The organism is Singulisphaera chitinilytica (assembly GCF_049331405.1).
Lineage (GTDB): Bacteria > Planctomycetota > Planctomycetia > Isosphaerales > Isosphaeraceae > PoT.
In genome coordinates, this window is record NZ_CP186274.1 from 2,818,124 (window position 1) to 2,926,911 (window position 108,788).

General features: G+C 64.6%; 111 protein-coding genes, 2 tRNA genes and 7 pseudogenes (1 of these 120 cut by a window edge). 54 read left to right on the plus strand and 66 right to left on the minus strand.

The features are described 5' to 3' along the window. The first annotated feature begins 128 nt into the window (after positions 1 to 128). Positions 129 to 1,448: a hypothetical protein gene (locus ACOYYX_RS11175; RefSeq protein WP_422930008.1), complete on the plus strand. Its 1,320-nt coding sequence runs from the start codon at positions 129 to 131 to the stop codon at positions 1,446 to 1,448. A 94-nt stretch (positions 1,449 to 1,542) separates the two neighbouring features. Here the strand turns inward: ACOYYX_RS11175 and ACOYYX_RS11180 are convergent, their stop codons facing one another. From ACOYYX_RS11180 to ACOYYX_RS11200, 5 genes and pseudogenes are all read right to left on the minus strand, one after another. After that, positions 1,543 to 2,085, minus strand: a complete 543-nt coding sequence (locus ACOYYX_RS11180) for an RNA 2'-phosphotransferase (RefSeq protein WP_422930009.1) — start codon at positions 2,083 to 2,085, stop codon at positions 1,543 to 1,545. Positions 2,086 to 2,396: 311 nt separating this feature from the next. Beyond that, entirely contained in the window at positions 2,397 to 3,023 is a 627-nt protein-coding gene (locus ACOYYX_RS11185) for a hypothetical protein (RefSeq protein WP_422931730.1), read from the minus strand. Between the two features lie 318 nt (positions 3,024 to 3,341). Continuing rightward, positions 3,342 to 3,623: pseudogene (locus tag ACOYYX_RS11190) on the minus strand (hypothetical protein); the annotation flags it as partial. Positions 3,624 to 4,635: 1,012 nt separating this feature from the next. Beyond that, positions 4,636 to 8,262 (minus strand): protein kinase domain-containing protein, encoded by a 3,627-nt coding sequence (locus ACOYYX_RS11195; protein WP_422930010.1) that lies wholly within the window; start codon positions 8,260 to 8,262, stop codon positions 4,636 to 4,638. Further along, positions 8,259 to 8,903, minus strand: a complete 645-nt coding sequence (locus ACOYYX_RS11200; protein ID WP_422930011.1) for a sigma-70 family RNA polymerase sigma factor — start codon at positions 8,901 to 8,903, stop codon at positions 8,259 to 8,261. The genes ACOYYX_RS11195 and ACOYYX_RS11200 overlap by 4 nt, the downstream gene beginning before the upstream one ends. 272 nt (positions 8,904 to 9,175) lie before the next feature. Here ACOYYX_RS11200 and ACOYYX_RS11205 point away from each other — a divergent pair, with 272 nt between their 5' ends. Next, on the plus strand, positions 9,176 to 9,778 hold the full coding sequence (locus tag ACOYYX_RS11205; protein WP_422930012.1) for a hypothetical protein: 603 nt from the start codon (positions 9,176 to 9,178) through the stop codon (positions 9,776 to 9,778). Positions 9,779 to 9,867: 89 nt separating this feature from the next. On the opposite strand, the gene ACOYYX_RS11210 is transcribed toward ACOYYX_RS11205, so the two are convergent. The 3 genes from ACOYYX_RS11210 to ACOYYX_RS11220 all read right to left on the minus strand — a co-directional run bounded on the left by ACOYYX_RS11210 (position 9,868) and on the right by ACOYYX_RS11220 (position 13,760). Continuing rightward, complete coding sequence (locus ACOYYX_RS11210; protein ID WP_422930013.1) at positions 9,868 to 11,229, minus strand: DUF1501 domain-containing protein; 1,362 nt, start codon at positions 11,227 to 11,229, stop codon at positions 9,868 to 9,870. Between the two features lie 190 nt (positions 11,230 to 11,419). Continuing rightward, positions 11,420 to 12,289 carry a metallophosphoesterase family protein gene (locus ACOYYX_RS11215; RefSeq protein WP_422930014.1) on the minus strand — a complete coding sequence of 290 codons (870 nt, stop codon included), beginning with the start codon at positions 12,287 to 12,289 and terminating at the stop codon, positions 11,420 to 11,422. Positions 12,290 to 12,632: 343 nt separating this feature from the next. Continuing rightward, positions 12,633 to 13,760 (minus strand): transposase, encoded by a 1,128-nt coding sequence (locus tag ACOYYX_RS11220; RefSeq protein ID WP_422930015.1) that lies wholly within the window; start codon positions 13,758 to 13,760, stop codon positions 12,633 to 12,635. 1,279 nt (positions 13,761 to 15,039) lie between these two features. On the opposite strand from ACOYYX_RS11220, the gene pth2 reads away from it, so the two are divergent. Next, positions 15,040 to 15,408, plus strand: a complete 369-nt coding sequence (gene pth2 / locus ACOYYX_RS11225; protein ID WP_422930016.1) for an aminoacyl-tRNA hydrolase — start codon at positions 15,040 to 15,042, stop codon at positions 15,406 to 15,408. An 11-nt stretch (positions 15,409 to 15,419) separates the two neighbouring features. After that, positions 15,420 to 16,181: an ATP-grasp domain-containing protein gene (locus ACOYYX_RS11230; protein ID WP_422930017.1), complete on the plus strand. Its 762-nt coding sequence runs from the start codon at positions 15,420 to 15,422 to the stop codon at positions 16,179 to 16,181. A 41-nt stretch (positions 16,182 to 16,222) separates the two neighbouring features. Here the strand turns inward: ACOYYX_RS11230 and ACOYYX_RS11235 are convergent, their stop codons facing one another. The 3 genes from ACOYYX_RS11235 to ACOYYX_RS11245 form a co-directional block, all read right to left on the minus strand. Further along, positions 16,223 to 18,592 carry a DUF4159 domain-containing protein gene (locus ACOYYX_RS11235; RefSeq protein ID WP_422930018.1) on the minus strand — a complete coding sequence of 790 codons (2,370 nt, stop codon included), beginning with the start codon at positions 18,590 to 18,592 and terminating at the stop codon, positions 16,223 to 16,225. A gap of 199 nt (positions 18,593 to 18,791) precedes the next feature. Then, complete coding sequence (locus ACOYYX_RS11240; protein WP_422930019.1) at positions 18,792 to 19,229, minus strand: BlaI/MecI/CopY family transcriptional regulator; 438 nt, start codon at positions 19,227 to 19,229, stop codon at positions 18,792 to 18,794. A 294-nt stretch (positions 19,230 to 19,523) separates the two neighbouring features. Next, a complete protein-coding gene (locus ACOYYX_RS11245) occupies positions 19,524 to 20,591 on the minus strand; it encodes an AAA family ATPase (protein WP_422931613.1) in 1,068 nt (355 codons plus the stop codon). A gap of 688 nt (positions 20,592 to 21,279) precedes the next feature. On the opposite strand from ACOYYX_RS11245, the gene ACOYYX_RS11250 reads away from it, so the two are divergent. After that, a complete protein-coding gene (locus ACOYYX_RS11250) occupies positions 21,280 to 22,407 on the plus strand; it encodes a prenyltransferase/squalene oxidase repeat-containing protein (RefSeq protein ID WP_422930020.1) in 1,128 nt (375 codons plus the stop codon). 165 nt (positions 22,408 to 22,572) lie between these two features. On the opposite strand, the gene ACOYYX_RS11255 is transcribed toward ACOYYX_RS11250, so the two are convergent. The 6 genes from ACOYYX_RS11255 to ACOYYX_RS11280 form a co-directional block, all read right to left on the minus strand. Further along, a complete protein-coding gene (locus ACOYYX_RS11255) occupies positions 22,573 to 23,037 on the minus strand; it encodes a hypothetical protein (protein ID WP_422930021.1) in 465 nt (154 codons plus the stop codon). Between the two features lie 162 nt (positions 23,038 to 23,199). Next, positions 23,200 to 23,556 carry a hypothetical protein gene (locus ACOYYX_RS11260; RefSeq protein WP_422930022.1) on the minus strand — a complete coding sequence of 119 codons (357 nt, stop codon included), beginning with the start codon at positions 23,554 to 23,556 and terminating at the stop codon, positions 23,200 to 23,202. Positions 23,557 to 24,703: 1,147 nt separating this feature from the next. Continuing rightward, positions 24,704 to 24,922, minus strand: coding sequence for a hypothetical protein (locus ACOYYX_RS11265; RefSeq protein ID WP_422930023.1), 219 nt, complete (start codon positions 24,920 to 24,922; stop codon positions 24,704 to 24,706). Positions 24,923 to 25,292: 370 nt separating this feature from the next. Next, entirely contained in the window at positions 25,293 to 27,398 is a 2,106-nt protein-coding gene (locus ACOYYX_RS11270) for a sigma-70 family RNA polymerase sigma factor (protein ID WP_422930024.1), read from the minus strand. Between the two features lie 200 nt (positions 27,399 to 27,598). Further along, positions 27,599 to 29,542 carry a hypothetical protein gene (locus tag ACOYYX_RS11275; protein WP_422930025.1) on the minus strand — a complete coding sequence of 648 codons (1,944 nt, stop codon included), beginning with the start codon at positions 29,540 to 29,542 and terminating at the stop codon, positions 27,599 to 27,601. Positions 29,543 to 29,818: 276 nt separating this feature from the next. Next, positions 29,819 to 30,106: a hypothetical protein gene (locus ACOYYX_RS11280; protein WP_422930026.1), complete on the minus strand. Its 288-nt coding sequence runs from the start codon at positions 30,104 to 30,106 to the stop codon at positions 29,819 to 29,821. Between the two features lie 479 nt (positions 30,107 to 30,585). Between ACOYYX_RS11280 and ACOYYX_RS11285 the strand changes: the two genes are divergently transcribed. The 3 genes from ACOYYX_RS11285 (at position 30,586) to ACOYYX_RS11295 (ending at position 33,444) form a co-directional block, all read left to right on the plus strand. After that, a complete protein-coding gene (locus tag ACOYYX_RS11285) occupies positions 30,586 to 31,071 on the plus strand; it encodes a hypothetical protein (RefSeq protein WP_422930027.1) in 486 nt (161 codons plus the stop codon). Further along, positions 31,035 to 31,688: a hypothetical protein gene (locus ACOYYX_RS11290; RefSeq protein WP_422930028.1), complete on the plus strand. Its 654-nt coding sequence runs from the start codon at positions 31,035 to 31,037 to the stop codon at positions 31,686 to 31,688. The genes ACOYYX_RS11285 and ACOYYX_RS11290 overlap by 37 nt, the downstream gene beginning before the upstream one ends. 763 nt (positions 31,689 to 32,451) lie before the next feature. After that, on the plus strand, positions 32,452 to 33,444 hold the full coding sequence (locus ACOYYX_RS11295; protein ID WP_422930029.1) for a PEP-CTERM sorting domain-containing protein: 993 nt from the start codon (positions 32,452 to 32,454) through the stop codon (positions 33,442 to 33,444). 37 nt (positions 33,445 to 33,481) lie between these two features. Here ACOYYX_RS11295 and ACOYYX_RS11300 read toward each other — a convergent pair whose 3' ends face one another. The 6 genes from ACOYYX_RS11300 to ACOYYX_RS11325 form a co-directional block, all read right to left on the minus strand. After that, the gene (locus ACOYYX_RS11300; RefSeq protein WP_422930030.1) at positions 33,482 to 34,513 is read right to left on the minus strand and encodes an aldo/keto reductase; all 1,032 of its coding nucleotides are present in this window, start codon (positions 34,511 to 34,513) and stop codon (positions 33,482 to 33,484) included. A 268-nt stretch (positions 34,514 to 34,781) separates the two neighbouring features. Continuing rightward, a complete protein-coding gene (locus ACOYYX_RS11305; RefSeq protein WP_422930031.1) occupies positions 34,782 to 35,138 on the minus strand; it encodes a hypothetical protein in 357 nt (118 codons plus the stop codon). Between the two features lie 84 nt (positions 35,139 to 35,222). Then, entirely contained in the window at positions 35,223 to 36,743 is a 1,521-nt protein-coding gene (locus tag ACOYYX_RS11310; protein ID WP_422930032.1) for a hypothetical protein, read from the minus strand. Positions 36,744 to 36,924: 181 nt separating this feature from the next. Beyond that, positions 36,925 to 38,007, minus strand: coding sequence for a hypothetical protein (locus ACOYYX_RS11315; RefSeq protein ID WP_422930033.1), 1,083 nt, complete (start codon positions 38,005 to 38,007; stop codon positions 36,925 to 36,927). A gap of 43 nt (positions 38,008 to 38,050) precedes the next feature. After that, positions 38,051 to 39,025 carry a DUF1559 domain-containing protein gene (locus ACOYYX_RS11320; RefSeq protein ID WP_422930034.1) on the minus strand — a complete coding sequence of 325 codons (975 nt, stop codon included), beginning with the start codon at positions 39,023 to 39,025 and terminating at the stop codon, positions 38,051 to 38,053. A gap of 66 nt (positions 39,026 to 39,091) precedes the next feature. Next, a complete protein-coding gene (locus tag ACOYYX_RS11325; RefSeq protein ID WP_422930035.1) occupies positions 39,092 to 40,153 on the minus strand; it encodes a hypothetical protein in 1,062 nt (353 codons plus the stop codon). Between the two features lie 334 nt (positions 40,154 to 40,487). Between ACOYYX_RS11325 and ACOYYX_RS11330 the strand changes: the two genes are divergently transcribed. From ACOYYX_RS11330 to ACOYYX_RS11370, 9 genes are all read left to right on the plus strand, one after another. Continuing rightward, entirely contained in the window at positions 40,488 to 41,522 is a 1,035-nt protein-coding gene (locus ACOYYX_RS11330; RefSeq protein ID WP_422930036.1) for an extracellular solute-binding protein, read from the plus strand. Positions 41,523 to 41,598: 76 nt separating this feature from the next. After that, complete coding sequence (locus tag ACOYYX_RS11335; protein WP_422930037.1) at positions 41,599 to 42,267, plus strand: family 16 glycoside hydrolase; 669 nt, start codon at positions 41,599 to 41,601, stop codon at positions 42,265 to 42,267. Positions 42,268 to 42,308: 41 nt separating this feature from the next. Further along, positions 42,309 to 43,256 carry a hypothetical protein gene (locus ACOYYX_RS11340; RefSeq protein WP_422930038.1) on the plus strand — a complete coding sequence of 316 codons (948 nt, stop codon included), beginning with the start codon at positions 42,309 to 42,311 and terminating at the stop codon, positions 43,254 to 43,256. Positions 43,257 to 43,258: 2 nt separating this feature from the next. Further along, a complete protein-coding gene (locus ACOYYX_RS11345) occupies positions 43,259 to 44,341 on the plus strand; it encodes an extracellular solute-binding protein (RefSeq protein WP_422930039.1) in 1,083 nt (360 codons plus the stop codon). Next, a complete protein-coding gene (locus tag ACOYYX_RS11350; RefSeq protein WP_422930040.1) occupies positions 44,338 to 46,026 on the plus strand; it encodes an ABC transporter permease in 1,689 nt (562 codons plus the stop codon). Before ACOYYX_RS11345 ends, ACOYYX_RS11350 begins: the two co-directional genes overlap by 4 nt. Beyond that, positions 46,023 to 47,063: an ABC transporter ATP-binding protein gene (locus tag ACOYYX_RS11355; protein WP_422930041.1), complete on the plus strand. Its 1,041-nt coding sequence runs from the start codon at positions 46,023 to 46,025 to the stop codon at positions 47,061 to 47,063. Before ACOYYX_RS11350 ends, ACOYYX_RS11355 begins: the two co-directional genes overlap by 4 nt. Positions 47,064 to 47,943: 880 nt before the next feature. Then, positions 47,944 to 48,174, plus strand: a complete 231-nt coding sequence (locus ACOYYX_RS11360) for a hypothetical protein (protein ID WP_422930042.1) — start codon at positions 47,944 to 47,946, stop codon at positions 48,172 to 48,174. Positions 48,175 to 48,350: 176 nt separating this feature from the next. Then, on the plus strand, positions 48,351 to 49,415 hold the full coding sequence (locus tag ACOYYX_RS11365; protein ID WP_422930043.1) for a DUF1559 domain-containing protein: 1,065 nt from the start codon (positions 48,351 to 48,353) through the stop codon (positions 49,413 to 49,415). A 321-nt stretch (positions 49,416 to 49,736) separates the two neighbouring features. After that, a complete protein-coding gene (locus ACOYYX_RS11370) occupies positions 49,737 to 53,066 on the plus strand; it encodes a protein kinase domain-containing protein (protein WP_422930044.1) in 3,330 nt (1,109 codons plus the stop codon). Positions 53,067 to 53,264: 198 nt separating this feature from the next. Here the strand turns inward: ACOYYX_RS11370 and ACOYYX_RS11375 are convergent, their stop codons facing one another. The 5 genes and pseudogenes from ACOYYX_RS11375 to ACOYYX_RS11395 form a co-directional block, all read right to left on the minus strand. Beyond that, entirely contained in the window at positions 53,265 to 53,591 is a 327-nt protein-coding gene (locus tag ACOYYX_RS11375; RefSeq protein WP_422930045.1) for a hypothetical protein, read from the minus strand. 531 nt (positions 53,592 to 54,122) lie between these two features. Beyond that, on the minus strand, positions 54,123 to 55,253 hold the full coding sequence (locus ACOYYX_RS11380; protein WP_422930046.1) for a hypothetical protein: 1,131 nt from the start codon (positions 55,251 to 55,253) through the stop codon (positions 54,123 to 54,125). 557 nt (positions 55,254 to 55,810) lie between these two features. Further along, on the minus strand, positions 55,811 to 55,939 hold the full coding sequence (locus tag ACOYYX_RS11385) for a hypothetical protein (protein WP_422930047.1): 129 nt from the start codon (positions 55,937 to 55,939) through the stop codon (positions 55,811 to 55,813). Then, positions 55,909 to 56,499: a hypothetical protein gene (locus ACOYYX_RS11390; protein ID WP_422931731.1), complete on the minus strand. Its 591-nt coding sequence runs from the start codon at positions 56,497 to 56,499 to the stop codon at positions 55,909 to 55,911. Before ACOYYX_RS11390 ends, ACOYYX_RS11385 begins: the two co-directional genes overlap by 31 nt. Before the next feature lie 130 nt (positions 56,500 to 56,629). Next, positions 56,630 to 56,899, minus strand: a pseudogene (locus tag ACOYYX_RS11395) (RNA polymerase sigma factor); the annotation flags it as partial. Positions 56,900 to 57,217: 318 nt separating this feature from the next. On the opposite strand from ACOYYX_RS11395, the gene ACOYYX_RS11400 reads away from it, so the two are divergent. Further along, positions 57,218 to 60,124, plus strand: coding sequence for a sigma-70 family RNA polymerase sigma factor (locus ACOYYX_RS11400; protein ID WP_422930048.1), 2,907 nt, complete (start codon positions 57,218 to 57,220; stop codon positions 60,122 to 60,124). Between the two features lie 355 nt (positions 60,125 to 60,479). Continuing rightward, a pseudogene (locus tag ACOYYX_RS11405) lies at positions 60,480 to 60,554 on the plus strand (hypothetical protein); the annotation flags it as partial. A gap of 304 nt (positions 60,555 to 60,858) precedes the next feature. Here the strand turns inward: ACOYYX_RS11405 and ACOYYX_RS11410 are convergent. Continuing rightward, positions 60,859 to 61,023: a transposase gene (locus tag ACOYYX_RS11410; RefSeq protein WP_422931614.1), complete on the minus strand. Its 165-nt coding sequence runs from the start codon at positions 61,021 to 61,023 to the stop codon at positions 60,859 to 60,861. A 21-nt stretch (positions 61,024 to 61,044) separates the two neighbouring features. Next, positions 61,045 to 61,494: a hypothetical protein gene (locus tag ACOYYX_RS11415; RefSeq protein WP_422930049.1), complete on the minus strand. Its 450-nt coding sequence runs from the start codon at positions 61,492 to 61,494 to the stop codon at positions 61,045 to 61,047. A 1,634-nt stretch (positions 61,495 to 63,128) separates the two neighbouring features. Here ACOYYX_RS11415 and ACOYYX_RS11420 point away from each other — a divergent pair. Continuing rightward, complete coding sequence (locus tag ACOYYX_RS11420) at positions 63,129 to 63,356, plus strand: MerR family transcriptional regulator (RefSeq protein ID WP_422931615.1); 228 nt, start codon at positions 63,129 to 63,131, stop codon at positions 63,354 to 63,356. Positions 63,357 to 63,543: 187 nt separating this feature from the next. Here the strand turns inward: ACOYYX_RS11420 and ACOYYX_RS11425 are convergent. The 3 genes and pseudogenes from ACOYYX_RS11425 to ACOYYX_RS11435 form a co-directional block, all read right to left on the minus strand. Beyond that, positions 63,544 to 64,616, minus strand: a pseudogene (locus ACOYYX_RS11425) (IS630 family transposase); the annotation flags it as partial. A gap of 58 nt (positions 64,617 to 64,674) precedes the next feature. Next, the gene (locus ACOYYX_RS11430; RefSeq protein ID WP_422930050.1) at positions 64,675 to 65,166 is read right to left on the minus strand and encodes a DUF2127 domain-containing protein; all 492 of its coding nucleotides are present in this window, start codon (positions 65,164 to 65,166) and stop codon (positions 64,675 to 64,677) included. 330 nt (positions 65,167 to 65,496) lie between these two features. Next, positions 65,497 to 65,569, minus strand: a tRNA-Phe gene (locus ACOYYX_RS11435). A 272-nt stretch (positions 65,570 to 65,841) separates the two neighbouring features. Between ACOYYX_RS11435 and ACOYYX_RS11440 the strand changes: the two genes are divergently transcribed. Together ACOYYX_RS11440 and ACOYYX_RS11445 are read left to right on the plus strand one after the other, a co-directional pair. Next, a complete protein-coding gene (locus tag ACOYYX_RS11440) occupies positions 65,842 to 66,087 on the plus strand; it encodes a hypothetical protein (RefSeq protein ID WP_422930051.1) in 246 nt (81 codons plus the stop codon). Positions 66,088 to 66,201: 114 nt separating this feature from the next. Continuing rightward, positions 66,202 to 67,392, plus strand: coding sequence for an ISL3 family transposase (locus tag ACOYYX_RS11445; protein WP_422930052.1), 1,191 nt, complete (start codon positions 66,202 to 66,204; stop codon positions 67,390 to 67,392). Here the strand turns inward: ACOYYX_RS11445 and ACOYYX_RS11450 are convergent. Then, the gene (locus ACOYYX_RS11450; protein ID WP_422930053.1) at positions 67,352 to 68,380 is read right to left on the minus strand and encodes an IS701 family transposase; all 1,029 of its coding nucleotides are present in this window, start codon (positions 68,378 to 68,380) and stop codon (positions 67,352 to 67,354) included. The genes ACOYYX_RS11445 and ACOYYX_RS11450 overlap by 41 nt on opposite strands. 258 nt (positions 68,381 to 68,638) lie before the next feature. On the opposite strand from ACOYYX_RS11450, the gene ACOYYX_RS11455 reads away from it, so the two are divergent. Next, positions 68,639 to 69,178: a group II intron maturase-specific domain-containing protein gene (locus tag ACOYYX_RS11455; protein ID WP_422930054.1), complete on the plus strand. Its 540-nt coding sequence runs from the start codon at positions 68,639 to 68,641 to the stop codon at positions 69,176 to 69,178. A gap of 594 nt (positions 69,179 to 69,772) precedes the next feature. Next, positions 69,773 to 70,060 (plus strand): annotated as a pseudogene (locus ACOYYX_RS11460) (reverse transcriptase domain-containing protein); the annotation flags it as partial. Here ACOYYX_RS11460 and ACOYYX_RS11465 read toward each other — a convergent pair. Next, complete coding sequence (locus ACOYYX_RS11465; protein ID WP_422930055.1) at positions 69,965 to 71,764, minus strand: recombinase family protein; 1,800 nt, start codon at positions 71,762 to 71,764, stop codon at positions 69,965 to 69,967. The pseudogene ACOYYX_RS11460 and the gene ACOYYX_RS11465 sit on opposite strands and share 96 nt — an antisense overlap. Before the next feature lie 398 nt (positions 71,765 to 72,162). Here ACOYYX_RS11465 and ACOYYX_RS11470 point away from each other — a divergent pair, with 398 nt between their 5' ends. Both ACOYYX_RS11470 and ACOYYX_RS11475 read left to right on the plus strand, forming a co-directional pair. After that, positions 72,163 to 72,696, plus strand: coding sequence for a group II intron maturase-specific domain-containing protein (locus ACOYYX_RS11470; protein WP_422930056.1), 534 nt, complete (start codon positions 72,163 to 72,165; stop codon positions 72,694 to 72,696). A gap of 457 nt (positions 72,697 to 73,153) precedes the next feature. Then, positions 73,154 to 73,426: a group II intron maturase-specific domain-containing protein gene (locus ACOYYX_RS11475; RefSeq protein ID WP_422931616.1), complete on the plus strand. Its 273-nt coding sequence runs from the start codon at positions 73,154 to 73,156 to the stop codon at positions 73,424 to 73,426. A 261-nt stretch (positions 73,427 to 73,687) separates the two neighbouring features. On the opposite strand, the gene ACOYYX_RS11480 is transcribed toward ACOYYX_RS11475, so the two are convergent. Both ACOYYX_RS11480 and ACOYYX_RS11485 read right to left on the minus strand, forming a co-directional pair. Continuing rightward, positions 73,688 to 74,389 (minus strand): hypothetical protein, encoded by a 702-nt coding sequence (locus ACOYYX_RS11480; protein WP_422930057.1) that lies wholly within the window; start codon positions 74,387 to 74,389, stop codon positions 73,688 to 73,690. Continuing rightward, positions 74,341 to 74,766, minus strand: a complete 426-nt coding sequence (locus ACOYYX_RS11485) for a hypothetical protein (protein ID WP_422930058.1) — start codon at positions 74,764 to 74,766, stop codon at positions 74,341 to 74,343. Before ACOYYX_RS11485 ends, ACOYYX_RS11480 begins: the two co-directional genes overlap by 49 nt. Positions 74,767 to 75,213: 447 nt before the next feature. On the opposite strand from ACOYYX_RS11485, the gene ACOYYX_RS11490 reads away from it, so the two are divergent. Beyond that, on the plus strand, positions 75,214 to 77,073 hold the full coding sequence (locus ACOYYX_RS11490) for a recombinase family protein (RefSeq protein WP_422930059.1): 1,860 nt from the start codon (positions 75,214 to 75,216) through the stop codon (positions 77,071 to 77,073). Positions 77,074 to 77,081: 8 nt separating this feature from the next. Next, positions 77,082 to 77,375 carry a hypothetical protein gene (locus ACOYYX_RS11495; RefSeq protein ID WP_422923321.1) on the plus strand — a complete coding sequence of 98 codons (294 nt, stop codon included), beginning with the start codon at positions 77,082 to 77,084 and terminating at the stop codon, positions 77,373 to 77,375. 64 nt (positions 77,376 to 77,439) lie between these two features. On the opposite strand, the gene ACOYYX_RS11500 is transcribed toward ACOYYX_RS11495, so the two are convergent. Further along, the gene (locus ACOYYX_RS11500; RefSeq protein WP_422930060.1) at positions 77,440 to 78,369 is read right to left on the minus strand and encodes a recombinase family protein; all 930 of its coding nucleotides are present in this window, start codon (positions 78,367 to 78,369) and stop codon (positions 77,440 to 77,442) included. 330 nt (positions 78,370 to 78,699) lie between these two features. Here ACOYYX_RS11500 and ACOYYX_RS11505 point away from each other — a divergent pair, with 330 nt between their 5' ends. The 6 genes and pseudogenes from ACOYYX_RS11505 (at position 78,700) to ACOYYX_RS11530 (ending at position 82,476) form a co-directional block, all read left to right on the plus strand. Further along, positions 78,700 to 79,500 carry an IS5 family transposase gene (locus ACOYYX_RS11505; RefSeq protein ID WP_422930061.1) on the plus strand — a complete coding sequence of 267 codons (801 nt, stop codon included), beginning with the start codon at positions 78,700 to 78,702 and terminating at the stop codon, positions 79,498 to 79,500. A gap of 96 nt (positions 79,501 to 79,596) precedes the next feature. Beyond that, a pseudogene (locus tag ACOYYX_RS11510) lies at positions 79,597 to 80,584 on the plus strand (IS701 family transposase). Between the two features lie 370 nt (positions 80,585 to 80,954). Continuing rightward, on the plus strand, positions 80,955 to 81,170 hold the full coding sequence (locus tag ACOYYX_RS11515; RefSeq protein ID WP_422931732.1) for a hypothetical protein: 216 nt from the start codon (positions 80,955 to 80,957) through the stop codon (positions 81,168 to 81,170). Beyond that, positions 81,167 to 81,664: pseudogene (locus ACOYYX_RS11520) on the plus strand (transposase); the annotation flags it as partial. The gene ACOYYX_RS11515 and the pseudogene ACOYYX_RS11520, both read left to right, overlap by 4 nt. A 56-nt stretch (positions 81,665 to 81,720) precedes the next feature. Continuing rightward, entirely contained in the window at positions 81,721 to 82,290 is a 570-nt protein-coding gene (locus tag ACOYYX_RS11525) for a hypothetical protein (RefSeq protein WP_422931733.1), read from the plus strand. 112 nt (positions 82,291 to 82,402) lie between these two features. Beyond that, a tRNA-Ile gene (locus tag ACOYYX_RS11530) sits at positions 82,403 to 82,476 on the plus strand. A gap of 739 nt (positions 82,477 to 83,215) precedes the next feature. Here the strand turns inward: ACOYYX_RS11530 and ACOYYX_RS11535 are convergent. From ACOYYX_RS11535 to ACOYYX_RS11545, 3 genes are read right to left on the minus strand one after another with little or no spacing between them, the layout of a single operon-like run. Beyond that, the gene (locus ACOYYX_RS11535) at positions 83,216 to 84,580 is read right to left on the minus strand and encodes an AAA family ATPase (protein WP_422930062.1); all 1,365 of its coding nucleotides are present in this window, start codon (positions 84,578 to 84,580) and stop codon (positions 83,216 to 83,218) included. After that, positions 84,577 to 84,798 (minus strand): hypothetical protein, encoded by a 222-nt coding sequence (locus ACOYYX_RS11540; protein WP_422930063.1) that lies wholly within the window; start codon positions 84,796 to 84,798, stop codon positions 84,577 to 84,579. The genes ACOYYX_RS11535 and ACOYYX_RS11540 overlap by 4 nt, the downstream gene beginning before the upstream one ends. Beyond that, the gene (locus ACOYYX_RS11545; RefSeq protein WP_422930064.1) at positions 84,795 to 84,977 is read right to left on the minus strand and encodes a hypothetical protein; all 183 of its coding nucleotides are present in this window, start codon (positions 84,975 to 84,977) and stop codon (positions 84,795 to 84,797) included. The genes ACOYYX_RS11540 and ACOYYX_RS11545 overlap by 4 nt, the downstream gene beginning before the upstream one ends. Before the next feature lie 419 nt (positions 84,978 to 85,396). On the opposite strand from ACOYYX_RS11545, the gene ACOYYX_RS11550 reads away from it, so the two are divergent. The 3 genes from ACOYYX_RS11550 (at position 85,397) to ACOYYX_RS11560 (ending at position 87,060) form a co-directional block, all read left to right on the plus strand. Beyond that, on the plus strand, positions 85,397 to 85,729 hold the full coding sequence (locus ACOYYX_RS11550) for a hypothetical protein (protein ID WP_422930065.1): 333 nt from the start codon (positions 85,397 to 85,399) through the stop codon (positions 85,727 to 85,729). Between the two features lie 16 nt (positions 85,730 to 85,745). Further along, positions 85,746 to 86,066: a hypothetical protein gene (locus ACOYYX_RS11555; RefSeq protein WP_422930066.1), complete on the plus strand. Its 321-nt coding sequence runs from the start codon at positions 85,746 to 85,748 to the stop codon at positions 86,064 to 86,066. 145 nt (positions 86,067 to 86,211) lie between these two features. Further along, on the plus strand, positions 86,212 to 87,060 hold the full coding sequence (locus ACOYYX_RS11560) for an exonuclease domain-containing protein (protein WP_422930067.1): 849 nt from the start codon (positions 86,212 to 86,214) through the stop codon (positions 87,058 to 87,060). A 101-nt stretch (positions 87,061 to 87,161) separates the two neighbouring features. Here the strand turns inward: ACOYYX_RS11560 and ACOYYX_RS11565 are convergent, their stop codons facing one another. The 8 genes from ACOYYX_RS11565 to ACOYYX_RS11600 all read right to left on the minus strand — a co-directional run bounded on the left by ACOYYX_RS11565 (position 87,162) and on the right by ACOYYX_RS11600 (position 89,296). Next, the gene (locus ACOYYX_RS11565; RefSeq protein WP_422923680.1) at positions 87,162 to 87,404 is read right to left on the minus strand and encodes a hypothetical protein; all 243 of its coding nucleotides are present in this window, start codon (positions 87,402 to 87,404) and stop codon (positions 87,162 to 87,164) included. Between the two features lie 12 nt (positions 87,405 to 87,416). Beyond that, a complete protein-coding gene (locus ACOYYX_RS11570) occupies positions 87,417 to 87,716 on the minus strand; it encodes a hypothetical protein (RefSeq protein WP_422923682.1) in 300 nt (99 codons plus the stop codon). Beyond that, on the minus strand, positions 87,706 to 87,975 hold the full coding sequence (locus ACOYYX_RS11575) for a hypothetical protein (RefSeq protein ID WP_422923684.1): 270 nt from the start codon (positions 87,973 to 87,975) through the stop codon (positions 87,706 to 87,708). The genes ACOYYX_RS11570 and ACOYYX_RS11575 overlap by 11 nt, the downstream gene beginning before the upstream one ends. Then, positions 87,972 to 88,262 carry a hypothetical protein gene (locus ACOYYX_RS11580; RefSeq protein ID WP_422923686.1) on the minus strand — a complete coding sequence of 97 codons (291 nt, stop codon included), beginning with the start codon at positions 88,260 to 88,262 and terminating at the stop codon, positions 87,972 to 87,974. Before ACOYYX_RS11580 ends, ACOYYX_RS11575 begins: the two co-directional genes overlap by 4 nt. Then, positions 88,246 to 88,479, minus strand: coding sequence for a hypothetical protein (locus ACOYYX_RS11585; protein WP_422923687.1), 234 nt, complete (start codon positions 88,477 to 88,479; stop codon positions 88,246 to 88,248). The genes ACOYYX_RS11580 and ACOYYX_RS11585 overlap by 17 nt, the downstream gene beginning before the upstream one ends. 67 nt (positions 88,480 to 88,546) lie before the next feature. After that, on the minus strand, positions 88,547 to 88,789 hold the full coding sequence (locus ACOYYX_RS11590) for a hypothetical protein (RefSeq protein ID WP_422930068.1): 243 nt from the start codon (positions 88,787 to 88,789) through the stop codon (positions 88,547 to 88,549). Continuing rightward, complete coding sequence (locus ACOYYX_RS11595; RefSeq protein WP_422930069.1) at positions 88,786 to 88,983, minus strand: hypothetical protein; 198 nt, start codon at positions 88,981 to 88,983, stop codon at positions 88,786 to 88,788. The genes ACOYYX_RS11590 and ACOYYX_RS11595 overlap by 4 nt, the downstream gene beginning before the upstream one ends. Before the next feature lies 1 nt (position 88,984). Next, the gene (locus ACOYYX_RS11600) at positions 88,985 to 89,296 is read right to left on the minus strand and encodes a hypothetical protein (protein WP_422930070.1); all 312 of its coding nucleotides are present in this window, start codon (positions 89,294 to 89,296) and stop codon (positions 88,985 to 88,987) included. A 123-nt stretch (positions 89,297 to 89,419) separates the two neighbouring features. Here ACOYYX_RS11600 and ACOYYX_RS11605 point away from each other — a divergent pair, with 123 nt between their 5' ends. The 3 genes from ACOYYX_RS11605 to ACOYYX_RS11615 are packed head-to-tail and all read left to right on the plus strand — an operon-like array spanning position 89,420 to position 90,441. Then, on the plus strand, positions 89,420 to 89,917 hold the full coding sequence (locus ACOYYX_RS11605; RefSeq protein ID WP_422930071.1) for a hypothetical protein: 498 nt from the start codon (positions 89,420 to 89,422) through the stop codon (positions 89,915 to 89,917). 3 nt (positions 89,918 to 89,920) lie between these two features. Then, positions 89,921 to 90,202: a hypothetical protein gene (locus ACOYYX_RS11610; RefSeq protein WP_422930072.1), complete on the plus strand. Its 282-nt coding sequence runs from the start codon at positions 89,921 to 89,923 to the stop codon at positions 90,200 to 90,202. Further along, on the plus strand, positions 90,199 to 90,441 hold the full coding sequence (locus ACOYYX_RS11615; RefSeq protein WP_422930073.1) for a hypothetical protein: 243 nt from the start codon (positions 90,199 to 90,201) through the stop codon (positions 90,439 to 90,441). Before ACOYYX_RS11610 ends, ACOYYX_RS11615 begins: the two co-directional genes overlap by 4 nt. A 62-nt stretch (positions 90,442 to 90,503) precedes the next feature. Here the strand turns inward: ACOYYX_RS11615 and ACOYYX_RS11620 are convergent, their stop codons facing one another. The 8 genes from ACOYYX_RS11620 to ACOYYX_RS11655 form a co-directional block, all read right to left on the minus strand. After that, the gene (locus ACOYYX_RS11620) at positions 90,504 to 91,052 is read right to left on the minus strand and encodes a hypothetical protein (RefSeq protein WP_422930074.1); all 549 of its coding nucleotides are present in this window, start codon (positions 91,050 to 91,052) and stop codon (positions 90,504 to 90,506) included. Then, positions 91,049 to 91,702, minus strand: a complete 654-nt coding sequence (locus ACOYYX_RS11625) for a hypothetical protein (RefSeq protein WP_422930075.1) — start codon at positions 91,700 to 91,702, stop codon at positions 91,049 to 91,051. The genes ACOYYX_RS11620 and ACOYYX_RS11625 overlap by 4 nt, the downstream gene beginning before the upstream one ends. After that, positions 91,695 to 92,060: a hypothetical protein gene (locus ACOYYX_RS11630; protein WP_422930076.1), complete on the minus strand. Its 366-nt coding sequence runs from the start codon at positions 92,058 to 92,060 to the stop codon at positions 91,695 to 91,697. Before ACOYYX_RS11630 ends, ACOYYX_RS11625 begins: the two co-directional genes overlap by 8 nt. After that, positions 92,057 to 92,545 (minus strand): hypothetical protein, encoded by a 489-nt coding sequence (locus ACOYYX_RS11635; protein WP_422930077.1) that lies wholly within the window; start codon positions 92,543 to 92,545, stop codon positions 92,057 to 92,059. The genes ACOYYX_RS11630 and ACOYYX_RS11635 overlap by 4 nt, the downstream gene beginning before the upstream one ends. 177 nt (positions 92,546 to 92,722) lie before the next feature. Further along, positions 92,723 to 92,971, minus strand: coding sequence for a helix-turn-helix domain-containing protein (locus ACOYYX_RS11640; protein WP_422930078.1), 249 nt, complete (start codon positions 92,969 to 92,971; stop codon positions 92,723 to 92,725). 15 nt (positions 92,972 to 92,986) lie between these two features. Further along, on the minus strand, positions 92,987 to 93,541 hold the full coding sequence (locus ACOYYX_RS11645; protein ID WP_422930079.1) for a hypothetical protein: 555 nt from the start codon (positions 93,539 to 93,541) through the stop codon (positions 92,987 to 92,989). Beyond that, a complete protein-coding gene (locus ACOYYX_RS11650) occupies positions 93,538 to 94,089 on the minus strand; it encodes a hypothetical protein (RefSeq protein WP_422930080.1) in 552 nt (183 codons plus the stop codon). The genes ACOYYX_RS11645 and ACOYYX_RS11650 overlap by 4 nt, the downstream gene beginning before the upstream one ends. Continuing rightward, entirely contained in the window at positions 94,074 to 94,808 is a 735-nt protein-coding gene (locus ACOYYX_RS11655; RefSeq protein ID WP_422930081.1) for a recombinase family protein, read from the minus strand. The genes ACOYYX_RS11650 and ACOYYX_RS11655 overlap by 16 nt, the downstream gene beginning before the upstream one ends. Before the next feature lie 115 nt (positions 94,809 to 94,923). Between ACOYYX_RS11655 and ACOYYX_RS11660 the strand changes: the two genes are divergently transcribed. From ACOYYX_RS11660 to ACOYYX_RS11715, 12 genes are all read left to right on the plus strand, one after another. Continuing rightward, positions 94,924 to 95,247 carry a hypothetical protein gene (locus ACOYYX_RS11660; protein WP_422930082.1) on the plus strand — a complete coding sequence of 108 codons (324 nt, stop codon included), beginning with the start codon at positions 94,924 to 94,926 and terminating at the stop codon, positions 95,245 to 95,247. A 3-nt stretch (positions 95,248 to 95,250) separates the two neighbouring features. Further along, entirely contained in the window at positions 95,251 to 95,805 is a 555-nt protein-coding gene (gene gp17, locus ACOYYX_RS11665; protein ID WP_422930083.1) for a tail completion protein gp17, read from the plus strand. Further along, entirely contained in the window at positions 95,806 to 96,225 is a 420-nt protein-coding gene (locus ACOYYX_RS11670) for a hypothetical protein (protein ID WP_422923748.1), read from the plus strand. Between the two features lie 107 nt (positions 96,226 to 96,332). Further along, entirely contained in the window at positions 96,333 to 96,764 is a 432-nt protein-coding gene (locus ACOYYX_RS11675; RefSeq protein ID WP_422930084.1) for a hypothetical protein, read from the plus strand. Between the two features lie 29 nt (positions 96,765 to 96,793). Further along, positions 96,794 to 97,018 carry a hypothetical protein gene (locus tag ACOYYX_RS11680; protein WP_422931617.1) on the plus strand — a complete coding sequence of 75 codons (225 nt, stop codon included), beginning with the start codon at positions 96,794 to 96,796 and terminating at the stop codon, positions 97,016 to 97,018. Then, on the plus strand, positions 97,015 to 99,045 hold the full coding sequence (locus ACOYYX_RS11685) for a hypothetical protein (RefSeq protein ID WP_422930085.1): 2,031 nt from the start codon (positions 97,015 to 97,017) through the stop codon (positions 99,043 to 99,045). The genes ACOYYX_RS11680 and ACOYYX_RS11685 overlap by 4 nt, the downstream gene beginning before the upstream one ends. Then, positions 98,988 to 99,353, plus strand: a complete 366-nt coding sequence (locus ACOYYX_RS11690; protein WP_422930086.1) for a hypothetical protein — start codon at positions 98,988 to 98,990, stop codon at positions 99,351 to 99,353. The genes ACOYYX_RS11685 and ACOYYX_RS11690 overlap by 58 nt, the downstream gene beginning before the upstream one ends. An 8-nt stretch (positions 99,354 to 99,361) precedes the next feature. Next, a complete protein-coding gene (locus tag ACOYYX_RS11695) occupies positions 99,362 to 100,261 on the plus strand; it encodes a hypothetical protein (protein ID WP_422930087.1) in 900 nt (299 codons plus the stop codon). A 171-nt stretch (positions 100,262 to 100,432) separates the two neighbouring features. Continuing rightward, entirely contained in the window at positions 100,433 to 100,618 is a 186-nt protein-coding gene (locus ACOYYX_RS11700; RefSeq protein ID WP_422930088.1) for a hypothetical protein, read from the plus strand. Further along, positions 100,619 to 100,885, plus strand: coding sequence for a hypothetical protein (locus tag ACOYYX_RS11705; protein WP_422923755.1), 267 nt, complete (start codon positions 100,619 to 100,621; stop codon positions 100,883 to 100,885). It begins immediately after the preceding gene. Next, complete coding sequence (locus ACOYYX_RS11710; protein WP_422923756.1) at positions 100,879 to 101,397, plus strand: hypothetical protein; 519 nt, start codon at positions 100,879 to 100,881, stop codon at positions 101,395 to 101,397. The genes ACOYYX_RS11705 and ACOYYX_RS11710 overlap by 7 nt, the downstream gene beginning before the upstream one ends. Positions 101,398 to 101,403: 6 nt before the next feature. Further along, positions 101,404 to 102,015, plus strand: a complete 612-nt coding sequence (locus tag ACOYYX_RS11715; RefSeq protein ID WP_422930089.1) for a DUF6171 family protein — start codon at positions 101,404 to 101,406, stop codon at positions 102,013 to 102,015. Here the strand turns inward: ACOYYX_RS11715 and ACOYYX_RS11720 are convergent. From ACOYYX_RS11720 to ACOYYX_RS11735, 4 genes are all read right to left on the minus strand, one after another. Further along, complete coding sequence (locus tag ACOYYX_RS11720; protein ID WP_422930090.1) at positions 102,012 to 102,335, minus strand: hypothetical protein; 324 nt, start codon at positions 102,333 to 102,335, stop codon at positions 102,012 to 102,014. The two genes, ACOYYX_RS11715 and ACOYYX_RS11720, sit on opposite strands and share 4 nt — an antisense overlap. An 82-nt stretch (positions 102,336 to 102,417) precedes the next feature. Beyond that, positions 102,418 to 103,074, minus strand: coding sequence for a tyrosine-type recombinase/integrase (locus tag ACOYYX_RS11725; protein WP_422930091.1), 657 nt, complete (start codon positions 103,072 to 103,074; stop codon positions 102,418 to 102,420). Between the two features lie 1,304 nt (positions 103,075 to 104,378). After that, positions 104,379 to 105,791 (minus strand): AAA family ATPase, encoded by a 1,413-nt coding sequence (locus ACOYYX_RS11730; protein WP_422930092.1) that lies wholly within the window; start codon positions 105,789 to 105,791, stop codon positions 104,379 to 104,381. After that, a complete protein-coding gene (locus ACOYYX_RS11735) occupies positions 105,788 to 106,057 on the minus strand; it encodes a hypothetical protein (RefSeq protein ID WP_422930093.1) in 270 nt (89 codons plus the stop codon). Before ACOYYX_RS11735 ends, ACOYYX_RS11730 begins: the two co-directional genes overlap by 4 nt. A 424-nt stretch (positions 106,058 to 106,481) precedes the next feature. Here ACOYYX_RS11735 and ACOYYX_RS11740 point away from each other — a divergent pair, with 424 nt between their 5' ends. Both ACOYYX_RS11740 and ACOYYX_RS11745 read left to right on the plus strand, forming a co-directional pair. Then, complete coding sequence (locus tag ACOYYX_RS11740) at positions 106,482 to 106,835, plus strand: hypothetical protein (RefSeq protein ID WP_422930094.1); 354 nt, start codon at positions 106,482 to 106,484, stop codon at positions 106,833 to 106,835. Positions 106,836 to 106,883: 48 nt separating this feature from the next. After that, the gene (locus ACOYYX_RS11745; RefSeq protein WP_422930095.1) at positions 106,884 to 107,231 is read left to right on the plus strand and encodes a hypothetical protein; all 348 of its coding nucleotides are present in this window, start codon (positions 106,884 to 106,886) and stop codon (positions 107,229 to 107,231) included. A gap of 68 nt (positions 107,232 to 107,299) precedes the next feature. On the opposite strand, the gene ACOYYX_RS11750 is transcribed toward ACOYYX_RS11745, so the two are convergent. The 5 genes from ACOYYX_RS11750 to ACOYYX_RS11770 form a co-directional block, all read right to left on the minus strand. Then, positions 107,300 to 107,542, minus strand: coding sequence for a hypothetical protein (locus ACOYYX_RS11750; protein WP_422930096.1), 243 nt, complete (start codon positions 107,540 to 107,542; stop codon positions 107,300 to 107,302). A 279-nt stretch (positions 107,543 to 107,821) separates the two neighbouring features. After that, positions 107,822 to 108,133, minus strand: a complete 312-nt coding sequence (locus ACOYYX_RS11755; RefSeq protein WP_422930097.1) for a hypothetical protein — start codon at positions 108,131 to 108,133, stop codon at positions 107,822 to 107,824. Continuing rightward, a complete protein-coding gene (locus ACOYYX_RS11760) occupies positions 108,123 to 108,419 on the minus strand; it encodes a hypothetical protein (protein ID WP_422930098.1) in 297 nt (98 codons plus the stop codon). Before ACOYYX_RS11760 ends, ACOYYX_RS11755 begins: the two co-directional genes overlap by 11 nt. Continuing rightward, positions 108,403 to 108,636: a hypothetical protein gene (locus tag ACOYYX_RS11765; RefSeq protein ID WP_422923687.1), complete on the minus strand. Its 234-nt coding sequence runs from the start codon at positions 108,634 to 108,636 to the stop codon at positions 108,403 to 108,405. Before ACOYYX_RS11765 ends, ACOYYX_RS11760 begins: the two co-directional genes overlap by 17 nt. A 67-nt stretch (positions 108,637 to 108,703) precedes the next feature. Then, on the minus strand, positions 108,704 to 108,788 hold the 3' end of the coding sequence (locus tag ACOYYX_RS11770) for a hypothetical protein (protein ID WP_422930099.1). 164 nt of this gene lie beyond the right edge of the window; only the last 85 of its 249 coding nucleotides appear in the window; the start codon falls outside the window, past its right edge; its stop codon occupies positions 108,704 to 108,706.

The following is a 108,788-nucleotide window of genomic DNA, read 5'->3' on the forward strand; positions in this document are numbered from 1 at the left end:
TTCGATGCCGTCCACGAAGGGAACCCGGTCGTGGGCACGCAAAGGCAGGGCAACGGACGGCGCAACGTCAAGCGCCGGTGCGGTGCCCTCGTTTTTTGTTTGCTCCTCACGAATCCGGAGACGATCCGATGGCTGCATCAAACCTGGTCGAGCAATTCATCAACGACGACGACGCCTACCTGGCCTGGCTCGCAAAACACCCGAGCGGCTACGTCGTCAACTCGAACCGCGAACCCGACGCTTCGTATCTCGTCTTGCATCGGGCTTCGTGTGAGACCATCAATACGGGATCCAGGAACAACTGGACCACCACGGGTTTCATCAAGACCTGCTCCGACGATGTCGCGGCGCTGGAGGCCTGGGCCTGGCAGGCGGCATCCGGACATCTCAGTCCGTGCGGCAGATGCAATCCTAAGCTCACTAGGCCTCAGACGAATCTCTTCATCAAGGTAAAGTCGGGCACTCCTCCCAAACTGCCCCCCGACCTCCCGAAGTCGGCTCCCACTCCAGCGACTCCGCCGCCGCTCTCAGCGAAGAGTGCAGCGGCGCCTCCGCCTCTCGGTTCGAGGGGCGTGCCGGAGTCGATCTCGACGGGGTGCCCCGAACTCGACCGGGCCTGGGCGAGCTATGCGGCCTGGATCATGAACCGGCCGGAGGTCCCGATCCCCGACACCGAGGATGACCTCAACTGGCATGCCTTCCTGGGCCACAGCATCGACATGCAAGGCTTCCGCGCGGCCGAGTTCGCCGGCGTCGATGCGTTGACCAGGCAGGCGCCCGAATTCGTGCCGCTGCGGAAGCGGGGGATCGGCATCCCCGATCTGGCCGCGCTCTGGGAAGTGCCGGAGATTCGCCAGCACCTGCTGGGCGTGCGCGATGACATGCCGCTCGAGGCGTCGCTCAAGGTCCTCGAAGCCCACGGCGGCGCGGTCGGCAAGTCGCTCGCCGAGGCCTTCCGCCACTTCCCCTGGCGCAAGTTCCACTGGTCGGTCCGCGCCCTGCTCCAGAATTCGTCGGCGCTCAAGCCGTTCGACTACTCGTTCCGGAAGTGGCTCGAGAACGAGTGCAGCCGCCTGGGGGCCTCGCAGTTCCCCCCGGTGGATTTTCGTCAGCCGGTGACGCGGGATGGCGCGAGCCTCACGCTGGAGCAGGCCCTCAAGCTGAGCCTGGCGCAGGCCTTCTACATGGTCGGCCCCGCGATGTCGGCTTATATGATCTGCGACTGGCAGCTCGGCCTCTGGAAGTCGGGCCGGACCGCCGTCTTCGCCAACATCAAGCTGGACTCGTTCCACGAGGCCTTCGTCAAGTCGTTCGGCCGGGGCATCATCCCCAGCAGCGAAGCCGGCTTCGCGAAGTGGTGGCTCGGCCTCTATCCGGAACTGCCCCCGCGCCTCGCGAATGAGTGCATCTGGCTGTCCATCGAGAACAAGCAGGTCAATCCCTGGTGATCTGATCGGGATATGCCGGGGTCGGGATGCATCATCTTGCATCCCGACGTTGCTCATCGATAAATCCGAGTCATCTTCTCAAGCTTGATCCTCGTCAGACTCGCGTCAGGTAGCCCGGCGGGACGGCGTCGGTCAGCCAGACGTCGTTGGCGGAGACATAGAAGGCGTGGCCGTCGGCTTGCATGCGGCCGGAGGCGACGAGGAGGATGACGGGCTTGCCTCGCCTCGAGCCGACTCGCCGGGCGGTTTCCACGTCTTTGGACAGGTGGACGTGGTGACGCTTGCCTCGGATCAGGCCCTGTTCGAGGATCGAGGATAGGAAGCGGTCGACCGTGCCGTGGTAGAGGGTCTCGGGCGGGTCGGCCGGGGAGAGCTGGAGGTCGACCTCGACGCTGTGCCCCTGATTGGCGCGGATCAGGTCGCCGGTGTCGTCGAACGAGAAGCGGCGCTTGTCATTGATCTCGACGACCTCGACGAGGTCGTCATAAGGGATCGTGAATCCGTGCTTCGCGGCGGCGGCGAGCAGGTCATCGACCGAGACCCAGCCGCCGGGCTGGAGCTCGAGGCCGAGGTCTTGCGGCGCGTGCCTCAGGTATTTGGCGAGGTATTTACTTATGGTTACGAGCCGCTTTTCCACTTGAAGAGTCTCCCATTATCCGGAGATTCGCGGAGAGTTCGATCGGGCCTTATCAAAGGGGCGACCGTCGATTCCCGGTTCCATCGACGAAACCCCGTTGAGAAATAGACTATCCACGCCGAGAAAGGTTCGGCAGTCGCGGGCCGCACCGGTCTCTCACACCAGGACGGTGAGAGTACGGATTCGGGTCACACTTTGGGCTCCTTCGAGTGTGGCGACGACACGACGATCCGGGGTATTCCGAACGGAGTCGGAACCCTGGCCAACCACATCTACGCGTTCTCTCGAGGTCGATCGCCGGGAGATTGGCCTCAGGGTTGGGGCACGCGTCGCCCGGCGCGGAAGGCTCCGGCTAATCCCGTCTTGATCGCAGGTTGAACGGATCGCGGGGGACATCCTCCCGAGGACGGCTCGACCCGAGGGTCTTCACCCTGTCGACACTGGAGGGGAACTGCGACCCCACTCGTTCGCCTGGCGTCGGGCGGCGACGCCTGCCTTGGCGTGGGGTAGGCAGGGGGAGCCGATGGCCTCGGGGCGACTCCCCGATGGCGCGAGAGTCCGGTGATGCTGCCCGCAGCTTGGCTGGCGGAACGAGAGGGGGGCTGGGCGACGGGTCGCATGGAACGGGCCAGCATGTTGGCCATGCCCCTCGGGCTCGACGAACCCGTCGGCGCGGGAGGGGCAGGCAGTTCCGACTTCGTCGCGGCGGGCGAAACGGGAGTGCGAGGCACGATCCGGTCACGCGAGGGACGTCGCAGCGTCGAACGCAGGCCGCGGGGGATCGGGCCGACGGCCGATGCGATCGCCTCGTCGGTCCAGCCTTCCTTCACGAGGGCGGCACGGCCGAACTGGGCGAGGACGGGGCAGGAGCCCTTGGCCATCTCGATCGCTTGATCGGGCGTCAGCACCGGCTCGGGCGTCGGTTCCTGCATTTGCATTTTCGTCTCCCCGGTCGGTCCGGTCGGCCGCTCCCGAGCTGGACCGACCGACCGGGGTTTTTCTGATTTGGACTCTTTTCTTTCTGTCTTAATACAGGGGGCCGCCGATTCCGACCGATCTACCTGTCGAGGACGACCGAGTTGGGAGTCGAATCTGGACGTTTCGTTCGTCGCAGATGGCGATGGCTCTACGCGGGCTATGCCAGCGTAGGAAAACGTAAAGGCGATCCGACGATTCCTGCCACCCTGGTCTCGGACGATCCATCCCGTGTTCGTAAGTTCGCGCAGGGCCCTGGAGATGGCCGAGAGGCTCTTGCCCGTGGCGAAGGCGATTTCGTCGTCCGTCGCGTAGCAAAGTCCTTTACGAGCAAGGCTTTCGATCGCGACGAGTACCCGGAAGGCCGAGTCGCTGATGTCGGCCGCGAGGGCCGGCCGAGGGGTCCGGCACCAGTAGAGGGGGGCCGCGAACGTCAGCGGCGAGCGATCGGCCGAATTTTTCGCTTCAGGATTGCATTCAGAAGTTCGGCGCGTACAATCTACGTTGTGCACTGGGTTACCTCCGAGTGCGCCCAATGAGTGGCAGGTTGGCGCCTGACCCACTCGATATCAAAATCTAAAGGCCTCACAGCAGTTGGCGCTGCTGTGAGGCCTTTCTTTTTACCTCCCGCACACATCCGAAGCAACGCAGGTTCCCAGGCCTCCCGGGATTTTTGATCGACGCAACTTCGCCCTGGTGGCTGATTTCCGCCAAGGCCGACATGGTCATTTCCGGCCAGGTGGGGCCCCTGGCGGCTTGTGAGCAACCCGGTCTTTTGGTTGCCCAGGGAGAGGTTTAGCCAACCTCTGAGAAGGATTTCACCATCGAATTGTTAGAACTTCAGCACGAGCCCCGTCGCCCTGTGACGAGGCAGCCAAGCTCCCCTTGCAGCTTCCTGTGATGGCCGACAGGCTGCCCTACTGCGCTACTGGCCCTGGCCGGGCTCTCGAGTGGGTTGCGAGGACGCAAAGTCGGTCATTGCGAACGTGAGAACGGGCCTGTCGCTGCAAGTTGGGGTTTCCGTTGAAGTTGGATCTTTGCCCTGGCTGGAACGTAAAGCTAAAGGCTTGATAAGAGAGTTTTATAGAGTGACAAACGAATACTATAGCAAAGCCATAAAATCGGTGTTCATGGAAAAAATTGCCGCATCCTGCGTAGTGTGCTCCGCGTGGCAACTCATCCCAGGAGCTTCTCCGGGTGAAGGGGGTCCGCTCCTGACTCCGACGACCAATCCTCTCGCTCACATGGGCGCTCCCGGTCGCATGCCGAGTCGGTCTTCCCATGATGCGAGAGGGACGACGATGAATTTCGGCTTGTGCGCAACCTCGCACAACCTGGATGGAACTGGCTCGAGCAGGTCATGCCGCCCGGCTTGTCGCCTCGGAGCACGGCATAATGGGAGATGTGCGAATCAGGTATGGGTCAGGAAGGCGGGCGTGGTCGCCAGGGATCGAGAGCCGCGCGAACTCGTCCGACGGAGCGCCGAGAGATTCTGGCCACGTATTCCCCGGATGAAATGAGTGGGTGGCGGATCTCGGCCACCTCGAAATATGGCGGGGTTGGAGGTCTGGCCCGCTACCGGGATGATGCCTGAGGACCGGGCCGAACTTTCCCGGGTCCATGCTCGGAGGACGGCCGGGCGAGGCGCCGGCGGGTCGCTCGCCAGGAGGCGTTGTCGAGGGTGGAGATGGCGCCCTGGCTGGCGTCGAGCCTCAGGCCGGTGAGGACTTCGAGGCGGCTCATCATCAGGTCGGGGGCGTCGAGGGGCGTGCGAGGGACCTCGTAAACCCGCGCGACGCTGTGCGTGTCGCCCGTCAGGATGGACTTGCCGTCGGGGGCGAAGGCGACGTTCCAGAGCTGGGCAGGGTGGGGGAAGGGGGGGCCGATCGGCTGGCCGGTGGCGGCGTGCCAGATCCGGACGGTCTTGTCGCGGCTCCCGGAGAGGACCGACTTGCCGTCGGGGCTGAACGCGACCGCGAAGACCCAGGCCTGATGCGGCAAGGGGGGGACGACCTGCGTCCCCGAACTCGGATCCCAGATCCGGACCATGCCGTCCTCGCAGCCGGAGACGACTGTCTTGCCGTCGGGGCTGAAGGCCAGGGCACTGACCGCGCCCGGGTGGGGCATCGCCGGGCCGACCGGCCTCCGGGTCGCCAGGCTCCAGACCTGGGCCGAGCCGCCGTCGAGCCCCGAGACGACGGCCTTGCCGTCGGGGCTGAAGGCCAGGGAGTCGACCGAGCCCGAGTGCTCGATGGGTTCTCCCAGGGGCTCGGCGTCGCGGGCGTCCCAGAAGCGGACCGTGCGGTCGGCGCCTCCGGTCGCGACGACCTCGCCGTTGGGGCTGAAGGCGACGACGGAGGCTCCGCTAGGATGCCAGAGGAAGCGGACGGAGGTGGCCTCGCTCGAAGGATTCCAGAGCCGGGCGGGGCTCCCGCCGACGAGGAGGGCTTTGCCGTCGGGGCCGCAGGCGACGCTCGTCACGAGTCCGCGCCCCGGGAGGATCCCCCCTTCGGGAGTCCCGGTCTCCAGGCTCCAGACCTGGGCGTCTCCGCTCCGCCTGGCCCCGAGGAAAGAATGCCCGTCGGGGCTGAACGCCAACGACTGCCCGCCCCCCTGGATCGTCATCAAAGGTCTGGCATAGAGGCAAGACTCGGCCTCCCAGACGCGCACGGTCCGGTCGCTCCCCGCGGTGAGGAACGCCTTGCCGTCGCCGCGAAAGGCCACGGTCGAGATCGGGCCGAGGTGATACAGCGGGGGCCCGAGGGGCTCGTTCGTCCTCGAGTCCCAGAGGCGTGCCGACTTGTCCTCGCCCCCGGTGAGATACATCCTGCCGTCGGGGCTGAAGGCGATCGCCCGGATGTTGCCCCGGAGCGCCTTGAGGTCGACGGCGGTCGGCCTGTGCGTCGTCATATCCCAGGCCTGCACCCAGCCCCCCCAACTGCTCGTGAAGAGGGTCTTGCCGTCGGGGCTGAAGGCCAGGGCGAGGATCATGTTGCTGTTCTTGACGGGCGAGCCGATCAGGCGGCCGTCGTGGGCGTCGAGGAGGTCGACCGAGCCGTTCCCGATCCCGACGGCGACAATGTCCCGGCCGGGCTGAAAGGCGATGGCCATCACCTTCCCCCGGCTCTGATGCGAAATGCCGACCGGCCTGCCGTCGCGGGCGTCCCAGAGGCGGGCCTTGCCGTCGGCGCCCCCGGTGACGATCACATTGCCGTCGGGGCTGAAGGCGAGGGCGGAGATGTCCGCCCCGTGCGGCAGGACGGGCCCGAGCGCCCGGAGGGTCCCGGCCTCCCAGAGCCTGGCATTGCCGTCGCTGCCCCCCGTCAGGAGTCGCTTGCCGTCGGGGCTGAAGGCGACGCACGAGACGATGCCCGGGTGGGCGATCGGCCGGTCGATCGGCTCGGCGGTGCCGGCCTCCCAGAGGATGGCCTTGCCGTCGTCGCCGCCGGTGACGATCGTCCTGCCGTCGGGGCTGAAGCGGGCCGCGTTGATCGAGCCCTCGTGGGAGAGGAGCCCCTTGAGGCGCGGGAGGTGATCGCCCCAGGCCGAGACGTTGGCGAGCGCCACGTCCCGCCAGGCGAGGTCCCCCGCCGCCGTCGCCGAGCGCCAGGTCTCCATCATCCAGAGGAGGCCGACGCCGACCTGCTCCTTCTCGAAGGCCGTCTGCCCCCGCTCGAAGTCGCGCATGGCCAGGAGCCGCTGCGACTCGGCGAGCGAGACCCGCAGGTCCCCGCGCTCCTTGGCGAGCTGCTTCGCGAGCTTCCCGACCTCGTCGGCGGCCTTCGCCTTCTCGTTCGCGTGGTTCATCGACACGGCCACGGCGAGGCTAAGCGTCGCGACCACCGTGACGGCCGCGCCGGCCTCGATGGGGCTGCGCCGACCCCAGCGCCAGGCACGCTCGAAGAGGTTCGAGCGCCTGGCCTCGATCGGCCTCCCCTCCACGAACCGGCGGAGGTCGTCGGCGAGGTGCCCGGCCGTCGTGTAACGCTCGCTCGAGCTGTTGGAGAGGGCCTTGAGGACGATCGTCTCGAGGTCGCGGGGGAAGCGGTGGTCGAGCTGCCGGAGCGGGGTAGGCCCGCCGTGGAGCAGGCGATCCACCAGCTTGATCCGGTCGGTCTCGTCGAAGGCCGGGCGGAAGGCGAAGAGCTCATAGAGCGTGGCCCCGAGCGCGAAGACGTCGCTCCTCGGGTCGGACCAGCCGTTGAACCGCTCCGGGGCCATGTAGCGGAGGGTGCCCACGATGTCGCCGGTGCGCGTCAGGTCGTCGCAGTCCTGCGTCTTCGCCAGCCCGAAGTCGGCCACCCAGACGTGGCCGTTGGCGTCGAGCAGCAGGTTCGACGGCTTGATGTCGCGATGGAGCACCCCCTGCTTGTGGGCGTAGTCGAGGGCCTCGGCCACCTGCGCCCCGAGCCAGGCGGCGCTCCGGAGGTAGTGCGACCCGGCCTCACGCGTCGATCCCGACCGCGTCGCGCCGCCCGAGGCGAGTGCCGTCGTCGACGACCTGGAGAATCCCGAAGCGGCCGCCCCCTGCGGGAGATAGTTCCCCCGGCGCAATCCGAGCGCCAGGTGGGTGGAAAGGGTTCTCGGATCTTCAACACCGAAATCATGGATATCGGGATCGCCTTGCGGGTCGGACTTGAGCCGACCGGCCTCGCGGAGCACGAAGTCGAGGCTGCGCCCCTCGATGAACTGCATGGTATAGAAGTGCCGCCCCTCGTGCTCGCCGAGGCCGAAGACGGGGACGATGTGCGGATGCTGGAGCCTCGCGGCGGCCAGGGCCTCGCGTCGAAACCGCTCGAGCCGGTTGGCGTCGTCGGGGTGGGGCGAGGGGATCGTCTTCAACGCGACGTGGCGGCCGAGCGACTCCTGGATCGCCTCATACACGGTCCCCATCCCGCCGAAGCCGAGCGGTCGGATCAGTAGATAATCCCCCAGGCGCTCGGGCATCTTGCCGACGAGGCCGGGGTGGCCGGCGCCGGACCTGGGATCGCTCGGGTCGCCGAGTTTCTCCATCGCCAGCATCGCGGGGATCAGGGAGCGGAGCCTGTCGGCGTGCTCGGGATGCTCCTGGGCGAGGCTCTGGATCGACGGCCGTTCGCCCCGGCGATAGCGGTCGAGGAAGGCGTCGATCAGGAGGTCGACGGGGTCGAATTCGGAGTCGGAATCGGAGCCTGAGTCGGGATCGGACTTCGTGTCGATCAAGGGAAGAGGCCCTCCCGATCGCCCTCGAAGGGGTCGAGGAGTTGCTTGAGCTTCTCGAGGGCGCGGAGGTAGCGCTTGCCCGCGGCGGCCTCTGTGACGCCGAGCACGATGGCGATCTCGGAGCGGCTCAGTTGCTCGAAGTGGCGGAGGGCCAGGGCCTCGCGGTCGAGCGGGGGTAACTGATCCAGGGCCTGCCGGAGCCGTTCGTTCCTCTCGGCGCGGACGGCGGCCTCGCTGGGCCGCGTCCCCTGGTCGAGCAGGTCGGCCGCGATCGCCGCCGACGACGCCTGGGGGAACATCCCGCAGGCGAGCGCGACCTCCTGGCCGGCGCCCCGCATCTGGACCCCGATGTGCTTCCGGTGCAGAGTGATGATCTTCTGCGCCGTGAGGAACCGGAGCCAGAGGAAGAACGGCATCTTCGGCTCGCGGAGATAGGCCGGGAGCCGGACCGAGGCCTCCAGATACGCCTCCTGGATCACGTCGGAGGGGTCGATCCGCTTGCTCAGGCGCTGGTCGAGCCGGGCGACGACCATCCTGCGCAGCCGCTGACGGTGCCGCATCAGGATCGTCTCGATCGCGGCCGGATCCCCCAGCGACGCCTGTTCCAGCAGCCGCGTCGTTTCGGTCGATTCGCTCGTCATGGAATCTCGGCGCCGAGGGGTCGGGCCGACGTGGACCACCCATTTCTGAGGGGGAAATTCCCCCTCGCGCAAGCCCGATCCCTACCTTAACCGCGCCAACATCGGTTGACAGGACACTCATCCGAAAATTTTTGTCGACGATTTTTCCCACGATGGGGCCACGGGTCTTGACTCCGAAAATTGCTCAATGACAGTTGTCTCGTTTCGCGACCCCGGCGCGGTCTAAGGAATGAGGACTTGTGGCCCATTCCCAACGCCTTCGGAGTCTCGCGATGTCCCCCAAGCACGATCAAGCCATGCGCGGCCCGTCTTCGACCCCGACCCCGCCCTCGCGACGATTCCGCCTCATCCCCGAAACGGTCGGCACGACGCTCGGCCGGGCGGGTCAGGCCGGGTTCGACACCTTCGGCCTGGCGGCCGTGCTCGCCCTGATGATCGCCGTCTTGATCTACGCCAACGCCCGCACGCTCGGCCCGGCCGATGGCTCTGAGCCGGAAAAAGAGCAGGGGGCCGGTGGGTCGGGGATCGTCGTGAGGTCGGAGGTCGTCGACCTCTGGCTCCCCGGCGAGTTGATCGAATTGGCCGATGCCCCGTCCCCCATCGCCAAGAATCACGACGACCTGCGTCGCGTCCTCGACGACCGGAAGTTGCAGGCTCTCCGCTACGGCCTGACGATCCGTGGCCATCAGATCAACGGCGGATACTCCGACATCACCTACATCCGCCACCCCTACGATGAGCCCCTCCATTGCCAGGAGCTCCTCGATATCCTCGCGGAGATGAACGCCGCCGCCGATCGCGACGTCGAGTCGAAATTCCCTTCGGCCAGGATCCACACCGTCACCGAGGCCTTCCTCAATGCAATTGCGCCTTGATGTAGTGAAAAGGTAGAGTGACTATCCGGCGACTTAATTGTAATCTCGATATGAATGGCCAAGAGAAATGGGAAGACGTGACAAGTCAATCAAGCCAACTCTTGAATCGGGTCGCCGTCGGCCAGGATGGGGAAGGGGCGGCCGGTCTGGTCCTGGAACTCGGAGCGGAAGTTGATGCCGAGATGCCGGTAGATCGTGGCGAGGAGGTCCTTCGGGGTGAGCGGGCGTTCGGAGGGGTACTCGCCGCGGCGGTCGGTCGAGCCGACAACCTGGCCCACGCGGAGGCCGCCGCCGCTGATCAGGGCTGATTGAGATGCGGGCCAGTGGTCGCGGCCGATGAGGCCGTCGGCGAGGGCGAGCTTGGGGGTGCGGCCGAACTCGCCGGCAGCCACGATCATCACCTTGCGGTCGAGGCCCCGGGCGTAGACGTCCTCAATCAGGGCCGTGAGGGCCTGGTCCATGAACGGGGCCCGGTAGCGCATCGCGTCGCGGAGATCCCAGCGGGTCTGCACGTTGATGTGGTCGTCCCAACTGAAATAGCGGTCGGAGAGGGTCGGGGCGAGGGCGTCGATGGTGATGACGGACGTGCCCGCCTCGGCCAGCCGACGGGCGAGCAGGCAACTCTGCCCCCAGAGGTGGCGGCCGTAGCGGTCCCTGAGCTTAGGATCCTCGCGCGAGAGGTCGAAGGCCGACGCGACCCTCGGGCTCGTGAGCATCTGGAAGGCCGCGTCGCGGAAGGGGTCGCCGCCGACCTCTCGGCCGAGCCCGTCCAGGCTCCGGCGGAGGTTGTCGAACTGACCCTGGAGGCCGCGACGATCCTCGAGCCGCTTGCCGTCCACGCCCGCGGCGATGGCCAGGCCGGGGGGCTGGAAATTGGGGATCGACGGGTCGCCGGTCGGGAAGGCCGAGTGCGCCACGCCCAGGTAGTTGGTCCGGGTCATGAACGGCTGCTTGGGGATCCCGACATACTGGGGGATCCCGTCGGCCCGGACCCCGCGCATCCGGCTGGCGACCATGCCGAAGTCGGGGTGGTCGGAGAGCGCCGTGGAGGTCGGATCGGGTCGTGCGGGGGTCTTGCCGGTGAGCAGTTCGATCGAGCCGTCGTTGTGCGCCGACATCTCGTGGTGCAGCGAGCGGATCAGGGTGATCTTGTCGGCGATCCCGGCTTGGAGCGGGAAGACCTCGCAGAAGTCCATGCCCGGGACCTTGCTCTGGATCGGGCGGAAGGGGCCTCGGATCGAGTCGGGGGCGTCGGGCTTGGGGTCATATGTCTCGAACTGGCTGGGCCCGCCCCACATCCAGAAGAGGATGACGGACGTATCCGGGTCGGGCCTCGCCGCCGCGGCCCTGGCCGCCAGCAGGTCGGATAGCCCCAGGCCGCCGAGGGCGAGGGTGCCGAGCCGGAGGAACTCCCGGCGGCGGAGCGGTCCATAGCAGGGCATCAGCAGCATGGCTTGGCTCTCTCTGGGCGTGCTCAACATTGGTTGAATCTTATCGCCCGAGGCCCGATCCTGGCAATGCAGAAGGAGTTTCCCCCAGGATCGGCTCGATCCTTGTTATCGGGTTTGTGCATTCAGGGAGTTGCGAATAGGGGCCGGCGTGCGGAAATGTCGCGAAAGGCGGGGGAGTCGCTTCGAGCCTTCAGGCGCGGGGATATCGCCAGTTGTAGCGGGTGAAGCCTCGGAGCCAGGATTCGTCGAGGAAGTCGAAGGTCCCGGCCCCGTCCTGCCAGGTCAGCAGGCCGACGGAGCCGGCCTCGGCGGAGGCGCCGGCGCGTTTCAACTCGAGGCCGGCCAGGTGGAAGACCTGCGTGGTTTCGTCGGGGCCGGAGACCCGGCCGAAGCGGCTGCCGTAGTGCCCGAAGAAGGCGAACGCCGGGCGGGCGATGGAGATCAGGGCGTCGAGCCCTTCGCTGCCGGCTCCGGGCAGGACCGCGTCCCTCGGGCCTTCGTGCGAGAGCAGGACGTCGAAACTTGCGCCGGCCAGTGCGGTCAGGCTGCGATCCTTGATCCGGCCGCGGTCGGGCGTCTTGCGCCTGGCGTTCGGGGCCTTGTCGTCGATCCCCCAGACGGCCCCCACGCGGAGTGGCCCCGGGAGATCCTCGACCATCCCATCCCTGATCCCGCGCACGAAGCCGTAGGCGTCCACCGCGAAGCTGCCGGATCGTCGGTTCCCGGCCGACTCGAGCCTTGCCAGGGCGTCGAAGTCCTCATGGTTCCCCGCCGTGAACCAGAGTGACGGCGGCGACCCCCCGACGCCGTGGAAGATGGCGTCGGCCTCCACGCTCGGCTCGGCGACGAGGCATGCGCCCAGTTCCAGCGGGTCGTCCGCGGCGTGTCGGGCCGTCGCCTTATCGAGCCGCCCCGGGTCGGGGAAGAAGCCGAGGTCCCCGACCTGGAGCAGGCCGTCGAGCCTGACCTCATGGTCACGCTCCCAGGCCAGCGCCAGACGAAATGCCGGCAGGATCCTGCCGTGGAGGTCGCCGAAGATCAGGTAGTGGCTTGTATCCATGAACGGTTCATTTGAACTCAAGGCCATGATCAATCAGACTATTCTGATCAAATGTGAGGCCTGGACTGGACACGCGGCGGGATGTCGAGGTTCGGCGCCCTCCGTTGAGATCTCATGGGATTTTAGGACACTTCTCGCTGATCCCGACAGTCCTTGGCCCTCGCGTCACGCCACTCGCCCCCTGGGCACCGCCTTTGGTGAGCATCCATCATCTCCGCTCGGCCCCGGATCGCCATGCCACCGACTTCGTATCGCCCTCTCGCGCTTGTAGCGACGGTCCATGAGCAGGACCAGGAACCGCACGATCGTCCGACGCTCCCGCCACTTGTACCGCGCTTTCTCCTCATGCCGGAGCTGCCGGTTGACGCGCTCGACATGATTGTTCGTCCGCACCCGGCGGCACGCCGGGTCCTTCAGGAACGCGATCATCTTGGCGAACTTCTCGTCGGGGAGCATCCCCATCGCCGACGACAGCTCGGGGACCTTCTGGAAGCGGGGATTCCCCAGGAGCTGCCGCATGCCGGCCCCGGGCCAGCTCCTCCGTCTGCCCCTCCTCGAATAGCATCGTGAGACGGTCCACGAAGTCCCGCAACGTCTTCAGCTCCGGCAGATAGCTCAGCATCGTCTCCAGGTCCGCCCGCTCCCCGGCGCTCATCCCCTCGCGGCGCTTCACGATCAGCCAGCGATGCTTGAAGACGAAGGCCGATTTCTCCTTGTTCGTCAGGCGCCGCCGCGACCGGCGCCGGGGCCGGCCCGGCTTCCGCTTGCGGCCTCGGTTGCCGCGGCGGGAGAGCCCCCGCCGCATCCGACGCACCGCGTCCAGGACGCGCTGATGCAGGTCCTTCAGGACGTGGAAGACGCACAACTGATGGCGGGCCGCCGGCCAGAGTTCCGCCAGCAGGGTCGGATAGAGGTTTGAGCCGTCGGTCACCACCACCTGCGGCAACAGCCCCCACCACTTGAGGTCCTTGAGGAACCGCCGCATGTGGTCGCGATCGTCGCCGGCGACGACGGCGAAGGCCACGGGCAGGTCCTGGAGCGGGTCGGTGGCCAGCAGGAGCGTCGATCGGCCCAGGTGGAGCTCGTCGACGCAGAGCGTACCGCTGAACCGGGTCAGGATCCAGCGGCGATGCTCGGCCATGTCGAGGCCGCGGACCCTGCGGTCGAGGCAGTCGTAGACAAAGCCGTCGGAGAGGTCCAGGAGGAAGTCGCGGCGCATCGAGGCGATGACGCGCTCGACGCTCATGCCGTCGTCGAGGATCCGGTCGAGGACCGCCTCTCGGACCTTGTGGTCGTAGGCGGCCTTAGGTTCGACGCCCGGGGGGCAGGTGCGGAAGGTGCTGCAGCAGCCGCAGCGGGCGCGATACTCGCCGTAAGTGATGTCGAGGAAGACGACCTGCTTGTAGGCGAGGGTCCGGACGAGGCGCCGGAGGACCTGCTTGAGCGCCCCCGCTTGCCGCACGTGGGGCATGGAGCCTGGCTCGGGGCGCAACTCAGGGGTATGGTACGGACGTGGGGCCTTCGGGTCGCCATGACCTGCGTGCTCCTGTGGGACGGGTAATCACCCACAAGCACGCAGGCCCTATCTCCTCTTGTCAAGAGCCTCTTACGGCGACCGGACTCCTGTCGGGATCAGCGAGAAGTCTCGATTTTAGGGGATGATTCGCTGCCCGCAGTGCCTCATCTCCCCCAATCACATGGGGTCTCGTCTCCTGTCCCAAGTCGTCCCGATCAGGGCAATTTTGGCCGCTCGTTGAGAAGGGGCCAAGTGCCGTTCACCCCGGAGATGACGCGGTACCTGGTTTCTCGTTCTGGGTGGCCCCGGTTGGAACAACCGGGGTCGCGCAGCGACAAGAGGTTCTTCGCACTGCGCCCCGGCCGAACCCCGAGGCCGTCCCCGTTTCCCCGGCAAGTTCACAAACCCCGGCAACCGCAAGTCGCCCACTCAATACCCCGGCCGGGACGAGCCGCCTTCCGCTTTAATTGTGTCGCACCTTCATATTTAAGGATATCACCGATTGGAACTATCGGGGTCGCGCAGCGACAAGAGGGTTCGAGCAGATCCCCGAGGCCGAGACCAGAGGCCGTCTGCGAACTCCCCGGTCGTCTCGCGTCCTCTCTGAGGATCGACGAGTGCCCGAACGGGTCGTCTGCGAGCCTTCGCCGGCGAGGTCACTTCCCGGAAATACACGGAGGGTCTTCGTGCTCGGCCGATGCTGTTTGGTAACGGGCCTCTTGTCGCTACGCGACCCCGACGGTTCCAATCGGGGCTACCCAATGAGGGTGGGTCGGCCGGGTTTTGGCGTGAGTCCTGGACGATGTCGAGGGGCCTTAACGTCGCCGAGGAAGACGGAGAGGGCCTCCGGAAATGCGTTGCCGAATGGCCAGAAATCTCTTGTCGCTGTGCGACCCTGGTTGTACCAACCACGGCCACCCAAAAGTATGAAAAATTGAAGACGTTAGGCCGAGGCTATCCGAAGATATGGAAGGCCGGGGATGGGGATTGCGGGGGGGCTTTGCTCATAGGCAGGGAAGATTGCAGAATGGCTCTCGTCCCGGCCGGAGCCAACGATTGTTGGGATCTCGTCGCTTTGAGAACCCAGGCCTGCCGATCCGGGCGATCCGGAGAGGACTCGGGGAAGGCCGGGGTTTACGCGTGGCGATCCGAACCCTGGCCGATCCCGGAGGGTCTTCCCCCGCGGGAAGCCACTCAGAAATGGGGAACGACCTTGGAATCGAGCGGAGGTCTGATGGAGCCGAAGCAGGTGATCGTGATGCGGCGAGACTTGAACATGCGTCGTGGAAAGGAGATCGCGCAAGGGGCCCATGCGGCGATGATCTGGCTGGCTCTTCGAATCCGACGGCCAGGCTATGTCTTCACCGAGGCCGAGCGCCGCTGGCTCGAAGGGGGCTTTACCAAGATCTGCGTCAAGGCGGAATCGGAGGCGGAGCTACTGCAACTCGTGGAGAAGGCCCGCGCGGCGGGGGTCGAGGCGCAGCTCTGCGTCGACGCCGGGCGGACCGAATTTCACGGCGTCCCCACCCCGACCTGCTGCGCCATCGGCCCCGACTTCCCCGACAAGATCGACGCGATCACCGGGCACCTGAAATTGCTCTGAGAGAATTGAACATGATTGCGAGGGCTTACATCCAGCGGGACGGCCCCGGGCGGTTCGGGCCCGAGGAGCGGGACCTGCTGCGAGGATTCGAGAGCCTTGGCATCACCACCGAGCTATTCACCCGCAAGCAGGTCGAACGCAGGCGATTGGCGCTCGACAAGTCCACGTTCGTCGCCGGGGACCTCCCCTCCGTGCTCGGCGCCCTGGCGCAGCTCAGGATCGAGGCTCCTCGGCCGAACGACTATCCGGCCTGCCTCGAATCTCTGCTATTCAGGCGGGTCTGGCCGAGCACGGTGCGGCAGCTCAAGGAGGCCATCTACCACGAGAGAGGGCCCCTCATCTTCGCCAAGCCCTCGGCCCGCAAGAAGCGTTTCAACGGACGGCTGTTCGCCCACCCGGAGGATCTGTATCACCTCGAAGGGGCTTCGGGCTCCACCGCGATCCTCTGTTCCGAGCCCGTGCGCTGGGCGTCCGAGTTCCGCGTGTTCGTCATCCGCGGCCGAGTCGTCGGCATTCGCCATTATGCGGGCGACCCCGCCATGAACCTCGATGAAGGTGTGATGTCGGAAGCCGTCCACAGACTCGAACGCTCCGGCGAGGCGACGGCCGGGTATGGCCTCGACCTCGGCGTCCTCGAGGATGGCCGGACGGCCCTGGTCGAGTGGAACGACGGTTACGCGCTCGGCTCGTACGGCCTCGACCCCGGGCTTTATACCGAACTTGTCATCGCCCGTTGGTGCGAATTATTAAACCAGGCAAAGCCTGGTGAATAACACTCATCACCGACGATATACGATACCCAAGGAGCTTATCATCAAGGCTGCATCGAATAGATCACGATATTGGTCGCGATCTTGACGGCGCTCTCATGGACATAGCCGCGGCAGTCGGGGCCGGCCTGTCGCTGGAGGGCGCAGCCGAGGTCGTGGGGGGAGTAGATCACGGCCCAGCGGCCTTCGACCTTGATGCCCTCGAGCTGCGGGGGAGCGTCGCCGCCGCCGGAGGCCTTGGTGTAGCGGACGCGGGAGAGGTCGTAGCCAAGCTTGTCGGAGAAGAGGTCGTCGTTGTGAGGGATCGGGACGAGGGGCGACTCGGGGAGGACGGCGGCCATGAGGCGGCGGAAGGAAGCGTCGAAGGCTCGGCTGCCGCAGGCGGCGTCGGCGAAGAGGACGCCGCCGCCGGGGTCGAAATGCCGACGAAGGGCGTCAAGCTCGCTCGCCGAGAAGGACACGCCCGACTTGCCGTGGAGGTAGATGAGCGGGTAATTCGCCAGGTTCGGGTCGTCGAGGGTCAGCTCCTTGTGGTCGATCACCACGTCGAGGCCCAGCGTCTTCCGCAGCGAATTCGTCAGGTTCGGGATGGCCAGGGGGGCGATGTTCCAGTCGCCGTCGTGGCGGAGCTTGGCGATGTGCAAGGCCCCGCGCTTGGGGGCCTCGGATCGGAACTCGTACACCTCTCGCGCGGCGAGCTTATCAGCCGGCCGCTCGCGACCGGTGGCGTAGTCGACGATGTTCTGGCCGATCCGCTTCGCCAGGATCACCCGAGGATGCGAGGGCCGCGCCTCCATCTGGTTCCAGAAGCAGGAGAGGTCGGCCGGAGAATAGACGATCGCGGTCCGGCAGCCGAGCTCGATCCCCCAGAGCGGATGCAGGTCGGGGCTCAAGTTGTGGTGGGAACGCCAGATCGCGTGGCCCTCGTCCAGGGGGTGGAGCTGATGCTCCTCCTCGGGGAAGAGCTCTTTCATGAGTGAGCGGAAGCCCTGGTCGAATCGAGTATCGCCGCAGCAGGCCTCGGCGACGAGGAAGCCTCCTTGGTCGACGAAGTCGCGTAGGGTCTTCCTCGCCTGGGCGGAGAAGGCGGGGGCCTCGTGGCCGTTGAAGTAGGCGATCGGGGCCTGGAGCAGGGCCTCGACCGAGGCCGAGTCCGGGTCGACAACCTGCCAGGTCATCAGGTGCTTCCAGTCGGTCGAGACGAGGCCGACGAGGTTGCGGACGTCGTCGAGGTCGTTGTTCCAGTCGTCGCCGGGGCCGTGCCTCAGCTTGTTCACCAAGACCGGCGATCGCCCGGTCGCCAGGAAGAGTACCGCGAAGCTCGTGGAGAGGATCGCCTCGCGCTCGATCGCGACCCCCGTCCATGAGCCGATGACGACGTCCTGGGTGGCGACGAGTTCCTCGGCCCCCTCGCGATACCAGTCGTGGTTGCCGATGTACCTCAGCCCCGCGAACCGCCCGACGCGCTCCATGCCGTAGAGGTAATAGTGCTTCCACTGGCGAAAGAACCACGAGCCCGGGTTCTCGCTGACGGAGAAGTGCTTGGAGAGCCAGTCCAGGCCCCGCTCAATGCCGGGGTTGACCTTCGCCCCGCCGCAGTCGTGGATCGCGTCCCCGTCGAGCCGCTCCTGATTCTGGAAGAGTCGCAGGCCCGTGATGATCGTCCCGGCGACCCCCGCGCAGGTCATGCTCGCCGAGCTGGCCATGGTCGAGATGTTGGGATAATACGACCAGCCCCCGTCGAACTTCTGGGCCTGCGTAAGGAACTTCCTCGCGAACGTCCAGACCTCCGGCCTGACCGGGATCCCCGCCTGAGCGGCTGCGTTCAGCCCGAGGAGGGCGAACTGCGTGCTCGAGCTATCCCCCCGCCGCGTCTTGTCGGAGGCGTGGGCCCAGCTCCCGGGCCAGCCCGGGTTGTTGTCCCCCTCGCGGATCTGGTTTTTCTCGAGCCACTCGACGTTCGCGGCAATCTTCACGGCGTAGCGTGCGGGGTCGGTCTCGCCGTAGACGATCGTCTGCATGGCGATCGCATAGGTGCCGTCGACCTCGTCGGGCGGGAACTTCTCCAGGTACTCGAGCGCCCGCTTGACCGCCGGCGAGTCCACCGGCTCCCCCGCCGTTAACAAGGCGTGCGTCACCAGGCTCGTGGGCCCGACGGTGTGCTGGTGGTGGTAGCCGGGGTTCGGCCACGAGCCGTCGGCTTGCTGCTGCCCCTTGAGGTAGACGAGGCCGTTCCGGATCGCCTGCTCGACCTTCGCCGCCGTGACGGGCACGCGAGGCTCGCGGGCCTTCGCCCGACCCGGGAAGACGCACGAGATCGCGACGGGGACGGCCGCCTGAAACAGCATTCGCAGGCGAGACACGTGTGCGGCGAGCGACGCTCGAAGGATCACACGCCGGTTGCTGCGGAGCATATCGTCGAGACTCCCGGGACTTTCGGCGGGTCGCGAGGCCCGTGTATCGGGACCGCGTCTGGGCGTCATTCAGGGAGGATCCGTCGGCCTGAAGCGATAGACCTCTACGCCTCTCCGGACGATGCGAAGTGATTCGAACGAGGCCGACGGTCTCTCTACACTCGTAATAGCGAGTTGCGAAACCCGCACGTCAAAATATCTACGCTCGCCTCGTGGAGCCGACCTTGGCGACGCGCGTTGATGTCTTGGGTGGCTTGACGGTGGCGAGCTCGACCAGCTTGACGATCGTTCGAGCCTCTTCCCGGGAGACCCTTCGACCTTGCAGGAGTGCCGCGACGAAGGCCTCGAGCGAGCCGCCGAATACGGTGTCCTCCAGCCGTCGAACCATGCCGCCGAGGGTCGGATCCTTCGGGAGGGTGGCCCGATAGTAGAAGGCCCGGCCCTCCTCGCGACGATCGAGCCAGCCTTTCTCTTCCAGGCGGGTCAGCATCGTGAGGACCGTGGTGCGCGAGAGCTTGCGCCGGGCCGAGAGGACCCTCAGGACATCGGCGACGGTGGCCTCCCCAAACTCCCAGACAACATCCAGGATCTCCATCTGGGCTTCTGACAGGAATTTCAAGGGGGCCGGCCTGGGCATTGTGCTTGCTCCTGGAAGAGACATCTTGCGAGCGTGCCATCGCCGTGGGGAAGACTCGTTCAGCTCAGACTCGAGGGGGTCGTCAACGTGCGGCCTGGCGCCAACGGACTTTGCTCGTCGAGGCGGTTCCCGATCCGATCCGCCACCGAAGGCAAACGCTATACCATCTGGTTTTCCGCCTGGTTCAAGGCAATTGGCCTCCGGCGCCTGGGAGAGGCCTCGTCGCGGAGAGCGAATATTTCATCGCTCGCGGCGACAATTTGTCCTTCGAGGTTCTCTGCATCGAATCCGCCGTCACCCCGCATCCGCGGCGCGGAAGTGATTGTGAGACGATCCGTTCCACTGGGTGTCGGCGGCGTCGACGGGGGTCGCCTTGACCAGCCGCTTGAGGATGTCGTCGGGCTTGAGGCCTTCCCCCTCGGCGTTGAAGTTGGTGACGACCCGGTGGCGGAGGACCGGCCCCACCACCGCGCGGATGTCTTCGACTGAGACGTAGAAGTTCCCGTGCAAGATCGCGCGGGCCTTGGCCGCCAGCACGAGGTACTGGCTGGCCCGCGGGCCTGCGCCCCAGCTCACGTAGTCTCGGATGAAGTCGGGGGCCTCGGGCTTCTTCGGGCGCGTCGCACGCGCGAGCCTCACGGCGTAGCGGGCGACGTGATCGGCCACCGGCACGCGCCGCACGATGTCCTGCAACTCGAGGATCTCGTTCGCCGCGAGGACCTTCGTAACCATCGCCTTGACCGTCGAGGTCGTCCTCCGCACGATCTCCAGCTCCTCGTCCTCCTCGGGGTAGCCGACCATGATGTTCAGCATGAAGCGGTCGAGCTGGGCCTCGGGCAAGGGGTAGGTGCCTTCCTGCTCGATCGGGTTCTGGGTCGCGAGGACGAAGAAGGGGTCGGGGAGCCGGTGACGTTCGCCGCCGACGGTGACCTGCCGCTCCTGCATGGCCTCGAGCAGCGACGCCTGGGTCTTGGGAGGAGTCCGGTTGATCTCGTCGGCCAGGACGATGTTCGCGAAGATCGGCCCGCGGAGGAACTTGAACTGGCGGATCCCCGTGGCCTTCTCCTCCTGGATCACCTCGGTGCCGGTGATGTCGGAGGGCATCAGATCGGGGGTGAATTGCACCCGGTTGAAGGAGAGGTTCAGCGCCTCGGAGAGGGTCTGGATCGTCAGCGTCTTGGCCAGGCCCGGTACGCCGACCAGGAGGCAATGCCATCGCGAGAAGATCGCGATGAGCAGCTCCTCGAGCACGGCCTGCTGGCCCACGATCACCTTGCCGATTTCGGCCTGGAGCCGGGCGAAGGCGTCCTTCAATCGCCCGACGGCGACGACCTCGTCATCATTGAGTCCTGGCGGAGACATCTCGTCGGGCACTCCGAATCTCCTTTCGCCGGCGCGTCGATCGGCGGAGGAAGATCCGCCGACGACACTCTCGTCATTCCACTCGTCCACCGAGGCGGCCACCCTCTTTGCAATCGCCGTTCCAACCCCCGAAGGTTGTCCTAAGTCGTTTCTCGGCCGGGCTCAACCCGCCTGGCAACGATCCTCGTCCCCTTGTGGAGTTGGACAGAGAATGTCCACGCGAGGTCGATTTGCCGACCCGACGGCGAGGTGGAGTTGAGTCGTGTGATCTTGTCCAACGATTGGGTCCGGCGAACGTTTCCCGGCGATTTGCTGTCCATGGCTGGCGGTTATTCCACCGCTGACAGATCCACTCGCGACGCATCGGTCGTGGTGCCGCTATTGCACACAATTGGGGAGTTGTGAACCGGACGACGTGGGTTGTGTCGAGTGAAACCGATCACACGAGTGTAATAACGTCATCCCCTCAGAGCAGGTCGCATCGCTTCCCTTCAATCCCGGCCCGTGAGCCTGGACAATGCGCGACGACAACGGCCACGATAGGGTCGGCCGACGACCCTTGGTCTTATCGTCCCGAGCCCTGGCACGATGCCGGCTCAAGAATGAAGACGATTAAGACCGTGGATTTGTCTGAGGGACGACGCAGCATCTGGATCTGGTCAGCGAGCGCCGGTCAAGGAGCTGGACAATGCACGTCATCACGAGGTGGGGGGGCGATCGAGGGCTTCGGGGCCTGCTGGCGGTCGGCCTGACGCTGGCCTGGATATTCGGGGTGGAGCCTCGCGAGGCGTCGGCCTCGGCGCTCGAGGCCTTCCTGATTCAGGCCGAGGTCGCGCAGCTCGACGGGCCCCGCAAGCGCGTCTTGCCCGCGGCGAGCGCCGAGCAATTAACCCCGGAGGCCGAGCAGGCCATCGCGAAGGGCCTGACCTGGCTGGCCGAGCATCAGCTCGACAATGGCTCTTATGGCAGCGGCTCGTATCGCGGGAACCTCGCGGTGACGAGCCTCTGCGCGTTGGGCTTCATGGCCTCGGGGTCGAGCCCCGGGCGCGGGCCTTATGGCACGCAGCTCGACAAGGCGCTGATGTACGTCATGGACAACACGTCACCTTCGGGCCTCGTCGCGGTCCCCGACGCATCGAGTTATGGGCCGATGTACTCGCACGGCTGGGGCACGCTCTTCCTGGCCGAGGCCTACGGGATGACCCGCCGCCCCGAGATCCGCGAGAAGCTCCAGAAGGCGGTGCGCCTCATCATCGACACCCAGAACGACGAGGGGGGCTGGCGCTATCAGCCGATCCGCCGCGACGCGGATCTCTCGGTCACGATCTGCCAGATCAATGCCTTGCGCGCGGCGAGGAACGCGGGCCTGTACGTCCCCAAGACCACCGTCGACGCCTGCATCCAGTATGTGAGGCGCTCGCAGAACCCCGACGGCGGATTCCGCTACATGATCCAGGGGGGGCCGAGCGCCTTCCCGCGATCCGCCGCCGGCGTCGTCGCGCTTTACAGCGCCGCCGTGTATGATTCCACGGAGGTCGACCGGGGCATCGACTACATCAAGCAGTTCAAGCCCAACGGCCGCACCTTGACCAGCTACGCCCACTACTTCTATGCCCATTACTACGCGATCCAGGCCATGTGGATCCGAGGCGGCGAGGACTGGGACGCCTGGTACTCCGCCATCCGTGACGACCTGATCCGCCTCCAACGCCCCGACGGCTCCTGGCCCGACAGCGTCGGCCCCGAGTACGGCACCGCCATGGCGCTCATCATCCTCCAGATGCCGAACAGCCTCCTGCCGATCTTCCAACGGTGAAACGACTCCTCCGGAACCTTGAACTCCGAAGTGTGGCTTTTTGCCGGGTGAATGGTTGAATCGGAGGAGGCTTCGGCCGCGGAAGAAGGGCCGGTCGGTTCGCAACGAAAAAGCCGACGCCTCGGGATGAATCCCGAGGCGTCGGCGAAGGTCGTGGGCGATTCATTAGCGTCGAGCACCGCTACCGACATGGCTGCGGGCAAAGCTGCCGCCGTAGCCACCGTTCCCGCCATATCCGCCGCCCTGGTTCCAGACGGGGCCTGGGTTCGACGGATAGCCGCCGCTGGGATAGCCGTTACCGGGGTAGCCGCCGGTCGGCTTGGGATAGCAACCACCCGTCGACGGGGGAGGATAGCAGTTCCCGGTCGGGCGGGGGTAGCATCCGCCGGTCGAGGGCGGGTAGCTGGGCGGATAGCTCGGGGGGCAGCTCGGTCGCGGGTACGGGTAAGTGTTCGTGGTGCAGGGAGTCGGGGTGCAGTGCGGGGGAGGCGTCGGCTTGCACTGTGGGTAGCCCCAGGGTTGGCCGCTCGAACCATATCCGCCGTAGGAGCCGTGGTCGGCCTTCGCCACCGAGGAAACTCCCATCATCACCAGGCCCGCCACAACCAGCTTCAGCATCGCGGTCTTCATCGCTGTCTCGCTTTCGTTGCCGTCGTCTTGGATTCGTTGGTTCGTTTGCGAGTCGTCGTGCAACCCGCTACACCAAGTCATCCGCAAACGGCGCGAAGACCGTGTCTGACTTCGCCAGGATTTTTTTCGAGGGGGGAGGGAGCCGAACAGGATTTCCACCGCTCAGCTCGCTCCGTCTGCTCCCGGATGACGGTCGCTGGTCACCAACCCGGGCGGGTTCGCGATCGGCTCGGCCACGACGATCGGCATGAAGCTGATGATGTCGCTGTCCGGCAACTGGACGAGCTTGTGGATCACGGATTCGACCCGGCAGATGCGACCCTCTTCCGTCTCGATGCGCTCGCCCGCTCGCGGTAGGAAATGGGCGAATACGATGGAGTGATCTCCCGCACGATCCCATGGCCGTGTCCGCTCTCGCAGGCAGACGAATCGGAGGGGTTTGAGGCCGATCTTCCCGGCCGACTCGTAAGTCTCGGTGGTCACGGTTCGGTCGTTGTCGCCGTCGTAGCTCGAGCTCATCCCGATCGCCTCGTCATCCAGGTTGGAGTGGGTCGTGTCTTGAAATGCGACTCGCCGAGCGGACACTGCCGATCGTCGAGATCCGCATACACGTGCCCAGGAATGCAGGCCGGATGCCATCGGCTCGGCGAGGCCGCATGTATTTCGGGTCAAAGGATTTGAGGCGACGATCTTCCGGATTCAATCGGCGAGTCGCCATCATCCGCCGTGCAAGTTGCACAACGATTCTTGGAGAATGCACGGCGGAGGATGTTGCCCGACAAATCCGCCCGGATGACGCCCTCCTTGACGTGGAGAATCGAAAAATATAGATATATTGATGTTATTGATTGCGTTGGCGTCGGATTTGGATGGGCGAAGCAGAGGCACGGGATTCGGGGACTCCAAAGTCGCCGGAGCGTGCCCGGTGGTCGTCAGCGTCGGCCGTTCGAGGGACGTCTCCATGAAAGTGTCGAGAGTCTTGAGAGGACACGTTCGACGCCGATGATCGGCCTGGCGACTCGATCTCCGACGAAGGTGCGTCGGAGCCTGGCACAGAGAATGATCCTTAACGTTCCGGCCGGCACCACGTAAGGCGAGGTGTCTCGCATCCGCAGGGATCATACGGAATCCTTTGGATCACAAGCGTTACCATAAGGGGTGATCCACGTATGGGGGGTACCACCATGGCCCGACCGCGTCTGACGATCGCCCCTCACCTGACGCACGACGAGATCTCCCTTCGCGATCGCGCCTGCCGCTCGGGACTGGAGAAGACCCGCTGGCAGGTCCACTCCCGACCGGCTCCGATCGACCTGCGGCACGCGCCGCCCGACGGCGGGCTCTGGAGCGGGCCCAAGGTTGCCGCCTACGTCCGCGACCGCTGCGGAGCCGTCATCTGCAAGACGACCTTGATCGTGAACATCCCGATCCCGATGCTCGGGAGCGAGGGCTCGAGATCAAGCCTCGTCGACGCCCCGCTGCGCGAGATGGTTCCTAGGGTTGATGCGAGCCTTCTCTCGCCGAACGTGGAAGGGTTCGACGAGGCGACGGGTGAGCATGCCGGTTCAAGGGGAGGGGTATCGCGAGGATGGGCTCTTATACGAACTACAGGGGTAGAGGCTCCCGAGGCATCGCGATCGGAGCCCCTCCTCCGTTCCCGGAACTCTCAGCGTCGAGCGATCGCCGCTATGGCTTCTCGCAGCCTCTGCTCCTCCAGGGTGACGGCGAGTCGGCTTTGCAACTCGATGACCGCCAGGAATTCATCCCGTGGCAGGTCCGCCCAGGGGACCCGGACGAAGACTATCCCGTCCGACAGGCGGCTGACGATGGCATACTCGCCGGTGTCGTCGGCCCCCCTGGATATCGAAAATTGTCGCATCGGCATCGGTCCGATGATCCTCAAGGGGCTTGACGAACGTCCATCGTGCGACTCCTGGGCGCGTGCCGACGCGAGGCCACAGCCCAAGACTATCAGGACGAACCGCCCCTGTCCTCCCTTGTTTTCAGCGAGCGGACATGAATTGATGGCTTCGCATCCGCATCTGCCAACGCGATGGCCCCTCGGCAACGCTTCGGTCGCCGAGGGGTCGGCCATGCCCGGTCGGATTGAAAGATTGCTTCGGCAATCCGCCAATTTGGATCGATTCGAGGTCAGGGCCTTCGGTTTTCGGGGGCTCTTGAATTGTAAAGTGTAAATGTGTCACTAATTATGTTTGGGTTCGCGATATCGCAGCCGCTGGGATTTTCGGTCGAGTTCAACGGGTCGACGGCGTGGCGGCATTGGCGGGCGTGACGGTGAAGAAACCCCGGATTTCGAGGGGCCTGGGTCCAATGCCGACCGTGAACCGGAAGTTGACGGCCTTGCCGTTGAGGTCGCTGGCATCGGCGGGCGTCAGGCTCGTGCCTGCGCCCTCAGGGCGGTCGGCTCTCGCGTTCGAGGCGATCGGTGATTCGTGCTGTGCAAGACGTGTTGCATCGTCGCGCCGGGAGGTGGCCGCGGGTTTCGACGTCGCGGCGTCAGCGATTGTGAACCCATAATGATCCAGCAGCGTCCCCTTCGCCTCCTCGAGCGCGACGATGGAGATGTTGTAGGCACTCTGGGCCTGGGCTTCGGCCGCAACGGCTTCGGCATGGGTGCTGATCGCGTCGAGGTAGCCGTTGAGGGTGGTGCCGTCGCATCGGCCTTCCTCGAAGGCCTCACGCAGGTGGGAAAGCCGGGACTCTCGGGCGGCCCTGACGTTGGCCGCCGTCTTGAACTGGTTGTAGTCGGCTTCGATTTCATGGAAGAACCGCGAGAGTGTTTGCGTCGTCCGGTCGCGAACCTGGGAGATCAGCGCCTCATGGCGTTGTCGGCTTCGTGTTTTGGCGTCATCGCCCTGATCCAACTCATCCAGTCGTGCCTGCTGCTGCACATTATCCGGCTGATTCTCCTTCATCGCGTGCAGGCATTGGGACCAGTCGGGGCTGAAGTGTTTCGCCGTCGGCTCGGTGACGGGGATGATCCGGCGATTATCAACGAGTGAGATCCCGATGATATTTCGAAGCCTCAGCTCGCCCGCCTTGATCTCATAAGATTTGTTCAAATAAATGAATTGACGTTGGGAGAGCTGCTGCTTCGCGTCCTTGACGTCGGCCTCCTTCGCCCGGCCGGCCTTGAACTCGGCCTCCGCTCGCGTCAATGCGGCTTCGGTGAGCTCCACCGCCTTCCTGTCCGCCTCCAGGGTCATTCGCTCTCCCGCGAGGCTCCAGTAGAGTTGTTCGACCGACCGCAGGTGCGCCATCATCTCGGCGCGGAACGTCTGGAGCTCGCGATCGCCCTTGATCCGGGTGATCGCGTATCCTTCTCCGGGCGGCTTCGTCGGATCGGGCTTGACCCCCTGGATGATCTCCGAGTTCTGCAAGGACGTCAGCAGGGCCTCCCGGAGTGAAAGTTCCCAGCGTTCGCCCGACTCGCCGGCAGGAGCGACGGCCGCGCGAACCTGCGCGTTACTGGGCGGTCCGGCCTTTCCCTTCGGGTCGTCCGCGGCGACGCGGGCGATCGAGCCGAGGCCTGAGGTGACGATGCCCAGTGCGAGGACGGCCGTCATTATATGTCGAATCTTGCCGAAAATCATGGTCATCAAGACTCCCTTCATCAGCGTCTGAACCGCCGTCGAGAACGTCCCGGAGGCCATCCTTGCCGCCAGAGACTCGGGGACCGCCCCCCTCGCCGCGTCCGCCGCGATCACGAGCCCTATCGCCGCCGACGGGGCGAGCCCGCGCCGGAGCAGGCGTTCGCGGAGCCGTTCGCGACCTCGGGCCCGCCAGCTCTTGACCGTCCCCACGGGCCGGCCCAACAATCTCGCCACCTGCTCGCAGGACTGCCCTTCGAGGTCGCAGAGCACGATCGGCACGCGGTAACGCTCGGGGAGCCGGTGGATCTCCTCGTGGAGCAACGGCCCGAGGTCGGCGTCTTGCTCCTCGCGACGATCGACCGACTCCGCCCTCGCCGCCTGTTCCTCGCGGCTCCGACGCTTCGCGGCCATCGAGCGGGCGCGCCTCGAGGTCCGCAAGGCGACCTGATGGAGCCAGGGGCCGAGCGAGTCCCGGACCCAGAGCGACTCGGCCTTCCTGAGGAGGATCAGGAACGTGGCCTGGAAGGCGTCGTGGGCGTCGTTGACGTCCCCCAGCCCGGCATGGCAGACCCGCATCACCATCGCCCCGTGGCGTTCGACCAGGGCGGCGAAGGCGAGTTCGGCGACCTCGCCGTGCCCCGTCGAGAACCGCTCCAGCAATTGTCCATCCGTCAGATCGCGGAACGCTCCGAGGTTGAAGAGCGTCTGGAACTGGCGGTGGACGGCTCCATCCTTGTGGTTCGTCACGAGTCTCATCCTCGGCCCGGGTTGGCGTCTCCGTACGGCAAGTAATGACCGCGAGACGGGGCTCGGTTGCAAGTTTCCCCGAAATGACGGAGTTTCGCGAGGCTTCTCCGGGCGTTCGATCCACGCAAAAGGCGAGGACGCCTTGATGACGCCCTCGCCTCGATGGGTGTTACGCTGAGGTTGGGAACCGGGGGATCCGATCAGGGATTGCCGAGGGCCGAGGCGTCGGGAATCCTGGCCCCCTGGTCGTCGCGGGTCCTGGAGACGAAGATCCGACCCTCCAGCGAGTAGACGATCACCAGGGCCTTGTGGACGCCGAAGAGGGGGTCGGGCAGGTCGTCCATCGTCACCTCGACCTTGCCGTCGACGACCTTCTTGCGCAGGACTTCCGTGACGTCGACCCAGGTGGCGTCGTCGCCGTAGGAGGCCGCGAGGACGGCGAAGCCCCTCGGCGGGACCTCGGCGAGCTTGGCGGGGTCGACATCCTTGGGTGGGAGTTCGACCTCGGCCCCCTCGCCCGATAGGGAGAGCCCGACCTTGCCGTTCAAGGAGTAGGCGATCATCAGGGCCTTGCGGCGGAACGGATACGAGTCCTGCAGGCCCCCCGTGGAGAATTTCAGGTGCTCGCCGGCCACCGAGAGCTTGGCCCGCTCCGTCTCGTCGCCCCAGCGATCCTCGGCGCCGTAGGCGACCGCCAGGACGGCGAACCCTTTGGGCGGCGGGGCGCCGGTCTTGTGCTCGCCGTGGACTCGATCGGCCGTCGCCGCCCTCGCCTGCTTCAGCCATTTGTAGTCGCTGAAGATCGGCCCGGTGGTGAGGTTGGGTCCGAGCTTCTCGAACTGGGCGTGCGCCTCTTCGAACCGGCTGCAGAGGTAGCCGAACGCGGCATACTCGCTGCGAGCGATGTGGTTCTCGGGCTCGGCCTTGAGGCACTCCTCGAAGAGGCCGCGCACGTCCTTCCAGAGTTCGTCCTGCTTGTAGAACTTGACCTGGGTGGTGGTCGGGAATTGCTCGCCGAGGCGGTGGTAGACCTCGGCGGGCATGAGGGCGATGCCCGATCGCCAGTTCTTCGACTCGCGGCAGGCCCTGGAGAAGCTGATCATCTCCTGGAGCGAGCCGTGCCACTTCGGTTCGAGCCAGAGGAGCTTCCTCCAGCAGGCGTCGAAATCGTCGCCGTCGGCGTCCATCGCGCGCTCGAACCACTTCTCCATCTCGCCCCGATCGCCATGGCCCGTCGCCATCTCGACGGTGATCATGTGGGTGGCGGCGTAGCTGTCGCCCGGGCTGAGCTTCCAGGACTCCTCGAGCATCTTGCGGGCTTCGTCGATCCGCTCGGAGAACTTCCGCCAACCCTCCTCGGTGACGTTGGGGGCCGTGGATGCGGTCCTCGCCTCCCAGCCGTAGTCGATATAGAACTCACCGCGAAGGGCGAGCCGGATCGGCCTGACTTCGGGTATCTTCGCGAGGACCCCGTCGATGCGGTCGAAGGCCGTCCTGAGGTCACCGTCGAGCTTCGACAGGTTGCCCATCAACTTCGATAGTTCCTTCTTCCAGAGCCTCCTCGTGAGGTGCGAGAGGCCGTCGACCTTGACGCTCTCGGGCAGGAGGTTCAGCACCGTCTGGAAGCAGTTGCGGGCATCGTCCCTGGTGGATTGCTCGCGATAGTAGGTCTTGAACTCGCCCGCCCGCCTGCGAGCGTTGGCCTTGTAATAGGGCGAATATTGGCTCGAGGCCAGCGCGATGGCCGCGGTGTCGAATCGGCGATAATGCTCGACGAATCCCGGGTTATTCCCGGCCTCGGAGGATCGTGCATAGATGTAAAGCACGATCGGGTCGTTGCAACCCGCGTCGATGGCCTTCTTCGCGGCCTGGAAGACCTCGTTCTCGCTGGAGACATACTCCGACTGGCTCAAATAAGGCACGGCCACTTTCATCAGGTCGCGGACGAGGCCGTCCCAGCGTACATCTTTTTTGCCGACCTTCTCGTAGGCCTCGGCGACCGCCTTCTGGTTCCACTCCAACGCCTTGCGCCTGTTTTCCTCGATCTTCGCCGCATTCTGCGGGATCGGCCATTCTCCCCTCGCCGCGAGACTCCATGTGCCGATGATTAAACCGACGATCGCTAACAAGCAGGATTTACGCATCGACAGACCTCTTTAGGTATCCGAATACGGTCGATGTCTCACGCCCGAGAGAGCTTCGCGATCGTAGCGAGGCTTTCCCGGACTCGTCAACTGAAACGATGCCATTCGGTCCCGTCGATGCTGCTCCTCAACGTGGAGCTTCGAAACGGTGCGGATGCGGGGATTTGCAACGAATCGCGGCGGTCTAGAGATCGGCTTGATCCCGAACTCCCGGGTCGCACGGCGATTTGAATGCGCACAATATTTTGGTGGATTCGACACGTCGAGCGTGTGACTTCAAGACGTTTCGCTTGCGTATTTCGAGCCCATGAAGGCCCCTACGCAACCGAAGGTCAGCAGGCCGATCATCCCGCCCCCCGCGACGTACGGGACTCCCCGCGACAGGTTGTCTTCCGCCGCGGCGACCTGGCCCCCCTCGTCTCCCCTCGAAGTGAGGGAGGGGACCGGAGCCTTGGGAGCGATGAGCATGCCGACGACCGCCCCGATGAGAACGCCGGCGATGCCACCGAGCAACCCGCCGAGGAAGCCGCCGATCGGCCTCTGCCGCCTGGAGATCGTGTCCATGGTTGAACCCAATCGAGTTGCAGACCCTGACGGCCCCGAAACTCACCCCTGGAATCTTCGGGCCGCCTACATCCAAAAATGTAAGGCAACGCCGGTGCCAGATGCGTCTGAATGTGTGTTTGCCATCGGATTCGCACGGCCAAACTTCTTGATCCTTCAACGCTTAAGACTGTCTCGAAGTCTAAGGTCGGGTCTTCGTCGACCCGCCTTTGAGCAATCCAATGCCGCCTTTCACCCGGCTCCGCCCGGAGTTGCATGCAAGAAGGCGAAGCGCAGGGGCGCGATTGACATCACCTGATATCCACAATTCCTCGGTCGAATCTGGACGATCGGGGTCTTCGCGCTTCCATCAGGCGATACTGGCGCATTCTTTGCTGGTGAGAGTCGATCGAACCAGGCACTCCGGGGCAGGGCGGGAAGCCTCGCACGTCGATCGGGAGTGCTTCGAATCGCGGACTTTCGCATCAGGAGCCTCATTCATGGAGTACCGAACCAAGCCTTGGTTCAAGGGACTCGTGGCGGCGTCGGCCGTATTCCCTTGCGGCCTCGCCCTGGCGCAGGGGCTGGCCAGCACAGACCCGCCGGGCCCGCCGGTGGATGCGCCTCGGGCCGAGAAGATTGCCCAGTCGCCCAGCCCTGGGAGTCGCGCCCTGATCGTCCACGCACTCACCATGGCCATCGAGGGGAGCACCCTCCAAGGCCTTTCACAGCAGGCGTTGGACCTCGCCGACCGCCCCGTAGCACGCGACGTCCGAGGCATGCGGATGGACACTCGGGCCGCCGAATCCAACCGCACCACGAGGACGCCGGAAGGCTTGAACAACGCCACAGCCCCGAACACCGGCGACGCGGGGACGGGCACGACCGGAAGCCCCGCCGGAGACGCGGGGTCGGGGGGCAACACCTACGGCCGAGACCCTCGCCGCCCGTGGTCCGGACGCCGGTCAACGCGGGGCAGCCGGTGACCGACGCCGGCGTGGTCCCCGTCGAACGACGCTTCGCGAACCGGACCATGAGGTCTCCGAACGAGATCCGGCAGCACGCCCGCAACGCCTTCGCGGCCAGCGATCGCCTGCTCCGCCAGGCGGCCGATGACCCCTCGGTCGAGCGATTCTACCGGGCCGCGAACCGCTACATCGCGACCTTGAAGACCCTGAGCGAGCCGGCGTTCCGGGCCGGGGAGAGCGGCGACGTTGTCCCGACCGCTCCCAACCCCGCGGATATCATCTCGATTGGCCTCATCAATCACGGCGTCAAGGAGGCCCTGGACGCCCTGGCTCTCAAGCAGTTGGTCTTGCTGATGAAGGCGGATACGCCCGAGGGGCGCACCTTGCTGGACCACGCCCAGAAGATGGACGCGGAGAGTCGCCAGGCCATCGACTCCGTCGACCGGCTCGAGGCTGTCACCGACCTGAATCCCGCGGGCCGGGCCTTGCCGGCCGGGAACCAACTCGGTGTCGTGGTGACGAACACCGGCGGGAGCAATGGGGCCGGCGTGCGCATGCTGGCCGACCAGTCGCGCGAACTTCTGCAAACGATCCGGGAACTCGGCCGAGGCACGACGGTCGAACGGCAACGGTAGTCATCCTCTGGGTCCATCGAGGTGAGCGGATGAGTTCAGATTCTTCGCCACACCCCGTCCGTGTACAGTTCGCAACACCACCGGAGCCCGGCCGAGATCGCTCGCGGCCGGGCTCATCGCATTGATACAGGGTTTTCGCCAGAGGGGGCACCGGGTCGGATTGTCGAGCAGGCCATGCGCAACAGGTGTCGAAAAGCTTGTGCCTCATCGCCCGACTGGCGCGGGCCCTATTCTGTTTGAGATCACGCGTATCCGCACCGGTTCACGAGGGAAGTTCAAAAAGGCTGAGACCCAAATCGGATGAGAAAATGTGATTAAATCGGATTATGGTGTTTGTAATAGTTGTGAAACGCGATCAAGTCTTTGGAGATAAATAATTTGATTTGTATGTATCCGGGTCAGAAGTGACATGGCTGAAGCAGCCGGAGGAGAACCGCGAACGTCAACGCTCTCGAGGGCGCCAGGACGGCGGTCTAGGATGGCCCGACCGTGAGGGGGCGTAGAACGAAAAACCTGCCGCGGGAACGCCCGGCGAGATGAGCCGCTACGACGGAGCCGGGCAGGGGATTCTCTCGTGGGTAGAACGGAAGTTGCGGCGGCTATGGCGATTCGGCAACTGCGAGAGGGAAAGGGTCGATCGTCCAGGATCCGCCTGACCCTCCTCAGGTTGACATAATCTTAAGGAATTGCGACAAACGTTCGTCTCCAAGGTGAGGATACACCCAATCGATGAACGGACACACCATCGGAGGAGAAGGAACTCATGGACCGGAACAAGATATGCCGGGTTCTCATGTTTCACGGGTTGCTCGCGGGGACGATCTTATCATGCCCTGCACTATTGGCCGAACCTATAACCCCCTGGAATGGCGGTAGCTCCTCGGTCGAGGCGGTCGGCCAGACGTCGTCGCAGCAGGGTTCTCTGGCAAGCGCCTCCGCCCAGGGTTCGACGGATCTCTACTACAGCTCTATCTATAATTCCGACCCGAATGCCTTCCACGTGAAGGCTCAAGGGTCGGCCAATGCGAACGTGAGCGGCACCGCCAGCAACCTCTTGCAGGTCGACGCAACATATTCGGTGGGCAACCCAGGCACGCGGCCTTATGGCTTCCACAGCGACGTCAACGCCAGCTCAACCGCGGAGGCGTCGTGGACCGGCGACAGGATCCACATTGGCCCTGACTCCAGTGGATCCATCCCCGACTCGATCCGGCTCGGCGTCACCGTGGATCTGACCAACGCATGGGGCCAATTCCCCTATATCGTTATGCCGAAGGGGGGGACGCTCGATATTCAGGTCGGAAATCAGCACATTCAGCTCAGTGACAGCAATGCCATGGTTGCGAACGGGTTGAACAATCTGGGCGACATCTCGGACTGGCTCCTGAATCGGGGATTCGCCTCGGTCCAGAAGGAGATCAGCCCGTCCGGCATGCCCCTCTACCATGCCAAGGCCTTCCTGGATCTGCCGGTGGACGCGAACGGATGGACCGCGCCGTTCGACCTGAGCCTCAAGGCTACCCTCTCGGGCGTGCCGCAAAGCAATATGAACTTGTGGATGGAAGCCGGGGCGTTTTCTCTGTCCCTCGATGACATCACCCAGTCCGACGGGACCAACGTCGTCGATGCGGGCCATGTCGTCACCTTCGAGTCGGGGCTCGCCTGGGCCACACCCGTCCCAGAGCCCGGCTCCTTCGCGCTGGCGGCCTCGATGGCCCTGGGAGCGATCGGCCTCCGCAGGAGGCTCCTCTATTGAGAATTGCTCTGAAGATTTTTGGATAGCGTGATTGCTGTCACGATGCGACGCGGTCGGAGGCTGGGCGGCGTCGCAGCTCCGCGCGAGTGATCGCCGGCGGATTGTATTTCGCTTCGTCGTGCCCGACGTCCGTCCCGGGCGGGACGATCTGATCGATCCGGTCGAGGATGCCGTCATCGAGACGGCCCTCGGCGCCGGCCAGCAGGTCGTCGAGATGCTCCATCGTGCGAGGGCCGAGGATGGCCGACGTGACGCCGGGATGGGCCATCACGAATGCCATCGCCATGTGGATGAGCGACAGCCCCGCCTCTGCCGCCAGAGGGATGAGTTGTTCGACAACGTCGAGCTTGCGTTCGTCGGACATCTGCCTGGGGAAATACCTGGCGCGCACGGTGTCGGGCCGCTCGGCACCCTTGCGGTATCGGCCGGTGAGCATGCCCTTCGCCAGTGGGCTCCACACCAGCACCCCCATCCCATATCGCTCGCAGGCGGGGAGCACTTCGCGCTCGATGCCGCGATCCAGGATCGAATAAGGCGGCTGCTCGGCGCGGAAGCGAGCGAGCCCTCGCCGCTCCGCGACCCACTGCGCCTCGATGATCTCGGAGACCGGGAAGGTCGAAGAGCCGATCGCGCGAACCTTGCCCGCACGCATGAGGTCGGTTAGCGCGGAGAGGGTTTCCTCGACGTCGGTCTCCGGCGAAGGGCGGTGAATCTGGTAGATGTCGAGATAGTCCGTCCCGAGGCGTCGCAGCGAGTCTTCGACGGCGCGATGGAGCCAGCGTCGCGAATTGCCCCGCATGTTCGGGTCGTCGCCCATGGGATGATGGGCCTTGGTGGCCAGGACGATGCCATCGCGACGACCCTTGATCGCCTTGCCGACGATCTCTTCAGATTCCCCTTTGCTATAAGCATCAGCGGTGTCGATGAAATTGATTCCGGCTCCCAACGCCTTGTGGATGATCCGGATCGAATCTTCGTGGTCGGGGTTGCCGATCTTGCCGAACATCATGGCACCGAGGCAGTAGGGGCTCACCTTGATGCCGGTTTTACCGAGCGTGCGATATCGCATGGCCTGTCCTCCCCGTCGTCGAATTGTGACCGACGCCTTGCTCTGCTCAAGAGAGTTCAATCGGAACATTGTTCCGTTAATATTTGGAACACGGTTCCGTTTGTCAAGGGGTCCGTTTTCTACAAGGACGATGGGCGAGGCGAGATTCAGGAATCTCTAAAATTTTATAAAATAAGCATGTTATCTTGTTTGGGTGTTGCGTGTTTGGGATGTGGCCCTATTGGAACCGGTGAGGTTGACCATCAGGCCCCTCTCATCGTCCGGGAGCTCATCCTGGTTCCGCAGCCGGTCGGTCGGCGAGTTCGGCCAGGAGTTCGTCCTCGTAGTCCGGCAGGCCGAAGCCTTGGAGGGACGCCGGCGGATTGGCTCGCTCCCAGGCGATCGTCCGCTCCAGCGCCTTGCCCGGGGGCACGGGCCCGACGTAGCCCAGCTCCCTCCGGATACGATCCGAGTTCATACTGATGTTTTGTGACATCCGGTAGGGCAAGGGGATTCGGCCGCTCAACGCGGTCACGACCCGACCTTGCCAGCCTTCGGCCCTGACGATCCGGCGGACCCATTCGGCCTCATCGACGAGATACCGATCCGCGACGTTGTAGATCCGGCCCGCCCCTCTCTCGTCCACGATCGCGAGGGCGACGGCCTTCGCGACGTCCTCGACGAGTAAAGCCTGAATGATCGAGCCCGACCGATGCTCTTACCAAACGACCTACCTCGATCGCAACCGCTCCGATGGTCGGGCGAGCGGCTCCGAGGCATCCAACTGCGACCGTCGCGCCTCATCGAGGAGGATGACGCGGCCTTCGGCCAGCCCCGCTGGCGACCCCCAGAAATTCCGGCGGGCTTCGATGCGGGCCTTTCCCGCGGCGATGGCGATCTCGGAGGTGCCGTTATCCCGGATCGCGTTGTCGTGTAGCAAGACCTCATATTGCCCCCCATCAGGCGCGACCTTGAAATTCGAGCCATCGTTGCCGATGGTGATGCCTCCCTTGACGGCCCCTTCCACGACCGAGTCGCGGATCGCGAGGCGATAATGCCCTTTGGCGAACGGCCCTTCGGCGAGCATCGACGGAGCGAGCCAGACGTTCTGGGCCTCGCCCCGAAATCCGTCCACGAACCCGGCATCCCGGATCACACTCCCCACCACGTCGATTGAAACGAGGCTCTCGTGGGCCCGCTCGGGATCGGACGGAGTCAGGTTGAGGATCGTCCCCTCGAGATTCATCTGGCCCGCCTTCTCGAGCGTGGAGTCGCGGATCTCGACCTCGACCGTGGCGGGGACCATCGTTGCCACCCCGACGATGCCGTCCTGCCCGCATTCGCCCGATCTCGATCGCTCGACGCGAGCCTTGACCTTCGCGCCTGCTGCGGCCATGACGAGGAGATTGCGACCTTGCTGACTCATACGTGAAGCGATGACGCTATCCGTAATCTCCAGGTCAGACTCCGAGCCCTTTCCATCGGCGAACGCCGCCACCCCCATGTCGAACAGCGGAGGAATCAGGGCCCCGCCTTCCGAACGACTGTCGCCGATGATCAGGCGCGTCCGTGCCCCCTTCAGTGAGAAGGACCCGATTCCGATGCCGGCGGCCTTGTTGACGCGACAACGCAGGAGGCGATTCTCGGTCACCTTCTCCTTTCGTGTCGTCAGAAATAGGATGCCTGCGTGCGAGACCCGCCCGAGCAGGCTCACCTCGGTCGTGGTGAGGCCAGCGGAGAGGTTGGCGTCCTCGACCTCGACGCCGATCAAGCATGTCCCGGAGACGTCGACCCCGAGAATTCCGCTTGCCTCCGTTCGCTCGACCCGGACATCGACGACCTTGCAACCCTCGCCCAGGACGACCCCGTTCCCGCCGTTGCGGTCGCGATTCGAATTCGTGATCGCGGGCTTGCGACCGGCCTCGGCCTGGCCGATGAGCGTCTGATCCGCCTTGAGCGTCAGGCCGCCGTCGAGCGGCTCATCGCTCGCCAGCAGGATAATGATGTCGCCCGGCCTGGTGACCGCATCCAGCCCGATTGTCGAGCCGATCGGGCTGGACGGGCTCGAACCATCTCCCGATGCCTTCGCCCGGGTAAACCAAACGACGGCGCTTGCGGGAGCCGGCGATGATAAAACGACGGCGCATGCCAGCAGCGAGACGCGAAGGGCGAAGTCGGCTCCCGACGGCCTGCCGGACTGGCCGTCGCCACCCTTGTGAAGAAGGCCGCCACCGATGAGTTGGGTCGACATATCGATCTCCTGCGAAGCATCGAGCGTCTGGGCTGGCCATTGGCCCATGTTCGAGGGCGAAAGTCAATTCACGCCAAATGACGAACTTCCGCCCATCCCAGGAGTTGCCCGTCCCCATCGCGGTGTATCGCATCCGATGACCGGGAGCCGTAACCGATGGTGTGACTCCCGGACGATGGTATTATTCGACCTTCTTGCCCGCATCATCGGTTCGATCGAGGATGTGATGGGGGTATTCCCATCGTCCGACGTGGTCGCGGACCCACTCGAAGAAGAACCGGGCGCCTCGGTCGGACGGGCCGGTGCCGTAACCGCCCAATTCGGGGTTGGGGCCGGTGCCCGCGGAGTTGGTCACGCCTTCGATGTGCGAGCTGTGGAAGACCATCACGAGGCGGGGCTGGCCCAGGTAGCGTTCCCAGTCCTTCCGCATCGATTCGCGATGGAATCGGTTGAAGATGCCTTCATTCCCCGGCTCGTCGTTGTCGTGGGTCTCGGTGTTGACGGCGAATCCGGTCGAGGGGATCGGCATCTCCTCCTGGTAGAACCTCACCTCCATCCCAGGATACGAGTCGGCCGAGCCGGACTGGTGGTTCGGGCAGACCCCGGCCTCGATGTCCGGAGCGACGGCCTTGAACCAGGCCGTGAGCCTGGCCTTCTTGGCCGCGCCGTCGGGCTCGCGGAGGAGCTCGTGGTCGGCACGCACCGGATGGCTGAACTCGTGCATGAGGTTGACGAAGACGTTCTTGAGCTTGCGTTCGGTGAGGAACCGGCCGGTCTCCTCGATGGCCCGCTTGACCGCGGCCTCGTCCTTGAGTTCCTGATCCTTGCGGGGCTGGAGGACGTAGATCCCGACGACCATGCCCCGCTTGTCGGCCTCGCGGATGATCCATTCCAGGCGTTTGCCGAAGTCGGCACGCAGGGCACCCGTCGGCAGGAAGGCGTTGGGGCCGGCGTCGACGCTCGGGAAGCTGCCGTTCGTTCCCTGGAGGCCCACGGTGAGGAGGTTGATCCCGTGGGCGACGACCGTGTCGAGGCAGCGGACGTGACGCTCGGTGACGGCCGGGCTCATCAGCGCATTGTTCCAGCGGATGCCCCAGAGCTTCACCGGATTGCCATCGAGGTGCGGGATGTCGCCGACGATCGAGAACTCCCGGGTCGCGACCGGGGCCGCAACTTTCTCGGGCTCCCTGGCCACGGCCGCGGCGAGCGGCCAGGCGAGGGAGACGAAGGCCACGCAGGCGGGTATGTTCAGGCGTTGACGCATGCGACGGGCTCCGTTATGCGGGAGGGGAGGAAGCGGCGACGTTTCACTGGGAGTCGGACGAGATGACCTCGCCGCCGCTCCTCGTCGCGATGGCCCGCCAGGTCACGACCGAGACGGAATTTTTGTAGAATTGAACATGACCATCGGTCATGAGCACGTTGACACCGCCGGGGTGCTGGCTCCTCGCCGAGAGTCGCCCTATGGCGTATTGCGAGAGGCAGTCGGGCAGGGCGTTGTTGGGGGTCAGATAGTGGTTGGACGTGGCGAACGTCAGGCTGCCGCGGGCCCACTCCTGGCCGCGCTCGCCGATCCAACTCGTCCGCGATGAGCAGAAGGCGTCGCTCATGGCCGTGCCCCCCGGCCCTTGAGCGAACTGGAGCCGAGGGTTGAGCGGCGTCGGGCCGGTCGAGTCGACCCCCGACCCCTTGAGGGTCTCGCTGAAGGCCGCGGTGTTCGAGAGGCCGTCGGTGACCTCGGCGAACCGGACCGCCGAGAGGTCGTAGAAGAGGCCGTCGGGGACGCCCGTGAAGTCGATCTTGCGGATGCTCCCGCCGTTGGTCGTGCCGCTCCCCGCGTTGGCCACGTAATTGTTGGGCGCGAGGGTCGGCTGGAAGCCGTCGGTCCGGGGGTCGCTGGGGCAGAGATAGGCGTTGATCTTCGTGGCGACGGCCGTCACATTGGCGCTGCCCAGCGGTGACGCCGCGGTCGGGGGCAGCTCGGGCAGGTTGAAGTTGATCGCGTTGTAGAGGGCGCCCCCCTCCAGATTCGGCAGGACCTGCGCCAGGGCCGACCAGAGCATGGGCGAGCCGGTCCTCGCCGACGGCATGACCCCGTTAGTCCCCTCGTAGTTGTGGAGCGCCAGGCCGATCTGCTTGAGGTTGTTCGAGCACTGCATGCGGCGGGCGGCCTCGCGGGCGGCCTGGACGGCCGGGAGCAGCAGCGAGATCAGGACCGCGATGATCGCGATCACCACCAGGAGTTCGATGAGGGTGAAGCCGCGGCGGCGATGGGTGGACATAGGGACGACTCCGGGGGGGAATGGCTTCAATGGACGCCGACCGGTTGGGGACCGCAACCAATCGGGTTACTTGGATTCCTTGATGTGCCGGGGGAATTCCCAGCGCCCTGCGTGTTCGCGGACCCAATCGAAATAGAAGCGGATGCCCCGGTCTCCCGGCCCGGTGCCATCGCCCCCCATCTCGGGGTGCGGGCCCGTGCCGCTGAAACTCGTGATCCCTTGCGTGTAGGCGCTGTGGAGCATCATCGCGGCGTTCTCGGCCTCCGCGAACCGCTCGCAGTCCGCGAGGATGTACTCGCGGCAACCGTCGTTGAACCAGCCGTCGTTCTCGTAGCTGTCCTGGCGCAGGGTCTCGACGTTCACGACGAAGCCCTCGGACGAGATCGGGGCATCCTTCTGGATCAGCTTCAGGTCCATGCTCGGGAACGTGTCGGACGCCGGCGACTTCGACGCGAGGCAGGCTCCGACCTCGATGCCGGGCGCGACGGCCTTGAACCAACCCGCCATCTTCGCCCGCTTCGCGATCCCGTCGGGCTCGCGGAGGATCGGCTGGTCGATCCTCTCGGCGTGGTCGAAGGTGTGGATCAAATCCACGAAGACGTTGCGGAGCCCTTTGGCGGCCAGGAAGCGCCCGGCCTCCTCGATGGCCCGCTTGACGGCCGCCTCGTCGTAGAAGTCCTGATCCTTGCGGGCCGAGAGGATCTGGACGCCGACGACCATGCCTCGCTTGTCGGCCTCGCGGACCAGCCGCTCGAGCCTCGCTGCCACGTCGGGCTTGAGGGCCCCGTCGCGGCGGAAGCCGTTGAGCCCCGCGTCGGGGTCGGGCCAGCCGCCGACGCACCCCTGGATCGAGACCCCGATCAGGTTGATGCCGTGGGCCGTCATGTTGTTGAAGTTGTTGATATGGCGATCGGTGACCGTCGGGCTATACAGCGCGTTGCCGCAGCGGAGGCCCCAGAGCTTGACGGGCTGGCCATCCAGGAAGGACCGCCTGCCCTTCACCTCGAACTCGCGCGTCGGGGCTGCTGTGTTGGAAGCGACGGCCTTGTCATCGGAGCGAGCGGGCCGAAGAGTAACGCTCGCCAGGATCAGCGTCAACGCGGCATAAGTCGTAATCCGAGGTCTCATGATGCTCAGCACCTATCGCCCCACTCGATTATCTGTGTCATTTGTCAGAGATTAGGCCTTGACCCCGATCGGGTCAAGGCCCCTTCGACTTCTCGGAACCCGCCCCGACGCGGGAGGCATGCGACCATTCGAATTGTAGAATGATTGTGTAATTGGCATTAGATATTGTATTGCGGGCCGAGTCGGAACGATATTGACCACCAATGCGGATGAATTTATGGGTAAGAGTTTGCGGTAGAATCGCGGGTTCTCGGAATTCCTTCGTTGAGGCGATTGCGGCACCCGGACTCTTGTCGTACGATCGTCCGCGGGTCGATCTTCCGGAGGTTAAACGATGATGAAACGTTTGCAGATGTGGGCCATGGGCATGGCCGTCGCCGTCTGGTTTTCGAGCGACCTCGTCATCCGCGAGGCCTCGGCCGCCGATCCGGTCGTGGTCTACACGGCGCTCGATCGCGAGTTCTCCGAGCCGCTCCTCAATGCCTACGCGAGGCGGGCGGGCGTCCGCGTCCTGCCCAAGTTCGATATCGAGAGCACCAAGACCGTCGGCCTGACGAACCTGATCGTCGCCGAGTCGTCGCGTCCGCGTTGCGACGTCTTCTGGAACAACGAGATCGTCAACACGATCCGCCTCAAGGAGAAGGGGCTGCTCGTCCCCTTCCGCCCTTCGCGCGTCGACGAGATCCCTGCGACCTTCCGCGCCAAGGACGGCACCTGGTACGGCTTCGCCGCGCGGGCCCGGATCCTGATCGTGAATACGAAGCTCGTCGCCGAGGCCGATCGCCCAAGCAGCATCAAGGACCTCCTGGATCCGAAGTGGAAGGGCAAGATCGGCATGGCCAAACCCCTCTTCGGCACGACGGCCACGCACGCGGCCTGCCTCTTCACCGCCTGGGGGGATGAGAAGGGCAAGGACTACTTCAAGGCCCTGAAGGCCAACGGCGTCCAGGTCCTCTCGGGCAACAAGCAGGTGGCCCAGGCTGTGGGCTCGGGACAACTCGCCTTCGGGATGACGGACACCGACGACGCGATGGGGGAGATCGACGCGGGCAACCCCGTGACGATCGTCTATCCCGACCGCAAGGAAGGGGAGATCGGCACCCTCTTCATCCCCAACACCCTGGCGATCCTCAAGGGGGCTCCGCATCGGAAGGCGGCCGAGGCCCTGGCCAATCACCTGCTCAGCCCCGAGATCGAGTCGGCCCTGGCGAAGGGGCCGAGCGCCCAGATCCCGCTCCTCAAGAGCACCGAGGTCAAGGCACGCGTCGAGACCCCGAAGACCGTCCACGCGATGGAGGTCGACTTCGAGGCCGCCGCGAAAGTTTGGGACAAGGTCGCCGCATTCCTGGTCTCCGAGTTCGGGAGCTGAACCCGTTTCCGGGACGGACGCCCTCGATCTGCTCGGGCGACATTGGGAGTGAGCATATCCGATGAGGTTTCAGACAATGTTGCATGTCATCAAACTTTTGCCAGTGGTTGCGATGGTCTTCGCGGCCGGATGCTCCGGGGAGAAGGAGCAGGGAGGGCCGCCGAAGCCGGCGACGTTCGATTACGAATCGGGCGAGGTCGGCAAGCTCCCGGCGGGTTTCGTGACGGATCTCACGGGCGGCGGAGGCGCCGTGGCCTGGGTCGTGCGAGAGGATCCGTCGGCGCCGAGCGGCAAGAAGACACTGGTGCAGGAGAGCGCGGACGACACGAGCTATCGCTTCCCGCTCTGCATCTACCAGGACGCCGTCGCCAAAGACGTGGCCGTGGAGGTCAAATACAAAGCGATCTCCGGCGTGGTCGACCAGGCGGGGGGGATCGTCCTGCGGTACACCCCGGAGAATTATTACGTCGCCCGGGCCAATGCGCTCGAGGATAATATCAACCTCTTCAAGACCCAGGACGGCAAGCGGGTGAAGATCGAGGAGGTCACGGCCAAGGTGACGCCCGGCGAGTGGCACACGTTCCGCTTCGAGGCGAAGGGGAAGCATCTCAAGGTCATCTTCGACGGCCAGACCGTGATCGAGAAGGATGACGAGACCTTCACCGGGCCCGGCAAGGTCGGGCTCTGGACCAAGGCGGACAGCGTCTCGGCGTTCGACGACTTCAAGATCGAACCCGTCAAGTGACGCGCCGGGGTGACCTCCAGGGATTGCTGGGCTCGGATCGCATGAGAAATCGCAGGAATGTCTTCGCATCGGTGGGGCAAGGCCTGATGAACGAGCAGGGGCGTCTGCGGCTTGGTGTCGCCTCCTTCGCGATCCTGACCCTCCTCGGCGGCTGCGGGCCTCAACCCGAGGCCCCGCCCGCCGCGTCGGTGCCCGTGGCAACCGCCGCCACGCCGGATCTCGACGCCGAACTCGCCCGCGCGGCCGAGCTCAAGCGGCCGGCGTTCGTGCTGATCGCGGAGTCGGGGAAGAGCGGCGATGACGACTCGGCCCGGGGGCTCCTGGACGCTTCGAGCCTCGGGGCGCAAGCGGATCAGGTCGTGCCGATCCTGCTCGACCTCAAGGCCTCGCGGAACCGCGCGACGGCGGCACGCTTCCGCGCCCTCGAGACCCCGGTGCTCTTCAGCATCTCCCCGCGCGGCGTGATCATCAGCCGGGACGAGAAGCCGATCGCGAAAAACCTGGTCCTGAAGCGGATCACCGAGGCCGGCCCGAAGGGGCAGGAACTCGACGCCAGGCTCGCCGTGCTCGAGGAGCCGGTCAAGAAGGACGCCAACGACGTGAAGTCTCGGCTCGCCCTCGCCGACTTCTTCCAGGGCCAGAAGAACATGCGCGAGGCGATCCCGCACCTGGCCGCGGTCGCCCACTCCGAGGCCGTGGAGACCCCCTTGCGGATCAGGGCCTGGGTCGACCTGGCCCTGGCGCACCTCTGGGTCACCGAGCCCGAGAAGGGCCGCCACGAGGCCAGGGCCTTGATCGCCGCATGGGGGGAGAAGATCCCCGAGGCAAAGGCCGGCGGCAACCTCGCGCTCGGTACCCAGGACGCGAAGGCGAATCGCGTCTCAAGGGCTCGCGAGGAGTTCGAGGCCTCAATCGGCGCGGCGCCAGATTCGGACTATGCGAAGCGGTCCAGGGAAGGGCTAGCCAGGCTGCCGAAGGAAGGGAAGTAGGCATGGCCAGGCGCAACCCGATCCTCGGGGGGGCGATCATGCTCCTCGCCCTCATCCCCATCCTGGCCGTGACCGTCTTCCGCGTCGGCCGGCAGGACGAGCCGAAAGGGTCGACCTCCTCCCAGGCCCGACCCAGAGTCGTCCTCTACTGTGCAACGGACCGCGAGACCGCCCAGGAGCTCCTCGACCGCTTCGAGAAGGAGACGGGGATCCGCGTCGAGGCCAAGTACGACACCGAGGCCGCGAAGGCCGTCGGGCTCGTCCAGGCGATCCGCCAGGAGAAGGGCAACCCGCGTTGCGACGTCCTCTGGGGGGGCGGGGCCTTCTTCCACGCGATGCTCGCCGAAGAAGGCTGCCTGGCCCCGGCGCCGGACGACCTGATCAAGGCCCACGGCAACGCGCCGCGCGACGAGAAGGGGCGCTGGCTCGGCTTCGCGGCCGCCTACCGCGTCCTGATCCTCAACACCGAGATGTTCGGCAAGGAACCCCGGCCGCACTCGTTCCGCAACCTCGCCGACCCGCGCTACAAGGGGCATGTGGGGATCGCCAACCCCCTCTTCGGCGGCATGGCGGCCCACGTCGCGGCGCTCTTCAACGTGCTGGGTTCGGAGCAAGCCCGACGTTGGCTCGCCGACCTCAAGGCCAACGACGTCGCCCTCTGCGGCGGCATGGCCGACGTGACGAAGCGAGTGGCCTCGGGCGAGCTCTGGTTCGGGATCACCAGCTCCATCGATGCTCACGTCGCCGTCGACGGCGGCAAGCCGGTGGCCATCGTCTTCCCCGACCAGGAGCCGGGGGAGATCGGCTGCATGGAGGGCTTCAGCACGGTCGCCCTCATCGCGAACGGCCCGAATCCGAAGGAGGCGGAGAAGCTCCTGCGGTTCCTCATGAGCAAGAGCACGGAGGAGGTCCTCGCCGCGGGGCATGGTCAGACCGTCGGAATGCTGCCCGAGAGCGTGGCCGGGGATGTCCGCCCGCGCTGGATCCCGAAGGGGGTTCGGAGCATGAACGTAGATTGGACCGCGGCGGCGAAGGCCTACGCGGAGTCGACGAAGGCCGTCAAGGAGGTCCTGCTGGACCGATGAGTGAACCGCCTCGATCCGTGGTCGCCGGGGCGATCCTGCTGGCGGTCGCCGTCGTCCTCTCGCCGCTGTTTGCTGCCCTCTTCGGCTCCGGCTTGCAGGTGCGGGCGATGGCGGCGGCGTTCGACGGCATCGCCGGGCGGCTTGGGGAATCCACGGGTTCCGCCCTGGTGAGCGCGTTGACTACGCTGGTGCTTGGGGTCCCCTTCGCTCTGCTCGTCGACCGCACGCGGGCCGGGTTCAGGCGCGTGGCCTGGCCGCTCGGTCTGCTGTCCCTCATGGTCCCGCCCTACATTGTGGGCGAGGCGGCGATCGTCCTCCTCGGGCCCGCGGGCATGGTCTCGCGGCCGGTAGCCATGCTCCTCGGGTTCGGCCCGAAGACGAGCGACCCGATCGAGGCCGCACGCTTCACGATCCCCGGGTTCGTCTACTCGTGGCCGGCGGCCGGCGTGGTGATGGGAAGCTGCCTCTTCCCGCTGGTGGCGTTGGCCGTGGCGAGCGCCTTCCGTCGCACCGACCACCGGATCTTCGAGTCGGCCCGGCTTGCGCAGGGGAGGCGTGGTGTCATCAGGATCGGGGCGGGCGTCCTCGTCCCGCCGGCCCTCGGAGCGGCCTTGCTGGTCTTCGCGCTGACGCTCACCGAGTTCGCCGTGCCGCAACTCCTGCGTTTGCGGACGATCGGCGAGGCGATCTACGAGCGGATCCAGGAGGGAGACCTGGCCTCGGCCGCGGCGCTCACCCTGCCGTCGCTGCCGATCGTCGTCATGGCGGGGGCCCTCGGAGCGTTCATCCTGATGCGCAGCCGGGTCGCGAGCCTGGCCGGCCTCGAGGGGGAGGTCTCCAGGTTCGACGGCCGGAGTTTGGGCAGGGCGGGGCACCTGCTGGCCGGCGTCACGACGCTGCTGGCGATCACACCCCCCTTGATCCTGCCGTGCGTGTCGCTGGGCAGGCTCACCGCCACGGCGAGGATCAATCCGATCGCCGCGGCGGGTTCACATAGAGTCATGCGGTCGTCCAGTTTCTTCAGCTCCCTCCGGGGGACGTGGGATCTCGCGCACGATGACGCCATCCGCACGGTGGTGCTCGCGGGGGCGACCGCGACGCTCGCCACGGTGCTGGCAACCGGCCTGGCGAGGCTCGCATCCCGGGCCGGCTGGGGGCCGGCCCTGGGAGTGCTCGGAGCCGGCGTGGCGGTGCCGGCCCCGATCGTCGGGCTGGGCCTGGTCACGCTCTGGAACCGAGACGCCACGGCCGCCGTCTACGAGGGCTCGGCGATCGTTTTGCTCGCGTGGTTCGCGCGGTTCTTCCCCTTCGCCGTCTTCCTGGCTCAAGGGGCGCTCGCCCGCGTCCCTCGAGAGCTGGAAGAGGCCGCGGCGCTGGCGGGCAGGGGGCCACTCGGGCGGCTCCTCGCGGTGGTGATCCCCTGCGCGGCGCCTGGCCTGGTGGTGGCCTGGCTGGCGATCTACGTGCTGTCGGCCACCGAGTACGGTGCATCGGTTTTGATCGCCCCACCCGGCAAGCCGCTCCTGGCTCCATCGGTCGTGACACTCATGAGGCGCGGCCAGGACCCGGAGATTGCGGCCTGCCAGTTCCTCCTGCTTGGGGTCATCGCTCTGCCAGTGGCCGTCATCGCGCTGGTGATGCTGATGCGTGTTCGTCTCGGGCTGGTTGCGAAAGGAACGAAGTGAGCGAAGTCCTCCGCGTCAGTTCCCTGGGCCGGGCCTTCGGCGAGGCAAACGTGCTCGAAGGCGTGAGCTTCTCGCTGGCTCAGGGTGAGCGCCTCGCCGTCCTCGGCCGATCGGGGAGCGGCAAGACTACGCTCCTGCGCCTGATCGCGGGGCTCGAGTCGCCGACGGAGGGTGACGTCGCCATCGCGGGGAAGCCCGCGTCGCGCGCCGGCCGGGTCTTGATCCCGCCCGAGCGTCGCGAGGTGGCCCTGGTCTTCCAGGGGCTCGCGCTCTTCCCGAACCTCCGGGCGCTCGACCAGATCGCGTTCGCTACGAGAGGCCGAGGCGGCGTCGAGCGGGCCAAAGGCCTGCTCGAGCGCGTGGGCCTTCTGCACCGGGCCGACGCGAGGCTCGACGAGCTCTCGGGGGGCGAGCGCCAACGCATCGCGCTGGCCAGGGCATTGGCCCAGGAACCCAGGCTCCTCCTCATGGACGAGCCCTTCGCGAGCCTCGACGATGAGAAGCGGGCCGAGATGCGCGACCTGCTGCGCTCGCTCCTCGACGGCACCTGGACGACACTCATCCTCGTGACGCATTCGCGCGACGATGCCTTCGACCTCGCCCGCCGGGTCATCGTCCTCGACCATGGCCGGGCCGTGGCCGACGACTCGCTCGAGTCGCTCTCGCTCCGCCCGCGTCACGCGTCCGCCGTCCGCGCCCTCGGATTGGGAGAACTGATACCTGGCGTGGTCACCGCCCAGGGAGAGGCCGAGACCGCGTTTGGGATGGTCCCCACGCCTCATGGGACCAATCCTGGACCTGCGCTGCTCCTGGTGCGACCCGATCAGCCGCGGCTAACCGCGGACGGCACAGGCGTCGAGGCCGAGGTCACGTCGCTCGAGCTGCGTCCGCCGGAAGGGCGCGAGGTCAGGCGTGTCGCCGTCGTTCGCGTCGCGGGGAACGTCCTCCGCGTGTTCGCGTGTGATCGCGCCTTATCCCCAGGCACGCGCGTCCGCGTGCGGATCGATGGCGAGTGCGATCCGATCCAGGGGTCATGAATTTAGTGATGCTTCTGTGTCGGCTGTCTCGTGCGAAGACATCCGATCGGGGTTCGTCGAGTTCTTGATCGGCGAGGGCATGGCCCAACACTACAACGGCAACGATCGACGCCGGATGGAAGAATCCAACCTCCCGGCCGGCCGTGAACTTTCCGAGGGCCGTCCGGAAGCCCCCCGTCGAGCAGACTTCGCGACGCGGCCGAGTTGCCGAGGGCCCGGGCTAGCCGCTTCGTGGACGGCGCGTGCTATGGAGAGTTGGAGAAATGCTGCGATAAAATCGAACAGCTGTGAGCTGGTTCAGAAGAAATCCTAAAAAATGACGGTCATCGGAATCTCGATTGGCCTCGCCGGCATGGGGACGCTTGAGGACGGCGGCAAGTTGTAAGATTTGTGATAGCATTGGTTTGCGCGAATTTTTATTTGCCAGCGTTCGAGGTGTCCTGTCTCTCCGCCTAGTATTCTAAATTAGGGGCGGTCAGGTCGAAATCCGATCGAACTCAGGCTCGATCGAGGTGAGATCGTTTTTGGGGCTGAAGTCGCTGAAGCTCATGTAGCGTGAACTGCGCAATGTGCGCGGCGATGGGTACGCTGCGCACAGCGGTTGCGAGGGGCGGCCCGCGTGAAAATTGCGACGGGGCGGGCGACGATGGAAGGCGTAAGGATCCATTGGCTCAGATATGAGGTGATTCAATAGATTGTTTCACTTTGAAATGGATCCTTTCCCGACATGAGCAGGAAATCACGAAACTGATTCTTGTTCTTTCGGCGATGACCAGATAGTGTTGGGGTACTCTTGCCATTTTCTCCAGGAAACGGGGCGGCCTCCGCGAGCGAATCCGGTCGCGGGGATCCAGTTTTCGCACATTGTTAGGATACACGTATGCCTCTCCTTCGTTCTTTCGACGTTGTGCGCCCGAGGTCCGCGCTGGTCGTGGGGATCTCGCTCCTCGCCATCGGGTGCGGGGATTCCAACTCCGGCCAGTCGGGCAAGACGGTCTACTCGAGCCCCGAGGAGATCAGCGCCAAGGATCAGGGGCTCAAGGACGCCATGCAGGGCGGGGCGTATGGCTCGGCGGGCAGGAAGGCCGCGAAACACGTGGGCGCCCACTGAGCGTGGAGGGATCGCGGCCTGGGGGCTGGGATCGAAGCAAAGACGTATCACCTGATGGCCTGTTTATTTCTCGATTTGATCTTGCCTCGGGTGATCGCCAGGGGTTGTCGGTCGTTGTGTGTCGCGCATCCTGCGCCGGTGCATTCTTCTTCCCAATCGTAGCGAGGTAACTCAACGTGCGATCTCGTCGAGGATTTACGCTCATCGAACTGCTGGTGGTCATCGCCATCATCGCCGTGCTCATCGCCCTCCTCCTGCCCGCCGTGCAGGCCGCCCGAGAGGCCGCCAGGCGCTCGCAGTGCGTCAACAACCTCAAGCAGCTCGGCCTGGCCGCGCACAATTACCACAGCGCCCTCGGCTGCTTCCCGGTCGCCGGCGGCAAGAACGCCTTCAACAGCCCCTCCGAGTTCCACCCCTGGGGCGGCTGGAGCGCCCACGGGATGATGCTCGGCTATCTCGAGCAGACCCCGCTCTACAACGCCGCCAACTTCAGCTGGTCGCCCACCAACGGCAGCTTCGGCTACGCCCTGAACTCGACGGTCACCAACGCCGTCATCAACTCGTTCCTCTGCCCCTCCGACGGCTACGCCGGCAAGTCCAACACCAACAGCTATTACGCCTGCTATGGCACGACCGTCGAGCTCGGCGGCTGGGAGTCCTTGCTGGGCGCGAATCCCCCGGTGCAGCCGGCGAGCACCGGCGTCTATTGCCAGTACACGAGCTACAGCGTGGCCGACTGCACCGACGGCACTTCGAACACCGTGGCCTTCGGCGAAGCCCTTTCCGGCGACAACGCGGGCTCGACCAGCGCCTACCGCGGCAACATGAACCTGGGGGCCAGCGGCAACCTCGTCAATAGCTTCTTGCTCAGCGCTCAGAACAACGCGGCGAACGTCATCACCGACCTGCAGACCTGCGCCAAGGGCATGAGCACTACCAACGGCAGCATCTCCAGCTCCCGCGGCTATCGCTGGGCTTTCTCCGCGGTCGGCTACTCGATGTTCAACGTCCTCCAGACGCCCAACGAGCTCAAAGTGAACGGCTGCCGCTTCGGCTGCAACGGCGGTTGCGACCCGAGCTACGGCTACTCCTACCCGGCCTCGAGCAACCACTCGGGCGGCGTGAACGTGGCCTTCGCCGACGGCAGCGTCCGGTTTATCAAGGACTCGATCAACCGCACCACCTGGTGGGCGATCGGGACCAGGAACGGCGGCGAAGTCGTCAGCGCCGATGCCTACTGATCCGAGAACCGGGCATAGACCAGCACCCGAATCGCCCTCCCGGCCCTATTTCAAAGGGTCGCGAGGGCGACTTGTATTCTCGGATCCGGTATCTTTGATATCTAGTCAAACAAGGATGAAGTTCGAATCCACGTACCTATGAGTCTCGATCGAGAAGGCCCGCGGGACATCGACCTTGCGGCGGACGTGCCCCGAGGGAGCACCGCGGGGCAAGCGGGGTGCACGTAGAGTTGCATGGTTCTGTAAGTATCATTACGATCTTGTGTAACAGACGCTCAACAGACCGATTTCGGCACGTTCGACGCCCGAGGTGAGAGGGTTGTGATCGACGGGAACGACGCTGGCCGGCCCGACCGGAGCCGCTCGCTCTCGTCGCCCGCATCCGAATCCGATCCGCCCCAGAACGTGCGCGAGGCTGCGATGCCCGACGATCCCCGCGTCGAGGAACTGCTCGACGAGCTCCTCGACCAGGATTCCACCCCCGAGGAGGTCTGCGGCGCGAGCCCGGAACTCCTGCCCATCGTCCGCGAGCGCTGGCGCAAGGTCCGCCGGGCGCGCGCCGAGCTCGACGCATTGCTCCCGGTCTGGCCGGATGCGGAACCGTTGACGAAGTCCCGGGAGTATCTCCCCATCCCGCAGGTCCCCGGCTACGACGTCGAGTCGGTGCTCGGGCAGGGCGGGATGGGGGTCGTCTTCCGGGCTCGGCACCTCCGGCTCGGCCGGCTCGTCGCCATCAAGATGACGCTGGCGGGCTCGTACGCCGGCCATCACGAGCGCGAGCGGTTCCGGCGCGAGGCCGAGGCGGTCGCCGCCCTCCGCCACCCCAACGTCGTGCAGATTTACGACATCGGCGACTGGGCGGGCCGCCCTTATTTCACCATGGAATTGATCGAGGGGGGGAGCCTCGCCCAGAAGCTGACGGGCACGCCGCAGCCGGCCCATCAGGCCGCGGCGCTGATGGAAACGCTGGCCAGGGCGATGCACGCCGCACACCAGGGCGGGATCGTTCATCGCGACCTCAAGCCCGCCAATATCATGTTCACGCCCGACGGCACGCCGAAGGTCACCGATTTCGGGCTCGCCAGGCGCCTCGACGGCGGCGAGGGGCTCACCCTCAGCGGGGTCCTGGTCGGCACGCCGAGCTACATGGCGCCGGAGCAGGCCCAGGGCCATTCGCGGTCGATCGGGCCGGCCGTCGACATCTACTCTCTCGGGGCGATCCTGTACGAACTCGTGACGGGCCGGCCTCCCTTCTGCGCCGAGACGCAGACGGAGACGGTCCTGCAGGTCGTCGAGCAGGAGCCGGTCCCGCCGTCGAGGCTGAACGCCAAGGTACCTCGCGACCTGGAGACCATCTGCCTGAAATGCCTGAGGAAGGAGCCGCACGGCCGCTATGCCAGCGCCGAGGCGCTCGCCGACGACCTGACCAGCTTCGTGGAAGGGCGGCCGATCCGGGCCCGGCGCCTGAGCGTGATGGCGCGGTCGTGGCGATGGGGGAGACGGAACCCGGCGTTGCTGGCGCTGATGGCGACGGTCATGGCCCTGATCGGGCTTGCGATCGGCGGCGGGGCCAGGCTGGAGTGGGAGCGGGCCGAGCGACGTACGGAATTGGCAAGGCAGGACGAGCGAGAGAAGCAGGCCGTCGAGGCCGCGCTCGAGCAGGCCTCGGCCCTGGGGAGGCAAGGGCATTGGCCGGATGCCCGAGCGGTGCTCGAGGGCATCCCGAGCCTGCTCGGCAATTCAGCCCCCGCCGGCCTTCGAGAGCGCCTGACGCAGTCCCGCAGGGACGCCAGGGCGGCCGTCGAACTCGAGCGGATCCGGCTCCGGCTCTCGACCGATCCCGCCGTCACCCGCGGCAGCGCCGCCACGCTCTATGAGGCGGCCTTCCGGAATTACGGCATCGACCTGCCGACCATGGGGGCCGAGTCTGCGGCGAGGAGCGTGGGCCATTCTGCCATCCGAGACACCCTGCTGGCCTACCTCCATGACTGGTTCTATTGGGAGCCCGAGGCGCATGGGGGCATACTCCGGGCTGTGCTGGATCGGGCGGACGACGATCATTGGAGGCGAGAGTTCCGGGAGGCGGCTTCGGCCAGGGAGCCCGGTACGGCCAGGGATCTGAAGAAGCTGGTGGAGTTGGCGGCGTCGCCCGAGGCGTCGTCCCAGCCGCCGTTGCTGCTCTCAGGGCTTGGGGGCCTCCTGCTTTTCGACGGCAAGCGGGACGATACGCTCCCCTTGCTGAGGGAGGCCCAGCAGCATTATCCCGACGACTTCTGGCTCAACTACCTCCTGGGCCACTTCTGGGAGAAGGAAAACCCCGAGAAGGCGGTCGGCTTCCTACGCGCGGCGGTGGCCGTCCGGCCCGGCAGCGAGGAAGCCTATGCGAAGCTGGGCAGGGCTCTGCTCGAGTGCAAGGATCAGGCGGGGGCTCTCGCCGCCTTCCGTAAAGGCCTCCTCATCGATCCCAAGGCTTCCATCGTCCGGGATCTGGCCAGGGCTTTGGCCCTGAGCAACCAACTCGAGGAGGCGCGCGGGATCTGGGAAAAGATCCTGGAACACGACCCGCCGGATCACGAGTCCTGGTATGGCTACGCCGAGCTATGCCTGTTCCTCGGCGACGAGGAGGCTTATCGCCGGGCTCGCAAAGCCCTTCTCGACCGATTCGGCGACACCACAAATGACTGGGTCGTCGCCGAGCGGAGCAGTCTGGCCTGCCTGCTGCTTCCATCATCCGACGATGAACTGAAGCGTTCGATCGCGCTGGTGGACAGGGCGTTGACCGCCGGAAATGCGGATCCCGACAACGCCTACCTCAAACTCCTCCAAGGGCTGTCGGAGTTTCGCCAGGGTCGACCCGGCCGGGCGATCCCCTTGCTGGAGGAGGCGGCGAGACAGCTCCCCAACCGCCCGGGCCCGCGGCTCTTGCTGTCCATGGCCCGATTCCAGTCGGGCTCCGCCAGGGAAGCACGCGAGTCGCTGGCGGCCGCCGTAAGCTCCTACAACTGGAGTGTGTCTCGGGCCGATCACACCACCAAGTGGGTGAGCCATGCCCTCCGTCGGGAGGCTGAAGCCATGATCCTTCCGGGTCTGGCCGCGTTCCGGCTGGGAGACTGGCAGCCGAGGGACAACGACGAGCGCATAGCACTGCTAGGGATGTGCGAATCCGAAGGGCTCTACGCCTCCGCCAGTCGCCTGTGGGCGGCCGCCTTCGTGGCCGATGAGCATCTGGCCAGTGCCTTGACTATACGATGCCTTGGCCTCGCGGGTCAAGAATCGGATAAATCGAACCGGATCGAGATCCTGAGCTCCGCGTGCCGTTACCGCGCCGCCTGCTGTGCAGCGTTGGCGGGCTGCGGGATCGGCAAGGATTCCGCCAGGCTCGACGCGGCCGAGAAAGCGCGCTGGCGGAGGAAGGCTATCGAGTGGTTGCGGGCCGACATGATCTTGCTATCCGAGACGCTGGAGAGTGGCGTTCGGGCACACCGCAACAGTGCGAAGGAACTGCTGCAACTATGGCAGGGCGAGCCTGACTTGGCCGGGTTGCGTGAGCCAGCCAGGTTGGAGGCGCTCGCGGCGGACGAGCGGGAGGGCTGCCTCGACTTGTGGGCCGATGTGGGGGGCCTCATTGTTCGCTGTGGGAATGATCAATGAATTTAAAAATAATGAATTTATATATGTAAAATGTGTCGATTGTTTTCGCGGATCGATCCCGCTCCATTCCACTCGGGCATGCCAGTCGAGCGCTCGTAATGTTCGGCAAGGCCCCGACCGCACTCCTTCGGTTCTGCGGTTGTATTAATTAATGTTCACATGTAATTTTTTGTAATTATACTTGTATGTTTTGACCTGTCAACGTCGCACTGGCGGGGACGCCAGCCATTCGGGGATCGACCAGACATGATCCGACAGCCCGGCCGCAATCGCCGGGCTCCTCTCCTGCCAATGCCCCTCCTCGTCACGGAGCCGCAGCGTCCTCACCGGCCAGCAGAAGTTGTAAATGTACATGGTCAGATAGGTGGCCGTCTCGTGGTGCGGCCAGTCCTTGCTGAACCGGTACGTCTTGCGAGCCTTCCGGGCGTTGCGGTGCCGGTCTGTGCCGTTCTGACGCTCCGCGAACGACGTGCTGATCGACCGGCTCACCTTCGACATCCCCAGGGCCGCGATCACGGCGGCCATCGTGCCGAAGACCGCCCGCGTCGCGATCGACCTTGCAGGGCCGGCCGGTCTGGCGGACGCCGCACCCCTCGGCGATGTGCTCCTGGACCGATCCGGCCTTCTCCGCCGGTAGTCGCGAGTCGAACAGCGGGGTCCCCTTGCGCTCGGAGGAGCGGGCCTTGCAGGCGGAGCAGCGGAGCATGCGCCGCTCCTTGCGGGCGCCATAGCGGCTGGTCAGGGTCAGATTTCCCGCACCTCGCTTGCCATGCTCGGGGCAGGCGGAATTCAGGCAGCAGAAGCGGGCCAGGTCATCCATCGTGCGGCTCCGACGTTGAGATCCTCAGGCCGGGAGGCGATGACACCATCCCCCTGGAATACTCCGTCGGAGCGAGAGTGTGCAATAGAGTCGAGCCACGGGGCGAACTCCTCGTCGGAATGAAATGCATGTGGAATCGTGGATGACGTCCCGCTATGCCCCCCGTTTCCCCCGAGACGGACGGATCTCCTGCTCGTCTGGCCCGAAAACGAAGCCGGCTCGCTCGATGAGGCTCGTCAGAACCCCCGGATGACCACGTCGGGGTTGGACACCTTGAGCGAGGCCAGGAAGGACCGGAAATCCGGGAAGTTGTTGATCAGTCTCACGGAGCCGTCCCCGTGGCGGACCCTCGCCTCGAAACGATTCCCACCCGTCTCGACCGAGCGGATCTCCCCGGCGGGTATGGCCTCCGTGCGAAGCCAACTGCGGAAGGTGACGGTCCCGTCCTCGGCGAGCGAGATCTCGACGGGGGTCGCCAGTATGTGCCGGATCGCGAAGGCGAACCCGAGGGAGACGACCACGGCGCCGAGGCATATGAGGGGGAACACCTCCGGCACCTGCCCCCGTTGAAGGCCCCAGGCCAGGACGAGGGCGGTGTTGACCGCCATGACGATCGGGACGATCGAGAAGACCAGGCAGATGCCGACGAGGATGACCCGCTGGGACACAGGGAGCTTCCACGTCCTCACCGGGCCGGGGTCGTCGGAGGTGGCCGGGCGTCCGAACCCGCCATCCGGCCTTCCCCCGACCGATGGGGCCGGGGCGGCGAAATGGGCCTCTCCGAGCGCCCGCCGTAGCAGGGCCTCGACCTCCCGGACCCGCTCGATCCCCAGGAACCCGACGGGGCGGGCCTGGCCGGTCCAGGTCTTGCGGTTCTCGAAGACGAGGTCGCCCGAGCCGCCGGCCTGCTCGTCGCATTGAACCAGGGCAAGATCCTCGGGCCGGAACGACTTGGCCCGGTGTCCGGCGATGATCATCGCCCTCCGGTCGGTCAGGGCGTAGGTGGTCCCCCCGGCCCGCCGCCACGCCAGTAACGGCCAGGTGAGCATGTACAGGCCGGGCGGGAGCATCCAGAGGCCAGCGAGAGCGGCAATCCTGACGTTGTGCGGGGCGAACGGGGCGACGGCCTTCCCCCCGTCCCAGTTGTTGTTTTTGCCCTGGACCGCGCCGGCTATCCACAGCAGGGTGAAGGCCACGAAACCGAGGCCGGCGAGCGACCTCGGGATCATCCGGCGGGCGACAGTGCCCGGGTCCGGCCTCCCCGACCAGAGGACCGCCTCGCCGGGGGCGAGGTGGAGTGCCAGCAGGGCCTCCGATTGGGCCGAGGGTCGCAGATCGTTGCCGCCGTCCCTGGATGACTCACCCATTGACATAACCCCCTTGAGCCGAGACTTCCCGGATGAGCGTTGACCTCGTTGTCCAGGATCTCGCCTGGCTCTCCTGAACGCACATTAGACATCCGGCGCATTCCTGGGTCCAAGAAAAACAGCGAGATTCGGGGCGGCCGGCAAGCCGAATGCGTGACCGGACGCCCCAACGGCCCTCTTCGGTTCGTCCCTCAACCCATCTACCTCGCGGCAGCCCATCTCATCCTCCTCGGCTCGATGCCATCCGATCCGCCCACGACGACCGTCACCCGGGGCTCGGCGCCGCACGCAGTCGACCGATCCGCCCTAGGATCGGTCGAACTGGGTGAAGACAAACAGGGGAGGCTCAAGATGGATTCCGGGGTGATGAGGCGTTCGGATTCGCCAGGATCGAAGGTCTCGGACGACCTTGACCGCCATCGCGATCGGTGCCGCGAGCCGCTCCATCATGGTGAACATACAGAACCTTTTCGACGACGCCAAGTGCTTCCAGACCGTCCGCGACATGCGGTGGCCCAACGGCGTCGTCTGTCCTTCGTGCGGTTCGACTTCGGTCGTCAAGAGCGGAGCATGCGCCGCTCCTTGCGGGGTCCGTAGCGGCTGGTCAGGGTCAGATTTCCCGCACCTCGCTTGCCATGCTCGGGGCAGGCGGAATTCAGGCAGCAGAAGCGGGCCAGGTCATCCATCGTGCGGCTCCGACGTTGAGATCCTCAGGCCGGGAGGCGATGACGCCATACCCCTGGAATACTCCGACGGAGCGAGAGTGTGCAATAGAGTCGGGCCACCAGGAGAGATTCTGTACGCTCACGAATCCCATGGTCCCGGGCGACGGCTCATCGCTGTCATAGGGGATGTGCGAGAACTCGTAATTCTGCTTGGAATTGAGGAAGGACGGCTGGGCTTTGGAACCGACTACCGGCCGCCCTTCCGAATTCAGGATCCGGCCCTCGATCGCGATGTCGTCCCTGGCCAGTCGAAGCGTCAGGCGGTCGGCGGGTTGTACACCCGGGAGCGACGGCGTGGCCGCGCTCATCCACACGGGCCCGAAGCCGTCGGCGGTGGCGACCACGGAGGCATACGCCCAGGGATTATCCTGCCGCGACTTGTCGAACGCCCTCGCGAGTTCGAAGCGGAATCTCTCGTCGGGCCTGCTCGTGCCGCCTCGCACGAACGCGAATTGATCGGACGTCGGTGTGCTGACGAAGAGCTTCGCGCCGGCGAGGGGCTTCCCTCGATCGTCGAGCATGACACCCGCGTAGACCAGCGGAGCCCGACAATTCCGCGGCCTTCCGCTCGCTCGCATGGCGTAGGACGGCATCGCGATTCGCCTCGACGGCAACACGATGGGCGACCCGGTGCAGCCACGCCCCTAGCGGCCCCTCCGCGCGGACCGATCGCGCCTTGCTTACCAGGACCAGGAACGTCGCCTGGAAGGCGTCTTCGGCGTCGGCGGGATCGGAGAGGACGTGTCGGCAGACTGCCATGACCATCGGCCCGTGTGCCGCCACCAGTGCGGCGAATGCCGCCTCGTCGCGGCTGGCGACGAAACACCCGAGCAACTGGGCATCAGCCAGGCCCGCGGCCGTCCCCACGCCGAACAGGCGCCGCATATCCTGGAGGGTTGTTTTGGATCGTTCGTTCGCCATCTCCCTTCCGCTCCCTACCACGTGATCTCATATTACTGAGAGGGGGCCGCGGCCCATACTTGCTCAGGAAAATGTCGTTCGCCCGATGAATTCCAATGTGCGATGCTCCGACTCGGTCAACCGGGAGCGATCGCAATCCAACGCGAGAGTGCCGCGCGGCGGCTATATCCTGGCCGGGGCGCGGTGCATGCCTGCGAGCTTCGAGAGACCGTCCTCACCGCGATTTTTCGGCCAGGGTTGGAACCGAGCGTCCGTCCGTGGCCATTACCCTCAGGGTAGGCCATCAACGACAGAGGTCGCGAACAGCGGGGTGCGCGGATGCCTGGACAGGAGAGCGGGATACTCGATGACGTCCGGACGATCTTCGCGTCGGGGGCCATCGGCGGGCTGACCGATGCCCAACTGCTGACGCGCTTCGCGGCGAGGGCAGGGGAGGGGTCCGAGGCCGCCTTCGCGACGCTGGTGCGTCGGCACGGGCCGATGGTGCTCAGGGTCTGCAGGGGACTCCTCCGCGACGAGCACGCCGCGCACGACGCCTTCCAGGCCACCTTCCTCATCCTGGCCCGCAAGGCGTCCCGACTCTGGATCCACGACTCGCTTGGCCCCTGGCTGCACGGGGTCGCCTGCCGGGTCGCCGGGGACGCCCGCAAGGCCGATTTGCGGCGTCGGGCCCGCGAGCGCAAGGTCGCCGGGATGGCCGTGCAGGCCTCTTTCGACGACGTGCGTAGGCTCGAAGAGGCCGACCTTGCGGCCGTGCTCCACGAGGAGATCGGCCGGCTGGCCGCCGCGCATCGCGAGGTGGTCGTGCTTTGCGACCTCGAGGGCCACACCCACGAGAGCGCCGCCAGGGAGCTCGGCTGCCCGGTGGGGACGGTCAAGAGCCGGAGCGCCCGGGCCCGCGACCATCTCCGGGCCCGCCTCTCCGCCCGAGGCCTGGCCTCTGCCGTCGGCCTGGTGGCGGCGACCCTGGCCTCCGAGGCGAAGGCGGAGCCGGCCGAGAGCCTCGTGGCCGCGACGGTCGGGACGGCCCTGGAAGCCCTCGAAAGCCGATCGGCGGCGGCGATGACCCTGGCGGCCCACGCCGGGTTGCGTCGATGGCTCGGGCGTATCCTGGCCCCGGCCGGGCTCCGCACCCTCGCGACCGCCTCGCTAGCCGCGGCAGTCGCGGCCGTCGGGCTCGTCTACGGCACCCGCCAAGATGGCGAAGCGCCTCACCGCGAGGCCGCCAAGAATACCCGGCCCCCCGCCCAGGGCCCCCGCCAGGTCGCCGCCCGCCCCGCGCTCGACTCCCAGGGCAACCCGCTGCCCCCGGGCGTGAGATTGCGGTTGGGGACGATCCAGGCCCGGCAGCGCTCGAGGATCGTTGATATCGCCTTCACCCCCGACGGCAAGGCTTTGGTTTCCGCCTCCGGGGATGGAACCATTGCGATCCGGGACCCGGCCAACGGGCGGCTTCTCAGACAGTTCGACGCCGCCGTGGATACCCTCCGCGCCGCGGTGCTCTCCCGCGACGGCAAGGCCCTGGCGACGCTTGGCTTCAGCTTCGACCCCGTCCGCCGTCAGACCTTCCATAAGTGGTCGATCTTCGACTTCGCCACGGGCCGGCGGTCGGCACATGCCGAGTGGGGCGACGACCGGGGCGACGTCTGGTCCCTGGCGCTGTCGCCCGACGAAAAGGCCCTGGCGACCGGGAGCGATGAGGGGATCGTGCGGATCTGGGACATCGCCACCGGCCTCGTCCGGTCCAAGCTCAAAATCGGCGAGGATGATGCCCACGCCGTCGCGTTCTCGCCCGACGGCAACACGCTCGCCGCGAGCAGCCGCGACTCGAGCGGTCACAACAATCGCATCCATCTCATCGACATGACCGGAAATAGCGAGACTCGCGTCCTGGGTGGGCATGAACGACCGATCCGCGCCCTCGCCTTTTCTCCCGACGGCAACGTGCTGGCCTCCGGAGCCGATGACCCGACGATCATCCTCTGGGATGTGGCCACAGGCCGCGAGCGGCACCGACTCAAAGGGGACGACTCGTATCATCCCGGGCTGGCGTTCTCGCCCGACGGCAAGACGCTCGCCGCCCAGAGCGGAAATGGCAGCTTGATGACCTGGGATGCGACCACCTGGCGGATCACCCGCAAGTTCGAGTCGGGGGCCTCCTGGTATGGCAGGATCGCCTTCTCGCCCGATGGCAAGGCCATCGCCTGCGACAGCACTCATGTGCTCCACCTCTGGGATCTCGCGACTAGCCTCGATCGCTTCGCGGTCCCCGACGCCCACGAGCAGAGCGTGACCCAACTCCTCTTCGCCGAAGGGGGGAAGACGCTGATCACCGGGAGCGACGATCACACGGCGCGCGTCTGGGACCTGACGACCGGCCGGCAGCGTTCGGTCTTGCGGCATAAGGGGTGGGTCCGTTCGCTCGACCTGTCCTCGGATGGGCGTTTCTTGGCCAGCGGGCTCGAGTATCCGGGCATCGTCACTCTCTGGGACTTCGCCACCGGTCTCGAGCTCTGGTCGTGGTCGGCCCCGAGCCCCTTCGACCCTATGGTAGACATCAAGTTTACAAATGATAATAAAAAAATACTGAGCGTCTGGCGTGACGGCTCGGCGCGAGGGTTCGATGTGTTGACCGGTCGCGTCTCCGACGCGGTCTTGCCCCAACTCTCGATCGAGAAGGAATCGGCGTTCGCCGACGAACTCTTCCACGCGGCCGAATACTCCAGGGACGGGACGAAGCTGGCCATATCCGGGCCGGGGGGTGATGGGGTCTACGTCGTCGAGGCCGCGACGGGCAAGCCGTTATTCCAGGAGAAGGCGAGGACTTTCCATTTCTCGCCCGACGGCAAGACGCTCCTGTTGACGTCGAACGCCCGGACTATGGTCAGGCTGGTCGATGGCCGTAGTCGAGCCAGCGTGGCGGATGGGGTCGCCCGCCTGCTCGACGCGTCGAACGGTCAATCGAGGCTCGAATTCAAGCGTCCCGGCTCGATGTTCGGTCACGGCGCGATCTCGCCCGACGGGACACTCGTGGCCATCGCGATGACGGTGGGCAAGCAGCCGATGATTGGCCTCTTCGACGCCACTGTTGGCCGCGAGCGTGCCATCCTCCGCGGCCTCGATTCTCAGGTCACCAGCCTGGCCTTCACCCCCGACGGCCGTGGCCTGGTCTCCGGCTTGACCGACACGACCGTCCTCGTCTGGGATGTACCTGCCACGCGCTGATGCTTCGAGTTGAGCGGATCCTCAACCCGCTATCGTTAACATCCCGTTGAACTACTGACCGGCGAGTAAATCGCGTTAAGTGGACAGCAGTAAGATGATGGGATCGATACGACTCACCCCCATGGGTGTCGCGAATGGCGGAGTTTCCGGGCGCTGTGCCTCAAGGGCCGGGGCCGGCATCAGCGTGGCATCGTTGAGGCCCTCGACGTCTCCGAGGTCTCCGTCGGCCGCTGGTCGGCCGAGGCCCGAGGCGCCGACTCGCCCTGGTCGCGTCTCGCACCTGGTGCCTTGCCGAAGTTCTCGGCCGGGCAGAAGCAGCCGATCCCCGAACTTCTTTGGCATGGGCCTGAGCCCTATGGCTTACGAAGTCTGGACCTGCGCCCGCCTCGCCAAGGTCATCGAGTGGGAGTTCGGCGTCCACTCCCACAAGAGCCATGTCGGCCGCCTCCTCAAGGATCTGGATTGGGCCCCGCAGCAACCGATCCGGCGGGACGAGGACGCCATTCGGCGGCGGCTCGAGGACGTCTGGCCGGAATCAAGACGTCGTGCCCGTCGGGAGCGTCGTGCCCTGGTTTCCGAGGGCGAATCGGGCGTCTCTCCGCTCCCGGGGGGTGGTCAAGACATATCCCCGGAGGGCCTCACCCCGGTGCCCCGCGAGAAGCAACCGCGCGACCACCTCTCGGTCATGGGCGGGTGGTCTGGTCGTGCAGGTTCCACACCCGCCCGATCGGGTTTCAATCCGGGCTGTACGACGGCTGGAAGTGGAGGTCGATCCGCTCGCGGTGCTCGTGCAGGTGCACCGCCACCTCATTGCTGGTGTGACACTTCGCGTTATCGCAAATGACGTGGATCTTGCGGTAACGCCTCAGCCGGCCTCGAAGCTCATCGAGGTGCTTCAAGAATATCGCCGTGTTCCTCACCTACTTCGGCGCCCCCTCCATCAGGAAGACCTGCCCGGTCCGCCAGTGGATCGACCCGCTCAGGTATCGTTTCTCGTTGTTGCCGGGTGTCTCGACCTTCGCCTGGCGGCCCTTGACCATCCACATCGAGCCGATCTTCGGGCTGGTGTTGATATCGACGTCATGCTGGAAGACGGCCGTCTCGTCGTCGGGCAGTTTGGCCAGGACCCGGCGCAGGGCGGTGAGCTTGGTCGCCCTTCTCATCCTTCGGCCCCAGCGGCGGACAGTCTCGCCGCTGACTTTGATCTCGTACTCTCGGAGCATCCTCCGCGTGACGGCTTCACAGCACCACCGGCCGCGGAGAATCCCGAAGTGCCGCGGGGCGCACTTGGTGACGCACTTGACGACAACGGCGATCCAGGCGGTGGAGAATCGAAAGGGCCGGCCGGGCTTATACCCGGTCAGCCCCAAATCCCTTCCTGATAGAACGTCCTGACCCAGCGATCGATGGCCCGGAGCTACAGGACAGGAGGGTGGCGACAGCGGCCCGGGAGTGGCCGTCATCCAGGAGGGATGCGGAGCTTTTCAGCTATCACCAACGATCCCTCTCGTTTCGTCGACAAATAAATACGAGCATAAATCGATGTGACCATTTCTTGCATCTTCGAGGGTCGAGTATCGCCTCATTTTTTCATGGTTGGATCCGCCGAAGAACTTACTTTTGTATGAAATGGCGTTAAACTTATGGAATTCCATTATATGATGGATGAGTACGGTCGAGAGATAGACCGTGCGTCCGGTCTCAGGATCGTGGATCTCGGTGAATGCCAGCCTGCGATGGCGCCTATGCTGCGAGTCGAAGGTCGACCGGACGGTTTCGACTCTGATCCAAGGATTCTGGTCCACACCCATGTCGAACTCCGATGAATGGAGGAGTGCCTGGCCCGCTATTGGCTTAGCACTTGACGGCACACCATCCGATCGTCAATTCCGATGCGGCGTCCCCAGGGTGGGCGGGGTCCCGATGCCTGTATCGCGTCCCATCAATGCTCCTGGTCCCCACCCCGATTATTGGCGGAGCGGCCGCCTAGGCGGAGAAATCCGCGTTGGGATACGTTGCGCAGGACGTTGCTAGCCACCCCGAGGAGTTCGTGGACCTTCCGCTGCACGAACAGCTTCGGGGACACGTCGTCGCGAGCATCCGAGATAACCGATTCCATGGCCTGCACCGAGTCCCGATGAAGTGAGGGCTCACGACGCCCGCGGAGCTCCGAAGCACGACCGAGGGTTCCATTCTCAGTCCACCCGGATTCGCTCGTCGCTTGGAGCTCGGGGGGATCACCGTCGGCGTGAGGTTGAGCGCAGTCAACTTCTTGACGTTGGCTGTCGTCCTCCGGTCGGGCCGGGCCGGGAGCGTGACCGCTGACATGAATCGGGGATGTGTTCAAATCTTTCGACGGTTCCATTGTTTTCCTGTGCCCAGCAAAGTGCCTTCGTTCGGTCATTCAAAATCTGCGAAGGGACGACTCGCCTCGGATGAAGCCGGTAATTGCACCTGTAGCATTACGCGTAGTGCCAAATGCAAGAATGAGGGCATGCGCCAACCCCGTCGCTCTGTGGAGATTTCCTTCAGCATGAGACCCTTTGCCGATTCTTGAAATTTGCCCGGATCGATGCTTACACAAATTTTATTTCAGTGCGAATCTCAAGCCAATGGTTCGTGATTCTCTCACGATGCCGGGGACACCCTCCGCAGGCGTCCAGGATAGCATCATGGCGGGGTGACGAAACTCAAAAAATCAAATTTTACTGACTTTTTGAATTTGACAAGCGCGTTTGTTGTTAGAATGAAATGCAGGTTCCCCGATATCGCGATTCGATCGCGTCCTCGTCGCGAGCATTTGGGATATTTCGGCACGGTTCCCATCCTCAAGGGTTGGGTAGCGGCCCTCCATCGGATCGACTACTAGGCACGGATCGCCTTGCATTGAAATGCGGAGAACGACGCTTGCAGGAATCGAGAATGTGAAATGAGCGCCTCGACTCTCTCGCCTTGCCTCAGGATGAAGTCCGCTTACTTGGCCAGAGAAAACCCGTGCTTCCGGATGTCCCATGGGGCGGCAGCCCGAGCATGCGGGGTCAGGCCGCGGATTATCCTCTGGTGGATCGAGACCGGGGTGTGGCCCTTACCTCGCGACACGCGGGGCTCTCTCAGATATTTCAACTCTCAGGACATTTTCTCCTGGATCGAAAAGGGTGAGTGGCCGAATGGCTCGCTCTTTCGTCGCCCTGGCAGGACGGGCAGCCACCGTTCGACGACCGGCCTGAGTTGACATCGCATGAAGATTTAAGTTGATGGCACGGTAGTGGTCCAGGTCATGCCTGGGGCGGTGCAATCTGCTTCGAAATGTCGTGCCCATAAATCAGGCTCTTGAAGGATTTGGTCCAGTCGAGTTGATCTCGGCTTGATGCTCCTCGCGGGCCCACTCCACGTCCATCCTTTATTTCGCGATCGGAAGTTCGTTGACAAATTGCCTTGATCCGTCCCAGGATCAGGTCGGCATTCGCCGTCCACACGAACGGGCGAGGATTGCTATTATGATCCTCCAGGTACTCCTTGATCGCTCGCTCCAGCGACGCCACGCTTCGGAACGACCCCGGCTGATCCGCTTTTCGGTGATCTCGGCGAAGAACCGCTCCCCCTGATTCAGCCACGAGCCGCTCGTCGGCGTGAAGTGCATCCGGTACTCGGGATGCCGCAGGAACCACCGCCTCAGCGCCGGGGCCTTGTGCGTCCCGTAGTTGTCCATCACCAGGTGGATCTCCACCCCCGGCACCTTGGGGACGTTGGCGTCGATCTCGTCGAGGAACTTGAGGAACTCCTGATGCCGGTGCCTGCGGAGGCAGCGCCCGATCACTTCGCCCGTGGCCACGTTCAGGGCCGCGAATAGCGACGTCGTGCCGTGCCTGGCGTAGTCGTGGGTCCGTCGCTCGGTCTGGGCCGGTCGCATCGGCAGCAGGGGCTGGGTGCGGTCCAACGCCTGGATCTGGCTCTTCTCGCCGACGCAGAGGACGATGGCGCGGTCGGGCGGGGCCATGTAGAGGCCGACGACGTCGCGGACCTTCTCGATGAAGTAGGGGCCGCCGGAGAGCTTGAAGGTGTCGCAGCGGTGGGGCTTCAGGCCGAAGGCACGCCAGACGCGACTGACGGTCGACTGCGAGAGTCCGGTGGCCTTGGCCATCCCGCGGGTGCTCCAGTGCGTCGCCAACTTGGGCTTAGTCTCGAGGGTCCTGGTGATGACCTCCTCGACATCCTCATCGGTGACGGTCCTGGGGGCGCCCGGCCGTTCCTGGTCGGCGAGGCCGTCGAGGCGGCGGTCGAGGAATCGCCCGCGCCATTTGCCGACGGTCTGTGTGGTGACGCCGAGCTCGTCGGCGACCACCAGGTTGGCTTGGCCTTCGGCGCAGGCCAGGACGATGCGGGCCCGCTGGGCGAGTTGCTGCGAGCTCTTGGCCCGCGAGGCCCAGGTCATCAGCTGCCGTTTCTCCTCATCGGTGAGGATCAGTTCGACCTTGGGTCTTCCGCGGGGCATGGCGAGTCTCCTTCGGGGAGACTCTAACCCAATGGTCAGTAACTGTGATTAGCCCTGATCAGGAGCTGGAATTGGCGGAGAGTTCGCGTTTCAGGCTCACGACCAAGTAGAGGACGATCGCCACGTTGATGGAAAGGACAAGGATTTTCATCCAGTTGGCGTGGTGGAAGATCTCATAGATTTCGACGGGGAGGAGCGAGCTGGTGATGATGACGGTGACGTAGCCGGCCCAGCGACGGCGGAGGAGGAGGCCGGTGCCTTCGATCAAATGGAGGATCGCATAGAGAAATGTGCCGAAGCCAATGAGCTTCAGTTGGTGCGGCTCGATGCCTGAAACCACGGAGATCACGGCGTGGATCTGGCGGTTCTCGGGATCGAGCCTGAGGCGGAGGATATAGTATTCGAGCTCTTCGCCGAGGTTCTCGTTCACCAGGCGGAAAATGCCAACGCCAGCCGCGATCAGGAAGATGGCGCTGAGGAGCTTGAAAATCCCGATGAGCTGGAAGCCTTTTGGCTCCCGGCCCCTATATTTGGCGGGAGCGGCTTCCATGTGGGATGACTTCCTCATGCTCTTTGGAATCTGTCAAGATTCTGGATCGCAATCGCGATGCCCGAATCAGACATACAGGATAATGCGCCATAGAATCGATGAACCGGCACGTTCATGAATTCGATGATCGATAAGTCTGTTGGTAGTCGGTTTTTGGATGTTATTAACGTAGTTTCGCCATGTTGAGTGGTTTTATAGCACTCGATCAGAACGAAAGTCAGTTACAGCAGAGATCGCGGAGGAAGGTCTAGAAATGAGAAAGCATGCAAACGTGGGGACGAAGGCAGGTTTAGGAGTGAGTGACAAACCCGCCTGGAATGAAGGAGAAAATGGGCAGAGCCGGGATCGAACCGGCGACACCAGGATTTTCAGTCCTGTGCTCTACCAGCTGAGCTATCTGCCCGAGCCATGAACGAATGTGAAGATAGCGAGTGAGGGCCCCAATGTCAACAGGTCACTGAAATATGACGGGGACAATTCTCGAGTTTCGAGGTTGGAGGGCTTTCTCAAGCGGGGTTCGTGCGGTACGGGTCCTCGGATATCAGGGATAGCAGCCCGTTGGTGCGTCAGGAGAAGCCTGGATGATCTAGGGGTGTAACCGGATTTTCTGGTGGTGAGTCATGAGCCCTGGCAGAATGGGGCGACTGATCATCGTACACCTTGAGGAGCCGGGTCATGGCACGGAAGACCATTAGCTTCGAGATCGACTCCGAGGACGAGGATCTCGTCCGGCAATACGTCGGCTTCCTCCAGGAGATGAAGGACCTGGCGGCCACCGCCCCCGACGGCTCAGTCCTGGAGGTCTGCGAGGACGCCGTCGTCGAGCGGGGCCGCGAGCAACAGCGTCGCGTCCTCAGCCGCGCCGTCCAGGCGAGGATCGACGACCTCGAAAAAAGGCTCTCCGGCAGAATCTGTGGGTGATGTTGGCGGAGGGCGAGAGTAGTAATCGGCCTTCGAGGGAAAGGGTCGCATCCTGAGGCAATCCGCGGAGATGATGGAGTTACCAGGCTTCATCACGACCGGGAGTGCCCCAGGATGCGTATCCAGACGATCCTCAATCGCGTCGAGAAGTTCAAGTCCTTCGTCTATGCCTCGGCGTCCTGGGGGCGGCACAAAGGGGAGCTCGCCCTGGTGATCAGGGTGCGGCCGCGGAAGAACTCGCGACCTCACTGCTCCGGCTGCGGTCGCCCCGGCACGGCCTACGATCGCATCGACGACCGCCTCTTCGAGTTCGTGCCGCTGTGGGGGATCGCGGTCCTGCTGGCCTATCGCATGCGCCGGGTGGACTGCCGGCGGTGCGGGGTCACCGTCGAGATGGTCCCCTGGTGCGACGGCAAGAATCGGCTGACCACGACCTACCGCTGGTTCCTGGCGAGGTGGGCCAGGCGGCTGAGCTGGAGCGAGGTGGCCTCGATCTTCCCCACCTCGTGGGACAGCGTGTGCCGGGCGGTGGAATTCGCCGTGGGGTGGGGCCTGGCCCATCGCGACCTAAGCCGGCTGACCGCGGTGGGGGTGGACGAGGTCGCCCGGGGTCGCGGGCATCGCTATCTCACGCTGGTCTACGACATCGGCGAGGCGAGGCGGCTCCTGGCCGTATGCGAGGAGCGGACCGAGGCGAGCCTGCCCTCGTGCCTGGATGGCCTGGGCGAGGCCGCCTGCCGGCGGGTGCAGTATGTCTGCAGCGACATGTGGAGGCCTTACCTCAACGTGATCGCCGAGAGGCTGGGCGGGGCGGTCCACGTGCTGGATCGGTTCAACGTCATGCAGAAGTTCGGCAAGGCGCTGGAAGAGATCCGCGCGGAGGAGTCGAAGCGACTGCGGCGAGACGGCTATGAGCCCGTATTGAAGCGGTCGCGGTGGTGCTTCCTGAAGCGCCCGGCGAACCTGAGCGAGAAGCAGACGGTGAAGCTCTCGGAGCTGCTGAGGTACAACCTGCGCACGGTGCGGGCGTACCTGCTGCGCGAGGGGTTCCAGAGGCTCTGGGAGTACAGGAACCCGGCCTGGGCGGGGAGGTTCCTGGACGAGTGGACGAGGCGTGTGATGCGCTCCCGGCTGGAGCCGATGAAGAAGGTGGCGCGGACGATCCGGGCGCATCGGCCGCTGATCTTGAACTGGTTCCGCGCCCGCGGCGAGATCTCCTCGGGTGCCGTGGAGGGGCTGAACAACAAGGTTAGGAGTTACGCGGTCATGGAAGTTTGTACAAGGGTTGAGCGATATAAGCCCTGACGGCTCCCCGGATGATTTGTGCCTTGGCCTCGTACCAACTCACCCCGGTGGCATAGAAATGACGCTCCAGCCGCAGGAAGGCCCGGATCGCCATCCCGATGTGGTTGCGCTGCGCCCGACCTACCCGGGCCTGGCATCGCTCGACCCCGCAGCACTGCTCCAGGCCCCGGTGATAGTTCTCAATCGCCCACGTCCGCTCGGCCAGCACCAACCGCGTCAGCTCGTCCATCGCCAGGTCGTCGGTCGCCCAGTGCTCAGTGTCTCCGTCTCGGGAGACGATCCTGAAGACACGAATCAGGCCGTAACCTTCCAGATGGACGATCGTGCCGGCGGCCTCGATCGCCGTCTCGTCGACGGCCTTGTTGCCCTGCCGGTTGAGGTTAACCCGGCGATTGATCTTCAGCCGCGTCAGCCAATGCCAGTTCAAGCCGCGGATCAGCTTCAGATTCTCCAGGGCACTGTACCAGCCGTCGAAGGCGACACAGTCGGGGGCGAGACCCCGCGACTTAGCCGCCCGGAGCATGTTGCGGAAATGGTCGTTCTTGGTCAGCCCGTCGTGCTCGTGGTCGTAAATCCGGTAGTCGCAGGGGATATGGCGGTCGCCGTCGGTCCACAGCAGGGTGGTGAGGTTGATGCCGCGGACGACGGCGTGGTGCTTCCCGGACCAGTGTCGGCTGACCAGGTCGATCTTATGGGCGTAGGGCTTATCGAGGGTGGAATCGTCGAGGACGAGGAGGCCTCCCTTGAGGGAGACCAGGGGGCGAGCCTCGGCCCACAAGGTCTCGGGATCGGGCTCGAGGCGGCGGAGGAGCCGGGTGAAGGCATCGTGTGCGGGGGCGTCCTGCGACTCGGGTTGCACCTTGGCGGCCTCCGTGCAGGAGAAGGACTTGGGGCTGGCGATGAGGAAGTCGATGTAGTTCGTATCCTGACATTTAACATCGTTTTTCATAAATCCCATCATACCAGCCGAGGCCGCCCGACCCTCCATGGACGCAAGGCCACTACTGCGTAACTCCTAAAGCTTTTAAAACTCGTAGCCCAACGAATCTCGGACGGGCGAGTGCTCCGGCTCATCGAGCGCATGCTCAAAGCCGGCGTCCTGTCCGAGGGCCAACGCCTCCCGACTGAGCAGGGTACACCTCAGGGCGGGATCGTTTCCCCCTTGTTGAGTAACATCCTTTTGACTCCGTTTGACCGCGAGATGCGTCGCTGAGGTTTTCGGCTGACGCGCTACGCTGATGATTGGGTGGTCACGTGTCACACTCGGGCGGAAGCGTGCCGGGTCCTGGCCGAGGCCACCAAGATCCTGGATGCTTTGGGCGTGACGCTCAACGTCGAGAAGACGCGGATCGTTCACGTCACGACCGGCTTCGAGTTCCTGGGTTACAAGATCAAGCGCGGTCGCCAGCAACTGAAGTTGGCACCGGGCCGGATCCGTACAGGCTGCCGTCAAGGGAACCTTTACGCGTACCCTCGGCAGAAGTCGATCGAGCACTTCAAGGACCAGATCCGTCAGCGGACCCGGCGCAAAGCCCCGGTGAGTACCCGGGAATTGATCGCCGAATTAAATCCGGTCATCCGCGGTTGGGGCCAATATTTCTGCAAGGCCCACATCCGCAAGCTCTTCGCCCAACTCGACCGCTGGATCTTGCGACGGATTTGGTCGCAACGATTCAAGAGATGGCGTTGTCGTGGCTGGAAGCAGCTTCCGGAACGTCAACTGTACGGCGAGCTGGGACTCGTGCGCCTGATCCACCTGATTCCTTCCCTGAACCTGCGTTGCTGACGCGCCCTTGTAAAAGCTGGATGCGGGAAAACTGCACGTCCAGTTTGAGCGGCGGACGGAGGCCAGCGCTTCGGCGCGCCTCCTCCGACCCGACAGCGTCGAGGCCGGGTAACTCCGGCGGAGCGAAGGGGCCCTGCCGAGGATTTGCTTCACCAAGAGAGAGAGACCCGCTTGGACATCAGTCCCACTACGGACCACGCGACAGGCCGCGATGCCGATCGACCGCCGGACCACCCGGAGGTCAAGTCGGGCGTGACCCTGCCGTTGGCCGTCTCTCGACTGCGGTGGAAGCTGGGCCGCAAGGCCGAGCGAGAGCCGAGATTTCGGTTCTACGCCCTGTACGACCGGGTCTATCGGCACGACGTGCTGACGGCCGCCTGGTGGTTGGTGTTGAAGAACGACGGCGCTGCTGGTGTGGATGGCCGATCGTGTCAGGACATCATCGATGGCCCGGGCGCGGCGGCATTCCTCCTGGAGTTGCACGAAGAACTTCGCACCGGCCGTTATCGGCCGCAGCCGGTCAAACGCGTATACATCCCCAAGCCCGACGGGCGGCAGCGGCCCCTGGGCATTCCGACCGTTAAGGATCGGATCGTGCAGGCGGCGGTGCTACTGGTGTTGGAGCCGATCTTCGAGGCGGACTTCGTCGACAGCTCGTACGGCTTCCGTCCGGGCCGGTCGGCGCGGGATGCCCTCGCCGAGATCCGGCAACACCTCCAGGCCGGACGGCGAGAGGTGTACGACGCGGACCTGCAGGGTTACTTCGACACGATCCCTCACGATCAGTTACTCAAGTGCCTGCGGATGCGGATGGTGGATCGTTCGGTCCTGGCCCTGATCCGGGCCTGGCTCCGGGCGCCCATCATCGAAGCTGACGGAGCGGGCGGCAAGAAGGTCTCTCGACCCGAGCGGGGAACGCCGCAAGGCGGGGTGATCACGCCCCCAACAATGTTGCGAAGAACCTTGTTGGGGGACTCCTTCAAAAGGGGATGGACTGACTCGATAGACGATGCGAATCTCCTGGTCGTCGATCTCGACTTTCTTCACCAAGGCCCGGACTACCTCCCGTCGCGTGGTCCAGTCTGGCTCTTGCAGCCCTTGCGAAACGCGACTCGCAAACTCCTCCAACCGACCGATCACCAGCCGTAATTCGGCTTCTTGGGCGGCCTCGACGAGCCGCTGTCGTTGCTCCTCCTCCAATCTCGAGAGCCGCGTCTTCGCCGCCGAAATCCGGGGTTCAAACTCCGACTTGTCGAGCAGCCCCTCGCTGTAAATATCGATCAATCGAGAAATCATCTTCTTTACATTGCCGATCAGTTTGCCGAAATGTTCCACCTCCTGATTCGGCCCGCCCTGCGTCCCTTGGAGCCGCCGCTCATATTCCAACCGGACCCGATCCGGCTCGGCCAAGAGACCCCGTACGTCCTCCCAGACGGCGGAGTCGAGCATGTCGGTGCGGATCTGCTTGTTCCAGCAGAGGCGTTGCCCGCCGAAACGATAGGCGTCGGAGCCCGTGCAGCGGTAGTAGGCGTAGGGGATCCGGCCCTCGCCTTCGGACGCAGCCCGGCTCGTCGGCTTGCCGTAACAGCCGTAGCCGCAGCGTTTGCAGACGACCAGGCCCTGGAGCAGATACCGGCCTCCACCGGGCCGGTCGCGACGGCGTCGCCGGTTCTCCTCGAGCTGGTCCTCGACCTCCATAAACATGTCTTCGCTTACCAGCCTGGGAACTTCGATAAAGATTTGCTCTTCCGAAGACGTGTCAACCCGTGAGACCGGACGCCTGGAGTGTTCGGGGCGGCCTCGTTGAGGGCGAAGCCGCTGTGGCTTGAACTCACCCGAGCGTGTCTTGCCGAAGGCCGCAGTCCCCTTGTATGCGGGGTTCTTGAGGATCATCCAGACCGTCGCGCGATCCCAGGACGATTTGCCGGTCCGTGTCGGTATGCCGTCCTGCCGGAGCCGTCGGCATACCTCGCCGATCGAGCAGCGTTCCTGGCCCACCCATGCGAAGATCTGCCGCACGACCCGAGCCTCTTCCACAAGGACCTGATAACGAGCCTCGCCATCTCCTTCGTGCTTGCCGATGTAACGATAGCCATACGGTGCACCGCTAAGGACATTGACCGAGCCGCGGCGGGCGGCGTGCTGCTTGCCCCTGCGGCAACGCTCCATGATCTTGGCACGCTCGTATTCGGAGATCATCCCTTGGACCTGAAGCAGCAAGTCGGCTTCAGGACCGCGGCCGACGGGATTGCGCAAGAAGATGACCTCGACACCGCACTGAGTCAATTCTTCGAGGATCAAGACCTGATAGGCATACTTGCGGGAGAGCCGGTCCGGGTCGAGCACATAAAGACGGTCGACGGCCCCGGCGGCGGCTTGATCGCGGAGTCGTTCGAGACCGGGGCGTGCGAGGATGCTCCCGCTATAGCCGTCATCCACGAAACGCAGCTCGGGGTCGCATTCCAGCGCATCGCCGGCGATTCGCTGCATCACCGCTCTCAATTGGCTATCGATCGTATCCTCCTTGGCCTGTTGTTCCCCCGAGACCCGGACATAAAGCGCCACGCGGAGATCGCGGTTTGCCATGGCTGGTCAAACTCCCCCGGCCTTCGATCGGAGATCCCGCGACGCCATCCTGTCGGGCACACCATCATGGCTTCGAGGCTGTAGTCGCTCCAAAGGCCGAGAGACGATCGGAATGATCGTCTCATATGCACGCACGATGATCTGGTCTTGGAGCCGGCTGGACACGAAATGGCGGGTGACCGTGAGCCTAAGGGTCGGTCTTCGTGATGTCCTCATGTTGACCCCTCCTCGCCGAGACCGCGGCCGTCAGTCTGCCTTGCATAGGGATCGGATCGGGGCTGCCATCCCTGCCCGTACTTCGGTCGGAGCCGTGATCTGGAAATGACAGCGTCAGGAATCAGGGACAATTTTGCAACATTGTTGGGGGCGTGGTTTCACCCTTGCTGGCGAACCTCTTCATGCATTACGCGTTCGATCTCTGGATGAGCCGGACCTATCCGGACATCCGGTTCGAGCGCTATGCCGACGATGTGATCATTCACGCCAAGAGCCGGGTTCAAGCGGAGCACGTGCTCGAAGCGGTCCGGGAGCGTCTGAAGGAGTGCCGCCTTGAGCTTCACCCTGAGAAGACCAAGATCGTGTACTGCCAGGACGATGACCGGAGGGGCCAGCATGAGCATATCAAGTTCGACTTCCTCGGCTACACCTTTCGGCCCCGGCGGGCCAAGAATCGATGGGGGAAGTACTTCGTGAGCTTCATCCCGGCGATCAACGACAAGGCCGCCGATGCGATCCGGGAGACGATCCGCGAGTGGCGGCTGGCCGCCACCCGGAACAATCAATCCCTGGAGGAGATCGCGGGGCTTGTGAATCCTTCGGTACGGGGGTGGGCGAACTACTACGGCCGGTTCTACCGGTCGGCGCTCACCCCGGTCCTCAGGCACCTGGAACGCGCCCTGGTCAGATGGTCGCAGCGGAAATACAAAGGTTGAGGCGTCACTCCATCAACGCAGCCCACTGGCTGGGTCAGGTGGCGCGACGAGACCCCAATCTGCTGGTCCTCTGGCAGATCGGGATTCGACCGGCGACTGGATCATAAGAGCCGGATGAGGCGAGTGCCTCCCGTCCGGATCCGAGAGGGCCTGGGGGTGAAACTCCCCCGGGCCACTCGACTCGTCATCTTGGCTCCGCGGATCAGCCGGATGCTAATCGATTGGGTGGAATCGCAGTTGGAAGGGCGCTTTCGCCTGACCATCAACCGATCGAAGACGCGGACGGTCGATCTGAAGCGGCCGTCGGAGAGTGTGGATTTCCTGGGGTATACGTTTCGCTTCGACCGCGACCTCTTCGGTCGCGGTGGGCGATACCTCAACGTATTCCCTATCGAAGCGTTCGCTGGGCCGTTTCCGCGATCGTGTGCGGGAACTGACCGCCAGCAGCCGGGGTCTGGTGCCGGTCGATGACCTGGTACGAGACATGAGCAGGTACTTGGCGGGTTGGGGCCGCTACTTTGCATATGGCTATCCACGGCGGATTTTCAACCGCGCGGATAGTTATGTGCTGGGGCGGTTGGTCCGACACCTGCAGCGTCGGAGTCAGCGGCCCTTCCGGCCTGCGGAAGGGAAGTCGTTCCTGGTCCATCTGCAATCCCTGGGATTGCAGCTTCTGGAACCGACTCTGGGGCAACGCCGCACACATCCGTGTGCAAGGCCGCGTCCCTGATCCGTGGACGACTCGTGCATGCCTTGGGCTGATCGTTCTCGGATAAGCCGGATGCGGGAAATCCGCCCGTCCGGTTTGATGAGGGGCGGGGCTTCGGCCCCGCCTACTCTACTAAGAGCGTTCGAACAAAATGAGAACCAAGGTCTTTGGCCGAGCGAAGGATGGTTAGTGGAGCGTGTTCCTTCTCGATGTACCAGCCATAATGCCTTCCAAGTGAGCGGTAGGGCGGCCCGGCTCGTGGTGAGCCGGGCCGCCGCTAGTCTACCGCCCCGGACGGCCCTTGGGCTTGGACAATTCCGACAGCCGATCCTTGGTCGCCCAGGTCCTCGCCAGGGCGAGGAGTTCTCGGAGGCGGTCCAACTCGGGCGCGTCGGCCCAGATCACGTGATGCCCCCGGGCGTCGCGGCTCGAGGTCACCCAGCCGGCTCGGATCCACCTCCGCACCGTATCCCGGCCGATCTCCAACCGACGCGCCAGTGCCCCGGGCCGATACTCGTCAGGGCCCAGGCCCGTCGGGCTCCCGTGGGGCTTGCGATGGGTCAGTTCGAGGCGGCATAGGAGCCGTTGCACCATCCCGCGGTTGAAGCGATCGGCCCGCTTCGGGGGCCGGAAGCCTTCCTCGTTGAGGCGATCGGCGATCTCCGCGGTGCTCAGCCCCTCGGAGCACCAGGCCCGCATCCTCCCGATCATCCGGGGATAGTCGGACCGGAGGTCGTAACGCCTCACCGGCCGGGATAGGGCATGCGACTCGACCGGCCCGCCGGCCCAATGCAACTCGACGTCCACCCGCTCGCTGGCCTTGTCGACGACGACGCTCACCCGCTCGATCAGGAGCCGGGCGATCCGCTGCCTCTCGGCCGGCATGGTCGTGGCCGCCCGCCACACCGCAGGCAGATCGCCCGCGAGGCTGCGGATCACCCGCTCGTCGTCGGGCGAGAGCCGACCGGGGCCGTCCGTCGCCATCGCTCGTACTCGTCCCCGAGACGCCTCCGCTCCTTCAGCGATCCCTCCCAGCGACGCTCCAGCTCGCGCCCGACCAGGCGATTCTCCGGCTCGCAGGCCTGATACTGACGGGCCGCTCGATCGACCTCATAATCGGCCCGCTCTCGGCGCAGTTGCCAGTGCCGGGCCAGTTCGGCCCGCTCTCGTTCCACGGCGGTCACCGCCGCCAGGCTCGCCTCCAACGCCGCCGGCTCGACGGCCGCCAGGACCCGGCCGGCCACCAGTTCGTCGAGCACCGGGCCGGGGAGGCCCTGGCAGAGCGGCTCCCCATAGCCCGTGGGGCCACGAGTACAGGTGTAAGCGTGAAGATCCTTCGGTCCCGAGTAGAGCACGATCATCCGCCGCCCGCATCGCCCGCATCGCAGCAACCCGGCGAGCAGCGAGTGCCCTTGTCGCGGCGCGCCCGGTCGGCCCTGGCGTGCCCGATTGGCCTCGAGCCGCTCCTGATTGGCCCGGAATCGATCCCAGAAGTAGCAGACGGACTCCCACCGAAGTCACACCTCGCGGACCATCCTCGGACCTGCCCATAATCGGGCTCGCGGCGCTGCTCAGTCTCGTCGAATGGATCGAAGGGCGCCGGATCAAGTCCCGACAGGGAGGCCCCTCATGCGACGATCATCGGGCGAAAGTGTCCCCCCGCGCCGGACAGGGCCGAGGGCGTTCCCGCCGCCGGGCCGGCTCTGGCTGGCCCTGACCGACGACCGGCGGCAGCGGACGCTCCGGGCGGCTCAGCCGCGTCATGGCCCATCAACTCGCGGCACCGCCGGCCGGAAGAGAGGTGGCACATGATGAGCCATGACCCGTCCGCCGGTGCCCCGGGCGGCCTGCCTGCGGCCGCCCGGGGTCGGCGATCGCCCAAGATCCGAGACCGGCATCTGGACCTCCTGGCGGTCATCTACATCCGCCAGTCCAGCCCGCAGCAGGTGCTCGACCATAAGGAGTCGCGAGAGAGACAATATGAGCTGGTCGGCCAGGCACTGGCCCTGGGGTGGCCCGCCGATCGGGTCCTGGTCATCGATGACGACCAGGGTCGGAGCGCCAGGGAGCCCGACCGACGGCGCGGATTCCAACGGCTGCTCGCCGAGGTCACGATGGATCACGTCGGCCTGGTCCTGGGCCTGGAGATGAGCCGCCTCTCCCGGACGTCCAGGGAGTGGCACCACCTGCTCGAGGTCTGCGCCCTCTTCGGGACGCTCCTGGCCGATCAGGACGGCGTCTATGACGCCAACGACACCAACGACAGGCTCCTGCTCGGCCTGAAGGGGACCATCAGCGAATTCGAGCTCATTACCGCGAGGAATCGATTGGATCGAGGCCGGCTCCATAAGGCCGAGCGCGGAGAGCTGTTCTCCAAGGTCCCTTGCGGGTACGTCAAGCTGCCATCCGGCGAGCTGGCCTTCGACCCCGACGAGCAGGCCCGCGACGTCGTGCGCCTGATCTTCGACAAGTTCGATGAAATCGGTTCGATCTATGGCGTGTTCCATTATCTGGTCCGGAACGGCATCCGCCTGGGGATGCGAGCTCAGGGAGGGGCACTCCGCGGCCAATTGACCTGGCGTCGTCCCGTGCTGCCGACGCTGAACCAGATGTTGCACAACCCGACCTACGCCGGGGCCTATGCCTACGGGCGTCGCCGGGACGAGCCGAGGGCGAAGGCGGCGGGCGGCCACGGACGAGGGCAACGGTGGCTGCCGATCTCGGAGTGGAAGGTGTTACTGAAGGACCGCCTCCCGGCGTACATCGGCTGGGATCGATACCTGGCGAACCTCCGACGCCTCGAGCAGAACCGCTCGGTCGCCGGCTCGCCGGGCGCGCCGCGCGGGGGCGTTGCTCTGCTGGCGGGGCTGGTGGCCTGCGGCACCTGCGGCCACCGGATGCACTCCACCTATCCGAGCAAGTCCGCCGCATATTATTCGTGCGAACAACACCTGAAGGTGGGCACGGGGCCGAGGTGCCACGGCCTGAGGACGACGCCGGTCGATGACCTCGTGGCGCGCCAGGTCCTTCGCGCCCTGGAGCCCGCGGCGCTGGAGCTGAGCCTCCAGGCGGCCCGGGACGTCCGTCAGGAACGCGACCGCCTCCACCGCCACTGGGTGCAACAACTGGAGCGGGCGCGTTATGAATCGGGGCGTGCCGAGCGGCAGTACCACGCGGTCGAGCCGGAGAACCGCCTCGTCGCCCGGACGTTGGAGCGTCGCTGGGAGGAGGCATTGAGCGATCAACGTCGGCTCGAAGAAGAATATGACCGATACCGACGGGACCGGCCTGCCGAGCTGAGCGGCGACGAGCTCGCCCGGATCGCCGCGTTGTCCCGCGACATCCCGTCGCTGTGGGAGGCCCCGTCGACGACGCCCGCCGAGCGGAAGGAGATCGTCCGCCTGCTGGTCGAGCGGGTCGTCGTCCATGTCCGCAAAGACAGCGAATATGTAAACGTGGAAATAGAATGGAATGGCGGCTCCAAGAGTCGCCACGAGGTCATCCGCCCGGTCCAGCTCCACGAGCACCTTCGCGACCACGCCCGATTATTCGAGCGGCTCGCCCGGTTGCGCCGCGAGGGATTCACGGCGGGCCAGATCGCGGCCCGGCTCAATGAGGAAGGCCTCCGGCCGCCGAAGGCGGCCGGGGCTACACGGCGATGTCCGTGAGGAAGCTGATGTCGCGCCGCGGGTTGAGCGACGGCGGGAAGGACGAGGGGCGACTGGGGAAGGACGAATGGTGGGTGTCCGGCCTGGCGCGAGAGCTCGGCGTGTCGGGCGGGAAGCTTCGCGACTGGGCGGGCCGGGGTTGGTTACATGCCCGGCGAGTCTCGGCCCACGGGCCGTGGATCATCCGGGCCGATCGGAGGGAGAGGGAGCGACTGCGGAAGCTCATGGCCCACTCGAGACGCGGGGCGGTCGCCTACCCCGCTGCGATGACCGGGCCGATCTCGAAGGGAAAGCGGCGATGATTCGCCGGATTGGACACCACGGCCCTCCGCCGAGGAGGGTCGACGACGCGTGAAGATGGAGGCATTATGGCTGCAACATCCAGGCGATGTAGGCCGGCAGTCGGTCGCGGATCAGCACCAGGCACTCCTCCGGCCGGCGGTTCTTCCTGCCGGTGGCCGGCCGGCCCGGCCGCTTGTGCCGCGGGTCGACCTGCCGGTGGCCGAACCGGTAAGCCCCGGCGTAGCTCGGGTGATGCATCAGGTTCGAGAGCGTCGTCCGGTTCGGTCGCCGCCATTCGAGTTCGCCCCGGTTCGGGCCGGAATTGGACCGTACCGGGATGCGGATCCCGTGACGGACCAGGTAGCGGAGCAGGCCGTGCAGGGTCGCCTCCCGATCGAATCGGTCGAAGATCAGCCGGACGGTGGCCTGCACCCGCTCGTCGGGGTCGATGGCCCACTCGCCCGTGGCGAGCCGGACGTAGCCGAGCGGGGGCACGCCCATCAGCGCCCCGCGGCGGGCCTTGTTGAGCTTGCCCTGATACATGCGTTCCTTGAGCACGTGAAGCTCCGCCTCGCTCATCATGCCGTGCAGGCCGAGCAGGAGCCTGTCGTTGTGGTCGGCCGGGTCGTAGACCGCCTCGGCGTCGGCCAGCAGCACGCGGAAGCGGGCGCAGAGCTCCAGGAGCTGGTGCCAGTCCCGGTTGGAGCGGGCCAGGCGGCTCATCTCCAGGCCGAGGATCAGCCCGACGTGATCGAGGGCGACCTCGGCCAGGAGCCGCTGGAATCCTGGGCGCCCCTCGATCGACTGGCCGCTCTTGCCCAGGTCTTCGTCGATGATGGTGATGCGATCGGCCGCCCATCCGAGGTGTGCTGCCCTGTCGGCGAGGGCGTACTGACGCGCGGTGGACTCCTGATGGTCGCTCACCTGCTGGGGCGTGGATTGGCGGACGTAGACGAATGCCGAGCGGTCGAGGTGCCAGGGCCTGAGCTTGGGCGAGCGGAGAGGATCATTCATGACCGGCCTCCTCGCCGCGAGTGGCCGCCAGGAGCCTGGCCAGGAGCTGCCCGAGTAGGTCTCGGAGCTGTCGCTGCCGCTCCTCCGGCAGTCGGGCCCAGACGGTCGGCGTGATCGCCGGCGGGCAAGGGGCGGTCGTCAGGGGCGGGGGGGAACGATGCGTCGGGCGGCGGCGGCCATGTCATCCCTCCGGGGGTCTCGGCCAGGTGCTGTCGGCACCACGCGGCCAGCTCAAGCAACCGGGCGAAGTCGATGGTAACCGGCGTCGGTGGCCGCGCACCACCCGTCGCTTGAGGTGGAGTCTGCCTGGTCCTTCTCGGAGGTGCTCTCATGGCCAAGTCACTCGTCTCCGATGAACTCTGGAAGCGAATCGAGCCCCTAATCCCACCCCCCAGGCCCCGACGTTTCCGCTTCCCGGGCCGCAAGCCCTTGAAGCCGCGGAAGGTCCTGACCGGCATCATCTTCGTCTTGAAGACGGGCATAGCCTGGGAGGACTTGCCGACCGAATGTGGTTGGGGATGCGGCCAGACCTGCAAGCGCTATCTCCGACGCTGGCAATGTCAAAACATCTGGCAGAGGTTGCACGAAGTCCTCCTGGCCGAGTTGAACGGCGCAGACCGGATCGATTGGTCCCGAGCGCTGATCGACAGTGCGAGCGTCCGAGCCCCCTGCGGAGGCCCTGAGACGGGACCGAGCCCTACGGACCGCAGGAAGTTGGGGAGTAAGCACCATGTCCTGACCGACGCCCGAGGCATCCCCCTGGCGATGACACTGACGGGGGCGAATCGCCATGACGTGACTCAACTCCTGCCCCTGGTCGACGCCGTGCCCGCGGTGCGTGGCAAGCGGGGCCATCCGCGGCGCCGCTCCCGCCGTGTCCAGGGGGATCGTGCCTACGACTCGGGACCGCACCGGCGCGAGTTGCGGCGCCGTGGGATCAGGCCGGTCCTGGCGAGGCGTCGGACCGAGCACGGCAGCGGTCTGGGGAAATCCCGGTGGTTCGTCGAGCGGACGCTGTCCTGGACTCACCAGTTCGGCCGACTCCGATTGCGCCGGGACCGACTGCCGTCGATCCACAAAGCGTTCATGGCCATCGCTTGCTCGCTAATTTGTATGACGTTCCTTGCATGAGCCTCATTTTGTTCGAACGCTCTAAATATAGGAGTTACGCAGTAGTTGCCGGGCGTTCACGTCTCCCCAAGCTCTCTGTCGTAGTACGATACGGCCATGTGCCTCGCCAAATGCCGCGACACCGACTACATCGACTTCCTGATCGCTACCCCACGCGCCGTCACCTGCACGGAGGCCGCCAAGGTGCAGCCCGACGCCCCCCAGCCAGCCGCACACGATGCCTTCACGCGCCTGCTCCGCCGGCTCGAGCCCGACCCGGAAACCCTCTGGCAGGAGGCCCGGCCCATGGTCCACACCAAGGGGGGCGTCCTGGTCGTCGACGACTCCACCCTGGACAAGCCCTACGCCGAGAAGATCGAGCTGGTCAACCGGCACTGGTCGGGCAAGCACAAGGCCGTCGTCTGGGGCATCAACCTCATCACCATGGTCTGGACCCGACGGCGATCGGATCACCCCGGTCGACTGTCGCATCTACGATAAGGTGCACGACGGCCTCACCAAGAACGACCACTTCCTGGCCATGCTACACGCGGCCAAGGGGCGGGGCTTCGAGCCGAGCTGCGTGGCCTTCGACAGCTGGTACTCGAGCCTGGAGAACCTCAAGGCGGTGCGCGAGCTGGGCTGGACGTTCCTGACCCAGCTGAAGGTCAATCGCAAGGTCGACGTGACGAGGGCCGGCACCCGCGCCGTGGGCGAGGCGGCGATCGAAGTGTCGGGTACGTTGGCGCATCTGCCGGGGTTCGGCGCGATCCGGGTGTTCAGGGTGGTCTCCCGAGACGGGGACGTTGAATACTGGGCGACGAACGACCTGGGGATGGACGAGCTGGCACGCTTGACGGTCGCCGAGCGGAGCTGGTCGATCGAGACGTATCATCGGGTGCTGAAGCAATGCTGCGGGGTGGAGCGTGCCCAGGTGCGCTCGGCGAGGGGTCAGCGGAACCATATCGGGATGTCGATCCGCGCGTTCCTGCGCCTGGAGCGGAACTTCTTCAGGACGGGGGTCAGCTGGTACGAGGCCAAGGCCCGGATCATCCGCGAAGCCGTGCGCGCCTACATCGCGCAGCCCCTGTACAAGCTAGCATGACCGCGTAACTCCTATAAATATTAGATTTTGGGCAGAACGACACTGAAAAACCCGGGGATTTTACGGGTCTCCTTGGGCCAAAAAGAATATTTCAACGGGCTGATAGGGCCCGATTACCACAGTATTGGGGCCGAGGAGGAGGGATCGATCTCGATGGGGCCGAGGAGGAGGGATCGATCTCGATTTGGCTCTTGGCCGATGAATATGGCGACAATGCGATATCCGAGTGATGACGTGTTGCTGGACGCTCCCGGCGCGGACGTTTCCCGCCCTCTGAGCTCGACTGAAGCCGATTTCGCGGGCCCGCCTCGGCGGTAACCTGAGGGGTTGCTGACGCACCTCAAGGCTACCGACCGAGGACGGGCCCATCATGATCCTATCACCCGAGGCTCTGCCGCTGCTCGAGGCCTTCCAGCCGCTCTTCACCCTCCCCACCTATCGACGCTTCGTCGTCCTGCTCCTGGCCGCCATCCTCACCCAGGGCCGCCACACCGTCGCCAACCCGCTGCGGACCGTCGGCGAACTCGCGCCGGGCATCGCACCGATCACCAACGCGTCCTCTCGCGCGCACCGTGGTCGGGCCTGAGGCCCGGCTGCACCCTCGCCCGCCTGATCCTCGATCGCCTCTACCCGCGCGGGCCCGTATTCCTCGTCGGCGACGACACCGTCGACGGCCACCCAGGCCGGTGCCTCTACGGCAAGGCCCGACACCGCGACCCGGTCCGCTCCTCCCACGCCTATACCGCCCGGGAATACGGCCACCGCCGGGTCATCCTGGCGGTCCTCGTCCGATTGCCCGGCACGAGCCGCCCCTGGGCGTTGCCGGTGCTCGTGGACCTGTATCGCTCCGAGGAGGACGACCGCCGACGCGGCCGGCCGCACCGCACGCCGGCCCGGCTCATGTGCCGGCTGCTGCGGGCCCTGATGATGGAGTTCCCCGGCCGACGCTCCGTCTTCGTCGGCGACTCGGGCTACGGCTCGCAGGAGTTCGCGCGCCTCTGCCATCGCCATAGGTCCCGGCTGTCGCCGGTGAGCGAGCTCCACCCCGAGGCCAACCTCTTCGAGCCTCCGCCTCCCTACGGCGGCTTGGGCCGGCCGCGGGCCAAGGGGGCCGCCGGCCCAAGCCCCGCGAGGGGGTGGAGGCCGCGCGGAGGCGCCGCCGGATCACCGCGGGCCGGTACGGCGGCGGCAGCCGGCGGGTCGAGGTGGTCACGGGGGCCGGCCACTGGTCCAAGGCGGGGGACGGGCTGGTGCCGATCCGCCGGGTGTTCGTCCACGACCGGGAGGGGACGCACCGCGACGAGTATTTCTACACGACCGACCCGGCGATGGGGTCCGGCGAGGTCGTGACCCGATATGCGGGCCGCCGGGACCTGGAATGCACGTTCCAGGAGGGCCGTGCCCATCTCCACTCGGAGAGCACCCGGGGATGGAGCCGGCGGACGGTGCTGCACACCACCCCGTGCCTGCTCGGACTGTATTCGGTCGTGACGCTGCTCTACGACGCCCTGCCGGCGCCGGCCCGGGTCGGCGGCATCGACCGGCCGGGAAAGGAGTCCGTGACGTTCTCGGATGCCCTGTGCGCCGTGCGGCTGAGGTTGTGGTCCGAGGGATTATTTCGAGAGGCCGGGTTCGACTCGGGCCTGGAGAAACTCCCCACACCTCTACGCGAGTTGCTCTGCCGGGCCCTCGCCCCGGCGGCGTAGAGCTCAGATTTCGGCATCAGTCGAGCTGAGCGTGAGCTCGAAAAGTTATGGGACTAGGCAGTTGACTTGGGGAATTTCGCCATTACAATACGTCTCGTGAGTCGAAGGTTACGGGCGCATAGCTCAGTTGGCTAGAGCGCACCCCTGATAAGGGTGAGGTCCCATGTTCGAATCATGGTGCGCCCACTGACGTTAGAATCTCATGATTCCCGCGTCGACATACAAACACTCCATTGTCGTGAACTCCGGTTCATGGTAAGATGGAGCAAGTTTGACGGAGCAAGCCTTTCGCGGGGCTCTCGAGCGCTACTTTCTCAGGGTGAGAGCTCGAGAGCCCCTTTGCATTGGCAAATGAAGCAAGCCTTTCGCGGGGTCCTCGGGTACTACTTTGCAGGTTGGGGCCCGAGGACCCCTTTTAGCTCACGTCAGGAAGCACATACTCGGGACGTGTAATCTCGAAGTCCTCTCTTCCAGGGCGGAGGCTTCGCGGATTCGAGAGGGATATCCGAGGCCAACTTTCCACGGCCGGACTCGGATAGGCCCAGCTAAAGGGACTGAGACTCTTCGAACGAGCTTGCCCGGTAACGACTTATGACAGTCGTTGCCGGGTATTTTCATGCGCCTGCCGGAGCGCCAGAATGCGAGAAATGGAGCGCCAAAATGCAGGCCGTTTTTTGAATTTTGGCGCTCATCTGGCCCTTATGCCGCAACGACTTATGGAGCGCCAAAATTGCCCGAAGGGGTACGCGTACGCGTGCGTACGTGCGCGCACGCGTACCCTTTTGCCCCATTTTGGCGCTCCATAAGTCGTTGGCAGGTAAGAAAAAAATGAGCGCCAAAATTGCCGAAAGGCCGGCAATTCTGGCGCTCCAAACGCCGCATTTTGGCGCTCACCCCCGGGGAAGGGGTTTAGACGGGAGGGCGGTTACTCGGCTGCGGGATCCGCGGTCGTCTCGGGCGGGGCCTTGTCCGCGAGCTTCAGCCAGATTCGGGTATCTCCCTCCTGGTAAAATTGCAGGATGAGGCCTTCCTCGATCAGCTCCTCGACGATACGTCTGAAGGTCGACGGAGTGATCTGCGGCTTGGCTCCCGCCTGCATCGCCGACTGGAGCGTCGGCCCCTCCTTCTTCAGGTACCCGAGGACGAAATCGCGCCCTTCGAGTCCTTTCGACGGCTTGCGCCCCTTCGCCTTGACCTCCTCGCCCTTCGCGTCCACCGTCCGATCCTTGCCGAGCTGGTCGAGGAGCATGCGGGCGACGTCGTCGGCGTTCCACTCGACCGGCTCCGGATCCCACTGGTGCTTGCCCTTGAAGTAGCCATAGGTCAGCGCTTTGGGATCGCCGTCGGTCAGGTTGCCTTTGACGAACGACATGACGCGTCGGGCCCGATTCTTGGGATGCCTCGACACGTACCATATCATCCGGGCGGCGGCGCCGAAGGCGATCGAGCCCGAGATCCGGCTGAGGATGTTGGTCGAGGTCCCCTTGTTCATGTGGGCGACCAGGACGACGGCGAGGTGATGCTTCTCGGCCAGAGCGAACATGGGATCCATGATCTCCCGGATCTCCGCGTTCTTGTTCTCATCGGACCCGCCGAGGTAAGAGCCGATCGGGTCGATGATGACGAGGCGCAGGCCCGGATAGGTCTCGATCGCCTTCTCGAGCATGGGCATATCCCGGGCGAGGTTGAAGGGCTGCATCGTCCCGTCCGGTTCCTTGACCTTCGTGAGGACGTGGACCTTGTCGAGGTCGGCCCCTTCGTCCTCGAGTCGCTTGGTGACGATCGTGGCGAGGCCCATCTCGGCCTGTAGGATGAGGACCTCGCCGGCCTCGGTCGGATCGCCTGGGTTATCGGGCCAGCTCCGTCCGCTCGAGACGATCGACGCCAGCAAGAGCGCGAGCGAGCTCTTGCCGTCGCCGGGATTGCCCACCAGCATCGACACCGTGTCCAACGGGATGTGGTCGGGCCAGAGCCAATTCGTCTCTTCGCGTTCGACGTTCGACATGGTCACCAGTACCGGCTCCCGGGGCGGGAGCGCGTCCTTTTTCGAGCCAGTGAGACGGAGGGTAGGGGCGCCGATGGCAGTCGTGTAGGACACGTTCCCGGAAGGCTCCGGGGCGGGTGGCCTGTCGTCCGGGATTATCTTGTGGACGATCAGCCATTCCTTGGACGCGGCCCATTTGAACTTGTCGAGCTTCTTGCCCTTCTTGTCCTGATAAATCGCGAGATGAGCGGCGACCACTTCGGGGTCCACCCCCACGGCCGGCGGGTTGATGATGGCCTCGCTCATTCGTCACCCCCTTCGACGCTCAGCTTCGCTTCGGCGACCAACTTGAGGAGTTCAAGCGACACGGACGGCCTGGAGTCGCTCGGATCACCCACGATCATCGAGACGGGTTCATCCGGCACGGGATCGGACCAGTGCCAACGCGGCAGTTCGCGGACGACATCCGACATCCTGACGATCACCAGCTCCCGCTTCGGAAGGCTTTCGATGGGCTCGCTCATGCCTCACCGCCTTTCCGTCGCTCGAACAGCGGCCCGGCGGGCGGACGCTTCGCGTCCTCTTGCCGTTCAGCCTCGGCCTTCAACGCGGCCTGATAGGAGAGATCCGGGAATCCCTCCCTTGGGACATGGCGCGGCGGCGCCTGCGAGGACGTTGCGTCCTCGCGAACGATCTTGGACATCTGAATTCCGACCTTTCGCTAGGCGGCGGCACCCGGGCACTAACTTGCAGGTTGGGGCCCGAACGTCGACGCGATACCAGGGAACATCAAGGGAGCAGTGAGAAACCTTCGCCGGAGCGTGCTACCCACTATCCGCCGGCGAAGGCCCTTCGGCGATACCACGTACCGCCGATGACACGAACGCAAGACCGACTGATCGATCTCGAGGGTAGGATAGCACTCGGCCCATTCAAGCTATCCTGATCTTGGGCGGCCTTCAATGGCATTGATTGATTGATGTCGGGAGATACAGTAGACTCCCGAACATCGGCGTGACCATCACCACGCGACAAACCGAACCGGGGCGACCCCCCGATTCCCTGCGCCCTCGGTGGACTGTGATGGGTCTGCCGAGGGCGTTCCCATTCCAGGACCTTGTCATGGCGAAACGCAGCTCGGGAAAGGCCGAGGCGACCGACCAGGCCGGAGTATGGATCAAGCACGGCCCTCCGAAACCCATGCACCCGAAGTGGCGAAAGTGGATGGAGAGCTCGTGGGTGAGCCCCGAAGGTGATGTCTTCATACCCGCCAACTTCGGCGGGTCGCACGCCGTCATGAGCGCCTTGGCCGACAGCGTTCCGATGATGACGGATAGCAAGGGCGTGACGTATCTCCCGATCGATTGGATGATCGACGAGGAGAAGGACGCGGAGAACCTCCAAATCCTCGTGAATATGAGGAATCGAATCCGCGAGATGGCAAGGCTCGCCTGAGGAAAGGAACCAGCCAATGCAAGACAGCGACGCGCAGGATGACGATGAGGTCGGCGCCGACATTTTGACCGTCCAGGAATGTTCGGCGGTCGTGATGGCGGCGCTCCTCGCCGCACCCGGAGGAGCCATGCCGGAGGATGACGCAAGGCAGATTGCCGACTGGGCTGCCAATACCAGGAGAAATGCGACCATGCTCGACTTGGTCCTCGAAGGACGGGTCGAGGTCAAGATCGCTGATGGCATGCTCGCCTTCCACAAGACGGACGACGACGAGGCCGAGCGGCGCGGCCGCATCCTCGCCGATATCCTCTCCGGCGAAACATCCGATGGCCTGTAACTCGACTTTCTTGCCACTGCTCGAACTCCTCTCATACAGCGTGCGCACCACCGCGACTTAATCCGAACCGGGGCCAGCCCCCGATACCTCGCCCCCACCGGAGTGATGCCTCCGGTGGGGGTTATTACTTGATAGGTAAGCGACTATGGATTTCTTGGCGATCGACGTTGAGACCGCGAATGCTTCCTTCGCGAGCATTTGTCAGATTGGGATTGTTGGATTTAAGGACGGGGTGGCCGTGCATAGGTGGAAGACGTACGTGGATCCGCGCGAGCCATTCGACGGCATGAACATCCAGGTCCACGGAATAACCGAAGAACATGTCTCGGGAGCTCCTGTCATGGGGGCGTTGCTTGAAGAAATAACCGGCCATTTATCCGGGCGAATCGTGGTCTGTCACACTTCATTCGATCGCACCTCGATGACGCTGGTTGCGGAGAAGCATGCCCATCCCGGATGGGGATGTCGCTGGCTCGACTCGGCCCGCGTGGTGCGTCGAGTCTGGACCCAGTTCGCCCAGAGGGGATACGGGCTCCGTCCGGTGTCCCAACACTTGGGGATCGAATTCAAGCATCACGACGCGGAGGAGGATGCCTACGCGGCCGGCATGATCCTCGTCCACGCGATCCGCGAATCGGGCAAGTCGGCCGAGGAGTGGCTCGAGCACTCGATGAAGCGGTTCGGCACGTCGAGCGTGGCCCAGGCCGGCGACCCCGACGGCCCCTTGTCCGGGGAGACGATCGTATTCACCGGCGCCCTCTCGGTGCCGAGGAAGCAGGCGGCGGAGCTGGCCGCGCGAGCCGGCTGCGACGTCACCGATACGGTCAACAAGGACACGACGTTGCTCGTGGTCGGGGACCAGGATATCCGCGTGCTTGCGGGCCACCCCAAGAGCTCGAAGCATCGCAAGGCGGAAAGCTTGATCGCCAAGGGCCAGGATATCAGGATCATCGCCGAGGGCGACTTCCAGAGGCTGATCAGTATCGCTTCGTGATTGGTCCTCGAGCCTTGACCCCTCGACTCGCGTCGTCGAGAATCGAGCCTCCCAGCCAGCGCACACGTCAGCCGCTCGAGGACCGTCCTCGAGCGGTTTTTTCATTTCGAACGCCAGGCCTTGAGCTCGACCGGCTTCCGAGCGACCACGTAGCCGAAGGCGATGAGTCGTTCGACGACCACATCCCAAGGCCCCTCGAGCTCCGTCCGCAAGCCGTTCGCGTCGAGACAGACCACCCGCATCCGTTTCGCCGGTTGAAACACCAGCTCGACGAACGGAGTGCGCCGGAAGTCGAAGCCGTATTCTTGCGGCTCGAGCGATATCGTGAGCATAGGCTTTTCCATGATGCGGCTCCATCAAAGGCCGACCTCCGTCCTGTGATCCTCGATCCAAGCGTTTGCTTTGGCGAGCTTGCTCTCGCTCGCCTTGAGGCATGCTCGGGCGTCGGCGATCTCGCGGCCGAGGACCGCGAGCCAGGCGTCGGCGGCTTCGTCATAGGTCGGATGGTAAGAGCCGAATTGGTTTCGGCGATTGACGCGTTGAGTCGTCTTGCCTTCCTTCAACTCGGCGTAGCACTTCGAGCTCGAGACGACCGTCACTCGCTCGATGCGATGCGAGAGCAGGTTGCAATAGAACCAGGTCTGTTCAGCTCCCATTCTCGGCCTTCCATTTCATGAGGACCTGATAGAGCGAGCCGGCCATGAGATGATCTCGAATCGCATCGTCCCGAAGCGGACACCAGTCGGGCGTATCCCATCGGGTATCGCCGACGCGTTTCTTGCCGCCGCATTGGGGATGCGTGCAATAGACGTCGCTCCCCGAGTCGCCTTGGACTCGGTAGCTCTCGGAAGTCTCATGCTTGCAGTTGAAGCATGAGAGGACGATGCGAACCGAAGGCCCGTTCGTCTGGCTCAACCTTCACCCCCCTCGACGCCGACCAGGTCGACGCGCATTTGAATTGAGATCCTCTCCCGGATGCACGTCTTGACCAGGTACTTCCAGCCGGGCGAGCCGTGCGACACGGAGACGGGTACGTTGCCGAGGCCGATCGCCTCGAGCAACTTGGCATCGACCTTCCGGCGAGGCACGTACCTCGGCGGAAGGCCCCGGCGGATGGGCGGTACCAGGGCGAGCGAGAGTTGCCGGCGAGGCTCGTCGGAGAGGTCATGAGTCACACGGTCGACCTTATGACGTTTGGCCATCGCTCTCGACCTCCACCTTGAACGGCTCGACGTTGGCGAGGACATACACGATTTTGTTTTCGGGCCCGGCGTAGCGGGTCTGACGCCATGCGTCCTCGAAGTCGAAGACGCCGGCCAGGTCCTCGCTCCTCGCGTACCCCTTGCCTTCGGGCGCCCACCACAACTCATGACGTCCCGACCAGATTCGGACCTGCCTACCCTCCAAGTGACGTCGCATCGAAGGCACGAGATTGACTGAGTTGAGAGCGATCCTCACGATTCCTGCCTCCAATCACGGATAGGGTTCAGGCCTTGCCGGCTTTCAGGTCCCGCCTGTAGGCCTCGAGCTCGGACCACAGAGCGGTCAGGCGGGTGGCTTCGTCTTCCGTGTTCAAGTCGGCTCGACTGATCTCATCGAGCATCGAGATAGCGGCGATCGCCCCCGCGTAGAAGGCCCGACGCATCTCGGTGATTTGAGCCCGCTCGGCATCGTGCGGGATGACTTGATGGGAGAACGAGAGCCATTCGGTCCTGAGAGAGCGACTCATGATTGTTCCTTTCCGCCTTCTTTGAACCCGTAATCGAACAGCATGGGTTGGTCGATGATCGCGGCGCATTCGAGGTCGACCCTCCGCTCGATGCGCCTGGACGTCTCGAGGTCCTCCGGCTTCCGGCTCCGGTAGTACCTGTTCTGAGCCTGGCGCATCTGACGCACCAGCAAGGCGAGCTCCCTCCGTTCCATCTCAAGCCCCCCTCATGAGCTCTTGCAGGGCGGTCAATTCCCCGGGCTCGCAATCGAGCTCGATCATGGTCAGCAGGCTCGAGGCGGATCGGTCGTGGATCCGCCGGCGACGGCAGAACGTGAGGGCGATGAGGCCGATGGCCAAGGCGACCTCGCCGGCTTCATAGGTCGCTTGGATGAGGCAGTCGAACGAACGGTCGAGCGACTCCTCGCGGTTCGCGACCTCTTCCGAGGCGAGGTAGCGCTCGACGAACTCGGCTTGCTTGGGCGCGTGCAGCACATGCCGAGTCGTCGGTATTGGCTTGTCCGACATGGCTCAGTTCCTTTCCGGCTTGTGGAGCATGAGCTTCGAGGCCTGGCCGAATGAGAGGCCCGACGCTCGGAGCTTCCAAATCGCTCGGGACGTCCCCCGAACCGAGAGCTTGAGGCATCGGGTATGGACGTAGCCCGACGCCTTGAAGGGCTGGACCTTGCCTTTCTTGCCGATGAGGTCCCCGAGTTGGATCTCGCGTCCGCAGAAACAGCATCTCTCGCCTTGGAAATCGACAGACATCAAATACCCCTTAATGACGTGGTACCGGGGTTTCTTCGACGTTCTTTCAACCCCGATCTTGCCCCAACTTATCCCACGGGGTATAAAGTGTCAACCGAGTTTGACCCCAAGTTGACCCTTTTGAGGTACTCTTTAGGAGGTTCCATGACGTCAGTAGCTATGAGGCCGAAGACGATGGCGAAGAAAAGAGCGACCGGCGACGACGTCGCGAATGGCGGCGAGGGAAAGGACGGAGGGGACGTGTCAGTTAAAATCTTCCTCTCGCCGGCCACCTTCGAAGAGGTCCGGGCGGCGGCGGAAAAGCGATGCCTTCCCGTCGCGTCGTTCGTCCGGATGGCGGCGGTGAAGGAAGCCGAGCGCGTCAAGCAGGGGAGGGATTGACCGATGGCCACGCGAAAGGAAATACGGGCGGCGGCGGCCGAGGGCGGCGCCCGAGAGTGGACGGCCGAGATCCTCAAGGATGGGATGACGCTCTATGCGTGGATGGCCTACAACCGGGCATACGACACGTACGCGACCGACCGTCTCGAGCATGCTCGGCTGTTCCGCTCCGAGGCCGAGGTCGACGCGTGGGCGGTGCGCCTCGGCGTGCCCAATGCCAGGCCTATCCGTCTTCGGGGCGAGGCGCCCGCGAAGCCGGCACTCTCGAGAGCGAGGAAGAAATGAGCCAGACCCCTCATCCAACGTCGCGCACGCTCGAACTCGCGGCCGTGCATGCCCTGGACGTGGCCGATCAAATCCTCAGCACTTCGTTCACGAGTGATCCGGTCCGCTCCGTTGGATCACTCTTGATGAGTTTGCATGTGTATTGCCTCGCTCGCGCGGGCGGTACAGGCGAGGTATGGGCCGACGCTCTGGCCGAGCTCCGACGGCTCGAGCTCGAGCTCGAGGCCTCGACGGAATGACTTCCATCGCCGAGAAATGACTTCCAACCAGGGACCGAGGCGAAGGCCTCCGGTCCCTTTTTTCATGCGCGTCGGTTGCCCTCGGCGGCGAGGTCCTCGAGCTCGACCAGGTCGAGCGCTAGGCGGAAGTCGCTGCGAGGGAATTGGCGAAGGTACCTTTGCACGAGCTCGCGGATGAATTCCTTGCCCATCAGATTCCAGATGGGATCTCCCCATCGGTAGTGGGAATTACCGACGAGCTTGGCGATGTGAGCCAAGGCCTCCCATTCGACCGAGAGACGTCGATCGACCTCGGCATGGATGACGTACGATGTGCGGCCCGACGCGACGTGGAACGTCGCGCGTTGCTTCCCGCGACCGAGGGATAGCTCGGGAGGCCTCGCCACGAATTCGAACGTCAGATTGCCGAGGAAGGCCTCGCCGTAAATCTGATAGGTCGCCAGGCAATACTTGAATTTGTCGATCGAAACGAATTCATCTCGATACGCCATCGGATCGTACGCCCTCGACTCGATCTCATCGACGTCGAGACGCGGCAGCGCGATGCGGGGAAGCCCCTCGATCGCGAGCGAGATATCGTCCCCATCCTGCCAGTTGAATTCCCGTCTCATTCGGCCCTCGAGCCTGTGAAGCGACGTCCGACCCAATCCAGCATCGCGGCCAGCCTGGAAGGATTGGCGCAGCTCGGCCGCACGCGATCGGGCCAGCGATACCAGAGGTAATTCCCAAAGAACCCGCGAATGCGTTTGCTCTCTCGATACCTAAGTCTGAGCTCTCGCGTGAAGCGTTCCCCCTCGAGCTCCCAGATATCATCGACGGCCCGGCCGAATTCCTCGCGCTCGTCTCGGCCGAGGGTTAGGCTCGAGCGAATGGCCAAGGCCTTCCAATCGGCGAAGCGACGCGCATTGACCTCGATATCATGGAAGGTACTCGCCTTGACGTTGCGTGCCCCGAGATAGCTCGGCAGGAGAAAGGAAGCCTTGGCGGGTCGGTACTCTTGAACGATACCGATCCTCGCGCGGATCCACCCTTTCGGCGTGGGGAGCTCGCGCGGCGAGAGGCGGTAGTGGACCGACGCATTCCCGATCTGCAACGTACCGTCATATCGCGTCCTCTCGATGATGCGGAACGGCTCATCGGACCCGCTCGGAGTCGGCTCGGCATAGACGAAGGTCCGTTCGATCGCCTTGACCTGGTCGACGGCAATGCGAGCCTTGACCCCTTTGATTTCGAGCCATGCGCTCGAGTATCCCTCAAACATCGTTACCCTTCGCGTTGGCGGCGACTTGATTGAAACAGAGTCGATCGACCTCATCACACACGCGAGAACCCGGCTCGAGCCTCGCCTCGAATTCCCTCGCCAGGGCGATCGCGGCCCCGGCCGGCAAGGTCCCGTCATCCACCCACAAGGCATGCTCGACGTTGCCGAGGCGGTCGAGGAGCCGCACGCCGAGGACCTTGACCGAGAGCTCGGTAACGGTCGCCCCTTCGGCCGGATAGCAGCTCTCCGGCGGTCCCGATCGCCGGCCGGGATCGTACGGTTCGACCTCGCACTCGACCTCGAGCGCGAGCCATCGCCGGGCGACTGGATCCCAATGCGAGGCATTGAAAGTAATCACCCCGGCGAGGCCTCGAGCCTTCGCATGAAAGCGTCGAATTCGTCGTCTTCGACGATGAGGCAGATGAGAAGTAACTCGGTAGCTGGCATCCTGCGCGGCTCGGCCAGGTCCTCGAGCTGGTCGAGGTCCTCGACGTCGTCGACCAGGTCCTCGAACTCGACCGGGTCGATAACGTCGACCAGGTCCTCGAGCTGGTCGAGGTCCTCGAGATAGGCGAGGCCTTTGGGAGTGATCTCGAAGTCACCCCGGCAGCCGCAAGGGCAGCCGTCGACCAGGCCCCGGCGGATGAGCATGGCTAGTTTCGCTCTGACGAGCTTCTCGGGAGTGGCGGGCGGGAAGGCCCCGAGCTCGACGAGATCCCATCGGCTTATCACCGGATGGGGATACTTGGGATTGCGAGCGACCTCGGCCCGATACTTCGCGGCGAGCGTCCGCAGGATGGGGAGCTCGGGAAGGTCTTTGCATTGAAGGCGGTTGTTCTTCATCTCACCTCGTCTCGGGCTCGACGGGCGTCGTCGGCCCCTTGCACCTTTGCTTATGCTCGGCTTCCTCGCCGAAGCGAACGTAAATCCCGCAGTCGTTGCAGGGATGGCAACAGGCGGTGAAATGCAACACGCCGCGGCGCCTGTGGCAAAAACACTGGCATTCGTAAACCCGTTGGCTCATCGGCCGGATCGCCTCCGCGCGGCGGTTAGGGGAGCGACCCCGAGCGCGTCGGCGAGACGGTCGGCGGTCTCGAGCTTCAGGTCACGAGTGCCGTTCATGAAACGGCGGATGACTTCCTCGGCGACGTCGCTGAGTTGGGAGAGCGAGTAGGCGGTATGTCCGCTATCGCGGATGATCTCGCGGAGCTGGTCCCCCATCTTCACCCGCTCTTGAGAGGCCCGGTTGGGCCCTCGCGTTGCTTTCATGGTCCCTCGTCTGGGTTAGCTCTTGCCGTTGGAGATGGCGACCAGCTCGCCGGCGAGGCGAGAGAGCCTCTCGCGGTCGATCAGAAGTCGGCGGTACTCGTCGGCCGGCATGATGACGGCGTGCGTTACCGGCCTTTGGCCCATCATCGCGCCCTCGTAAGAGCAGATCGCGAACGACTTCCGGCCGAGAATCACCCGGTCGAGGATCTTCGCAGCGTTCTCGCGGATTTCGCCGGGCGAAGTGTTCTCGAGGAATTCGCACGGGTCGCGACGAGCTTCCATGAGCTCGCTCTCGTGAAGGGTCCTGTTGTCGGCGGCGGTCTTCATCGGTGTCGTCCAAACCTCTTGAAGTGCGGAGTGATAGGCCTCGAAAGCGAGGCGGCAAGTTGCTTGCTCGAATCTTCGGGTAATCGTCGTCTGGAATTGCTTGACGGCGAAGTTCATGAGTTCGGCGTAACGAACGCCGGCGACGGCGGTGAACACGCCGCGAGGCTGGGTCGTGCCGTTGCCGGTAATCCTGGCGGGAAGCGGCTCGAGGCCTTCACGCTCGCGGAGCTGGTTGACGCTCAAGAGTCCTCCGGTTCATGGGGAGCGATCCTCACCACGGCCGACAATGGGGGCGGCTCGACGATCGGGAATGGTAGGTACTCGAAACGTCGCTCGCGTTCGTCCAGCAGGTCGAGCTTGTGGAGCTCGGCCAGATACCCGGCGGCGAGGACCTGGTTTCGGGAGTTCCGCTCTCGCTCGGCCCGATCTCGCGAGGCCCTCCAACCGCTCAGCATCAGGTACAACCTGGCTTGCCAATCGAGCAGCTTCCCGAACAGGGCCTTACCGAATTCGTCGAGACGGAGCGACTCCATTGCCTCCGAGATCGAGACGTTCTTGAACGAAGCGACGTCGGCGGCGAGTCGGTCGAGGCACCGCGGATCCCAAGTGACCTCGAGCTCGACCGTCCTATCCGGCTCGTCGCCGGCGAGGTCGACCCCCATCCATCGCCGGCCTTGCTCGGCGCCGGCCTGGTCGTCGTTGACGAGTGTCAACAGGACCTCGGCCCGGCCGACCGGCTCATCGTCGATGAACAGCTCGACCGGCCCGGCCGAGCTCAAGCGGCCTTCCATGCGAGGATTCTCCGAATCGCTTCGGCGCTCCATTTGGTGAGCCCCTCTTTGGTTTTGATGCCGTTCTTCTCGAGGACCTCGGCAATCGCGCGGAGCGACTCGCCGTCTTCTCTTAGCGCCTTCATCATGGCGATCGCGGCTTGCTCCTCCGGGTTCTCGACCAGGCGAGCGACCCCGCCCCGCTTGTTGACCGGCCCGGTTAGGTCGAGGTCGAAGCCGTAGCGGACGTTCCCGCAACGCTCATTGAGCTCGCGTTTCTTCCTGAGCCCATCAGCGGTGCGCTCCGAGATGGTCTCTCGCTCCCATTGAGCGATTGTCACAATAATGTTCAACATCATGCGGCCGGTCGCGTTCGACGTGTCGACGTGGTCGTTGACCGAGTGGAGCTTGCATCCCCCCTTGTCGGAAAAGTAATCGTCGATGAGGGTCGACCAGTCTTTGAGCCGGCGTGTGAGCCGGTCGAGCTTGGCGATGAGCAGGCCCTCGGCCTGGCGGTTCCGCAGGACCTCGAGCGCCTTGGCGATCCCCGGCCGCTTGAGCGTCTTGGCCGAGGCCCCCTCATCGGCGATGACGTCGATGAGGTTCAGCTCGTGAAGATCGGCGTACTTTCGAAGCTTGGACTCCTGGTCGAGCAGGGAGAACCCCCCTCGCGCCTGTTCTTCGGTCGAGACCCGGATGTAACCGATCGCTCGAGGCATTCCGACAAGTGTAATGCTCATCGTCTCATCCCTACGGGGACCTTGCGAAACGAATAATTACCCGCCGATCGGTGGGCCACCGGACGGCGGGCAAACCCCTCCGGACGGTGGGCACTTGAACACCTCGAGAACGATCTTGTCAACCGACGACCTCGCCGTGACGAAGGCGAAGGTCGAGGAGCTCTCCGCGATGAGTGACAACCTCTTCGCCGATGGCACCGTGAGCGACCCGGCCCCCAGCGTGGACGGCTTCAAGATCGCCGCGCCGGCCGGCAAGACGCTACCGATCGACAAGCGATACGAAGGCCTCAGCCTCATGTTCACCGGCGCCTCGAAGCTCGCGCCGGCTAAGAAGGTCATCGAGTCTTACCGCCGGATCACCTCGACGACCGCCGAGCTCACCTTCCTCGAGCCTTTCAGCGACATCCCCGACGACGGGGATGAGTACCAAATCGGCTAACGCATGCCGCTACCACCGATCGCCGTAATCATCCGCCGGGGGCAACCGCCGGCGCCGATCCCGCGCGTACCCGGCCCCCTGCCGGCCTTCTTGCTGGCGTTGCGGCGGCGGATCGCGGCCAACATCCCGACCATCTATCCGACGTTCCTCGACGCGTTGGTTGCCACGCTCGAGCGCGATCCGGAGCTCTCGGCGATCGTCGGCCGGCGGATCTTCCCGGACTTCGTCCCCCAGGGTCAGCCATACCCGGCGCTCGTCTATCAAATCATCTCCGACGTCCCCGGCTCGAACCTCGACGGCCGGGATAAGACGTTCCGGAGTCGCGTCCAGTTCAAGTCCTACGCACGTTCCCGGTCGGCTTGCACCGAGCTTTTCCTCGCCCTCGAGCGGCGATTCAACGGCTTCCAAGGCCGTCTCGGTGGCATCGGCGGAATCGAAGTCACCGAGGCCATCATCCCCGATGCCTCGAGCAACTACACGCCGCAAGTCGACGGGTCGGATCAGGGAACTTTCATGGTTCCCGCCGACATCTTTTTCAGCTACAGGAGTCGCTTCTAAGTGGCCAAGAATCCCGGTCTCGGGACCAAGCTAAAGCACGGCGTCGCGGGTACCCCGCCCGTCTACAGCGAAATCGCGCAGGTCTCCAAAATCTCCGGCCCCGGCGGCGAGGTCGGCACCCGCGAAACGACCGACCTCGACTCGACGGCGAAGGAATACGAGCCGACCCTCTACGACGGCGGCGAGATTTCCTTCACGGTCTATTACGATCCCGTCATGCACGCCTTGCTATTCACCCTCTGGACCACGCCGAGCAAGGAGCTCTGGCAGCTCGTGTTCAACGACTCGGTCCACACGACGTTCAGCTTCAAGGCGATCCTGACGAAGTTCAGCCCGACCGGCATGGAAGTCGAGGGCAACCTCGAAGCCGAAATCACGATCAAGATCAGCGGCCCGGTCACTTCCGCCGCCGGCTCGTAATCCCGCCCCCCCGCGCCCGAGGTCCTCGGGCGCGATCACCCAAGCCCCGCGCGCTCGAGGTCCTCGACGCGATCAACTCCCACGAACGAAAGCATCAGCGAATCCCTATGTTCCTCAAGCGAGATCAGATCCTCTCGGCCCCCGACCTGGCCCACGAAATCGTCGACGTCCCCGAGTGGGGCGGTAAGGTCATGGTCCGTTGCATGACGGGCGCCGAGCGGGAGAAGTTCGAGGCCTCTTACCTCGAGCTCGGCATGAAGGAATTCCGCGCCCGGCTGGCGGCGGCGACCATCTGCGATGAGAACCTCAATCGCATCTTCACTTACGAGGATATCGAGCTCCTGCAGACCAAGTCGGCCCTGGCCCTCGAGCGCGTCATGAACGTCTCGCTCCGGCTCTCGAAGCTCCGCAAGCAGGACATGGAGCAGGCCGAGGGAAACTCCGGCGCCAGCCCTTCCGCCGATTCCTCTTCAAGCTCGCCGACCGCTGGGGATGCTCCGTCCGCGAGCTCCTCGAGCGAGTCCCTTCCGACGAGCTGACGGATTGGCTGGCATACAACCGGCTCGGCCTGCTCCCGGATTCCCAGCTCGAGACGGGGATTATCACATCCGCGATCGTCAATGGGTCGATCAACGCACCCAAGCGGACCGCCCACCCCACCGACTTCATGCCCTCGCTCGATGAGACATTCCCCCGGCGGGTACCGGCCCGCGATCAGTCCGCCGATGAAGGCCTCGCGATGATGAATGCCTTCATGGCTCGGCACAACAAAGCAATCGGCATTGATCCATGAGTAACCAGATCGACGTCGGGATGAGCGCCGACGCCAAGGGCTTCGTCCGCGACATCAATGAGGCCATCCGCGCGCTCGACGAATTCAAGGCCGCGGCGGAAGGCACCCAGGCAGCCGTCAGCAATATCGACTTCTCCGGCAAGGGCGGCGGCGGCTCCGGCGGCGGCGGCTCCCCGATGGAGTCGATGGTTGCCGACTCCGCGCAGCTCGCGCTCCAAATCCAGACGAGCTTGCGAGCGGCCTTCGCCCCCATCAACGATTTCGCGTCCATGTTCGCCGGCCAATTCAACCTGGTCGGCGGCACCATCGTCGAGCTCGCCCGCCGCATCGACAGCGCGATGAAGATGCCCCAGGTCGACGCCTCGCTCGAGAAGATGCAACAGAAGATCCGGTCGACGATGGAAGCCGGCGCCGAGGACACCGAGAAGGCATCCACCAAGATGCAAGCGGCTATCCGGAAGATCGGGCCGGTTGCCGACAAGGCCATCGGGGCATTCCGGAAATTCCTCTCCGTCAAGGATTGGATGGGCTCCATCGGCGACGTCGCCAAGCCCCTACAGCGAATCAGCTCGATCAGCTTCGGTTCCGCCAGCTCGAGCATTGGCGCGATGAACGGCGGGCTCGGGAAGACGAACGCGATCGTCCAGACGGCGACCACGTCCTTCCGGCGGATGGGCGCCGAGATCGCCCTCGCGCTCGGCGCCTTCGGCATGGTCTACAAGGCGGTCGGCTTCATCAAGTCGGGGGTCACCGAGGCCTCGAACCTCAATGAGACGGTCTCGAAGACGGATGCGATCCTCGGCGAGGCCTCGCCGGCGGTGAAGGCCTACGCCGACACCATGGCCAGCCAGTTCGGCATGGTGAAGCGCGAGACGCTCGACGCGGCCTCGGCCTTCGGCGGCCTCGGCAAGGGCCTCGCCGGATTGAGCGGCGACACGCTCTCGCAATTCAGCATCCAATTCACCCAGCTCGCGGCCGACCTCTCCTCGTTCGCGAACATGGACATGTCGACGGCCACGAAGGCCCTCCAGACCGGCCTCGCCGGCAATCAATCCGACGTCCTCAAGAATCTCGGCGTCGTGCTCCTCGACGACACCGTGAAGGCCTATGCCTACGCCCACGGCATGGCCAAGGCCGGCGAGGAGCTCGACGAGTCCCAGAAGGTGACGGCCCGAGCGGGCCTCATCATGGAGCAGCTCGCCGACGCGCAAGGCGACCTCGCGCGGACGGCGGACAGCCCCGCGAACGCGATGCGTCGCGCGACCGGCTCTCTCACGAACATCAGCGCCGAGATCGGCCAGACCCTCTTGCCGATCCTCCAGAAAGGCCTCGGCCTGGTCGGCGAGTTCGGCGGCTTCCTCACTGGGATGTTTCAGAGCAGCAAGGGCTCGATGGAAGGGTTCGTCGAAGGCGTCGTCGGCGGAATCGACACCGTCGCGAGCTACTTCCGCAACTTCTCCGAGACGTGGGAAATCGTGAAGCTCACGTTCCGCCAGGGCGTCAATTACGTCATCGAGACTCTCGCGGTACTCCCCGAGAATTTCGGATTGGTCCTCGAGTGGATGCTCAAGAATGCGCCGCTCGTCTTCCACGACGTTTTCTTCGGCGCGGCCAACCTCATCAAGAATCTCGGCGAGAACGTCTGGCGCCTCGGCGAGGCGATCCGCGATGCGCTCTCCGGGAAGGGTTTCCATTTCGAGTTCAAAGACCTGTTGGAAGGCTTTGAACCGATGATGGAGAAGCTCCCCGAGATGGTGCAACCGCACCTGGTCAGCCTCCAAGGCGAGATCGACAAGCACGTTGCAAACATCGCCGAGCAGGAGGCGGCGAGGAAGGCGGCCATCAAGCCGGCGGTCGCCGGGCCGAAGGTCGCCATCGAGAAGCTCGCGGCCCCGACCGATGCCGAGATCAAGGCGCAAAGAAGCTCGCCGAGAAGGCGAAGGAAGTCTTCAAAGATACGCGGAAGCCGATGGAAGCGTATCAGATCAAGCTCGCCGAGCTCGACAAGATGTTCAAGGGAGGCCTGATCGATCAGGACACCCTGACGCGAGGCCAGAAGCAGGCCAAGGCCGAATTCGAGAAGAAATCCAACCCCGACAACCGCTATGCGGCGGCGATGGAGATGGGATCGGCCGAGGCCCGGACCACACTCCTGAATTACCGGGGCGTCGACTCCCAGAGCGACCCGCAAAAGGACGTCGCCAAGACGAACCGCGAGCAAGTCGTGCTCCAATCCAAGATGCTCGAGGCCCTCAACAAACTGCTCCAGCAAGGCGCGTCCGCAGTCACCGGCGCGGTCGCCGATTCCGCCCTCGCCGTCTTCGACTTCCAGTAACCCCCACGATGATCGTCACGAAAATACGAGAGATCCGCACCGGGCGCGAGAGCGTCCAGGGCAAGGATTGGAAACGCACATACAAGCGAACGTTCAAGGTCGAGACCGACGATCCTTACGTCGGCGGCAAGACCGTGCGCGAGTCGCTCCCCCTCGCGATCGGCATGCCCTACCAGTTCGGCGCCGAGGTCGACATGGGCGCATGGGTCACGAACATCAGCGCCACATGCGACACGGACGACGGCAAGCAATGGACGTGCGTCGTCGATTACGGCCCGTACGACGCGAACCAGCAGCCCCAGGACCCGACGCAGTGGGTTCCCAACATATCCTGGGGCAACGCCGCGTTTCAGAAGATCATCGAGAAGGATAAGGACGACAACGAGGTCAAGAATTCGGCCGGGGTGCCGTTCAACCCCGCACTCCAGGCCGACGACTCGCGTTCCGTCCTCTCGATCACCTGGAACATGAAGCACTTCGAGGATACGTGGTCGGACACGTATAAAGACAAGATCAACCAATCGACCTTCTGGGGCCGGGCCCCGAAGACGGTCAAATGCACCCCCATCAACGGGGTCCGCAAATACAACCCGGATTACGGCTGGTATTGGGAGGTGAGCTTCGAGTTCCACGTCAAGGAAGAGACGTGGGTATTCAAGCCCCTCGACGCCGGCATGTACAAGATCAAGGATGACGGCACCGACATCGAGGCCATCACCAAGAATGGAGTCCCCATCACCGAACCCGTCCCCCTCGACGGCAGCGGCAAGCCGATGCCGAAGGACGGCACACCGACCTATCTCGAGATCGAGTATTACAAGGAAATCGACTTCGGCGTGTTCGGCCTCGACGGGTTCTACCAGGCGTTGCAGAGCTACGTACCGCCGATCCCCGGAGGCGGTACCTAATGGCGGATCAACAATCGGTCGGCTTCACCTACGAAGCGGCCAAGCGGATCGGGCGGGTCGTGCAGCAGGTCGAGCCGCTCGCCGCGCTTCCCGGTCGACACCGACAGGGGTTACAAGCGCGGATGGAGCGGGACCAAGATCGCGAAGACGAAGGTCGGCGGCATCGCCAAGATGACGGGTACCACACCCGGTACCGCCGACGTCGTCCTCTACACCTTCGATCCCGAGAGCGGCCAGCTCGTCGCCGGCGAGACGGTCAAGGCCTTCAACTGTTGTCGAACCGTCGTCGCGGCCACCACATGGATTCTCGTCGACCTGATCGACAATCAATGGTTCGTCTCGGCCGAGGATTGCTAAATGCCGAAGCGAACCCGTTGCCGTTGCTGTTGCGAGTGGATCCTGACGGTCAAGGATTGCTTCGGCAATCCGCTCGACGGCTTCACGGTCACGATCTCCCAGGGCGGCGACGTCATCGACACCGCCGTCAGCTCGGACGGTAGCGACGGCCTCAACCCCGGACAGGTCAGGTTCAAACCCGAGTCGGGTACCTACACCGTCACCACCACGCCGCCGGACGGCTCGCCGCATCTCCCCGTGACGCAAACGGTCCTTTATACATGCTGACCAACATCACTTCGGGCATCTTCCCTTGCGGTTGCTACCCGAGGCCCGAGAGCCTCTCCTGGACGACGGGTCTCACCTACGGTTGCGGCCTGCCGTCCCTGGTCTCGGTGAGCCACGTCGACACGTTGCCGTTCCCGTTCGGGGGACCGCTCGCCGTATTCACCGGCTCCCAATTCCTCCCCTTCACGATGCCGGGGTCGACCTATTGGTATGTGTCCGAGGCCTATCCCGTCGTCGGCGCCGGCTGCGACACCCGCACCAGCCGGATATGGGCGGTCGGCCAGAGCGGCTCTTGCGGATGCACCGTGACGGCCGTGCTGGCGACGTTCATGAATGACGGCTCCGATTGGAACGGCTTCGGGTTCTTCCCGAAGATCAAGGGCCTCATCGGCGAGGCGCCCATTTCCTACATCCGCCCCGACTATCCCGCCAACTCGTGCGACCCCTTCACGGTGACCCAGGGATGGTATCGCGGCACGAACCCTTGTCCAGCTTGCTCCCTCACCGGTTAATTCAACGTGTGCCAGAATTTCCCCCGCCTCGCCGAGCTCAACCTGCTCCCGTACCTGGTCGACACCTATTGCGAGTGGGCGGCGGACGAGAGCAACCGGGCGTTCCTCGAGCGAGTCCTCGACGAGAACGAACCCTTCCCCGACTTCCTCCGCACGAACCGGGTCGACCAGCTCGGCGACGACCAGGCCGGCGCCGAGGCCCTCGAGCTCGCGGCGCCCTCAACCCTCGACGTCGACGCCAGCCAACGCGCGAAGTCCTGCCCGTTCCGCTCGTGCTCATGCCGAGAGGCGACGTGCGGCGACGGCGGCAAGCGGCCCGGCGACACGGTCAGTCTCGCCGATTGCGCGGCGTGCATCCGATCGCAGGATGAGGCCTCGGCGGCGGACGTCCCGAGCCTCGGCCGGAAGGCCTTGAACTTCGGCCGGGCGGTCGTCGCGCACATCGCGAGCGGGATGCAATCCGTCGACGATGAGGCGTACGAGGCGAGGCTCGCCATCTGCCGGGCGTGCGACAGGTACCAGGCCGATGGCTCGTGCGGGGCGTGCGGTTGCGTGCTGAGCGTCAAGGCCCGATGGGCGGACCAGGCTTGCCCGCTCTCGAAGTGGTCGGCGAGTTAAGCGGCCAGCTCGATCAGGTCCTCGGCGGCGGACTCAGACCCCTCCCCTTCCCCGATGGGATCGCCGAACGCTACGCGGCCAAGCCCGTAGCGTTTCAGCCATTTGGAAAGGATCTCCTCGACGATCGCGGTCTGATCGACCCCCGAAAGGGCGGCATGCACCCCCAGCCGCTTGACCGTCTCCTCGCTCAGCGTGAATTGCTGGCGTACCGACTTGCCCTTCGGCCTCTTGCTCGGCTTCGAGGCCTTGAGCGTCCTCGCGTTCGCTGCGTTGCCGTTGGATCGGCTCGCACCACCGCCGACCGGCCGACTTGATGGCATGGCGACAGACCTCCGTTGCGGCGATGCGGCATGTCGGCCGGTCGGCGTAACGACACGCCGACCGGCCGACTCGCACCGACGTCTACAGCATCGGCCTAACGGCCAGCGGCCTTGATCCGATACGTGAGCGTATTTTCACTCCCGGGCGCATCCTGAACTTTGGGAGGGATCTAGGATCCTTAGCGCCCTCGGCATAGTCGAAATCGCGTACCGACTTGCAGAGGTTCACGACGTCGGGATGGACGTAGTGTCGCTGAGTCTTGACGGTCGTATGCCGTAGGATGAGCTGGATTTGCTTTTCCTTCAAACCCCACCAACCGGCGAGATGCGTGGCCAAGCTATGTCGCAAGGATTGGGGAGTGAACCCCTCGACGCCGGCTTCCTTCCCGGCAGCCTTGAGGCGATCGCCGGGACGACACCCGGCCTTCCCGTGCATCCAAGGCCGGTCCCTCTTGCGGACGCAAGGGAACACCCATTCCGACCCGCAACGTGACAGCCAGTTGCATAGGATCTTCCCCAGGGCGGCGGGGCAGGGAACCGGGGCCCTCGATTTCTTCGTCTTGAGCCGGCCCCCATTCGGCCTTACGAAGATCACCCCTTGGACAAGGTCGACGTCCTCGACGCGGAGCCGGAGCGCCTCATTCCGGCGCAGTCCGGTGAAGGCATACACCGCCGCGAGCGCGTGCAGCCGACCGGCCGACCAGTTCTTCTTTGACCTCGAGCGCAGGAGCTCGAGCACTCGGCAAATGTCCTCGCGGCTATGGTGCTTGCCCCTCGGCTCGTCGTCGTCGGTCTTTCGCCAGACGATCCGACTAACCTCGGCCGGATGGATCCGGCCCTTATCCGCACCGATCCGGAACGCGGCCCGTAACGAGGCGAGTAACCCGTTCGTCGTCGAACACCGACCCGGCCTCTCCGAGAAACGCTCTATAAGCCCCGGAGAGAGGTCCGAAGTCATTGCCGTATGATTTGACGTCTCGGCCAGCGCAAGCAGCTCTCGGAAGGCCTGAGCCATCCTGTTGCGTGTGTTGCGATGTTTCGATCGATAGGTCTCGAGAATCTCGTCCCGGAATTCGGCCATCGGTATAGGGTGAACCTCCCGGCCGAGATAATGGGTCAGCTCAGCCAGAAGGGCGGAAACTTTATCGGAATGGAGAGTTGCGTTCATGGGGAGCACAATCCATAGCTCAGAGGTTGGCGGGTTCCCCTGCGGGGGGTCAACTTTCGTACGTGAACAATGTAACTCAAAATTTATCTAGACGTAACATTTTGCCAGCTTTGCCCATTTTGGATCACAACCCTGATAAGGGTGAGGTCCCATGTTCGAATCATGGTGCGCCCACTGACGTTAGAATCTCATGATTCTCGCGTCGACATACAAACACTCCATTGTCGTGAACTCCGGTTCATGGTAAGATGGAGCAAGTTTGACGGAGCAAGCCTTTCGCGGGGCTCTCGAGCGCTACTTTCTCAGGGTGAGAGCTCGAGAGCCCCTTTGCATTGGCAAATGAAGCAAGCCTTTCGCGAGGCCCTCGAGCGCTACTTTCCTAGGGTTGGGGCTCGAGGGCCTCTTTGCGTTTGTGCTCATGGTCGCCAAACCCGGACCCGGTACCGGGGTTTTTCATGCGCCAAAGTTGTGGCTCGTCGTTAGCGCCAAGTTTCTCGAGCCATCTCGCATGAACCCGATTTCAGACCCTTTCTCAACATGCAAATCGCGCCGGATTCTGTGGCAACCGGATCGAAGGATCTTGGGCCAGGTTTGACCTAAGTCGCAACTGCTTCGGCAGATAGGCTGAATGGCATGTGGATCGATGGGGCGGGAGTTAGCGCCAAGTTTCCGGAAACTTGGCGCTAATCTAAACGCATAACCCCCAACAACTTAGAAACGACAATGAGTTAGCGCCAAGTTTCTATCCCCCCGCGTGCGCGTGCGCACGTGCGGGGGGGGTCAAAACTTGGCGCTAACTCAGTTATGGACGTAAGTCGTTGTCAGATAAGGCCGGAGATTAGCGCCAAGTTTCGAGAAACTTGGCGCTAACGTTTTCACGGATTGGCGGACGATTCGCCGGCCCCCGGGGGCGTGGCCTCGGCTTCCGCGAGGAGCAGCCACAACTGCTTCCGACGCTTGGGACGCGAGCCGTCGGGCATGGCCTCGACCTCACGCATTTCCTTCCGGACCTTGCCTTTCTTGAGGAGCCCTTTCAGCGTCCTCCGGAACGTCGAATCCTGGATCCCGAGGTTGAGGGCCTGGTCGGCGGCGGATGAAAGCGGGCATGGGCCCTTGCCCAGGATCTTGAGGATGACCTCGAAGGCCTCTTCTTTCTTGACCGGCACCGGGCCTCTCTCGGCATTCCATTTGTCGCGGGCATCCTTGCCGTTCATCAGGCGCTCGGCGAGCAGGAAGGCCACGTCGTCCGCCACCCAGTTGACGGGATGCTCATCCCAGGCATGGCGACCGCCCGCATACCTGTAGGACATGCCGGGCGGGATGTCGTCGGCCTCGTTGCCCTTCACGTAGGAAAGCACTCGTCGCTCTCGATCGCCGGGGTAGAACGACACGAACCAGATCATCCGGGCCGTGGCACCGAAGGCCAGCGACCCGGCGATCCGGCTGAGCACGTTCGTCGACGAGCTCTTATTCAGGTGCGCGACGATCAGGACCGCAACCTTGTGCTTCTCCGCGAACGGGCGAAGGGGATCGATGAGGGCCTTCACGTCGCCCATCCTGTTCTCGTCGACCCCGTTCAGGTAGGAGCCCATCGGGTCGATGATGACTAGGCGGACGTCACCGATGCTCTGAATCAGCGACTCGAGCTTCCTCATGTCGCGGGCGAGGGAGAATCCACGCTCCTCGCCGTCGATCGTGTCCTCCAAACCCATCACGATATGCACCTTACTCACGTCCGCCCCCGACTCCTCGAGCCGCTTGGCGATGGTCGTGTCAGGGGTCATCTCGGATTGCAGGTAGAGCACGGAACCTTTCGGGGTCGGCTCCCCGGGATGGTCGGGCCAGCATCCCCCGGTCGTCACGGTGGCGGCGATCGAGAGGGCGAGCGAGCTCTTCCCGCTCCCCGGATCGCCGACGATCATGCTCATCAGGCCGAGTGGGAACCGATTGGGCCAGAGCCAATCGGTCTCCTTGCGTTTGACGTCGGCCATGCACACGACGCGCAGCTTCCAGCGGTCGGGGTCCGATTTCTTCATCTCCTTGGGATTGCCCTGAGAGTAGGGCTTGGCGGTCGGTCGTTGTAGTGCGGCCTTCCCGGCCGGGGCCGGCTCGAAGGCCGAGAGCTGGCCCCGCCTGACCAGCTCGGCGATGGCCTCGTGTCGCGCCAGGGCGCCTTTGGTCAGGTCATTGGGATCGCGGGAGTTGGCGAGCTCGAGTAGCAGCTCGTCGTTCACACCGGCGAAATGATCCTTGATCCCGCCCTTCGCCTTCGCCCGTTCCTTCCTCAAAGGGCACCCCCTTTCTTCGCGAAGAGGGGTCCGGCCGGGGGCGGCTCGGGCCAGCTCGAACGCGAATCGGACGGGTCGCCGACGACCATCCGCAGCCCTTCGGGCGGGATCTCGCCGGGCAGATCCCATACCCATTCGGTCTCGTCGGCCTTTGCGGCGTCGGCCTTCAACGCGGCCTGGAAGGAAAGATCCGGGAATGCCTCGCGACGGGAATGGCGCGGCGACGCCTGAGGGGACGGTGCGTCCCCTCGGACAGATTCCGACATCTGATACCGACCTTTCGCTAGGCGGCGGCAACCGGGCGCTAACGTTCTCAGGGTGAGAGCCCGGACGACGACGCGGAACTAAGAAAGAACCTAGGGAGCAGGGAGAAACCTTCGCCGGAGCGTGCTACCCGCTATCCGCCGGCGAAGGCACTTCGGCGATGCCACGCACCGCCGATGACACAAGCGCGAGACCGACTGGCGACGGTCGAGGTTAGGATGGCACTCGGCCCATTCAACCTATCCCGAATCGTGACAACCTTCAATGGCACGGATTGCCTACTGTCTACCCGCGTTGTAGACTCCCGTTCATCAGCGTGAGCATCACCACGCTGCCGAACTAATCGGGGTAACTCCCCGATTCCGCGCCCCCATCGGAGTGTGATGCCTCCGGTGGGGGCGTCCCCATTTCCGGAGGGCAGGCCCGATGAAGATCGAGTATGACCCCATTACCGGCTCGTGCATGCACGACCATGTTGAGGATAAGAAGCCTGCCGAGTATCGCGAGAGCGCCTACCGCCGTGGCGTGCAACAGGGTTGGTTCACGGTCATCCAAATACTCGAGGCGGGGGGCGGGCTCGACGAAGTGAGGGAGCACTACAAGCGAATCACCGACTGGCGATTCCGCATGGGCAAGTATCGCTCGAAGGATCGAGCAAAGATCGTCTGGCCTCCCATCCCCGATCTCGAAGCGATTCGCAAGAAGCCCTCGCTCAGTGCCCGTCCGGCCCGGCCGAAGACGGCCCGGCCGAAGGCTGTTCGCCGTTCTCCGAAGGTTTGATGATCCGACTTCCTTCATCCCCTTTCTCTCGCGAGGAGGAATGTAGCGATGGTGAAGACGAAGCAAGAGACGGTCTGGGACCTGTGCAAGAAACGTGGCAAGATCCGCGACGGCCTGCGCGGGTTGAGGATGAAGCATCTCCCCTCCGGGATCGAGTTCGTTTGCGAAGTGACCGAGTGGTCGGACGCTTCGGAATCTCAATACCTGGTCATCATCCCCGCCACGTTGAATGGCCTCGACGAAGCCCTTTCCCATCGGCGAGTGCCGTTGGAAAAGCCGAGACTCGGGGTCAAGCGAGAAGCCGTCTGGCAACGCCTGTCGGATGTGGAACGCGAGGCGGTCGAGACCAGGCTCAAGGCCTCGCAGTGCATCTTGCTTGAACCCTGGCCCCGTTGACTTGTAAGCTGGATCCGCAACCCGTGTAGCCACCGCCCGTCCGGTCCCCAGGGATCGGGCGGTTTTTTTCATTTCGAACGCCAGGCCTTGAGCTCGACCGGCTTCCGAGCGACCACGTAGCCGAAGGCGATGAGTCGTTCGACGACCACATCCCAAGGCCCCTCGAGCTCCGTCCGCAAGCCGTTCTCGTCGAGACAGACCACCCGCATCCGTTTCGCCGGTTGAAACACCAGCTCGACGAACGGAGTGCGCCGGAAGTCGAAGCCGTATTCTTGCGGCTCGAGCGAAATCGTGAGCATAGGCTTGTCCATCGAGAGCCTTCTTCCCCTCGCCGGTCATACGTTGCATATCTAGATCAGTGCTTTGCATGGCGCTCACCTCGCGTCCAATCGAAGGCCTTGCAATCCAAGTGAAAGTTGAACGGTTGCGGCGAGAACCCTTGCATCCGGCATGTGGGCAATTTCTGCCTGACGTAGTTCCTCTGGAAGACGTTCAGATTGAATAACGTCCATCCGTGTGGATATTCCCACACGGTCACCAGGTCGCGACAGCGGAGACAGCTCGCGAGGCGAACCGGGTAGGCGATCCCCTCAGTCCGGCGAGACATGGCCGACCTCCGTCCTGTGATCCTCAATCCAGGCGTTCGCCTTGGCGAGCTTGCTCTCGCTCGCGTTGAGGCAGGCCCGGGCGTCGGCGATCTCTCGGCCGAGGACCGCGAGCCAGGCCTCGGCGGCTTCGGCATAGGTCGGATGGTAAGAGCCGAGCTGGCCATTGCGGTTGGCCCGATACCTCGTCTTGCCTTCCTCGACCTCGACATAAGACTTCGTGAATGAGACGACCTTCACGCGCTCGATGATGCCGAGCGGGTACCGGCAACGAAACCAGGTCTGTTCAGCCCCCATGATTGCCCCCCTCGACGCCGACCAGGTCGACGCGCATTTGAATTGAGATCCTCTCGCGGATGCACGTCTTGACCAGGTACTTCCAGCCGGGCGAGCCGTGCGACACGGAGACGGGTACGTTGCCGAGGCCGATCGCCTCGAGCAACTTGGCATCGACCTTCCGGCGAGGCACGTACCTCGGCGGAAGGCCCCGGCGGATGGGCGGTACCAGGGCGAGCGAGAGTTGCCGGCGAGGCTCGTCGGAAAGGTCATGAGTGACCCGGTCGACCTTATGACGTTTGGCCATCGCTCTCGACCTCCACCTTGAACGGCTCGACGTTGGCGAGGACATACACGATTTTGTTTTCGGGCCCGGCGTAGCGGGTCTGACGCCATGCGTCCTCGAAGTCGAAGACGCCGGCGAGGTCCTCGCTCCTCGCGTACCCCTTGCCTTCGGGCGCCCACCACAACTCATGACGTCCCGACCAGATTCGGACCTGCCTACCCTCCAAATGACGTCGCATCGAAGGCACGAGATTGATTGAGTTGAGAGCGATCCTCACGATTCCTGCCTCCATTCACGGATAGGGTTCAGGCCTTGCCGTCTTTGAGCGCTTGGCCGAAGGCCTCGAGCTCGCAGCCGAGCGAGTCCAGCCGGGCACCCTCTTCGGCCTCG

Coding starts and splice junctions, on each gene's coding strand:
- ACOYYX_RS11175 (WP_422930008.1), top strand. CDS start 129: ATGGCTGCATCAAACCTGGTCGAGCAATTCATCAACGACGACGACGCC.
- ACOYYX_RS11185 (WP_422931730.1), bottom strand. CDS start 3,023: ATGCAAATGCAGGAACCGACGCCCGAGCCGGTGCTGACGCCCGATCAA.
- ACOYYX_RS11200 (WP_422930011.1), bottom strand. CDS start 8,903: ATGACGAGCGAATCGACCGAAACGACGCGGCTGCTGGAACAGGCGTCG.
- ACOYYX_RS11205 (WP_422930012.1), top strand. CDS start 9,176: ATGTCCCCCAAGCACGATCAAGCCATGCGCGGCCCGTCTTCGACCCCG.
- ACOYYX_RS11210 (WP_422930013.1), bottom strand. CDS start 11,229: ATGCTGCTGATGCCCTGCTATGGACCGCTCCGCCGCCGGGAGTTCCTC.
- ACOYYX_RS11215 (WP_422930014.1), bottom strand. CDS start 12,289: ATGGATACAAGCCACTACCTGATCTTCGGCGACCTCCACGGCAGGATC.
- ACOYYX_RS11220 (WP_422930015.1), bottom strand. CDS start 13,760: ATGCCCCACGTGCGGCAAGCGGGGGCGCTCAAGCAGGTCCTCCGGCGC.
- pth2 (WP_422930016.1), top strand. CDS start 15,040: ATGGAGCCGAAGCAGGTGATCGTGATGCGGCGAGACTTGAACATGCGT.
- ACOYYX_RS11230 (WP_422930017.1), top strand. CDS start 15,420: ATGATTGCGAGGGCTTACATCCAGCGGGACGGCCCCGGGCGGTTCGGG.
- ACOYYX_RS11235 (WP_422930018.1), bottom strand. CDS start 18,592: ATGCTCCGCAGCAACCGGCGTGTGATCCTTCGAGCGTCGCTCGCCGCA.
- ACOYYX_RS11240 (WP_422930019.1), bottom strand. CDS start 19,229: ATGCCCAGGCCGGCCCCCTTGAAATTCCTGTCAGAAGCCCAGATGGAG.
- ACOYYX_RS11245 (WP_422931613.1), bottom strand. CDS start 20,591: ATGTCTCCGCCAGGACTCAATGATGACGAGGTCGTCGCCGTCGGGCGA.
- ACOYYX_RS11250 (WP_422930020.1), top strand. CDS start 21,280: ATGCACGTCATCACGAGGTGGGGGGGCGATCGAGGGCTTCGGGGCCTG.
- ACOYYX_RS11255 (WP_422930021.1), bottom strand. CDS start 23,037: ATGAAGACCGCGATGCTGAAGCTGGTTGTGGCGGGCCTGGTGATGATG.
- ACOYYX_RS11260 (WP_422930022.1), bottom strand. CDS start 23,556: ATGAGCTCGAGCTACGACGGCGACAACGACCGAACCGTGACCACCGAG.
- ACOYYX_RS11265 (WP_422930023.1), bottom strand. CDS start 24,922: ATGCCGATGCGACAATTTTCGATATCCAGGGGGGCCGACGACACCGGC.
- ACOYYX_RS11275 (WP_422930025.1), bottom strand. CDS start 29,542: ATGCGTAAATCCTGCTTGTTAGCGATCGTCGGTTTAATCATCGGCACA.
- ACOYYX_RS11280 (WP_422930026.1), bottom strand. CDS start 30,106: ATGGACACGATCTCCAGGCGGCAGAGGCCGATCGGCGGCTTCCTCGGC.
- ACOYYX_RS11285 (WP_422930027.1), top strand. CDS start 30,586: ATGGAGTACCGAACCAAGCCTTGGTTCAAGGGACTCGTGGCGGCGTCG.
- ACOYYX_RS11295 (WP_422930029.1), top strand. CDS start 32,452: ATGGACCGGAACAAGATATGCCGGGTTCTCATGTTTCACGGGTTGCTC.
- ACOYYX_RS11300 (WP_422930030.1), bottom strand. CDS start 34,513: ATGCGATATCGCACGCTCGGTAAAACCGGCATCAAGGTGAGCCCCTAC.
- ACOYYX_RS11310 (WP_422930032.1), bottom strand. CDS start 36,743: ATGTCGACCCAACTCATCGGTGGCGGCCTTCTTCACAAGGGTGGCGAC.
- ACOYYX_RS11315 (WP_422930033.1), bottom strand. CDS start 38,007: ATGCGTCAACGCCTGAACATACCCGCCTGCGTGGCCTTCGTCTCCCTC.
- ACOYYX_RS11320 (WP_422930034.1), bottom strand. CDS start 39,025: ATGTCCACCCATCGCCGCCGCGGCTTCACCCTCATCGAACTCCTGGTG.
- ACOYYX_RS11325 (WP_422930035.1), bottom strand. CDS start 40,153: ATGAGACCTCGGATTACGACTTATGCCGCGTTGACGCTGATCCTGGCG.
- ACOYYX_RS11330 (WP_422930036.1), top strand. CDS start 40,488: ATGATGAAACGTTTGCAGATGTGGGCCATGGGCATGGCCGTCGCCGTC.
- ACOYYX_RS11335 (WP_422930037.1), top strand. CDS start 41,599: ATGTTGCATGTCATCAAACTTTTGCCAGTGGTTGCGATGGTCTTCGCG.
- ACOYYX_RS11340 (WP_422930038.1), top strand. CDS start 42,309: ATGAGAAATCGCAGGAATGTCTTCGCATCGGTGGGGCAAGGCCTGATG.
- ACOYYX_RS11345 (WP_422930039.1), top strand. CDS start 43,259: ATGGCCAGGCGCAACCCGATCCTCGGGGGGGCGATCATGCTCCTCGCC.
- ACOYYX_RS11350 (WP_422930040.1), top strand. CDS start 44,338: ATGAGTGAACCGCCTCGATCCGTGGTCGCCGGGGCGATCCTGCTGGCG.
- ACOYYX_RS11360 (WP_422930042.1), top strand. CDS start 47,944: ATGCCTCTCCTTCGTTCTTTCGACGTTGTGCGCCCGAGGTCCGCGCTG.
- ACOYYX_RS11375 (WP_422930045.1), bottom strand. CDS start 53,591: ATGGCCGCCGTGATCGCGGCCCTGGGGATGTCGAAGGTGAGCCGGTCG.
- ACOYYX_RS11380 (WP_422930046.1), bottom strand. CDS start 55,253: ATGGGTGAGTCATCCAGGGACGGCGGCAACGATCTGCGACCCTCGGCC.
- ACOYYX_RS11385 (WP_422930047.1), bottom strand. CDS start 55,939: ATGGATGACCTGGCCCGCTTCTGCTGCCTGAATTCCGCCTGCCCCGAG.
- ACOYYX_RS11390 (WP_422931731.1), bottom strand. CDS start 56,499: ATGCTCGACGATCGAGGGAAGCCCCTCGCCGGCGCGAAGCTCTTCGTC.
- ACOYYX_RS11400 (WP_422930048.1), top strand. CDS start 57,218: ATGCCTGGACAGGAGAGCGGGATACTCGATGACGTCCGGACGATCTTC.
- ACOYYX_RS11420 (WP_422931615.1), top strand. CDS start 63,129: ATGTCCCATGGGGCGGCAGCCCGAGCATGCGGGGTCAGGCCGCGGATT.
- ACOYYX_RS11430 (WP_422930050.1), bottom strand. CDS start 65,166: ATGGAAGCCGCTCCCGCCAAATATAGGGGCCGGGAGCCAAAAGGCTTC.
- ACOYYX_RS11440 (WP_422930051.1), top strand. CDS start 65,842: ATGGCACGGAAGACCATTAGCTTCGAGATCGACTCCGAGGACGAGGAT.
- ACOYYX_RS11445 (WP_422930052.1), top strand. CDS start 66,202: ATGCGTATCCAGACGATCCTCAATCGCGTCGAGAAGTTCAAGTCCTTC.
- ACOYYX_RS11450 (WP_422930053.1), bottom strand. CDS start 68,380: ATGGAGGGTCGGGCGGCCTCGGCTGGTATGATGGGATTTATGAAAAAC.
- ACOYYX_RS11465 (WP_422930055.1), bottom strand. CDS start 71,764: ATGGCAAACCGCGATCTCCGCGTGGCGCTTTATGTCCGGGTCTCGGGG.
- ACOYYX_RS11470 (WP_422930056.1), top strand. CDS start 72,163: ATGCATTACGCGTTCGATCTCTGGATGAGCCGGACCTATCCGGACATC.
- ACOYYX_RS11480 (WP_422930057.1), bottom strand. CDS start 74,389: ATGGCGACGGACGGCCCCGGTCGGCTCTCGCCCGACGACGAGCGGGTG.
- ACOYYX_RS11485 (WP_422930058.1), bottom strand. CDS start 74,766: ATGATCGTGCTCTACTCGGGACCGAAGGATCTTCACGCTTACACCTGT.
- ACOYYX_RS11490 (WP_422930059.1), top strand. CDS start 75,214: ATGATGAGCCATGACCCGTCCGCCGGTGCCCCGGGCGGCCTGCCTGCG.
- ACOYYX_RS11495 (WP_422923321.1), top strand. CDS start 77,082: ATGTCGCGCCGCGGGTTGAGCGACGGCGGGAAGGACGAGGGGCGACTG.
- ACOYYX_RS11500 (WP_422930060.1), bottom strand. CDS start 78,369: ATGAATGATCCTCTCCGCTCGCCCAAGCTCAGGCCCTGGCACCTCGAC.
- ACOYYX_RS11505 (WP_422930061.1), top strand. CDS start 78,700: ATGGCCAAGTCACTCGTCTCCGATGAACTCTGGAAGCGAATCGAGCCC.
- ACOYYX_RS11515 (WP_422931732.1), top strand. CDS start 80,955: ATGATCCTATCACCCGAGGCTCTGCCGCTGCTCGAGGCCTTCCAGCCG.
- ACOYYX_RS11535 (WP_422930062.1), bottom strand. CDS start 84,580: ATGAGCGAGGCCATCATCAACCCGCCGGCCGTGGGGGTGGACCCCGAA.
- ACOYYX_RS11540 (WP_422930063.1), bottom strand. CDS start 84,798: ATGAGCGAGCCCATCGAAAGCCTTCCGAAGCGGGAGCTGGTGATCGTC.
- ACOYYX_RS11545 (WP_422930064.1), bottom strand. CDS start 84,977: ATGTCCAAGATCGTTCGCGAGGACGCAACGTCCTCGCAGGCGCCGCCG.
- ACOYYX_RS11550 (WP_422930065.1), top strand. CDS start 85,397: ATGGCGAAACGCAGCTCGGGAAAGGCCGAGGCGACCGACCAGGCCGGA.
- ACOYYX_RS11555 (WP_422930066.1), top strand. CDS start 85,746: ATGCAAGACAGCGACGCGCAGGATGACGATGAGGTCGGCGCCGACATT.
- ACOYYX_RS11560 (WP_422930067.1), top strand. CDS start 86,212: ATGGATTTCTTGGCGATCGACGTTGAGACCGCGAATGCTTCCTTCGCG.
- ACOYYX_RS11565 (WP_422923680.1), bottom strand. CDS start 87,404: ATGGAAAAGCCTATGCTCACGATATCGCTCGAGCCGCAAGAATACGGC.
- ACOYYX_RS11570 (WP_422923682.1), bottom strand. CDS start 87,716: ATGGGAGCTGAACAGACCTGGTTCTATTGCAACCTGCTCTCGCATCGC.
- ACOYYX_RS11580 (WP_422923686.1), bottom strand. CDS start 88,262: ATGGCCAAACGTCATAAGGTCGACCGTGTGACTCATGACCTCTCCGAC.
- ACOYYX_RS11585 (WP_422923687.1), bottom strand. CDS start 88,479: ATGCGACGTCACTTGGAGGGTAGGCAGGTCCGAATCTGGTCGGGACGT.
- ACOYYX_RS11590 (WP_422930068.1), bottom strand. CDS start 88,789: ATGAGTCGCTCTCTCAGGACCGAATGGCTCTCGTTCTCCCATCAAGTC.
- ACOYYX_RS11595 (WP_422930069.1), bottom strand. CDS start 88,983: ATGGAACGGAGGGAGCTCGCCTTGCTGGTGCGTCAGATGCGCCAGGCT.
- ACOYYX_RS11600 (WP_422930070.1), bottom strand. CDS start 89,296: ATGTCGGACAAGCCAATACCGACGACTCGGCATGTGCTGCACGCGCCC.
- ACOYYX_RS11605 (WP_422930071.1), top strand. CDS start 89,420: ATGGACGTAGCCCGACGCCTTGAAGGGCTGGACCTTGCCTTTCTTGCC.
- ACOYYX_RS11610 (WP_422930072.1), top strand. CDS start 89,921: ATGGCCACGCGAAAGGAAATACGGGCGGCGGCGGCCGAGGGCGGCGCC.
- ACOYYX_RS11615 (WP_422930073.1), top strand. CDS start 90,199: ATGAGCCAGACCCCTCATCCAACGTCGCGCACGCTCGAACTCGCGGCC.
- ACOYYX_RS11620 (WP_422930074.1), bottom strand. CDS start 91,052: ATGAGACGGGAATTCAACTGGCAGGATGGGGACGATATCTCGCTCGCG.
- ACOYYX_RS11625 (WP_422930075.1), bottom strand. CDS start 91,702: ATGTTTGAGGGATACTCGAGCGCATGGCTCGAAATCAAAGGGGTCAAG.
- ACOYYX_RS11635 (WP_422930077.1), bottom strand. CDS start 92,545: ATGAAGAACAACCGCCTTCAATGCAAAGACCTTCCCGAGCTCCCCATC.
- ACOYYX_RS11640 (WP_422930078.1), bottom strand. CDS start 92,971: ATGAAAGCAACGCGAGGGCCCAACCGGGCCTCTCAAGAGCGGGTGAAG.
- ACOYYX_RS11650 (WP_422930080.1), bottom strand. CDS start 94,089: ATGGAAGGCCGCTTGAGCTCGGCCGGGCCGGTCGAGCTGTTCATCGAC.
- ACOYYX_RS11655 (WP_422930081.1), bottom strand. CDS start 94,808: ATGAGCATTACACTTGTCGGAATGCCTCGAGCGATCGGTTACATCCGG.
- gp17 (WP_422930083.1), top strand. CDS start 95,251: ATGCCGCTACCACCGATCGCCGTAATCATCCGCCGGGGGCAACCGCCG.
- ACOYYX_RS11675 (WP_422930084.1), top strand. CDS start 96,333: ATGTTCCTCAAGCGAGATCAGATCCTCTCGGCCCCCGACCTGGCCCAC.
- ACOYYX_RS11685 (WP_422930085.1), top strand. CDS start 97,015: ATGAGTAACCAGATCGACGTCGGGATGAGCGCCGACGCCAAGGGCTTC.
- ACOYYX_RS11690 (WP_422930086.1), top strand. CDS start 98,988: ATGGAAGCGTATCAGATCAAGCTCGCCGAGCTCGACAAGATGTTCAAG.
- ACOYYX_RS11695 (WP_422930087.1), top strand. CDS start 99,362: ATGATCGTCACGAAAATACGAGAGATCCGCACCGGGCGCGAGAGCGTC.
- ACOYYX_RS11700 (WP_422930088.1), top strand. CDS start 100,433: ATGACGGGTACCACACCCGGTACCGCCGACGTCGTCCTCTACACCTTC.
- ACOYYX_RS11705 (WP_422923755.1), top strand. CDS start 100,619: ATGCCGAAGCGAACCCGTTGCCGTTGCTGTTGCGAGTGGATCCTGACG.
- ACOYYX_RS11710 (WP_422923756.1), top strand. CDS start 100,879: ATGCTGACCAACATCACTTCGGGCATCTTCCCTTGCGGTTGCTACCCG.
- ACOYYX_RS11720 (WP_422930090.1), bottom strand. CDS start 102,335: ATGCCATCAAGTCGGCCGGTCGGCGGTGGTGCGAGCCGATCCAACGGC.
- ACOYYX_RS11735 (WP_422930093.1), bottom strand. CDS start 106,057: ATGTCGGAATCTGTCCGAGGGGACGCACCGTCCCCTCAGGCGTCGCCG.
- ACOYYX_RS11740 (WP_422930094.1), top strand. CDS start 106,482: ATGAAGATCGAGTATGACCCCATTACCGGCTCGTGCATGCACGACCAT.
- ACOYYX_RS11745 (WP_422930095.1), top strand. CDS start 106,884: ATGGTGAAGACGAAGCAAGAGACGGTCTGGGACCTGTGCAAGAAACGT.
- ACOYYX_RS11750 (WP_422930096.1), bottom strand. CDS start 107,542: ATGGACAAGCCTATGCTCACGATTTCGCTCGAGCCGCAAGAATACGGC.
- ACOYYX_RS11755 (WP_422930097.1), bottom strand. CDS start 108,133: ATGGGGGCTGAACAGACCTGGTTTCGTTGCCGGTACCCGCTCGGCATC.
- ACOYYX_RS11760 (WP_422930098.1), bottom strand. CDS start 108,419: ATGGCCAAACGTCATAAGGTCGACCGGGTCACTCATGACCTTTCCGAC.
- ACOYYX_RS11765 (WP_422923687.1), bottom strand. CDS start 108,636: ATGCGACGTCATTTGGAGGGTAGGCAGGTCCGAATCTGGTCGGGACGT.